The 106453-nt window shown below is 46.1% G+C and carries 118 protein-coding genes and 1 riboswitch (1 of these 119 only partly in view); of the genes, 75 read left to right on the top strand and 43 right to left on the bottom strand.

Annotation, left to right across the window (positions count from 1 at the left end):
• Positions 1-230: 230 nt before the first annotated feature.
• Entirely contained in the window at positions 231-620 is a 390-nt protein-coding gene (locus FD963_RS10235) for a hypothetical protein (RefSeq protein ID WP_215362407.1), read from the bottom strand.
• Between the two features lie 209 nt (positions 621-829).
• Between FD963_RS10235 and FD963_RS10230 the strand changes: the two genes are divergently transcribed.
• From FD963_RS10230 to FD963_RS10170, 13 genes are all read left to right on the top strand, one after another.
• On the top strand, positions 830-1219 hold the full coding sequence (locus FD963_RS10230; protein ID WP_215362406.1) for a tautomerase family protein: 390 nt from the start codon (positions 830-832) through the stop codon (positions 1217-1219).
• Between the two features lie 169 nt (positions 1220-1388).
• Positions 1389-1814: a BLUF domain-containing protein gene (locus FD963_RS10225; RefSeq protein ID WP_215362405.1), complete on the top strand. Its 426-nt coding sequence runs from the start codon at positions 1389-1391 to the stop codon at positions 1812-1814.
• A gap of 154 nt (positions 1815-1968) precedes the next feature.
• A complete protein-coding gene (locus FD963_RS10220) occupies positions 1969-3321 on the top strand; it encodes a cytochrome ubiquinol oxidase subunit I (RefSeq protein ID WP_215362404.1) in 1353 nt (450 codons plus the stop codon).
• A 2-nt stretch (positions 3322-3323) separates the two neighbouring features.
• Positions 3324-4337: a cytochrome d ubiquinol oxidase subunit II gene (gene cydB / locus FD963_RS10215; protein ID WP_215362403.1), complete on the top strand. Its 1014-nt coding sequence runs from the start codon at positions 3324-3326 to the stop codon at positions 4335-4337.
• Positions 4338-4494: 157 nt separating this feature from the next.
• A complete protein-coding gene (locus FD963_RS10210) occupies positions 4495-5256 on the top strand; it encodes a YoaK family protein (RefSeq protein WP_215362402.1) in 762 nt (253 codons plus the stop codon).
• Between the two features lie 77 nt (positions 5257-5333).
• Positions 5334-6230: a cation diffusion facilitator family transporter gene (locus tag FD963_RS10205; protein WP_215362401.1), complete on the top strand. Its 897-nt coding sequence runs from the start codon at positions 5334-5336 to the stop codon at positions 6228-6230.
• Positions 6231-6286: 56 nt separating this feature from the next.
• Positions 6287-7243, top strand: coding sequence for a sodium-dependent bicarbonate transport family permease (locus tag FD963_RS10200; protein ID WP_215362400.1), 957 nt, complete (start codon positions 6287-6289; stop codon positions 7241-7243).
• Between the two features lie 65 nt (positions 7244-7308).
• Entirely contained in the window at positions 7309-7740 is a 432-nt protein-coding gene (locus FD963_RS10195) for a DUF3106 domain-containing protein (RefSeq protein WP_215362399.1), read from the top strand.
• A 26-nt stretch (positions 7741-7766) separates the two neighbouring features.
• Entirely contained in the window at positions 7767-8450 is a 684-nt protein-coding gene (locus FD963_RS10190; RefSeq protein WP_215362398.1) for a DUF2461 domain-containing protein, read from the top strand.
• Between the two features lie 37 nt (positions 8451-8487).
• On the top strand, positions 8488-9171 hold the full coding sequence (locus FD963_RS10185; protein WP_215362397.1) for a haloacid dehalogenase type II: 684 nt from the start codon (positions 8488-8490) through the stop codon (positions 9169-9171).
• Positions 9172-9181: 10 nt separating this feature from the next.
• On the top strand, positions 9182-9580 hold the full coding sequence (locus tag FD963_RS10180; protein ID WP_215362396.1) for an MAPEG family protein: 399 nt from the start codon (positions 9182-9184) through the stop codon (positions 9578-9580).
• Between the two features lie 55 nt (positions 9581-9635).
• Positions 9636-10739, top strand: a complete 1104-nt coding sequence (locus FD963_RS10175; protein WP_215364016.1) for a patatin-like phospholipase family protein — start codon at positions 9636-9638, stop codon at positions 10737-10739.
• A gap of 321 nt (positions 10740-11060) precedes the next feature.
• Positions 11061-11795 (top strand): sulfite exporter TauE/SafE family protein, encoded by a 735-nt coding sequence (locus FD963_RS10170; RefSeq protein ID WP_215362395.1) that lies wholly within the window; start codon positions 11061-11063, stop codon positions 11793-11795.
• A gap of 34 nt (positions 11796-11829) precedes the next feature.
• Here the strand turns inward: FD963_RS10170 and FD963_RS10165 are convergent, their stop codons facing one another.
• The 4 genes from FD963_RS10165 to FD963_RS10150 are packed head-to-tail and all read right to left on the bottom strand — an operon-like array spanning position 11830 to position 14194.
• Positions 11830-12600, bottom strand: coding sequence for a MipA/OmpV family protein (locus tag FD963_RS10165; protein WP_215362394.1), 771 nt, complete (start codon positions 12598-12600; stop codon positions 11830-11832).
• Positions 12601-12627: 27 nt separating this feature from the next.
• A complete protein-coding gene (locus tag FD963_RS10160) occupies positions 12628-13272 on the bottom strand; it encodes a histidine phosphatase family protein (RefSeq protein WP_215362393.1) in 645 nt (214 codons plus the stop codon).
• 21 nt (positions 13273-13293) lie between these two features.
• Complete coding sequence (locus FD963_RS10155; protein ID WP_215362392.1) at positions 13294-13689, bottom strand: GNAT family N-acetyltransferase; 396 nt, start codon at positions 13687-13689, stop codon at positions 13294-13296.
• Between the two features lies 1 nt (position 13690).
• Positions 13691-14194 carry an MOSC domain-containing protein gene (locus FD963_RS10150; RefSeq protein ID WP_251367236.1) on the bottom strand — a complete coding sequence of 168 codons (504 nt, stop codon included), beginning with the start codon at positions 14192-14194 and terminating at the stop codon, positions 13691-13693.
• A 77-nt stretch (positions 14195-14271) separates the two neighbouring features.
• Here FD963_RS10150 and FD963_RS10145 point away from each other — a divergent pair, with 77 nt between their 5' ends.
• A complete protein-coding gene (locus tag FD963_RS10145; protein WP_251367235.1) occupies positions 14272-15144 on the top strand; it encodes a DMT family transporter in 873 nt (290 codons plus the stop codon).
• 52 nt (positions 15145-15196) lie between these two features.
• Here FD963_RS10145 and FD963_RS10140 read toward each other — a convergent pair whose 3' ends face one another.
• Entirely contained in the window at positions 15197-15379 is a 183-nt protein-coding gene (locus FD963_RS10140) for a hypothetical protein (protein WP_215362391.1), read from the bottom strand.
• 128 nt (positions 15380-15507) lie between these two features.
• Here FD963_RS10140 and FD963_RS10135 point away from each other — a divergent pair, with 128 nt between their 5' ends.
• The 3 genes from FD963_RS10135 to FD963_RS10125 all read left to right on the top strand — a co-directional run bounded on the left by FD963_RS10135 (position 15508) and on the right by FD963_RS10125 (position 16368).
• Entirely contained in the window at positions 15508-15867 is a 360-nt protein-coding gene (locus FD963_RS10135) for a DMT family protein (RefSeq protein WP_215362390.1), read from the top strand.
• Complete coding sequence (locus FD963_RS10130) at positions 15864-16100, top strand: DUF2798 domain-containing protein (RefSeq protein WP_215362389.1); 237 nt, start codon at positions 15864-15866, stop codon at positions 16098-16100. Before FD963_RS10135 ends, FD963_RS10130 begins: the two co-directional genes overlap by 4 nt.
• A 64-nt stretch (positions 16101-16164) precedes the next feature.
• On the top strand, positions 16165-16368 hold the full coding sequence (locus FD963_RS10125; RefSeq protein WP_215362388.1) for a hypothetical protein: 204 nt from the start codon (positions 16165-16167) through the stop codon (positions 16366-16368).
• Between the two features lie 22 nt (positions 16369-16390).
• Here FD963_RS10125 and FD963_RS10120 read toward each other — a convergent pair whose 3' ends face one another.
• On the bottom strand, positions 16391-18019 hold the full coding sequence (locus FD963_RS10120; RefSeq protein ID WP_215364010.1) for a peptide chain release factor 3: 1629 nt from the start codon (positions 18017-18019) through the stop codon (positions 16391-16393).
• Positions 18020-18077: 58 nt separating this feature from the next.
• On the bottom strand, positions 18078-18815 hold the full coding sequence (locus tag FD963_RS10115; RefSeq protein ID WP_215362387.1) for a pseudouridine synthase: 738 nt from the start codon (positions 18813-18815) through the stop codon (positions 18078-18080).
• 100 nt (positions 18816-18915) lie between these two features.
• Between FD963_RS10115 and FD963_RS10110 the strand changes: the two genes are divergently transcribed.
• Complete coding sequence (locus tag FD963_RS10110) at positions 18916-20244, top strand: dicarboxylate/amino acid:cation symporter (RefSeq protein ID WP_215362386.1); 1329 nt, start codon at positions 18916-18918, stop codon at positions 20242-20244.
• 3 nt (positions 20245-20247) lie between these two features.
• Here FD963_RS10110 and FD963_RS10105 read toward each other — a convergent pair whose 3' ends face one another.
• From FD963_RS10105 to can, 4 genes are read right to left on the bottom strand one after another with little or no spacing between them, the layout of a single operon-like run.
• Positions 20248-21666, bottom strand: a complete 1419-nt coding sequence (locus FD963_RS10105) for a protein kinase (RefSeq protein WP_215362385.1) — start codon at positions 21664-21666, stop codon at positions 20248-20250.
• Between the two features lie 3 nt (positions 21667-21669).
• Positions 21670-22422, bottom strand: coding sequence for a metallophosphoesterase (locus FD963_RS10100; protein WP_215362384.1), 753 nt, complete (start codon positions 22420-22422; stop codon positions 21670-21672).
• A gap of 25 nt (positions 22423-22447) precedes the next feature.
• Positions 22448-23347, bottom strand: coding sequence for a lipid A biosynthesis acyltransferase (locus FD963_RS10095; protein ID WP_215362383.1), 900 nt, complete (start codon positions 23345-23347; stop codon positions 22448-22450).
• A 1-nt stretch (position 23348) separates the two neighbouring features.
• Positions 23349-24020: a carbonate dehydratase gene (gene can, locus FD963_RS10090; protein ID WP_215362382.1), complete on the bottom strand. Its 672-nt coding sequence runs from the start codon at positions 24018-24020 to the stop codon at positions 23349-23351.
• A gap of 94 nt (positions 24021-24114) precedes the next feature.
• On the opposite strand from can, the gene FD963_RS10085 reads away from it, so the two are divergent.
• Positions 24115-24339: a DUF167 domain-containing protein gene (locus FD963_RS10085; RefSeq protein WP_215362381.1), complete on the top strand. Its 225-nt coding sequence runs from the start codon at positions 24115-24117 to the stop codon at positions 24337-24339.
• 15 nt (positions 24340-24354) lie between these two features.
• Here the strand turns inward: FD963_RS10085 and FD963_RS10080 are convergent, their stop codons facing one another.
• Entirely contained in the window at positions 24355-25251 is an 897-nt protein-coding gene (locus FD963_RS10080; protein ID WP_215364007.1) for an aspartyl/asparaginyl beta-hydroxylase domain-containing protein, read from the bottom strand.
• 61 nt (positions 25252-25312) lie between these two features.
• On the opposite strand from FD963_RS10080, the gene FD963_RS10075 reads away from it, so the two are divergent.
• Positions 25313-25774, top strand: a complete 462-nt coding sequence (locus FD963_RS10075) for a hypothetical protein (RefSeq protein WP_251367234.1) — start codon at positions 25313-25315, stop codon at positions 25772-25774.
• Positions 25775-25887: 113 nt separating this feature from the next.
• Positions 25888-26172, top strand: coding sequence for an HU family DNA-binding protein (locus FD963_RS10070; RefSeq protein ID WP_048812313.1), 285 nt, complete (start codon positions 25888-25890; stop codon positions 26170-26172).
• Between the two features lie 88 nt (positions 26173-26260).
• Here the strand turns inward: FD963_RS10070 and rodA are convergent, their stop codons facing one another.
• From rodA to FD963_RS10045, 5 genes are read right to left on the bottom strand one after another with little or no spacing between them, the layout of a single operon-like run.
• A complete protein-coding gene (gene rodA / locus FD963_RS10065) occupies positions 26261-27412 on the bottom strand; it encodes a rod shape-determining protein RodA (RefSeq protein ID WP_215362380.1) in 1152 nt (383 codons plus the stop codon).
• On the bottom strand, positions 27394-29301 hold the full coding sequence (gene mrdA, locus FD963_RS10060; RefSeq protein WP_215362379.1) for a penicillin-binding protein 2: 1908 nt from the start codon (positions 29299-29301) through the stop codon (positions 27394-27396). The genes rodA and mrdA overlap by 19 nt, the downstream gene beginning before the upstream one ends.
• 8 nt (positions 29302-29309) lie before the next feature.
• Positions 29310-29834 carry a rod shape-determining protein MreD gene (gene mreD / locus FD963_RS10055; RefSeq protein WP_215362378.1) on the bottom strand — a complete coding sequence of 175 codons (525 nt, stop codon included), beginning with the start codon at positions 29832-29834 and terminating at the stop codon, positions 29310-29312.
• A complete protein-coding gene (gene mreC, locus FD963_RS10050) occupies positions 29831-30766 on the bottom strand; it encodes a rod shape-determining protein MreC (protein WP_215362377.1) in 936 nt (311 codons plus the stop codon). Before mreC ends, mreD begins: the two co-directional genes overlap by 4 nt.
• A 24-nt stretch (positions 30767-30790) precedes the next feature.
• The gene (locus FD963_RS10045; protein WP_215362376.1) at positions 30791-31834 is read right to left on the bottom strand and encodes a rod shape-determining protein; all 1044 of its coding nucleotides are present in this window, start codon (positions 31832-31834) and stop codon (positions 30791-30793) included.
• 59 nt (positions 31835-31893) lie between these two features.
• Here FD963_RS10045 and gatC point away from each other — a divergent pair, with 59 nt between their 5' ends.
• From gatC to FD963_RS09985, 12 genes are all read left to right on the top strand, one after another.
• Entirely contained in the window at positions 31894-32187 is a 294-nt protein-coding gene (gatC, locus tag FD963_RS10040; protein WP_215362375.1) for an Asp-tRNA(Asn)/Glu-tRNA(Gln) amidotransferase subunit GatC, read from the top strand.
• Complete coding sequence (gatA, locus tag FD963_RS10035; RefSeq protein WP_215362374.1) at positions 32184-33701, top strand: Asp-tRNA(Asn)/Glu-tRNA(Gln) amidotransferase subunit GatA; 1518 nt, start codon at positions 32184-32186, stop codon at positions 33699-33701. The genes gatC and gatA overlap by 4 nt, the downstream gene beginning before the upstream one ends.
• Positions 33701-35170, top strand: coding sequence for an Asp-tRNA(Asn)/Glu-tRNA(Gln) amidotransferase subunit GatB (gene gatB, locus FD963_RS10030; RefSeq protein WP_215364002.1), 1470 nt, complete (start codon positions 33701-33703; stop codon positions 35168-35170). Before gatA ends, gatB begins: the two co-directional genes overlap by 1 nt.
• Positions 35171-35197: 27 nt before the next feature.
• Positions 35198-35872, top strand: coding sequence for a DUF484 family protein (locus FD963_RS10025; protein ID WP_215362373.1), 675 nt, complete (start codon positions 35198-35200; stop codon positions 35870-35872).
• Positions 35853-36854, top strand: coding sequence for a tyrosine recombinase XerC (locus FD963_RS10020; RefSeq protein ID WP_215362372.1), 1002 nt, complete (start codon positions 35853-35855; stop codon positions 36852-36854). The genes FD963_RS10025 and FD963_RS10020 overlap by 20 nt, the downstream gene beginning before the upstream one ends.
• Before the next feature lie 69 nt (positions 36855-36923).
• Positions 36924-37994 (top strand): GTP-binding protein, encoded by a 1071-nt coding sequence (locus FD963_RS10015; RefSeq protein WP_215362371.1) that lies wholly within the window; start codon positions 36924-36926, stop codon positions 37992-37994.
• A 222-nt stretch (positions 37995-38216) separates the two neighbouring features.
• On the top strand, positions 38217-38594 hold the full coding sequence (dksA, locus tag FD963_RS10010) for an RNA polymerase-binding protein DksA (protein ID WP_088525877.1): 378 nt from the start codon (positions 38217-38219) through the stop codon (positions 38592-38594).
• A gap of 13 nt (positions 38595-38607) precedes the next feature.
• Positions 38608-39510: an acetylglutamate kinase gene (gene argB, locus FD963_RS10005; protein ID WP_215321158.1), complete on the top strand. Its 903-nt coding sequence runs from the start codon at positions 38608-38610 to the stop codon at positions 39508-39510.
• 18 nt (positions 39511-39528) lie between these two features.
• Positions 39529-40179: a nucleoid occlusion factor SlmA gene (slmA, locus tag FD963_RS10000; RefSeq protein WP_215362370.1), complete on the top strand. Its 651-nt coding sequence runs from the start codon at positions 39529-39531 to the stop codon at positions 40177-40179.
• Positions 40176-41315: a homoserine O-acetyltransferase gene (locus FD963_RS09995; RefSeq protein ID WP_215362369.1), complete on the top strand. Its 1140-nt coding sequence runs from the start codon at positions 40176-40178 to the stop codon at positions 41313-41315. The genes slmA and FD963_RS09995 overlap by 4 nt, the downstream gene beginning before the upstream one ends.
• A complete protein-coding gene (gene metW / locus FD963_RS09990) occupies positions 41312-41905 on the top strand; it encodes a methionine biosynthesis protein MetW (protein ID WP_215362368.1) in 594 nt (197 codons plus the stop codon). The genes FD963_RS09995 and metW overlap by 4 nt, the downstream gene beginning before the upstream one ends.
• Positions 41898-43229: an MFS transporter gene (locus FD963_RS09985; RefSeq protein ID WP_215362367.1), complete on the top strand. Its 1332-nt coding sequence runs from the start codon at positions 41898-41900 to the stop codon at positions 43227-43229. Before metW ends, FD963_RS09985 begins: the two co-directional genes overlap by 8 nt.
• A gap of 40 nt (positions 43230-43269) precedes the next feature.
• On the opposite strand, the gene FD963_RS09980 is transcribed toward FD963_RS09985, so the two are convergent.
• A complete protein-coding gene (locus FD963_RS09980; RefSeq protein WP_215362366.1) occupies positions 43270-44052 on the bottom strand; it encodes an exodeoxyribonuclease III in 783 nt (260 codons plus the stop codon).
• An 8-nt stretch (positions 44053-44060) separates the two neighbouring features.
• Between FD963_RS09980 and pyrE the strand changes: the two genes are divergently transcribed.
• Entirely contained in the window at positions 44061-44729 is a 669-nt protein-coding gene (gene pyrE / locus FD963_RS09975; RefSeq protein WP_215362365.1) for an orotate phosphoribosyltransferase, read from the top strand.
• A gap of 12 nt (positions 44730-44741) precedes the next feature.
• Here pyrE and dapF read toward each other — a convergent pair whose 3' ends face one another.
• The 3 genes from dapF to FD963_RS09960 are packed head-to-tail and all read right to left on the bottom strand — an operon-like array spanning position 44742 to position 47439.
• Positions 44742-45596, bottom strand: a complete 855-nt coding sequence (gene dapF / locus FD963_RS09970) for a diaminopimelate epimerase (RefSeq protein WP_215364000.1) — start codon at positions 45594-45596, stop codon at positions 44742-44744.
• A gap of 59 nt (positions 45597-45655) precedes the next feature.
• A complete protein-coding gene (locus FD963_RS09965; RefSeq protein ID WP_215362364.1) occupies positions 45656-46555 on the bottom strand; it encodes a lipid A biosynthesis acyltransferase in 900 nt (299 codons plus the stop codon).
• Positions 46556-46578: 23 nt separating this feature from the next.
• Positions 46579-47439 (bottom strand): lysophospholipid acyltransferase family protein, encoded by an 861-nt coding sequence (locus tag FD963_RS09960; protein WP_215362363.1) that lies wholly within the window; start codon positions 47437-47439, stop codon positions 46579-46581.
• Between the two features lie 203 nt (positions 47440-47642).
• Between FD963_RS09960 and metK the strand changes: the two genes are divergently transcribed.
• The 3 genes from metK (at position 47643) to metF (ending at position 51361) form a co-directional block, all read left to right on the top strand.
• On the top strand, positions 47643-48809 hold the full coding sequence (metK, locus tag FD963_RS09955; protein WP_215362362.1) for a methionine adenosyltransferase: 1167 nt from the start codon (positions 47643-47645) through the stop codon (positions 48807-48809).
• A gap of 67 nt (positions 48810-48876) precedes the next feature.
• Positions 48877-48988: riboswitch (S-adenosyl-L-homocysteine riboswitch) on the top strand.
• 61 nt (positions 48989-49049) lie between these two features.
• A complete protein-coding gene (gene ahcY, locus FD963_RS09950; protein ID WP_215363997.1) occupies positions 49050-50495 on the top strand; it encodes an adenosylhomocysteinase in 1446 nt (481 codons plus the stop codon).
• A gap of 35 nt (positions 50496-50530) precedes the next feature.
• On the top strand, positions 50531-51361 hold the full coding sequence (gene metF / locus FD963_RS09945) for a methylenetetrahydrofolate reductase [NAD(P)H] (RefSeq protein WP_215362361.1): 831 nt from the start codon (positions 50531-50533) through the stop codon (positions 51359-51361).
• Position 51362: 1 nt separating this feature from the next.
• Here the strand turns inward: metF and FD963_RS09940 are convergent, their stop codons facing one another.
• Positions 51363-51989, bottom strand: coding sequence for a 5-formyltetrahydrofolate cyclo-ligase (locus tag FD963_RS09940; RefSeq protein WP_215362360.1), 627 nt, complete (start codon positions 51987-51989; stop codon positions 51363-51365).
• 84 nt (positions 51990-52073) lie between these two features.
• Here FD963_RS09940 and FD963_RS09935 point away from each other — a divergent pair, with 84 nt between their 5' ends.
• The 3 genes from FD963_RS09935 to FD963_RS09925 are packed head-to-tail and all read left to right on the top strand — an operon-like array spanning position 52074 to position 56107.
• Positions 52074-54032: a lytic transglycosylase domain-containing protein gene (locus tag FD963_RS09935; RefSeq protein ID WP_215362359.1), complete on the top strand. Its 1959-nt coding sequence runs from the start codon at positions 52074-52076 to the stop codon at positions 54030-54032.
• Between the two features lie 36 nt (positions 54033-54068).
• Positions 54069-54977 carry a complex I NDUFA9 subunit family protein gene (locus tag FD963_RS09930; RefSeq protein ID WP_215362358.1) on the top strand — a complete coding sequence of 303 codons (909 nt, stop codon included), beginning with the start codon at positions 54069-54071 and terminating at the stop codon, positions 54975-54977.
• A 53-nt stretch (positions 54978-55030) separates the two neighbouring features.
• Entirely contained in the window at positions 55031-56107 is a 1077-nt protein-coding gene (locus FD963_RS09925) for a polynucleotide adenylyltransferase (protein WP_371818475.1), read from the top strand.
• 9 nt (positions 56108-56116) lie between these two features.
• Here the strand turns inward: FD963_RS09925 and FD963_RS09920 are convergent, their stop codons facing one another.
• Positions 56117-57304 carry a class I SAM-dependent methyltransferase gene (locus FD963_RS09920; protein WP_215362356.1) on the bottom strand — a complete coding sequence of 396 codons (1188 nt, stop codon included), beginning with the start codon at positions 57302-57304 and terminating at the stop codon, positions 56117-56119.
• A 25-nt stretch (positions 57305-57329) separates the two neighbouring features.
• Between FD963_RS09920 and FD963_RS09915 the strand changes: the two genes are divergently transcribed.
• The 8 genes from FD963_RS09915 (at position 57330) to FD963_RS09880 (ending at position 68832) form a co-directional block, all read left to right on the top strand.
• Positions 57330-58139, top strand: coding sequence for an SDR family oxidoreductase (locus FD963_RS09915; protein WP_215362355.1), 810 nt, complete (start codon positions 57330-57332; stop codon positions 58137-58139).
• Between the two features lie 23 nt (positions 58140-58162).
• On the top strand, positions 58163-58558 hold the full coding sequence (locus FD963_RS09910; protein WP_215362354.1) for a dihydroneopterin aldolase: 396 nt from the start codon (positions 58163-58165) through the stop codon (positions 58556-58558).
• Between the two features lie 23 nt (positions 58559-58581).
• Complete coding sequence (ttcA, locus tag FD963_RS09905) at positions 58582-59490, top strand: tRNA 2-thiocytidine(32) synthetase TtcA (RefSeq protein WP_215362353.1); 909 nt, start codon at positions 58582-58584, stop codon at positions 59488-59490.
• The gene (gene glmU, locus FD963_RS09900; RefSeq protein ID WP_215362352.1) at positions 59487-60980 is read left to right on the top strand and encodes a bifunctional UDP-N-acetylglucosamine diphosphorylase/glucosamine-1-phosphate N-acetyltransferase GlmU; all 1494 of its coding nucleotides are present in this window, start codon (positions 59487-59489) and stop codon (positions 60978-60980) included. Before ttcA ends, glmU begins: the two co-directional genes overlap by 4 nt.
• Positions 60980-62812 carry a glutamine--fructose-6-phosphate transaminase (isomerizing) gene (gene glmS / locus FD963_RS09895; RefSeq protein ID WP_215362351.1) on the top strand — a complete coding sequence of 611 codons (1833 nt, stop codon included), beginning with the start codon at positions 60980-60982 and terminating at the stop codon, positions 62810-62812. Before glmU ends, glmS begins: the two co-directional genes overlap by 1 nt.
• 129 nt (positions 62813-62941) lie before the next feature.
• Complete coding sequence (locus FD963_RS09890; RefSeq protein WP_215363994.1) at positions 62942-64480, top strand: efflux transporter outer membrane subunit; 1539 nt, start codon at positions 62942-62944, stop codon at positions 64478-64480.
• Between the two features lie 169 nt (positions 64481-64649).
• Complete coding sequence (locus FD963_RS09885) at positions 64650-65789, top strand: efflux RND transporter periplasmic adaptor subunit (RefSeq protein WP_215363991.1); 1140 nt, start codon at positions 64650-64652, stop codon at positions 65787-65789.
• Positions 65790-65796: 7 nt separating this feature from the next.
• Complete coding sequence (locus FD963_RS09880) at positions 65797-68832, top strand: efflux RND transporter permease subunit (protein ID WP_215362350.1); 3036 nt, start codon at positions 65797-65799, stop codon at positions 68830-68832.
• An 18-nt stretch (positions 68833-68850) separates the two neighbouring features.
• Here the strand turns inward: FD963_RS09880 and FD963_RS09875 are convergent, their stop codons facing one another.
• From FD963_RS09875 to FD963_RS09865, 3 genes are read right to left on the bottom strand one after another with little or no spacing between them, the layout of a single operon-like run.
• The gene (locus FD963_RS09875; RefSeq protein WP_215362349.1) at positions 68851-69513 is read right to left on the bottom strand and encodes a glutathione S-transferase family protein; all 663 of its coding nucleotides are present in this window, start codon (positions 69511-69513) and stop codon (positions 68851-68853) included.
• Positions 69514-69541: 28 nt separating this feature from the next.
• The gene (locus FD963_RS09870) at positions 69542-70042 is read right to left on the bottom strand and encodes a flavin reductase family protein (RefSeq protein ID WP_215362348.1); all 501 of its coding nucleotides are present in this window, start codon (positions 70040-70042) and stop codon (positions 69542-69544) included.
• A gap of 10 nt (positions 70043-70052) precedes the next feature.
• A complete protein-coding gene (locus tag FD963_RS09865; protein WP_215362347.1) occupies positions 70053-70349 on the bottom strand; it encodes a hypothetical protein in 297 nt (98 codons plus the stop codon).
• An 87-nt stretch (positions 70350-70436) separates the two neighbouring features.
• On the opposite strand from FD963_RS09865, the gene FD963_RS09860 reads away from it, so the two are divergent.
• Positions 70437-71420: an MDR family oxidoreductase gene (locus FD963_RS09860; RefSeq protein ID WP_215362346.1), complete on the top strand. Its 984-nt coding sequence runs from the start codon at positions 70437-70439 to the stop codon at positions 71418-71420.
• 16 nt (positions 71421-71436) lie between these two features.
• Here the strand turns inward: FD963_RS09860 and FD963_RS09855 are convergent, their stop codons facing one another.
• Positions 71437-71613: a DUF1289 domain-containing protein gene (locus FD963_RS09855; RefSeq protein ID WP_215362345.1), complete on the bottom strand. Its 177-nt coding sequence runs from the start codon at positions 71611-71613 to the stop codon at positions 71437-71439.
• Positions 71614-71654: 41 nt separating this feature from the next.
• Here FD963_RS09855 and FD963_RS09850 point away from each other — a divergent pair, with 41 nt between their 5' ends.
• Positions 71655-72740 carry an MBL fold metallo-hydrolase gene (locus FD963_RS09850; RefSeq protein WP_215362344.1) on the top strand — a complete coding sequence of 362 codons (1086 nt, stop codon included), beginning with the start codon at positions 71655-71657 and terminating at the stop codon, positions 72738-72740.
• On the opposite strand, the gene FD963_RS09845 is transcribed toward FD963_RS09850, so the two are convergent.
• Complete coding sequence (locus FD963_RS09845; protein ID WP_072582636.1) at positions 72652-73110, bottom strand: PhaM family polyhydroxyalkanoate granule multifunctional regulatory protein; 459 nt, start codon at positions 73108-73110, stop codon at positions 72652-72654. The two genes, FD963_RS09850 and FD963_RS09845, sit on opposite strands and share 89 nt — an antisense overlap.
• A gap of 74 nt (positions 73111-73184) precedes the next feature.
• Here FD963_RS09845 and FD963_RS09840 point away from each other — a divergent pair, with 74 nt between their 5' ends.
• Positions 73185-74249 carry a homocysteine S-methyltransferase family protein gene (locus tag FD963_RS09840; protein ID WP_215362343.1) on the top strand — a complete coding sequence of 355 codons (1065 nt, stop codon included), beginning with the start codon at positions 73185-73187 and terminating at the stop codon, positions 74247-74249.
• Positions 74246-76996: a methionine synthase gene (gene metH, locus FD963_RS09835; protein WP_215362342.1), complete on the top strand. Its 2751-nt coding sequence runs from the start codon at positions 74246-74248 to the stop codon at positions 76994-76996. Before FD963_RS09840 ends, metH begins: the two co-directional genes overlap by 4 nt.
• Here metH and FD963_RS09830 read toward each other — a convergent pair.
• Positions 76993-77310, bottom strand: a complete 318-nt coding sequence (locus FD963_RS09830) for a DUF1840 domain-containing protein (RefSeq protein ID WP_215362341.1) — start codon at positions 77308-77310, stop codon at positions 76993-76995. The two genes, metH and FD963_RS09830, sit on opposite strands and share 4 nt — an antisense overlap.
• A 35-nt stretch (positions 77311-77345) precedes the next feature.
• Between FD963_RS09830 and argS the strand changes: the two genes are divergently transcribed.
• The 3 genes from argS to FD963_RS09815 are packed head-to-tail and all read left to right on the top strand — an operon-like array spanning position 77346 to position 80340.
• Positions 77346-79073, top strand: a complete 1728-nt coding sequence (argS, locus tag FD963_RS09825; RefSeq protein WP_215362340.1) for an arginine--tRNA ligase — start codon at positions 77346-77348, stop codon at positions 79071-79073.
• Between the two features lie 35 nt (positions 79074-79108).
• A complete protein-coding gene (locus FD963_RS09820) occupies positions 79109-79696 on the top strand; it encodes an SPOR domain-containing protein (protein WP_215362339.1) in 588 nt (195 codons plus the stop codon).
• Positions 79693-80340 carry a thiol:disulfide interchange protein DsbA/DsbL gene (locus FD963_RS09815; protein WP_215362338.1) on the top strand — a complete coding sequence of 216 codons (648 nt, stop codon included), beginning with the start codon at positions 79693-79695 and terminating at the stop codon, positions 80338-80340. Before FD963_RS09820 ends, FD963_RS09815 begins: the two co-directional genes overlap by 4 nt.
• Before the next feature lie 37 nt (positions 80341-80377).
• Here the strand turns inward: FD963_RS09815 and FD963_RS09810 are convergent, their stop codons facing one another.
• Genes FD963_RS09810 through FD963_RS09790 form a run of 5 tightly spaced genes read right to left on the bottom strand, consistent with a single transcriptional unit; the run spans position 80378 to position 85159 of the window.
• Positions 80378-81154, bottom strand: coding sequence for an SDR family oxidoreductase (locus tag FD963_RS09810; RefSeq protein ID WP_215362337.1), 777 nt, complete (start codon positions 81152-81154; stop codon positions 80378-80380).
• Complete coding sequence (locus FD963_RS09805) at positions 81151-82446, bottom strand: cyclopropane-fatty-acyl-phospholipid synthase family protein (protein ID WP_215362336.1); 1296 nt, start codon at positions 82444-82446, stop codon at positions 81151-81153. Before FD963_RS09805 ends, FD963_RS09810 begins: the two co-directional genes overlap by 4 nt.
• The gene (locus FD963_RS09800) at positions 82443-83228 is read right to left on the bottom strand and encodes a DUF1365 domain-containing protein (RefSeq protein WP_215362334.1); all 786 of its coding nucleotides are present in this window, start codon (positions 83226-83228) and stop codon (positions 82443-82445) included. Before FD963_RS09800 ends, FD963_RS09805 begins: the two co-directional genes overlap by 4 nt.
• A 3-nt stretch (positions 83229-83231) precedes the next feature.
• Entirely contained in the window at positions 83232-84608 is a 1377-nt protein-coding gene (locus tag FD963_RS09795; protein WP_215362332.1) for an NAD(P)/FAD-dependent oxidoreductase, read from the bottom strand.
• Positions 84605-85159 (bottom strand): glutathione peroxidase, encoded by a 555-nt coding sequence (locus FD963_RS09790; RefSeq protein WP_371818506.1) that lies wholly within the window; start codon positions 85157-85159, stop codon positions 84605-84607. The genes FD963_RS09795 and FD963_RS09790 overlap by 4 nt, the downstream gene beginning before the upstream one ends.
• 107 nt (positions 85160-85266) lie before the next feature.
• Here FD963_RS09790 and rfaE2 point away from each other — a divergent pair, with 107 nt between their 5' ends.
• Positions 85267-85755 carry a D-glycero-beta-D-manno-heptose 1-phosphate adenylyltransferase gene (rfaE2, locus tag FD963_RS09785; RefSeq protein ID WP_215362328.1) on the top strand — a complete coding sequence of 163 codons (489 nt, stop codon included), beginning with the start codon at positions 85267-85269 and terminating at the stop codon, positions 85753-85755.
• Here rfaE2 and FD963_RS09780 read toward each other — a convergent pair.
• Together FD963_RS09780 and FD963_RS09775 are read right to left on the bottom strand one after the other, a co-directional pair.
• Positions 85752-86561 (bottom strand): type III pantothenate kinase, encoded by an 810-nt coding sequence (locus tag FD963_RS09780; RefSeq protein ID WP_215362327.1) that lies wholly within the window; start codon positions 86559-86561, stop codon positions 85752-85754. The two genes, rfaE2 and FD963_RS09780, sit on opposite strands and share 4 nt — an antisense overlap.
• Positions 86558-87343, bottom strand: a complete 786-nt coding sequence (locus FD963_RS09775) for a biotin--[acetyl-CoA-carboxylase] ligase (protein ID WP_215362325.1) — start codon at positions 87341-87343, stop codon at positions 86558-86560. Before FD963_RS09775 ends, FD963_RS09780 begins: the two co-directional genes overlap by 4 nt.
• Before the next feature lie 106 nt (positions 87344-87449).
• Between FD963_RS09775 and FD963_RS09770 the strand changes: the two genes are divergently transcribed.
• From FD963_RS09770 to FD963_RS09740, 7 genes are read left to right on the top strand one after another with little or no spacing between them, the layout of a single operon-like run.
• Positions 87450-88475: a VanZ family protein gene (locus FD963_RS09770; protein WP_251367233.1), complete on the top strand. Its 1026-nt coding sequence runs from the start codon at positions 87450-87452 to the stop codon at positions 88473-88475.
• 16 nt (positions 88476-88491) lie between these two features.
• Entirely contained in the window at positions 88492-88800 is a 309-nt protein-coding gene (locus tag FD963_RS09765; protein ID WP_215362321.1) for a ferredoxin, read from the top strand.
• 26 nt (positions 88801-88826) lie between these two features.
• Positions 88827-89540, top strand: coding sequence for an alpha/beta hydrolase (locus FD963_RS09760; RefSeq protein WP_215362319.1), 714 nt, complete (start codon positions 88827-88829; stop codon positions 89538-89540).
• 19 nt (positions 89541-89559) lie between these two features.
• Positions 89560-89826 (top strand): DUF493 family protein, encoded by a 267-nt coding sequence (locus FD963_RS09755; RefSeq protein ID WP_215362317.1) that lies wholly within the window; start codon positions 89560-89562, stop codon positions 89824-89826.
• 7 nt (positions 89827-89833) lie between these two features.
• Complete coding sequence (gene lipB / locus FD963_RS09750; RefSeq protein WP_215362315.1) at positions 89834-90478, top strand: lipoyl(octanoyl) transferase LipB; 645 nt, start codon at positions 89834-89836, stop codon at positions 90476-90478.
• Complete coding sequence (gene lipA, locus FD963_RS09745; protein WP_215362313.1) at positions 90475-91485, top strand: lipoyl synthase; 1011 nt, start codon at positions 90475-90477, stop codon at positions 91483-91485. Before lipB ends, lipA begins: the two co-directional genes overlap by 4 nt.
• Positions 91478-92062, top strand: a complete 585-nt coding sequence (locus FD963_RS09740; RefSeq protein ID WP_251367232.1) for a hypothetical protein — start codon at positions 91478-91480, stop codon at positions 92060-92062. Before lipA ends, FD963_RS09740 begins: the two co-directional genes overlap by 8 nt.
• 21 nt (positions 92063-92083) lie before the next feature.
• Here the strand turns inward: FD963_RS09740 and FD963_RS09735 are convergent, their stop codons facing one another.
• Complete coding sequence (locus tag FD963_RS09735; RefSeq protein WP_215362311.1) at positions 92084-92338, bottom strand: accessory factor UbiK family protein; 255 nt, start codon at positions 92336-92338, stop codon at positions 92084-92086.
• A gap of 264 nt (positions 92339-92602) precedes the next feature.
• Between FD963_RS09735 and FD963_RS09730 the strand changes: the two genes are divergently transcribed.
• The 8 genes from FD963_RS09730 (at position 92603) to ptsP (ending at position 100235) form a co-directional block, all read left to right on the top strand.
• Positions 92603-93532: a TorF family putative porin gene (locus tag FD963_RS09730; protein WP_215362309.1), complete on the top strand. Its 930-nt coding sequence runs from the start codon at positions 92603-92605 to the stop codon at positions 93530-93532.
• Between the two features lie 24 nt (positions 93533-93556).
• Positions 93557-93895 carry a P-II family nitrogen regulator gene (locus FD963_RS09725; protein ID WP_011903792.1) on the top strand — a complete coding sequence of 113 codons (339 nt, stop codon included), beginning with the start codon at positions 93557-93559 and terminating at the stop codon, positions 93893-93895.
• A 13-nt stretch (positions 93896-93908) separates the two neighbouring features.
• Complete coding sequence (locus FD963_RS09720; RefSeq protein WP_215362307.1) at positions 93909-95393, top strand: ammonium transporter; 1485 nt, start codon at positions 93909-93911, stop codon at positions 95391-95393.
• A gap of 104 nt (positions 95394-95497) precedes the next feature.
• Positions 95498-96796, top strand: coding sequence for a glutamate--cysteine ligase (gshA, locus tag FD963_RS09715; RefSeq protein ID WP_072582662.1), 1299 nt, complete (start codon positions 95498-95500; stop codon positions 96794-96796).
• 28 nt (positions 96797-96824) lie between these two features.
• Entirely contained in the window at positions 96825-97766 is a 942-nt protein-coding gene (gene gshB / locus FD963_RS09710) for a glutathione synthase (RefSeq protein WP_215362305.1), read from the top strand.
• Positions 97767-97768: 2 nt separating this feature from the next.
• Positions 97769-98191: a PTS sugar transporter subunit IIA gene (locus tag FD963_RS09705; protein WP_215358707.1), complete on the top strand. Its 423-nt coding sequence runs from the start codon at positions 97769-97771 to the stop codon at positions 98189-98191.
• Positions 98192-98208: 17 nt separating this feature from the next.
• Positions 98209-98478: an HPr family phosphocarrier protein gene (locus tag FD963_RS09700; RefSeq protein ID WP_215362303.1), complete on the top strand. Its 270-nt coding sequence runs from the start codon at positions 98209-98211 to the stop codon at positions 98476-98478.
• A gap of 5 nt (positions 98479-98483) precedes the next feature.
• Positions 98484-100235 carry a phosphoenolpyruvate--protein phosphotransferase gene (gene ptsP / locus FD963_RS09695; RefSeq protein ID WP_215362301.1) on the top strand — a complete coding sequence of 584 codons (1752 nt, stop codon included), beginning with the start codon at positions 98484-98486 and terminating at the stop codon, positions 100233-100235.
• 4 nt (positions 100236-100239) lie between these two features.
• Here ptsP and FD963_RS09690 read toward each other — a convergent pair whose 3' ends face one another.
• Genes FD963_RS09690 through gpmA form a run of 3 tightly spaced genes read right to left on the bottom strand, consistent with a single transcriptional unit; the run spans position 100240 to position 103164 of the window.
• Entirely contained in the window at positions 100240-101004 is a 765-nt protein-coding gene (locus FD963_RS09690; protein WP_215362299.1) for a HesA/MoeB/ThiF family protein, read from the bottom strand.
• 24 nt (positions 101005-101028) lie between these two features.
• Positions 101029-102462: a S41 family peptidase gene (locus tag FD963_RS09685; protein ID WP_215362297.1), complete on the bottom strand. Its 1434-nt coding sequence runs from the start codon at positions 102460-102462 to the stop codon at positions 101029-101031.
• 12 nt (positions 102463-102474) lie between these two features.
• Positions 102475-103164 carry a 2,3-diphosphoglycerate-dependent phosphoglycerate mutase gene (gene gpmA, locus FD963_RS09680; protein ID WP_215362295.1) on the bottom strand — a complete coding sequence of 230 codons (690 nt, stop codon included), beginning with the start codon at positions 103162-103164 and terminating at the stop codon, positions 102475-102477.
• Between the two features lie 22 nt (positions 103165-103186).
• On the opposite strand from gpmA, the gene FD963_RS09675 reads away from it, so the two are divergent.
• Genes FD963_RS09675 through FD963_RS09660 form a run of 4 tightly spaced genes read left to right on the top strand, consistent with a single transcriptional unit; the run spans position 103187 to position 105453 of the window.
• The gene (locus FD963_RS09675) at positions 103187-103600 is read left to right on the top strand and encodes a rhodanese-like domain-containing protein (protein ID WP_215362293.1); all 414 of its coding nucleotides are present in this window, start codon (positions 103187-103189) and stop codon (positions 103598-103600) included.
• A gap of 10 nt (positions 103601-103610) precedes the next feature.
• Positions 103611-103865 carry a glutaredoxin 3 gene (grxC, locus tag FD963_RS09670; protein WP_215362291.1) on the top strand — a complete coding sequence of 85 codons (255 nt, stop codon included), beginning with the start codon at positions 103611-103613 and terminating at the stop codon, positions 103863-103865.
• Positions 103866-103893: 28 nt separating this feature from the next.
• Positions 103894-104406, top strand: a complete 513-nt coding sequence (secB, locus tag FD963_RS09665; RefSeq protein WP_215362289.1) for a protein-export chaperone SecB — start codon at positions 103894-103896, stop codon at positions 104404-104406.
• Positions 104407-104430: 24 nt separating this feature from the next.
• The gene (locus tag FD963_RS09660; protein WP_215362287.1) at positions 104431-105453 is read left to right on the top strand and encodes an NAD(P)H-dependent glycerol-3-phosphate dehydrogenase; all 1023 of its coding nucleotides are present in this window, start codon (positions 104431-104433) and stop codon (positions 105451-105453) included.
• A gap of 22 nt (positions 105454-105475) precedes the next feature.
• Here the strand turns inward: FD963_RS09660 and trmL are convergent, their stop codons facing one another.
• Together trmL and FD963_RS09650 are read right to left on the bottom strand one after the other, a co-directional pair.
• A complete protein-coding gene (trmL, locus tag FD963_RS09655; RefSeq protein ID WP_215362285.1) occupies positions 105476-105946 on the bottom strand; it encodes a tRNA (uridine(34)/cytosine(34)/5-carboxymethylaminomethyluridine(34)-2'-O)-methyltransferase TrmL in 471 nt (156 codons plus the stop codon).
• A 10-nt stretch (positions 105947-105956) separates the two neighbouring features.
• Positions 105957-106453: the 3' portion of a ComF family protein gene (locus FD963_RS09650; protein WP_251367231.1), read on the bottom strand. It continues 46 nt past the right edge of the window; only the last 497 of its 543 coding nucleotides appear in the window; its start codon lies beyond the right edge, outside the window — the gene reads right to left on this strand; it ends in the stop codon at positions 105957-105959.

Here is a 106453-nt window from a genome sequence, read left to right as displayed (position 1 = left end):
ACAAAATCTTTTGGGGTAAAACCGAGCCACTGAGTTATTACTAAAGCCCCAGAACTGACGTATTAAATAATTCGCGCCTTATATCGGTGGTTAGGCTCCACGCCGCGCCACCAAGCTGATCAAAACCACCTTCGGGTGGTTTTTTCATTTGATCTGGTGGGTTAGCCACTATTGGTCTCAAGTCTTCCAGCATTCCCCTGGACGCGAGATGTCGTTTAAAAAATGACCGTTTAGTTTATGAGGGGCTTTTGGCACCTACCAAGAAACTCTGTTCTGGCTATATTGCGTTCATTAGTATTTATCTTTTCACCAATAGCCCAAATAGCATCAATTTCTGCGAATGACTGCGTGCTTATATCGTAAATGATGCGTTTACGCTGTCTGGTACCGTTTTCTTCTTTTATAAAGTTACAACTGATAATGTTAGCTTGTTGAGCACAATCATAATCATCAATCTTGTAATTTTGGAACTTATAAGTTCGCGTAACCTGAGGCGTAACAACCTCTTGCTTTGCTTCGGTCTTAATGGCCGCACCATAACAACTTAATGTTAAGTTGTCAGGCTTTTGTGAGCAAGCAACCAGTAAGCAAAACAGCGTTAGCGCAAGAAATTTCTTCATGGTACCCCTTATAGTTTTAATAACTATAAGCGATTTTTCTCCCCGGTGACTTTTATTGCCTTAAGCGGCAAAAGTCTACGGTCGTTCATCTTAGGCCCCGGGCCAACAAGAATCACTAAACCACCTTCGGCTGATTTTTTGGCCCCTACTCAAGCTTCCGCGCAATGAATTGAATCTGTTTAAGATAGATGGATCTAAGGAGAATAGCGATGCCATTAGTCAGAATTGATTTAAGTAAAAAACACTCTGAGAGCTTTGCTCAGCAAGTCGGGGACATTGTCTATAACGTGATGCGAGAGCAAATCAACGTTCCTGAAGACGATAAATTTCAGATTATTACTAGACACGACGTTTCAGAATTAAATATTCCAAAAAGCTATTTAGGAATTGAATATTCAGAAAGCATTATTTTTATTCAAGCGACCATAAGTTTTGGTAGGTCTATCGAGATAAAAAAGAAACTATATAAAGCCATTTGCGAGACTTTAGTGCAAAAGCTAAAAGTCAGGTCTCAAGATGTTTTTATTAACTTGCTTGAGGTAAGCAAAGAAAATTGGTCGTTTGGCAATGGTGAAATGCAATATGCCGACAAGGATTAGACATCTTCGACCCTGGTAGATTCTGCCCTGGGCCGCCAAGAAACACCAAAACCACCTTCAGGTGGTTTTTTATTTGCGGTCGATAGGGTTATTGCCCATTTAAGCTTGGTGACTAAAAGAACAAACTGACTTTAGTTTTCATAGTTATTTTTAGATGCCGGGAGAATAAGTGAGTGCTGACGATCCAAATCAATTGGTAGAGCTGAGCTATATCAGCAAAGCAACTCATGACATGGGGCTTTCAAGCTTAGTCCATCTATTTGATGTTGCCCGAAAGTGGAATTTAGACCATGAGCTTACGGGCGCTCTGTTCTACGAGAATGGCTATTTCGCCCAGATTCTTGAGGGTAAGCGAAAAGATGTTTTGTTCATTTGGGAAAAAATTCAGAAAGACTATCGCCATAAAGTTCTTCATCGAATTGAGCTCGATGAGATTGACCAAAGATTGTTTCCCAATTGGGCCTTGAGGTTTTATGGGGGCGATCAAATTGCTAGGGATGTTCCACATCTAGTGGGTCTGCTTGATGGTCTTCCAAGCCATGATGTTGAATTGTTGAGAATCATGCGTTCAGTGGCCAAAGGCAATCAAGATTAGGATTAGACATCCTGGGCCCTCGTCGATTCTGCCCCGTGCCACCAAGAAACACTAAAACGACATACGATGCTGAGGTAAGCCAAGTAAATCGGCTTCAGCAGGCCAGGGGGGTAAAGAGCATAATAAAAGTACATTAAAAATAAGAGGTAACAAAATGCTTGATACGCTTATTTTGAGCAGAATTCAATTTGCTTCGAATATGACTTTTCATATTCTTTTCCCAACGATATCGATTGCTTTGGGATGGGTACTTTTTTATTTCAAGGTTAAATTCAATAAAACAGGTGACTCAGTATGGAGTGAGGCTTATCAATTCTGGGTCAAGATATTTGCATTAACCTTTGCGCTTGGTGTTGTTAGCGGCATTACGATGAGCTTTCAGTTTGGAACCAACTGGCCTGGATATATGCAAACAGTAGGCAATATCGCAGGGCCTTTGCTTGGCTATGAGGTTTTGTCTGCATTCTTCCTCGAGGCAACTTTTTTAGGAATTATGTTGTTTGGCTCTAAACGAGTCTCCCAAAGAGCTCATACTGTCGCCACATTTTTAGTTGCCTTCGGTACATCGCTATCGGCATTTTGGATTATTGCTTTAGATTCTTGGATGCAAACCCCACAAGGGTTTGAGATGATCAATGGTCAAGCGCATGCAACCAATTGGATTGAGATTGTCTTTAATCCCTCCATGCCGTATCGCCTCTTTCATATGATGACGGCATCATTTTTGACGGTAACGTTCTTAATTGCGGGTATTTCTTCTTATCGTTATTTGAAGGGCATCAATCTTTCCGGCAACCGAGCGCTGATCAAGTTGGCAATGGCTATGGCGGCGGTGTTAGCCCCGCTACAAATTGTGCTTGGCGATTCACACGGCCTAAATACGCTGGAGTATCAACCCGCAAAGGTGGCGGCAATGGAGGGAATTTGGGAAACAACCAAAGGCGCCCCCGCCGTTTTGTTTGCTATACCTGATGAAACCATTAAAGCCAATAAATACGAAATAGCCATTCCAAAGCTTGCATCTTTATATTTGACACACTCCTTTGCGGGTGAGGTGAAGGGGTTGGATGCTTTCCCTGGCGCAACCCCACCAGTTGCCCCCATCTTCTTTGCCTTTCGCATCATGGTTGGCGTTGGTATGTTGATGCTCTTAACGGCATTCGTTGGGTTTTATCTCACAAGAAAAAATACAGAACTGCCAACCTGGCTCTTAAAGGGGCTCAGTGTGATGACATTTTCTGGTTGGGTCGGGGTAGTTGCCGGCTGGTATGTGACAGAGATAGGCAGACAGCCTTACCTGGTGAGTGGGGTGCTAAAGACTGCTGATGCGGTTACTAAAGTGCCTACCAATATGGTTTTGGGCACACTCGTGATGTATCTTGCACTTTATTTAGGGCTGATTGTTTCTTACATCTGGGTTGTTTTTTATTTGGCAAGACAAACTCACCCCGTGCATATTATTGGTGAGCAAAAACCAGGCTTGACTAACGGTATTGCAGGAGCATAAGAATGATTCCTAACTTATATGAACCATCTGGTTGGTTGCCCCTTTTCTTTTTGGTAGCAATGGGTATTGCAATGATTGCTTACGTTGTCTTGGATGGATATGACCTAGGTGTGGGCATCTTATTGAATCAGGCAAGTGAGTCAGAAAAAGACATCATGATTTCATCAATCGGCCCTTTTTGGGATGCCAATGAAACTTGGTTAGTACTCGGAGTCGGAGTTCTCTTGATTGCCTTTCCAATGGCCCATGGAATTATTTTGACGGAACTCTATTTGCCTGTGGGCATCATGTTAGCCGGTTTAATTTTACGAGGCGTATCTTTTGACTTTCGTGCAAAAGCACATTTGAGCCAGAAGGCAGTCTGGAACTTTCTATTCTTTTTTGGTAGTTTCTTGGCCGCTGCATCTCAAGGCGTCATGGTTGGTAGAGAGGTGATTGGTTTTGACTCCGGATACTTGGGCTGGATATTTTCTTTTATCGTGGCGCTTTGCCTGCCTGCTGGGTATGCCTTATTGGGTGCTGGCTGGCTGATTATGAAGACGTCTGGCGAGTTACAACTAAAGGCAGTGGGCTGGGCAAGAAAATGCCTCTTATTAACGGCGCTTGGTGTTGGGATCATTTCTGTAGCGACGCCATTTTTTAGTTCAGAGATTGCGGCTAAATGGTTTACTCTCCCCAATGTATTTTTCTTGCTGCCTTTCCCGGTTCTGACTTTGGCTTGCTTTATCTTTATCGATTTGAACTTGTTAAAAATGCTGAAGAATAAGCCTGCTCCCGTTTGGGTTCCTTTTGCTCTAAGCGTAGCCATCTTTGTCCTGGCATTCCTAGGAATCGCTTACAGCATGTTCCCTTATATCGTTGTAGACAAAATGACAATTTGGGAGGCGGCCTCAGCTACGGAGTCATTGTGGGTCATATTTTGGGGGGCTATAGTTGTGCTGCCAACCATCATTGGATATACGATTTATTCCTACAAAATCTTTTGGGGTAAAACCGAGCCACTGAGTTATTACTAAAGCCCCAGAACTGACGTATTAAATAATTCGCGCCTTATATCGGTGGTTAGGCTCCACGCCGCGCCACCAAGCTGATCAAAACCACCTTCGGGTGGTTTTTTCACTTGAGGCGCCCCATTGATTGGCGAATCGGCGTGGGCCTTAGAATGTAACTTCAATGCCAATAAAGTTCATTCAGCTTTTAACTAGCGCTCAACGCTCTCATAAGACCAATGTTCAGTTAGGTGCCTATATGGCATTTGTGGCGGGCGCGGTGAATGCCGGTGGATTTCTGGCGATTGCTCGTTATACCTCTCATATGAGCGGCATCATTTCCGCGATTGGCGATGACCTAGCCCTCAATAATTTTATTTCTGTATTGGGCGGCATTTCACTTTTGTTCTCATTTCTATTTGGAGCAGCAACCACAGCCATTCTTGTTAATTGGGGCCATAGAAGAAAAATTCATAGTGAGTTCGCTTTGCCCTTATTGGTCGAGGCCATTCTGCTACTGGTGTTTGGTTTGGTGGGAGCCAACTTGAATATCTATTTGCCTTTAACTGTCCCGGCGATTGCCCTTCTTTTATGTTTTGTGATGGGCCTACAAAATGCCATAGTTACAAAAGCCTCTAGAGCAGAAATAAGAACCACGCATATGACGGGCGTAATTACTGATATAGGTATTGAGTTGGGTAAGTTGATCTATTGGAATAAGTCACCAGAAGCTAATGTAAGTGGCTATGTCAAGGCCAACAGAGAGAAACTCAAAACCCACCTATTTATTTTTGGAATGTTTTTAGTGGGCGGAATTATTGGTGCAGTGAGCTTTAAAAGGGTTGGTTATATTTCAGTATTGCCCTTATCCCTTTCGCTTATCTTAATTGCCGGTTTACAGATATATCAAGACATTAGGGCGGCCATGAAGGATCGGTCATCCTGAGTCTGGTTTGATTGCTCCTGTGTATATGCATGGGCTAAAACAGGCTCAAACCCCTCCTTCTTTGCTAGTATCAGTTAATGGACAAAGAAATAGAAGATCACGAATCACAAACGCCCGCTAAACAACAGGCTGCGAAGAAAAGCACATTAGTTAGTGTTGTTGTGAATATCGGCCTGACAGTTTCTCAGGTGTTTGCGGGCATTGTGTCTGGCTCACAGGGCTTGATTGCGGATGGCATTCACTCTGCGACAGATTTGGTCGCTGACTTCGTCGTACTCTTTGCTAATCATCATAGCGCCAAAGATGCAGATGAAGATCACCGCTATGGTCATCAACGATATGAAACCGCCGCCTCTCTATTTTTGGGAATTTCATTATTGGCTGTTGGTGCGGGCATGCTTTTTAAGGCCGGAGAAAAGATTGTCAATCCAATGCCGGCTGGACAAATCCAAATCCTAGCTTTATATGTTGCATTGGCCTCTTTGGTTGCAAAGGAGCTACTTTTTAGATACATGTTGGCAGTAGCGCAGCGTGTGCGATCTTCGATGTTGGTAGCTAATGCTTGGCACGCTAGATCGGATGCCGCTTCTTCATTAGTGGTTTCTATTGGTATTGTTGGTGCTTTATTTGGGCACCCAATCTTTGACGCTATTGGTGCTTTAGTAGTTGGCTTAATGGTGGCAAAAATGGGTTGGAAGTTTGGTTGGGATGCCCTGCATGACTTAATGGATAGGGCAGTATCAGAGGAAGAGCATCGTCAGATAGAGGACATTATTAAATCTACTGAGGGCGTTAGAGGCTTTCATGATCTACGAACTCGCAAGATGGGCGACATGATTTTGGTAGACGTTCATATCGATGTGGATGCCAATGCCACTGTCAAGGTTGGGCACGACATTGCCTTAAACGCGGGCAATCAAATCAAGAAAAAGTTGCCGGTGCTCAATGTCATGACGCACATCGATCCTGTATAGCCCTCAGGCGCTGTGTGGCTAATACAAGAACTTCTAAAATTACCTAAGATGTTGGTATGAATAATTTCTTGGATCCAGCAATTCTCTTTTTCGTCTTTGGTGCTTTTGCTGGTGCCGTTAAATCCAATCTAGAAATTCCTCAGCCCATTGCTAGATTTTTATCGCTCTACTTATTGATGGCTTTGGGTTTAAAGGGTGGTTTTGCCCTTCATAAATCAGGATTTACTCTTGAGATTGGTTTGGCGCTTGGGCTCGCTGTATTTTTGGCAATCATCATTCCTCTCATGGGATATATGGTTTTAAGAACCAAGCTCAATAACTATGATGCAGCCGCCATTGCAGCTACTTATGGTTCGGTTAGCGCCGTTACGTTTATTACTGCGACACAAGCGCTTGATCAATATGGCATTGCGTTTGGCGGACACATGGCTGCTGCAATGGCTTTGATGGAGTCACCGGCAATCATTCTGGCAATCTTGTTAGCGAATAAAGCGAGGACATCAGCCACGAATTCAACACAGTCGACAAGCATGTCCAAGATTCTTCATGAATCCTTTACTGATGGCGCGCAGCTACTCCTTTTAGGCTCGATGTTGGTTGGCTTAGTCAGTGGCGATAGTGGGCAAAAAATAATGGCCCCATTTTCAATCGATTTGTTCAAGGGAATGCTGGCCTTCTTCTTGCTCGACATGGGTTTGATGGCGGCTAAGAACTTTGAGGGATTAAAGGGTAAGCCACCCATTACTTTGCTTTATGCAATCGGCGCTCCTTTGGTTCATGCCTCTATTGCATTGGCACTTTGCAAGCTATTGGGCTTGCCATTGGGCGATACCGTCCTATTGATGGTGCTTGCTGCCAGCGCTTCTTATATTGCTGTGCCAGCAGTGTTAAGGCATGCGCTTCCAGAAGTAAACCCCGCCTTATATATGGGAATGTCATTGGGAATTACCTTCCCCTTCAATATCATTTTGGGCATTCCGCTTTACGCTTATATTGCAGGCCTAACTTACTAGCTGGGGCCAGTTGACTCTGCCCTGACCAGGATTAGAATGGTTCATAACCGGCGGGAGATGAGGCGATGATTTCTAAAAAATGGGTAGTTGGAGCGCTATTTAGTGTTTCTGTGATTTCCTTGGCTGGTGCTGCCATACCTGAGCCACCAAATCCTTTGGCCAACATCAATCTCACCTTTGATCAGCGCTTTGAGCAGATGAAGCAAATAGATGCTGCATTGCTGAAGGCAACACCAGAGGAGCGCAAAGCGTATTGGCATCAAAGGCGCAATCAAATGAAGGCCTTAAGTCCCGAAGATCGCAAGCTGGTTCAGGAAAAAATGAAGGCTCAATGGCAATCCATTACTCCTGAACAAAAAGAAAAAATGAAGGCCGAGAGAAAGGCTTTCTTTGATGGGCTAACACCCGAAGAGCAGGCAGAAATGAAAGCACGAAGAGCTAAATGGGACAACATGAGTCCTGAGGAAAAGCAGCAGCGGTTTAAACAACCGGGTTAGGCTTGGCATCCTCGCCCCTTACTGCAATGAGTGAATTTATTGGATTTAGTCCGAAAGCTTTCAAATTTCTAGAAGAGCTTACCAACAATCAAACTAGAATTTGGTTTTCTGAGCATCGCTCGGAATATGAAGAGTTTGTGCGCGAACCCATGAAGCACTTTACAGATGTCTTGTCTGAGAGTCTCGCTAAAAAAGATGTGCCCTTGTGGGGTGATCCTAAAAAATCTCTCTTTAGAATTAATCGAGATGCTCGGTTTTCAAAAGCAAAGCATCCTTACAACATGCATGCCAGCGGGCTCTTTACGAGAACTGGCGACAAGCACTCTCCCGGCGTTTTGTATTTTCGTTTAGATCCCCTGGGTAGTAGATGTGCTGCAGGTTATTTACAGCCAGAAGCCCACAATCTAAAAAAGCTCAGACAGGGAATTTTAGATAGCCCTAAGGCTTGGATTTCGCTTGAGAAGTCTCTAAAAAGAAAAGGCTATGAGCTGGATTATTCCAACACATTGGCCCGCATTCCGAGGGGCTTTAATGATGTCCCGCCAGAGGTTGAACGAGCAATCAAACTCAAGGGCTGGATTATTAGAAAGCAGTTGCCCAGATCAACGATTTGCTCTAAAGAGTTAATTAAAGAAGTCACTGGTTTTGCTAAAGATATGCTCCCCCTTCTTAGTTTTGGGTGGCATGCGTTGGCTAAATTTTCTGATTAAATGACAATAGAAATTCATACTAGAAAGCAAGAAACACATGTATAAGCTAATCGCTTTTGATGCCTATGGCACATTATTTGATGTGTATTCCATGGGGCAGTTGGCAGAAGAATTGTTTCCGGGTCATGGACAGGCCTTTGCTTTAATGTGGCGCGATCGTCAAATTGAATATACCCGCTTAGTGACGATGAGCGATCCCAATCCTAGCGGCAGTAAGCACTATCTCCCGTTTTGGGAGCTAACCATTCGCTCATTGCGATATGTCTGTAAACGCATGAACTTAAATCTCTCGCCAGAATATGAGAAGCGATTGATGGATCAGTATGCCAAGCTCACTGGTTTTGAAGATAGCGTGAGTGTTCTCAAAGCTATTAAAGAAAAAGGTTTATCTACGGCCATACTGTCTAATGGCAGTAGAGAGATGCTCGCTACTGTAGTGGAGAGCAACGGAGTAAAGCCTTACTTAGATAAGGTTGTAACAATTGAGGAAGTGCGTCTATTTAAAACGGCTCCACAAGCCTATGAGCTTTTACTAAAAGCATTTCCCGTCAAGAAGGAAGAAATTCTCTTTGTGTCGAGTAATGCTTGGGATGCTCTAGCTGCAAAGTGGTATGGCTTTGATGTGTTTTGGGTCAATCGCCTTGGTCACCCTTTTGAAGAGATTGGTGAAAAACCAAACTATGAAGGCAATTCTTTAAGCAAGGTATTAGAAGTTATCTAAGGAGATATGAATGCTATTAGTCACCTCAATTATTGCCGCTGCCTTAACCATTATTTTTATCAAACTCTCTTTTGCTGTCATTGGCTTAAGAAGGAAAAATAAGGTTGGTCTAGGAAGTGGTGGTCACGAAGATCTTGAGAGGGCCATTCGTACACAAGGCAACTTTGCCGAATACGTTCCCATTGGAATTATCCTAATTGCTTGTCTTGAGTTAAATGGCGCCCCTTGGTGGTTGGTGGCCATTCCAGGCGTCTCACTCATTATTGGACGTTTGATTCATGCAAAGGGTATGAATACTCCACCGCCAGATTTCAGCAAGCGCGTGCTCGGAATGAAATTTACTTTTTTCACGCTCATTGCATTAGTTGCTTTGAACTTGGGATGGTCTCTCTACAGGCTCGCTGTTTAAACGATCCTTTGCCGTTAGGGCCCGCTATAAATCGAGCATTATTTATGGAAACTATATGATTGCATCATCACGCCGTAATTTCTTAAAAACTTCTGCTGCTGGCATCGCGGCAGTTACCAGTACACAAGCTTTAGCCCAGGCACAAAATTTTTCATCAAACACTATTGCAGAAGTTGAGGCCTTGGCAGCTAAAAAAGATGTTGAATCTACAACGAGTTGGAATGATGGTTTAGTTCATCCAGCCCCATTTAAGAATCCGTTCGCCCAAGGCAAGGAGCGAGGTTTGGCGTTGGGCGGTGGCGGAACTCCATTGATTGCTTGGTATGCCGGGTACTGCAATGCGCTTAAGAAGGCTGGCGTAGATTTAAGCGGTGCAGATGTTGTGGTCGGCACTTCTGCAGGTTCAATATTTGGCGCAATGCTGACATCTGGGCACTTGTGGCGTCTTATGGGTGAGATGGATCTTTTTGCGGATTTCCCAAAACTGCTTGCAGAAATGATGCCCGCATTGAAATTTAATGCTTCTCAATTAAGGGCGCAGCATGCCGAGTTGACGGTGCGTGATGGATCTCTCGCATCTATTCAGCGCATCGGCAAAGCTGCGATGGCTTCGTTCAATCCTGATGGTGTAGCCAATCACTACAAGGTAATGAAGAAGCTGCTAACGGCTTCTGCTTGGCCTTCAGATGGAATGTTTACTACGGCGATTGATTGCTTTACGGGACAGCGTATTGTTGTGTCAAAAGCCGATAATGTTCCTATTAACGTTGCTTGTGCCGCAAGCTCTTCAGCACCAGGCCAGGTTGGCCCTACATTCATAAAGGATAGGTTATGTATGGATGGCGGCATGAGCCAAAGTAGCACGCATAGCGATGTTATTGCCGGCGTTAAACGAGCCATTGTGATTTCTTTAGGCGATGGAACGATCAATGAGCAAAAGCAGGGATTGCGTTTATCTTCTCTGCCCAATACGATCAATCAAGAGGTGAAAGATTTAGAGGGGGGCGGCACAAAGACCAAGCACATTGTTGTTGGTCTTCCGCCTGGTTTATCTAAGGTAGAGAATCTTCTTGATCCAAAATGGATTGCGCCCTATTTGAAGTATGGGAACGATAGGGGCATTGCTGATGTTGCAATGATGAAAGCATTTTGGGCTTAATGCAAAATTATTTATAAAGCTGAATTTCAAGTGAGGTATTGCAACATGAACAAAATAGCCCTAGCTTTAACTGTGACTTCATTCGCTCTGGTTTTGAGCGGTTGTCTTGCCAGTACCACCTCTCCGGATGGATTAAATTGCGACTTTAGCCAACAAAAACCCTTATGGGAAATGCCTACAGCCTGCGTTAGCAGCAGTTGATTTATTGCTTCCTTCGGCTGCTTAAGGAGCTTAAACCACCTTCGAGCGGCTTTTGTTTTTTTTTGAAAGAAATTTTTTACATTGACCTTGTCATTCAAAATTTAATTGAGATAAGTAAACATGCCTGACCTAATTCTGCAGGCTATAGTGCTTGGCTCATTGGGCCTGGGCGCTGGGGTTTTAGGTGGCGTCATTGGTTTTGGTACCACCATCATATTGATGCCCGCTTTGGTCTATTTTTATGGACCTATTCAGGCCATTCCCGTCATAGCTTTGGTTGCCACCGTAGCCAATCTCTCTCGTATTTTTTTGTGGTGGAGTGTGATTCAATGGCGCGTTTGTTTTGTCTATAGCCTAGCTGCAATACCATTCACGATATTGGGTGTGAATACTCTCGTGCAACTGGATGAACATTTAATTGAAATAACTTTAGGAATATTTTTAATCGCATTAATTCCGATTCGTCGCTGGATGCGCAACCAAAATTTTTATCTAAAACTTTGGCAGATGGCCTTGGTTGGGGCCGCTATTGGCTATTTGACTGGCATTGTTGCGACTACAGGCGCTATCAACACCCCTTTCTTTCTGGCCTTTGGCCTCACCAAGGGCGCCTTCTTAGGCACAGAGGCGGCAAGCACCCTATCTATTCTGTTTACCAAGGGAATTACATTTCATCAGCTCGGCTTCCTCAATGTAACTGCAGTTATTCAGGGACTTCTTATTGGAAGCTGTGTTTTGGTAGGCTCGATCTTTTCTAAGAAAATTGTTCTGGCGTTACCAGAAAAGAAATTTTTGTTGCTGATGGAGCTGGTGATGTTAATTTCAGGCTTGTCGATCTTAGTCATGTCTTTCTAAGGCCGCCATGTAGAGTAAGCCGGATTCTATCTGCTTACTTAAAGCGATACGCAAGTGCCATAAAGACATTGTCTTGGAATGAGCGATTCATGACTGGGCTGTTATTAATTCCACCACCCATCCATTTGCGTTTGCCATACACGTTGATGTACCAGTTATCCACCACTGGAATTTCCACCATGAGTCCCGCTAAAAGATTGTTTGTTGCGGGGGCGCTATAAGCCGCATAACCAGTAGCTGTCGACTCTCCAGGGTTGATGCCATAGTAGTAATTAGCATATTGACTTGACTGTCGTTCCACACCAATTTGCGGATAGACGATTACTTTTTTATAGGTTTCAATTTCGGCGAAGTATAAAAATTCATAGAGCGCCCCTTTTGACTTCCCGAAGTCATGATAGGCATTAACAAAAAATCCCCCAATGGGCGTTTCCTGAAAAGTTCCTAGGCCAAGGGGTATTGGGTCGCTTCGATTGATAGAGTTGCCATTAATTGACGACTTTACTTTGTAGGTATCTAAATTAATTTTTCCGATGACTTCAAAATAGCCGTAGCCCATCTTGAAGGTCTTAATGCCTACCTCATCAATGCGAGCGAAAAAACGCTGATAGTCAAAAAAGGCATAGGGCAGAGCTAAGGATTGAGTGCCTTCGGTGCCAATGTGTAAGTTAGAGGTGTAAACGGCCGCGCCGATATCGCCAACAATGCGATCCGGAAGTGCATCCGGAATATCATCTAACGCGTAGGCGGGAATATAGATTGCAGCGGCAATTAAAAGAGTCGTTATGCGAAAAATCGATTTCATGTATGCATCATAAGCCCTTGTGGGCTACTAGAGATCTAGATTATCTAGAGATAAATCCTCTAGATGGCTTGTATCTGCCCAGCTATTCACTTTCCATGCAAGCCCATCATGACTGATCCAGTTGACAGAGGCATTGGGTACGGTAACGGCCTTTTCTGCATCCAGAGCTTGATTGCTCGCAATTCTGTACATCATATCTAATGCGCCTCCATGACTGACCAGCAAAATAGTTTTACCTGGATGTTGTTTGCAGATCTCGATAAGCGTAGTTTTAATGCGATCTGCAAATTGTTGAATGCTTTCTCCATTACGTAAGTTTTCTTCAATATTTCTGCTGAGATGAGATTCCCAGAGATCTGGTTCACGCATTGGGGCTTCATCAGTAGTGAGCCCCTGCAGGGCGCCAAGATGGCGCTCTCTGAGTGCGGCATTTGGGATCGCAGTTGTGTCGAATAATTCTTCAATGGCTTGTGCAGTCTTGGCTGCACGCTGAAGATCGCTAGTATATAAAACATCAAATTGCAGCTGAATATTTTTGAGGGCACGCGCCATTTGTCTTGCTTGTGCTAAGCCTCTGGCATTGAGGCTAATGTCAGTGTGGCCTTGAAGGCGGTGCGCAGCATTCCAGTCGGTTTCTCCGTGGCGAACTAAGCAAAATCGAGTAATAGTCATATGGCAATGATAAAGACGGAATTACTTTTTGAGAGTCCAGGCGCGCGGATTGTGTTCAAAGCCAATATGCTCGTAATATTCATTCGCCTTGGGTGCTGCTAAAAGCACAATCATGCATTCAGGACCAAGACGTAGCTTGGTTTCCTCAATTAGTTGCTTGCCGATGCCAGAGCGTTGATATTTTTCATCAACGGCTAAATCCGCAAGATAGGCTACATAAGAGAAGTCAGTCAGAGAGCGAGAAATGCCCACCAAAGCTTCGCCGTTCCAAGCGGTAATAGTGAGATTGGCGTTCTTGAGCATGTCCTCAAATGTTTGAACGTTATGAATGGGGCGGCGCTCTCCAAGAGTCGAGCGCTTGTATAAGTCTATGGCTTGTTCTGCGCTAATAATGGCGTTGTCGCGGTATTGAATCATGTCACCCCTCATTCCCGATAAATAGCTTATCACCCACAGTGAGGGCCCCGGAATTTAAAATCTCAGCTCGAATACCGCCACGCCCTTCGAATGCGTCCATGAAGCTTAGCCTACTCAGTAATTGCGCCGGTCTCTCGCAGGGGGTGCATAGTTCTGTGCCGAGTAGTTGAATGCTGCCGATCTGAAATGGTTTGCCTACAAGGGCATTGAGTTCGGAAGCCGCAATGCCTGCAAGCACAATATTGCGGCGTGTTTCAGGGCCGTCAAAAGTAGGCTCATCACCAGCTGTTAACCAGTCATTGGCTGTATTGATTCCAGATACGGCAATGATGCTGATATGACGCACTTTAGTTGGCTCAATGGCCGAATAGGCACCCGTGCCTAGCGCATAACGGTCGCCTTCAAGGCCAATACCAGCCATGGCTTTAGCAGTGCTGACAGATAGCATCTGGGTCCCAGCAGATGCTGCTAGATAGATGGCTTGAATATAGGCATTGAGTTTCATATGGAGCACTTACATATTACAGCCCACGCCATGATGATTGTTAATACAATTAATACAACATAAGACAAAGGGCGATAGTGAATAAAGAAAGCAAGGGAATGCTGATTGGTTTTGTCGGCATTCTAATTTTTAGCTTAACGCTACCAGTAAGTAAGATTGCCGTTTTAAGCTTTAACCCTTATTTCATTGCTTTCGGTAGAGCAACTTTGGCAGGACTAGTTGCACTCGCCTATCTTGCTTACAAAAAAGAGGGTGCACCTAGCAAGGTAGATTTCGTGAAATTTGTCGTCATCGCCTTGGGCGTTGTATTTGGCTTTCCCATATTTACCACCGTTGCCATGACTCAAGGTTCGTCCTCACATGGCGCAGTGATTTTAGGGATGATGCCGCTTGCTACAACCGTTATTGGAGTGCTGCGCTTTAAAGAGCGCCCTTCCTTAGGATTCTGGCTAGTGTCTTTGTTGGGTGCGGGCTTGGTCATTTTGTACGCTCTATTGAAAAGCTCCGGCAGCTTTACGTATATTGATGGTCTTTTGGTGTTGGGTGGGATCAGCGCATGCATTGGCTATGTAGAGGGCGGCGAACTCTCCAGAAATATGAATCCTCGCGCTGTTATTTCTTGGGCCTTGGTCATTTCCTTGCCGCTGAACATTGTGATGAGTTGGCTCACCTACAGCCCTGAATATATTCATGCGGGTGTTGTGGCCTGGACTAGCTTTGTCTATCTGAGTTTATTTCCCATGTTTCTTGGCTTCTTCTTTTGGTATGAGGGCCTTGCGATTGGCGGTATTGCACGTGTCAGTCAAGTGCAATTAATTCAGCCGTTTTGCACTCTAGTTGCAGCAAGCGTTTTGTTGGGCGATTCACTCACGGTAATGAATTTAATCTTTGCTATGTTGGTTGTGTCTACCGTCATCCTTGGGAAAAGAATGCTGGTAAAAAGAGCGTAGTGTTATTTGTAACCATGAAATTAAAAAGCCCCGGTTAAACGGGGCTTTTTAATTATGCGGCAACAACTTTGTGTTTGCTGAGTGCACGCAAGATTTTGCTTTTCTCTTTGGGTTTGGTGCTCGATTCTAGTAACTTATTAAGTTGGGTGGTATTCAGGGGGCCTAAGCGCGCTTTTCCTGTTTTAGTGAGCATAGAGTCATTTTTTCTGGTTCTTTGATTTTGGCCTACAGCCATGGAGTTTTCCTAGAGTAATGGAATGATGAATCTCAAAGACTTTTGCAAGAGATTCCCCTGTCTAGGGCGCACAATAGTGATCACAGTCCAGAATAACAGTTAACAAGCCTAGAAGCTATGATGTAGTCATGATCAATCTATCTATATTCAATAGCCCAATTAGCTTCATTGGCCTATTAGCACTATCCAATGTATTTATGACGTTCGCTTGGTATGCGCACCTAAAAAACTTATCGGCCAAGCCATGGTGGATTGCAGTTTTAGTTAGCTGGGCGATTGCTTTATTCGAGTATGCCTTGCAGGTTCCGGCTAATCGAATAGGCTATCAGTTCTTTAGTCTGGGACAACTCAAGATTGCCCAAGAAGTGATTACTCTCAGTGTATTTGTTCCATTTGCTGTTTTTTACATGGGCGAGCCATTTAAAACCGATTACATCTGGGCGGGATTTTGTTTATTGGGCGCCGTCTACTTTATGTTTAGATCATGATTCAGATACAAAACCTTATATTTGCTTTAATCATGGGGTGCTTGATGTCTTTAAGCATTACGCTTGCAACTACATTTGCGCGCATAGGTTTTGCAGAAAATTTCTTTGGGGCTTGGTTTGGGGTATGGTTGGTGGCTTACCCGGTTGCGATTGCCGGCATTTTGATATACAAGCCGCTTGCTAGCAATATCACTGCGGCCGTTATAGAAAAACTAAGATCTCATGAATCTTAAATTACCTATCAAGGATCTTTGTATGAATGCATTGATAAAATATTCCCTCTTGAGCATATGTTGCATGTCTATGCTGGCAGCATGTGCTGCGGTATACACCGATGCATCCGATGCAAATCACGTTACTTTTCTAAACAGTAGCAGTGAATCAATTGAGCAATTAACTCAGAAGGCTAGCGCCTATTGTGCGCAGTACGGCAAGGTTGCCTCGTTCAGAAGTAGTGATACGCAGTTGGTTTCTGTCTTTGATTGCAAAACAGCACGCTAAGTTATTACAACGGCCAGGCGAATTAGCCTGCCAAATCGGATTGATAAATTAAGCCGGCATGCTCTCTAAGCGCGTGGAATTGAATGGACTCCCAACGTTGTTGGGCAACATCTAGCTCTGATTTATGTGATGCCAAGAAAACAGATGCGCCCACCACGTCTTCTGCCATGCGATGGATGTTTTCTTGGGTAAATTTTTTCAGGGCAACAGGGTCATCTGAGCTAACCCAACGAGCCAAACTATAGCGTGCAGGTAGAAGCCGTACTTCTGCGCCATATTCGGTTTGCAGTCGATGGCTTACCACCTCAAATTGAAGTTGACCAAAAGCGCCAAGCAGCATCGTACCCCCTGCCATTGGCCTAAAGACCTGAATGGCGCCTTCTTCTCCCAGCTGCATCAGTCCGGTACGCAATTGTTTGGAGCGCAAGGGATCGGCAGACTCAACCATGCGGAAAATTTCTGGTGCAAAGAATGGGAGCCCCGTAAATTGCAATTGCTCACCTTCGGTTAAGGTATCGCCTAAGCGCAGCAAGCCATGATTTGGCAAGCCAATGATGTCACCCGGAAAAGCCTCATCCAAAATATCACGTCTTTGGGATAAGAAAGATAGCGCATTGTTGGTTCGTACTTCTTTGCCGTTGCGACAAATCTTGAGTTTCATGCCGCGCTGAAAATGGCCAGAACAGATGCGTAAAAAAGCCACACGGTCACGATGTGCGGGATCCATGTTCGCCTGAATCTTGAACACAACAGCTGAGAATTTGTTCTCAGCAGGGCTGACCTCGCGTTGCAAGGCTTTGCGTGAGCCTGGCGACGGTGCGAGTTCTACTAATGTATTGAGAATCTCGCGCACACCAAAGTTATTGATGGCCGAGCCAAAGAAGACTGGTGACTGCCGGCCGGCTAGAAAGGCTTCGAGATCAAATGCAGGCATTGCTTCTTTGATGAGATCTACTTCTGCCAAGGCGTTTTCTAGGTCTGTGCCTAGGCGCTCTTTAAGGGCTGGGTCATTTATGGCAACCACTGCATGTGAGTCTTCGGTCACGCGATCTTCGCCTGCTTTAAACATGCGCATACGAGCATTGGCTATATCAATCACACCAGCAAAGGATTTGCCCATGCCAACTGGCCAAGTGAAGGGTACTACCTCTATGCCAAGTGCGGTTTCAATCTCATCCATTAATTCCATTGGAGGCTTAACTTCGCGGTCCATCTTATTAATGAATGTCACGATAGGTGTATTGCGCGCACGGCAAACTTCAAGCAAGCGTAATGTTTGAGATTCAACACCATTTGCCGCATCAATCACCATGAGAGCAGAGTCAACCGCAGTCAACACGCGGTATGTATCCTCTGAGAAGTCTTGGTGACCTGGTGTATCTAATAGATTAATGATGCAATCGCGGTATTCCATCTGCATCACCGAGCTTGCTACGGAGATGCCGCGCTGCTTTTCAATTTCCATCCAGTCAGATGTTGCATGACGGCTAGCTTTGCGCGCTTTAACACTTCCTGCGATCTGAATAGCCCCCGCATACAGTAATAACTTTTCTGTAAGCGTAGTTTTGCCCGCATCTGGGTGAGAGATGATCGCAAAGCTGCGACGTCTAAGTACTTCTGCGCCTGGAGTGCTGGAGGTAAGAGTTTCGATGGTAATTCTGCGTTGAGTAATCTAGGTTCGGAGGCAATTATAAGCGTGCCAATGCACTTCAGAACTGCTCATGAGCCCCTACGTAGCGCCATTGCCCGGGAGGAAGCGGTCCCAATGAGATGCGACCCATTCTGACGCGTTTGAGGCCTATCACTTTGAGGCCCACCATCTCACACATCCGACGAATTTGGCGCTTACGCCCTTCGCGCAACACAAAGCGAAGCTGATCTTCATTCTGCCAGCTTACCTGTGCAGGCTTGAGTTCTACACCATCAAGAGAGAGGCCATGTTTTAGGCGATCCAAATCTTCGAAAGAGAGGGCTCCCTCTACGCGCACTAAATATTCTTTTTCAACGGGGCTATTTTCCCCGATCAATAATTTCGCAATACGACCATCTTGAGTGAGAACCAGCATGCCAGTGGAGTCAATATCCAGCCTGCCAGCCGGCGCCAGTCCTTTAGTATTGAAGCGAGGGCTTCTGCCTTTATCAAGCGGACTGGCAAAGTAATTTTCAGGGGTAATCAAAGAGGCGGCTGGTTGATATTCCTGCTCGTCGTCATAGTGAGAAATATAGCCAACGGGTTTATTCAGGATGACAGTAATGCGAGAGGCTTGCTGTGCTTTAGCCCCGGATTGCAATTCAATTTTTTGATGACGGAAGGCGCGAACGCCTAATTCGTTAACCACTTCGCCATCTACTGTTACTAAACCTTGCTCAATATATGAATCCGCTTCACGGCGGGAGCAAAGACCAAGCTCGGAGAGTAATTTTGAGACGCGTACTTTTTCTTCCATGCTTGCATTATCCGGTATTGGGGCCAATTATTGGCCTGGAGTTAATATGGGGGCAGACGAAATAAAAAAGCCAGCACATATTTTAATAAAGGATGACCAAATGACCGTTACATTAAAAAAACCACCAATCTATAAAATCCTTTATTTTCAAGTACTTACAGCGGTTGTAATTGGTGTTTTACTGGGCCATTTTTACCCAAGCTTGGGTACAGAAATGAAGCCATTTGGGGATGCCTTCATTAAAGGCATCAAGATGTTAATTGCCCCCATTATTTTTTGTACGGTAGTTTTGGGTATTGCTGGCATGGAAGACATGAAGAAGGTTGGCAAAACTGGTGGACTAGCACTGTTGTACTTTGAGATTGTGAGCACTATTGCTTTGATGGTCGGCTTGGTTGTGGTGAATGTGCTTCAGCCTGGCGCTGGCATGAACATCGATCCTGCAAGCTTAGATACCAAAGGAATTGCTGCGTATACCGGGCCCGGAAAAATGGGCACCACTACGGATTTCTTAATGAATATTATCCCGAGCAGCGCGGTTGATGCATTTGCTAAGGGTGAAATTTTGCAGGTCCTTTTTATTGCAATCTTGTTTGGATTTGCATTGCATAAGTTCGGCGGTCGCGGAACGATGGTGTTTGACTTAATTGAAAAAACATCCCATGTTCTCTTTGACATGATTGGTGTGATTATGAAGTTCGCACCTATTGGCGCATTTGGCGCAATGTCATTCACCATTGGTAAATATGGCATTGGCTCTTTGTTCTCATTGGGCAAGCTCATGGGCTCGTTTTATTTAACCTGCTTGCTATTTGTATTTATTGTTTTGGGAATCATCGCGCGAATTAATGGGTTCAATATTTTTAAATTCGTGCGCTACATTAAAGAAGAGTTGTTAATTGTTTTAGGTACTTCATCATCAGAATCCGTCTTGCCACGTATGATGGAAAAAATGGAGCTGTTGGGCGCCAAGAAAACGTGTGTTGGCCTCGTTATTCCAACGGGTTATTCATTCAACCTAGATGGCACTTCTATTTATCTAACAATGGCCGCAGTATTTATCGCACAAGCAACCAATACGCCAATGACACTCATGCAGGAGGTCACACTCTTGCTGGTGCTATTGCTGACGTCTAAAGGTGCAGCAGGCGTTACTGGTAGTGGCTTTATCGTTTTGGCAGCTACTCTTTCTGCTGTCGGAGATGTTCCGGTTGCTGGTTTGGCCATCATCTTGGGTATCGACCGCTTTATGTCTGAAGCACGAGCGCTGACGAATTTAGTTGGCAATGGCGTGGCTACGATTGTGGTTGCCAAGTGGACTGGTGAGCTAGACCAAAAGCAGCTAACTAGCGTCCTCAATCGCGATAACTGGATTGAAGCACAAGAGCCGGAACTAATCTTAGATCAAAAGCAGGACAAAATGCGCTGAGAATTAAGTGCGCACAATGTGAACGCTACAGGGAGCCTCTTCGACGATTTTGGTCATTGAGGTTCTCCAAGGCGTCACCTTATTAGGCAACTTATGTGATGCTCCGATCAAAATGAGGGATGCATCATTGTCTTTGGCAAATTCAACGATTCGCGACGCAGGATCAAGCGCCTCAAGTACGTGATAAGAAATTCTTTCGGGTGGTAATTTGAGTGGTTTAGCCCACTCCATCAGCTGTACTAAGTGGCCACGCACGATACCGCTAGCAGTTTGACTTTCGTGATTGCCTTCATACGTTGGCGTGCTGGCAATCGTGCTTAGGCAAATTAGGCGACTTTCAGGATAAGCCTGCAATAAATTCTTTGCTGTGAGTTGCATACGCTCACGCAGAGCTTCATCGGATTGACGTGTATCTATTGCGGCAATCATGAGGGGCGCATCAAGGTTGCCCATGCTGGGCCGAGGGCTAGGAGAGGGCTCGTAACCAGCCGCTTTGAACATTCCTTTGAGGTTTTCCCAAAAGCTAGGCGGCTCAACGCGGTCGGCGCGTTCGGTTAGCGTAACGCCCTCAGGGTCTCGCAATACTTGACGTAAACGCGCAGCGCTTTGATAGCGATCTGCAGCGCGAGGCTCTAGACATCTCAGCACCACCTCTTGTAACCAGCGAGGAATTTCTCTGCGAATGGCGCGTGGCGGAAAGGGTTCTGCCCACATCCTTTTCCGCAAGCCGCTCATTGTTTGAGGGTTACCAAATGGCAGCTCGCCAGTCAGCAGCTCGTACATGATCACGCCAATAGAAAAAATATCGCTGCGCGAATCAGAGCGAATGCCGGCTACTTGTTCAGGAGAGATATAAGGTGCAGAGCCGATACCTTTGCGCATCTCTTCTGCAAGCAAGTCTGGGTATCGAGCGTGGTGCGACAAACCAAAATCAATGAGTGTTAACTTGCCCTTCTCATCAATCAAAACATTTTCAGGCTTTACATCTAGGTGAATGGCATCTTGTGAGTGCAGTGATTGAACAGCTTGCGCTAAATCTGCGCCAATACGTACGACGTCATCAATCGTAAATACTTTGCCTTCTTTTATGTAGTCCTCTAATGGGCGGCCGTCAACCCTTTCCATTGCAATATAAGGGCGCGTGGCCATATTGCCCGAACCTAAATATTGAGGAACGTAAGGACTTTTTAGGGAGCGCAAGATAGTGAGTTCAGTTTCAAAGCCGATCAAACTCTCCACTGGTTGATCTCTACCAACACGCGGTATCTTCAGCAAAATAGGAACATCTATTCCCTCTTTAGTTGCTGAAAAAAGGCTAGCCATTCCGCCGCGGTGAACTTCCTTGCCTAAAACAAATCCATCTACTACTTTGCCTTCTTGAAATATATCGTCTACTGCTTCAATATCGGTATTGATGGACATTATTTATTTGCCAGTGATGAGGCGGTTTGCCAGATCTTCTGGCAGGCCGGCGCGACGTACTTTCTCTGCAGCAGTGTAGTGGTCGTAGGGTGTGCGATGAAATGTCAATGCTTCTGATGCGGGCTCAAAAACGGCAAAGCAGGCTTCTGGATTGCCATCTCTGGGTTGACCAAGCGAGCCCACAACGCCGACCCATTGGCGATGAGGTAGCACAGGAATTTCATCGCCGGGGTGTGGTGCAAATCGAATGAGTTTCCCAACAGCGCTTTGATAAAAAAGCGCTTGCTCATGTGCATGACCAACAAAAGTGTAATTTTTCCCAGAGCTTTGCACGCAACGCCATGCACTCATGCTGTCGGTGATGTAATTCCACTCGGCCGGATTGTAAGCAGAGGCATGCACAAAACAAATCCGCTCTTCTTGAACCATCAGCGGAAGATTTTTAAGGAACTCTATATGGCCATTGTTTAGTTGAGATTTTGTCCACTCAATGGCAGCATTGGCACTAGCGTTCATTTGATTGCGGCTATCTTTAAAAACGGCCTCATCATGATTGCCGAGAATGGCAATCGCTTTTTTGTTTTCTACGAGCGCGGCAACGCGTTCAAGCAGTGCGACGGGATCGGCGTTATAGCCCACGAGGTCACCTAGAAACACCATGCGAGTAACGCCAAGTTCCTCGGCGCGAGCCATGCAGGCATCAAAAGCTTCTAAATTGCTGTGGAGATCGGCAAATAGCCCAATACGTTCAGTCATCCCTTAATGATAGGACAAAAGGCCCCTAGATAGAAGGGTTATAGGGGCTCGGACCATTATCTGGGCGATTTTTAAAGCGCTTATGAACCCAGTAGTATTCGGCCGGCCTAAGTCGAATTTCTTCCTCAAAGTATTGATTAAGGCGTGCGGTATCAGACTTGGGGTCTGCCCCGGGAAAATTCTCTAAAGGCTTCCCAATTTCGCAAAGGTAACCTGATTCATCTGCTTTTAATGTGGTGGTCATTAAGCATACGTCAGCACCAGTAATTTTTGCTAAGCGAGAAATGGTGGTAATGGTGTTTGTTTGGATTCCAAAAAATGGTACAAATTCAGAATCCTTGAGACCCAAATCAAGATCCGGCGCAATGATGATGAAGTCTCCATTGCGAATTTCTCGGATGATCGCCTTTGCATTGCCTTGGCGATCAATTGAATTCCCGCCAAAACGATTGCGCCATTCGACAATTCGCTTATTAAAAAAGGGATTCTTCATTCTCTGAAAAAATCCTGAGGTACGCGGCCAATGTTTTGTTTTGGAGAGTGCACTCAAAATAATGCTGCCCTCAATCCCCGTGAAATGCATGTTTACTAAGATGCGTGGTTTTTTGCTGGAAAGATCAACTGCTGATTTCACCTCAATCATATTGCTTAGTTGTTTGGAGCTGCCACACCAGATAATGCTTTTCTCTACCAGACTACGTCCAAGCAATCGCCAATGCTCTTTGGCAAGATCGTTGATTTCAGCCGGACTTAATTTTGGAAAGCATAAATGGAGATTTGTTTTGACGACTCGATTTCTATCGCTTGGAATACGAGCCGCAATATATCCAAGGCCGTAGCCCAGCGCAACCAGAAGCTTGTATGGCAAGAGTGCAAGTAGCTTGAGTAGAGCAACGACTACTTGATTGGAAAAAGACTTCAGCAAATTAGTTTTGCTCTGATTCGTAACGCTTTACGGATTTGGCATAGCGCTCTGCCATTTCTTCAATAGAGCTGCTCGACATACCCAAATCATTTACTAGGCCAGTTTCAAGGCGATAAGCCCAGCCATGAACGGTGAGATCTTGCCCGCGTGCCCAAGCATCTTGCACAATGGTTGTTTCGCATACGTTAACCACTTGCTCAATAACATTGAGTTCGCAAAGGCGATCTTGACGCTTAGGGGTTGGAATAGCTTCGCCTAAATAACGCTCATGTTTTTGATGTACATCCTTAACGTGACGCAACCAGTTGTCGGCTAAGCCAACTCGCTTGTCGGTGAGCGCCGCATGAACACCAGAGCAACCGTAATGACCTACTACTAATATGTGTTTTACCTTTAGTAAATCAATTGCAAATTGAATAACAGACAAGCAATTCAAATCAGTATGAACAACTACGTTTGCAACATTTCGGTGAACGAATAATTCGCCAGGAAGCAAGTTCACAATGTCATTCGCCGGCACTCGGCTATCAGAACAGCCAATCCACAGATATTCAGGAGCTTGCTGAGAAACGAGGCGCTTAAAGAAATCGGCATCCTTTGCCACCATGCTTTCGGCCCAGGTGCGATTGTTGGCAAATAGCTGCTCTAGCGCTTGAGAATTCTTCATCGTCATGCTTTCAGTTTAAAGTACTTTAATGACGCCTAATTGGTTAAAACAAACCCCCACCGGAATTATCTTAAATTTGCACTGTCAGCCAGGAGCCAAGGTGACCAAGGTCGTTGGCCTGCATGATGGGTGTTTAAAGATTTCTTTACAGGCGCCTGCCCTGGAAAATAAGGCTAATGAGCTCTTATTGGCTTGGCTTTCTAAGCAATTAAGGGTGCCTCAAAAACAAATTCAATTCGTTTCTGGTCAAAATAGCCGCAAGAAACGAGTGGAAATTTGGGGGCCTATCAGTCCTGAGCAAATTACGCAGTTGTTAAGTCCATGATTTTAGAGTCAGTACTTACCAAAAAATTGCCCACAAGATTCCCAAAATAAGCACCCACTTACCCACGTAATAAACGGAGCGATGTTTTGCTTTAAGCTTTTTTGCTTGCGCGCGGAGATGGTAGAAATAGGTGAACAAAATATTTACGAAACCTATTTTTTCACCTTCAACATTTTGGGATGATGCGGCGCTCATAACATAGCGTCCAAACCAGCGATTGAATAGCGCAACTGCCTTTGTGTGAACTGGGCGTTCGACATCGCAAAATAAGATGATTCTTTGCTGATCTGTTTCATTGGCGGCGAAGTGAATGTAAGTTTCATCAAACATCACTGCTTCACCATCTTTCCAGAAATAACGCTCTCCATCCACATCAATAAAACATTTCGGGTCGTTGGGAGTAGTTAGGCCAATGTGATAGCGCAAGGAGCCTGCGTAGGGGTCACGATGGCGCACCAGCGTTGCTCCAGGAGGCAGAGAGGCGAACATGGCAGCCTTGACCGAAGGGATTGATTTAAGCAGTGCAACCGTTTTGGGGCATCCTGCTTGGGCTGAGGGCACCTCTTTTCCGTACCAGCAGAGATGAAAACGCTTCCACCCAGTGCGAAAGAAGGAGTTAAAGCCAATATCGTTGTATCCAGTTGCCGCAGCAATAGAGCCGCCTTCCTGCAGTGAAAGTGCTTCTTGCCGAATCATTTCCCAGTTATCTTGGATGGGTTGCATTTCAGGAAATTGACTTACCGGAATAAAGGCGCCAGGTTTTACTTTTGAAAATAAATACAAAAGTGCATTTACGGGCGCCAAAAGCACTTGATAGTCGGTCAGGGATCTAACGACCCCAAAACGAACTTTTCCTCTGAAATAGACGTAAACAGCCGATGCTATAAATACAAAAAAAATAATGTGACGAATTTCCATGAGCTTTGTCTAAGTGAGGTAATGGTTGTTATTTTAATTTGTATATGAGCTCCAAATGGACTATTTCTTATGGACGGATGCCCATATACTTCAAGCAGAGGGTTTAAAAACCGGATTAGGGTTTATGTGGATTTTTGCTAAGGAAGATCTTATGAATAGCTTTATAAAGTGGCTCTTAAGCCTTGTTTTAATTGGGTTAGTGGGTATTTCACTCTACACGTGGGGTATGCTCACCTGGAGCTATGGCAGCGGAGAGCGCGCAGGGTACGTGCAGAAATTCTCTAATCGCGGTTATATATGCAAAACTTGGGAAGGGGAATTAGCCATGGTTTCTATGCCGGGCACGATGTCAGAAAAATTCCTCTTTACGGTGCGTGAAGATGCTGTGGCGCAAAAAATAAATGCTAATTTAGGTAAAAAGGTTGCCCTAAAGTATGAGCAACACATTGGTTTGCCAACTACCTGTTTTGGCGATACTGAGTATTTTGTTTCTGATATCACCGTTTTGGATGAGTAATTTGTAGTCGTAGTAAAAAATTGCTGTAACGCAACTTTATTTTTGTAATTTTTTGTGGTTAAAATCATGTAAGCGTAATGTGCGCTGACATCAATATCTATAAGGAGCTTCACTTGAACAAAGCCGAACTAATCGCAGCGATTGCTGACGACGCGGAGATTTCTAAAGCCAAAGCTGAATTCGCATTGAATTCTGCAATCGACACAATCATCAAAGCTGTTACTAAAGGTGACTCAGTACAACTGATCGGCTTTGGTACTTTTGCTTCTGGCAAGCGTGCTGCACGTATGGGTCGTAACCCAAAAACTGGTGAGCCACTCAAAATTGCTGCTGCAAAAACTGTTAAGTTTTCTGCTGGTAAAGCATTTAAAGATTCAGTTAACAAGCGTAAGAAGTAATTCTTCCTTTGTTGATAAAAAGCCCGGCATGCCGGGCTTTTTTATTTCTTCAGGAATCTCAATCAATCCAATACATCGCCGCGCTGAGTTAACTTTGCACTAAACGACGATGACGATGGATGCTCATTAATATTCCTGCGCCAAATCCAAGCGTCACTAATGCAGTACCGCCATAGCTAATAAATGGAAGTGGCACACCAACTACTGGTAAGAGACCGCTCACCATGCCAATGTTGACAAATGCATAGGTAAAGAAAATTAAAGTCACTGATGCGCCTAAAAGGCGTGTAAACAAGTTTGGCCCGCTAGCTGAGATTGCTAGACCTCTTTTAATGAGCGCGAAGAACAAGGCAATCAATATCAGGTTTCCCAATAAACCAAACTCTTCCGAGAACACCGCAAAGACAAAGTCAGTATGTTTTTCTGGAATAAATTCTAGATGTGCTTGTGTTCCTTGGAACCAACCTTTGCCAAAAAATCCGCCAGAGCCAATTGCGATCATCGATTGAATGGTATGAAAGCCTTTGCCAAGGGGGTCGCTAGTCGGATCTAGCAGAGTGCATATACGATGCTTCTGATAGTCGTGAACAAATGGCCACACTACATCGTGGGCGCAAATGGTGCCGCCAAAAATAATAATTAACAAAATACCAATAACACCTAAGCCCACAAATGGCAGTATCCATTTCCAGGGCAGCCCTGCCAAAATGATGACGTATAGCCCTGCCGCAAAAACGAGGAGCGCCGTTCCCAGATCTGGTTGGCGTGCAATTAAAAAAACCGGGATAGCTAAGATCACGGCAGCAACACCATAGTCCCAGGATTTTTGAATGCCTTCCCGCTTTTGAAAGTACCAAGCAAGCATGAGCGGCATCGCAATCTTCATGATCTCAGATGGCTGAATGACAAATCCAATATTGAGCCAGCGACGCGCACCTTTTTTAATGAGTCCGAATGCGGCCACCCCGATTAAGAGGGCAACACCAAATCCATAAATCCAAACTGCACCCATCTCTAACCATTTTGGTGGAATACGTGAAACGACCCACATCACTAGAAACGAGAGTGCGAGATTACGTAATTCATCTGCAATTTGTACGGGAGTGTTTTGACTTGCAGATAAAAAAGTAAAAAAGCCAACGGCCGCTAAGCCAAGCAGAATAAGGCCTAGCTGGCGGTCTAAACCAGCGAAGATGCTGGAGAAAAATCCTTTAACTTTGATTAAGGGGCTCTTTTCCATTCCGGAACCTCCTTGGGCCACTTGCCCTCAATGTAGTAGTCCAATGCTTGACGCGCAATCGGAGCAGCATACTGTGCGCCGAAGCCTGCGTTCTCTACAACCATCGCAATCACAATGGTTGGTTTATCCGCTGGAGCAAAGGCGATATACAAGGCATGGTCGCGCAAAAATTCTGCTGTAGATCCATGTTTGTAATCTTTGGAGTTCAAGCTAAATACTTGCGCAGTTCCGGTTTTTCCGCCCACTTGATATCCAGTGCCCTTAAATGCTGCGGCAGATGTGCCAGAGTTATTAACCTCGACCATAGCCTTCTTGATCACTTCAATATTCTCAGCATTGAGATCGATGCGATAACTTTCTTTGGGGGTTGTCAGCACTCTGTTGCGAGTAAATGGATCTTCAATAGCTTTGACTAAGTGAGGCTTCATCACAATACCGTTATTGGCTACATTTGCCATGGCATGGGCTAACTGCAAAATTGTGAAAGCGTTGTAACCCTGTCCAATACCCAGGGAAATAGTTTCACCCTCGTACCACTTTTGCTGCTCAGGTTTTTTGAAAGTATTTTTCTTCCATTCGGTGGATGGCAAAACACCTCTTGCTTCGCCTTGTAAATCGATGCCAGTAATTTGACCAAAGCCTAATGGCTTCATAAAATCGGCAATCATGTTTACGCCCATGTCTCGGGCAAGCATGTAGTAATAAGTGTCACAAGATTCAACAATCGACTTTTGCATATCGACAATTCCGTGACCACCTTTTTTATCATCCCGGAAGGTGTGGTTACCAAAATCAAAGTAACCAGGATCCGAAATAGTTTGTGATGGCGTGCGCTTTTTATTTTCTAAGGCCGCCAATGCCATAAAAGGTTTGTATGTTGATCCCGGTGGATAGATGCCTTTTAGTGGGCGGTTATAGAGTGGCTTCTGTGGTGAGTCATTTAACTCTTTCCAAGTCACTGAATCAATGCCTTCCACAAAATCATTCGGATTGAAGTTGGGCTTAGAGACAAAAGCCAATACGTCACCCGTCTCCGGTTCAATCGCCACAAATGCACCGCGGAAATTTCCATACAGTTGCTCAACTAAATATTGAAGCTTGATATCAACTGAGAGAACTACATTTTTGCCGGGAACCGAAGGAGAGCTAGAAAGTGTGCGCACTGGTTTGCCGCCCGCAGTAATTTCTACTTGATCGTAACCAGGCACGCCACGCAATACCGTTTCATAACTTTGCTCTAAACCAATCTTGCCTACGTACTGAATGCCAGGTAAAAAAGAAGCCTGCAAAGCATCGGGATCATCGGCCTTGGCGCCCTCAATTTCAGTCTGCATGCGCTCTTTGTCGCGCTGTGAAACTCGGCCAATATAGCCAATTAGGTGGGAGGCTAATTCGTTGTATGGATACTCCCGAAAGCTTCTGGCTCGGATTTCTACCCCAGGAAAGCGATAGCGATTTGCCATAAACCGGGCAGTTTCGGTCTCGTTGAGCATGGAACGCAGGGGAAAAGTGCCCATATTGCGAGAATCCTCCAGGGAGCGCTTGAAATTGCGACGATCCCGAGGCGAAATAGCAACGATTTCAGAAAGATCGTTGATGAGTTGATCTACATTCCCTTTGACTTCTTCGGCATTCACATCCAAGGTTAGGGCGGAATAATTTCGACCAATAACGATGCCATTGCGATCAATAATGAGCCCGCGATTTGCCGGCGCTGGAACCAAGGCAATGCGATTGCTTTCAGCCAGAAGTGCGTATTTTCCGTGGCTTACTAGTTGTAGCCATACAAGACGGGTGATGAGTAGTAAAAAGCAAAACGTGACAAATAGAGTCGCAATATGAATGCGCTCTTGAAAAGAGTCGAGATTCGGTTTTTTAAAAGAAACCATGCCGCTTCTTAGAGGGGTCGATTGTGATCAACATCTATAGGGCGACGTTGCGGCGCAAGCAAGATGCGGGTGGCTATAGGCCAAAGCATCGCTTCAATCAAAGCCTGGATTGCGCCAGTTAAAGCCCACCAATAGAGTTCACCGCTGAGCAGCCAGTGTGCCAGCACAGGAAATAGCGATACCAATAAGAAAATAGGAAGCAGGTGCAGGGCTTGCGAGAGAACGGTAAGGGCCACGATACGCCTATGCCATGAGATTGCAAGATAGGCAACTAGAGAATAACTAAATGCATGCAATCCTAATAAATCCGAATTATGCACATCCATCATCAAGCCCAAAATGAATGCAGTGATGACGCTGACATAACGGTGCTGATGAATGTTCCAAAACACAATGCACAGAATTAACCAGTCCGGAACCCAGCCGTAATTGCCAATGGGCAATAGGTTTAATAGCAGCGCACAAAATAGGCTGAAATAAATAAAGACCGGATTTACCGGGCGCAGAATGTAGCCGCTCTGGAAATCGATCATTGCATTCCTCGCGCCCGAGTTTGGCGCCTGCCAGGCGTATTGCTTAGTGGCGCACCAGAAGCCGATTTGTTGTTAACAGTGGCTGCCTTAGCGTCGATCTGCGGATCATACAAAAGTGCAAGCGCTTGACGATAGCGATTTACTGCTGCAACAGGAACACAAAATACGTTGGAAGAGTTCTTGTCGACATTGCGCTCAATTTTGCTAATCACTGCTACTGCGAATCCTGGGGGGTAAACACCATCAATGCCTGAGGTCAGCAAAATATCGCCAACTTCCAAATCGCTGGCTACCGGTAAATAGCGAAGTTCCAGTGGATTGCCGCGCCCCGCGCCAAATACAGCTGCACGAAGGCCGTTGCGGGCCACTTGAACTGGAACCGCAAAATCACGGTCTTCTAGCAGGGAAACCTCGGCAGAGCGTTCGTAGAGACGGACCACCTGACCCAAAATGCCCGAATCATTGGCAATCGGGTTGCCGAGCTTCAGGCCATTGTTACTGCCGCGATTGATTACGATGCGCTGTGAAATTGGATTGGGTGGGTTAAACAGAATTTCTACCGGCAATGTTTTGAACGGAACCTGTTTTTGCAATGTCATGAGCTCGCGCAGGTTTTGGTTTTCCACCATCAAAAACTCAGATTGATTTGCCAGCAAAGAAAGCTCTGCTTGACGTACTTTCATTACTTGGTTTTCTTGATCAAGAGTTGATCTGGTTGTGAAGTATTCAGATGTTGCTTCGAATGCATTGCGCGGTGCCATCATGACGTATTCAAGTGGACGCAAAATCCAATTGACGTTATTGCGAATGGGGTCGAGTGCTTTGAAACGAAAATCGATCAGCATCAGAGCGATGCTGATCGACAGACAGACAATCAGTTTAAGTAAGGCCGGAATGCCCTGTCTGAAAAGTGGTGGAGCGCTATGTTGCAATTCCCTGGTCGACGTGTATGTCGCTTACTCGTGCGAGAACACTCCGCCTAACTTATCCATGCGCTCGAGTGCGATACCGCAACCACGAGCCACGCAAGTTAATGGATCTTCTGCCACATGAATTGGCAACCCAGTTTCTTCTAGCAAGAGGCGATCGAGGTCCCGCAATAAGGCTCCGCCGCCTGTGAGCATCATGCCGCGCTCAGCAATATCAGACGCCAACTCAGGCGGGATCTGCTCAAGAGCTGCCTTTACCGCAGTCACGATTTGATTCAATGGATCAGTCAATGCTTCAAGAATTTCATTGCTTGTAACGGTGAAGCTACGTGGAATACCTTCTGAAAGATTGCGACCCTTTACTTCCATCTCGCGCACTTCAGCACCAGGGAAAGCAGAGCCAATCGTTTTCTTAATCAGTTCAGCAGTTTGTTCACCAATCAACATGCCGTAGTTACGACGAATGTAATTGGTAATCGCTTCATCAAACTTATCGCCACCAACACGAACAGAGCCTTTGTAAACCATGCCACCTAATGACATCACGCCAACTTCAGTTGTGCCGCCGCCGATATCAACCACCATTGAGCCTGCTGCTTCTGAAACCGGGAGGCCGGAACCAATTGCAGCTGCCATTGGTTCTTCAATGAGGAATACTTGTGATGCGCCAGCTCCTAAAGCAGATTCGCGAATCGCACGACGCTCAACTTGAGTAGATCCACAAGGAACGCAAATGATGATGCGTGGACTAGGCTTTAATAATTTACTTTCGTGCACAAGCTTGATAAATTGCTTGAGCATTTGTTCGGTAATCGTGAAGTCGGCAATCACGCCATCTTTCATTGGGCGAATGGCCTCAATATTCCCTGGAACACGACCCAACATCGCTTTCGCCTCTTTGCCGACGGCCAAAATGGTCTTTTTGCCGTTTGGACCACCTTCTTGGCGAATTGCCACAACCGAAGGTTCATCGAGGACAATACCCCGCTCACGCATATAAATTAAGGTGTTGGCGGTTCCTAGGTCGATGGCTAGGTCATTGGAAAAGTAGTTGCGGAAAAAACCAAACATGATGTAGTGGGAAAATAGAAAGTGTTAATGAAAATATATAGGAATGATACTCTCGTCCCATGAAACTTGATGATGTCCAGCGCATTGCGCACCTATCTAGGCTTGAGTTAAATCAGGCAGAAGCCGAGGCAGTTTTGCCTCAATTACAGGCCATTTTTTCCTTGGTTGAGGAAATGCAGGCCGTTGATACTACTGGTCTTGAGCCATTGGCTCACCCAATCCTCTTTTTGCGTGATTTGGCTCAACCCATGCGCGTTGACCGAGTTACTGAATCAGATCATCGTGCCGAAAATATGCAGTCAGCCCCTGCCCAGCACGACGGCTATTTCTTGGTGCCAAAGGTGATCGAATGAGTTGGCACCACACCCCTATCGCTTTAATGGCAAAGGCACTGGCTGCAAAAGAGGTTTCCAGCACCGAGTTAACCCAGTACTTTTTGGACCGTATTGAGGCCGGAAAACAGTGGAATGCATATCTTGATGTGAATGCTCACTTAAGCTTAGAGCAAGCATCTAAAGCAGACAAGCTAATTTCCGATGGCAAAGCTGGTAAGTTAACTGGTATCCCCGTTGCACATAAGGATGTCTTTGTTACCCGTGGCTGGAAGTCGACTGCTGCCTCCAAAATCTTGGCTGGATATCAGAGTCCTTTTGATGCCACGGTGGTGGCCAATCTGGGAATCCCAGACGAAGGCAATCCCCATGGCGCTGGAATGGTTTGTTTGGGTAAAACCAATATGGACGAGTTCGCGATGGGCTCGTCTAATGAGAACTCTGCCTATGGCCCTGTTCTAAACCCATGGAATTCTGCCCACGTGGCTGGAGGTTCATCGGGTGGCTCGGCTGCAGCTGTAGCCGCTGGTTTGGCTCCGATCGCTACCGGTACAGATACGGGCGGCTCAATCCGTCAGCCAGCAGCTTTTTGTGGATTAACCGGTATTAAACCGAGTTATGGGCGCGTGTCGCGCTACGGCATGATTGCTTACGCTTCCTCGCTCGATCAAGCTGGGCCGATGGGCAAAACTGCAGAAGATTGCGCCTTGTTGCTGTCTGCAATGTCTTCGCATGATCCGCGTGACTCCACCTCCTTGGCTGATTCTGGTGAAGATTACGGTCGTTATCTCAATCAACAGTGGAAGGAAGGCAATGCCAATCCCGCAAAACCGTTGGAGGGTTTGCGTGTTGGTTTGCCAAAAGAATTCTTTGCTGAAGGTTTGGCCGTTGATGTTGCTAAATCCGTTACTGAAGCCACTAAGCTTTTAGAAAATCTAGGCGCTACATTGGTTGAAGTGAGTTTGCCAAAAACCAAGTTATCTATTCCGGTGTATTACGTTTTAGCGCCAGCAGAAGCATCAAGTAACTTGAGTCGCTTTGACGGTGTGCGTTATGGATATCGCGCTAGTGAATACCGTGATCTCAATGACATGTATGCCAAGTCACGTACCGAAGGTTTTGGTGAAGAAGTGAAGCGCCGCATCATGATTGGAACCTATGTGCTATGTCATGGTTACTATGATGCTTATTACCTGCAGGCACAAAAAATTCGTCGCATTATTGCGGCAGACTTTCAAGCTGCATTCAATCAGTGCGATGTCATCCTAGGGCCTGTAGCCCCTGATGTGGCTTGGCGTTTGGGCGAGAAATCTAAAGATCCAGTGCAAATGTATCTAGAAGATATTTATACGCTTTCTACAAACTTGGCAGGTTTACCAGCGATGAGTGTCCCATGTGGATTTAATGGAAATAATTTACCTATCGGCATGCAACTCATTGGTAATTATTTTTCTGAAGCACGCTTGTTGCAAGTGGCCCATCAATATCAGCAAGCCAGCGATTGGCATTTGCGTCCAGCAAGTGAGGTGGCATGATGCAATGGGAAGTCGTTATTGGTCTAGAGACCCACGCGCAGCTGCAAACTCAGTCCAAGATTTTTAGTGGCGCAAGTACGCGCTTTGGCGCCGCGCCAAACACGCAAGCGTGTGCAGTGGATTTAGCGTTGCCTGGTGTTTTGCCGGTGCTCAATCGTCAAGCGGTAGAGCATGCCATTCGTTTTGGTTTGGCAGTCAATGCGAAGATTTCTCCAGCAAGTATTTTCGCTCGCAAGAATTATTTCTATCCTGATTTACCTAAGGGCTATCAAATCAGCCAGATGGAGATCCCGGTTGTTGTTGGCGGGCATCTGGAGATCTTGGTGGGGGACAAAGTTAAAGTTGTTGAACTCACTCGCGCCCATATGGAGGAGGATGCTGGTAAATCCGTCCATGAAGAGGGCTTTACAGGCCCTCATGGCGAACCTTCTAGCGGGATTGATCTGAACCGCGCAGGTACACCACTCCTCGAGATCGTGACTGAGCCAGTCATGCGCAGCGCTGCTGAAGCCGTTGCTTATGCCAAGGCTTTGCATAGCTTGGTGGTATGGCTTGGGGTTTGTGACGGCAATATGCAAGAAGGCTCTTTCCGTTGCGATGCGAACGTTTCTGTTCGCCCTATAGGCCAGGCTGAATTTGGTACCCGCTGCGAAATCAAAAACTTGAACTCCTTCCGCTTTTTGGAAGAGGCCATTCAATACGAAGTGCGCCGTCAAATCGAATTGATTGAGGATGGTGGAACCGTCGTTCAAGAGACGCGTTTGTATGATCCCGATCGTCAAGAAACCCGTAGTATGCGTAGTAAAGAAGATGCAAACGACTATCGCTACTTCCCCGATCCTGATTTATTGCCCGTTGTGATTGATGATGCATGGATCGCAGATGTCCGTAGCAAAATGCCTGCGCTGCCAGCCCAATTACGCGAGCAGTGGCAAACCGAGTTTGGTTTAAGTGCTTACGATGCGCAGTTGCTCACGCAAGATCGTGATACCGCAAAAGTATTTGAAGAGCTATTAGTAATCGTAGGTAAGCCATTGGCAAAAGCCGCGGCCAATTTAATTGCTGGTGAATTTGCTTCCTCCTTAAATCGTGCAGGTATTGCCGCAGCTGACGCCCCATTAAAAGCGGAGCATTTAGCGCCATTGCTGACGCGTGTGGCAGATGGCACTATCTCCAACAAGATTGCAAAAGATATCTTTGCCATTCTTTGGGAAGAAGCGATTGCAGGCAAATCTATCAGCACCGTTGATCAGGTCATTGACGCCAAAGGGCTGAAACAAATTAGTGATAGCGGCGCCATTGAGGCCATTATTGATCAGGTGTTGGCGGCCAACCAGAAATCGGTTGAAGAGTTTCGCTCAGGCAAAGAGAAGGCATTCAACGCCCTTATTGGCCAAATTATGAAAGCTTCTCAAGGCAAAGCAAATCCCGGTCAGGTCAATGAGCTCTTACGTAAAAAGCTTGGTTAATCAAAGAATACATTTAGAAAGAGATACATGAGCGCAATTGATCCAAAGCAAGCCGAGCAAGAAGAATTAGTTGCAGAGTGGTTACGTGCAACCCCGGGCTTCTTTGAGCGCTACGCCGATCTTTTTAATGAGATTCGGATTAAGCACCCGCATGAGGATCGCGCGATTTCTTTGCAAGAGCGTCAGATGACAGTGCTGCGGACACAAAATCAAGAGCTCAATCGTCGCTTAAGTGAGATGTTGCACTTTGGAAGTCGTAATGACAAAACCCAACAAAGTTTGGTTGCTTGGTTATTGCGTTTGATGAAGGCCAACAATAAGGCTGATGTGGAGGCGGCGATAACTTCGGGCTTAGCCGAAGTATTCGAAGTAGAGTCTGCACAATTACTGTCGCCTAACTCTGCTTTTAGCCCTTGGGTAGACACCCCGTTATGCGGCTCTGCTAAGGAGTTGGCGGCAGCCAGCGTAGATTTGTTAGCAAGCCAGACAAGCATTGATTCTGAATGGCAAAGCATGGTGGCCATTGGGTTGCCATTAGGCAAGAGTATTGGTGCCGCTCAATCGCCCGCAGTATTGCTGTTAGCCAGCAAGGATGAATCCCGCTTTACGGCGGATATGGGCGCTTTCTATTTGCGTCAAATTGCCGAATTAACTGCTGCAGCTTTGGATCGTATCCAGGCTTATGAAATTAAAGTCGACTGAACTACATCCTTTCATGCAAGAGTATTTGCATGAGTTACATGTGTTGCGTCAACTTTCGCCGCATACGCTTAAAGCGTACGGCATGGACCTGAGCGACCTGCAAAACTTTGCTCTTGAAGACAATATTGAGTTATTGAGAGTGAGTAACGGCCATGTACGTCGTTGGGCCGGCCGCTTACATTCCAAAGGTAAATCTTCAAGAAGTATTGCGAGAGCCCTTTCAGCATGGCGAGGATGGTATGACTGGCTTACTGAAAAAGATGCCAGGCGCGATGCCCGTGCTGGCAAGGTAGCAAGCAATTTAATTGCCAATCCGGTTGACGACGTCAAGGCACCCAAGCGTCTGAAGTCTTTACCCAAGGCCTTATCCGTCGAGCAAGCGCTTTCCTTGGTAAATCAAGCGGTCAAAGAGGCCGAAGAAAAAAAGGATTTGGAATCGATCCGTGATGCAGCCATTATTGATTTGTTGTATTCCTCAGGCTTACGTCTTTCAGAGCTCTTAGGAATTGATGTGATGCAAAGCAAAGATCGCCAACAGGAATCTGCTGGCTGGTTGGATTGGGATGCTGCAGAGGTAACTGTTTTGGGTAAGGGCGGTAAACGCAGATCTGTTCCTGTTGGCATACCTGCCATGAAGTCACTGACTGCATGGCGAGAGCTGCGTGATGCTGGAAATTATTCAGAAGAGTCCATCGCCTTGTTTTTGTCAGCAACGGGCAGGCGTTTATCGCCGCGTACGGTACAAGCGAGATTACGTACTTTAGCCATGCGCGCTGGTTTGCCCACTCATGTGCACCCGCATATGATGCGCCATAGCTTTGCGAGCCATGTGCTGCAATCCTCACAAGATTTAAGGGCTGTGCAGGAGATGTTGGGGCATGCCAGCATTGCTAGCACCCAGATTTATACGTCCTTAGATTTTCAGCACCTTGCTCAGGCATACGATAAAGCGCATCCACGCGCAAAGGCTGGCAAAGGCTGAGGAACTCGGTAAGATAGAAGGTTTCCCGCTTTGGGAATTGTTGGCTTTTAGATTTTGATTGGATCATCCATGGCATTAATTCCGGTAACGATTTTGACGGGCTTCTTGGGAAGCGGCAAAACTACTTTGTTGAAACATATTCTGACCGAGGAGCATGGCAAAAAGATTGCCGTGATCGAGAACGAATTCGGCGAAGAGAATATTGATAACGATATCTTGGTGCAAGACAACCAAGAGAACATTGTGCAAATGAGTAATGGCTGTATTTGCTGCACCATTCGCGGCGATCTCGTGGATGCCTTAAATGAGCTTTGGGAGCAACGCAAAGATAAGAAGATTAGCTTTGATCGTGTTGTGATTGAAACCACAGGCGTTGCCAATCCCGGCCCCGTTGCTCAGACATTCTTTATGGATGATGATGTAGCCGATCATTATGTTTTGGATGCTGTGGTGACTCTGGTGGATGCCAAGCATGGTCAACAGCAACTCAATGAGCATGAAGAGGCGCAGCGGCAGGTGGGCTTTGCCGACCAAATCTTTATTACCAAGACTGATTTGGTGACGCCTGCACAAGTAGATGCTTTACGTAATCGTTTGATGCATATGAACCCAAGAGCGCCTATTGCGGGGATTTCTAAGGGGGTTGTGCCCCTGAATGCTGTCTTGGACCTCAAGGGCTTCAATCTCAATGCTAAGCTAGATATTGACCCCCATTTCTTGGGGCAGGACGATCATGACCATGCGGATTGCGGTCATGACCATAGTCACGATCATGATCACAGTACCTGTGGCCACGATCATAGTCACGATCACCAGCACCAACACCATGGCCATGCTGGCCATACTGATCGCATCCAATCCTTTGTTTTTCGTAGTGATAAACCCTTTAATCACAAAAAGTTGGAAGACTTCCTGGGGGGCATTTTGGAGGTCTTTGGAGAGAAGATGTTGCGCTATAAAGGCGTGCTCTATGTGAAGGGAAGTAGCCGAAAAGTAGTGTTCCAGGGCGTTCACCAGATGATGGGCAGTGATTTAGCCGGTCCATGGGGCACAGAACCCAAGCAAACCCGGATGGTCTTCATAGGTATCGATTTGCCCAAGGACACCCTATTGGCAGGGCTTGAGGGCTGTTTGGCCTAGCAAGATTCGGGTACAATCCGCCGCCACGGCCCATATTGATGAATATTAATAAAAGGGCCGTAAAAGTTTGGCAGAATGAGGCAATAATGCTTCAAACCAGGAAAGAATGAAATGACGGTAAAAACAGCAACAAAACCAGCAACCGCTGCAAAAGCTAGTAGTAAGGCTGCGAGCGCTAAGGTTGCAAAAGGTGCTCCATTGACTGAGGCGGAATTGCTCAAGATGTCCGATAAGGACTATATGAGTGCTGCGCAGTTAGATTTTTTCCGTCAAAAACTACTCACTCTTAAAGATGACATTTTGAAGAATGCGTCCGAGACAACAGAACATCTGCGTGAAAATATTTTGGTTCCCGATCCCGCCGACCGTGCAACGATCGAAGAAGAGCACGCATTAGAATTGCGCACGCGCGATCGTGAGCGCAAGTTGCTCAAAAAAGTAGAGCAAGCATTGGCTCGCATTGAGTCAGGCGACTATGGATGGTGCGAAGAAACTGGTGAGCCAATCGGCTTGAACCGTTTAATTGCAAGACCTACAGCCAATTTATCTCTTGAGGCTCAAGAGCGTCGCGAACTCCGTCAAAAATTATTTGGCGAATAAATTTTAAGTAGCGATGACTAAGCATTTACCAACTATTAGTGATATCTCTCCTTTATTAAAGGCGGAGATTCTTGCTGAGGCTTTGCCTTATATTCGTGCGTATCACGGCAAGACCATTGTGATTAAGTACGGCGGAAACGCGATGGTGGAAGAGCGCCTCAAAGAAAGTTTTGCGCGTGACGTTATCTTATTAAAACTCGTCGGCATGAACCCAGTAGTGGTTCATGGCGGAGGTCCGCAAATTGATGAGGCCTTAAAGAAGATTGGTAAGACCGGTACTTTTATTCAAGGTATGCGCGTAACCGATGAAGAAACCATGGAAGTGGTGGAGTGGGTTCTGGGCGGTGAAGTGCAGCAGGACATTGTGATGTTGATTAACCACTTTGGCGGCCAGGCTGTTGGCTTGACTGGTAAAGACGGTGGATTGATTCACGCTAAGAAAATGAAGATTCCTAGCGATACAGAGCCGGGCAAGATGGTAGATATCGGTTTTGTTGGTGAGATCGAGGCAATTAATCCTGCGGTGGTTAAAGCCTTGCAGGATGACGCATTTATTCCAGTGATTTCTCCTATTGGCTTTAGTGCGGAAGGTCAGGCTTACAACATTAACGCTGACTTAGTAGCTGGCAAGATGGCTGAAATTCTTCACGCTGAGAAGTTGGTCATGATGACTAACATCCCGGGTGTGATGGATAAAGACGGTAAGTTGCTGACAGATTTAACTGCGCGAGAAATTGACGCACTATTTGCTGATGGCACTATTTCTGGCGGCATGTTGCCGAAGATTTCTTCTGCATTAGATGCAGCTAAGAGCGGTGTGAATTCAGTGCACATCATTGATGGCCGCATTGAGCATTCTTTATTATTAGAAATTCTGACCGAGCAAGCGTTCGGTACGATGATCCGCTCTAGATAGGTAGACAAGTAAACAAGCATGCACGAATCTTTAGAGCCAGCAAACATCAATGACAGCAACGCTGATGCTGGTGCAGTTCGTAAGCGCCCTCGTCCAGGTGAACGCCGTTTACAGATTTTGCAAGTGCTTGCTGAGATGTTGCAAAACCCGAAGGGTGAGCGCGTTACTACGGCGGCTTTAGCAGCCAAGATTGAGGTTTCAGAAGCGGCCCTATATCGTCACTTCGCTAGTAAAGCGCAAATGTTCGAGGGCCTGATTTCTTTTATCGAGCAAACTGTTTTTGGATTAATTAATCAAATTAATCAAAAAGAAGAGTCTGGTCTTGCTCAGGCACGTGGCATTTTGCAAATGCTTTTATTCTTTGCCGAAAAAAATCCTGGCATGACTCGCGTTTTATTGGGTGATGCTTTATTTCAAGAAGATGATCGCCTTCAAGAGCGCATTACTCAAGTGCTTGATCGTGTTGAGGCGTCTCTTAAGCAAGCTCTGCGGATTGCCCAAACCCAAGGGGGTAACTGGGCTCAGCTGGGCCAAGAAGAGGTCAGCATTCGTGCGGCCATGTTAATGAGTTTTGTTTTGGGTCGTTGGCATCGCTTTGCCCGTAGCGGATTTAAGAAGCTGCCAACTGAAGCCTCCGATGTTAGTCTGCGCCTTCTTCTTTCAGAATGAGCGAGCTACACCTCTCTAGAAATACCATTCATTTTGCCGAGCCCCTGCCTTTGCAGAGTGGCGCCATCTTGTCTGGCTACGATTTAGTGATCGAAACTTACGGTAAGCTTAACTCCGATAAAAGCAATGCCATCTTAGTTTGTCATGCACTCAATGCATCCCACCATGTGGCCGGTCCAAGTCCAGAAGATCCAAAAGATATCGGCTGGTGGGACAACATGATTGGTCCAGGTAAGCCGGTAGATACCAATCACTTTTTTGTCATAGGTGTAAATAATTTAGGTTCTTGTTTTGGTTCTACTGGGCCCATGAGCATTAATCCCGCTACTGGTAAGCCATATGGCGCAGATTTTCCTGTTGTCACGGTTGAGGATTGGGTGAATACTCAAGCCCGCCTGGCTGACAAATTGGGAATTCGGAAGTTTGCTGCGGTGATGGGCGGAAGCTTGGGCGGCATGCAGGCTATGGCTTGGGCCATTCAGTTCCCTAAGCGCATAGACCACTGTGTGGTGGTGGCATCTACCCCAAGGCTGAGCGCGCAAAACATTGCTTTCAATGAAGTAGCGCGCAATGCTATTTTGTCGGACCCTGATTTTCATGGCGGCAACTACTACGAGCATGGCGTTGTACCAAAACGCGGTTTACGTTTGGCGCGCATGGTTGGTCACATCACCTATTTGTCTGATGATGATATGGCAGAAAAATTTGGACGAGAATTGCAGCGTCCTAATGGCGAGTCTAATGACTACCGCTTTAGCTTTGATGTTGAGTTTGAGGTTGAGAGTTATTTACGTCACCAAGGTGATAAGTTTTCAACCTACTTTGACGCCAATACTTATTTATTGATTACGCGTGCACTCGATTATTTTGATCCCGCACGTCGTTACGATGGCAGTCTGAATCGCGCTTTAGCGGAAGTGCAAGCCAAGTTTTTGGTTGTCAGCTTTTCAACCGACTGGCGCTTCCCGCCTGATCGCAGTCGCGAGATTGTGCAATCTTTGTTGAGCAATAAGAGTGAAGTGACTTATGCCGAGATCGATGCGCCCCATGGACATGATGCTTTCCTGTTGGATGACGAGCGTTATCACAACCTGATCCGCTCTTACTTTAAGCAAATGCGTGAGGCGCAACCATGAGCAATTTTAATAAGCGTGCCGACTTTGCTGCCATAGCCAATTGGATTGCACCCAATACTCAAGTCTTGGATCTCGGTTGTGGGGATGGTAGTTTCTTAGAGTTTTTACAGAAACAAAAACCGGTTCACGCTTATGGCGTTGAGATTGATGATTCACGCGTACTCTCTTGTGTGCAAAAGGGGTTGAATGTCATTCAGCAGGATTTAGAGGGCGGCTTAGCACTCTTTGAGGACAGCAGTTTTGACACGGTTGTGTTGTCACAAACTCTGCAAACTATTCATCAAACTGAAAAGATTTTGCGTGAGGTAGTGCGTGTGGGTAAAGAGTCGGTGATCTCCTTTCCAAACTTCGGCCACTGGTCACATCGTCTAGCTGTTGGCTTGGGCCGCATGCCAGTTTCTAAGAGCTTGCCTTATCAGTGGTACAACACGCCTAACGTACGCGTGCTCACGGTCGCCGACTTTGAGAGGTTAGCCTCAAGTCTTGGCCTGAAGGTAATCGATCAATGTATCTTGCATGAGGGTCGCCAAGTGACTTTGATGCCAAATTTATTTGGTAGCCTTGCTTTATTCCGCATTCGTCGTGCCTAACAAACAACTTAATGTAGTGAAGTCCTGGCTTGAAGACTTTCGGGTTTATCTCGAATGGCCTTGTTTGCGTATGCTGTTCTTGGGCTTCTCTGCAGGCCTTCCTCTATTGCTTATTTTGGGAACGCTGAGCTTTTGGTTACGTGAAGCCGGCATTGATCGCAGCACCATCGGTTACTTAACTTGGGTTGGTTTGATCTACGCTTTTAAGTGGGTTTGGGCTCCTCTTGTGGACCGCCTACAAATCCCCCTCCTTGCTAAACTATTTGGCCGCCGCCGCAGCTGGCTGCTCTTTGCGCAAGCGCTCATCATTCTGGGTCTTGTTGGCATGTCGACTTTAGATCCTAAGCTGGCACTCAATTCCATAGTTTGGTGTGCGCTATTGGTAGCATTTGGATCTGCCACTCAAGATATCGCATTGGATGCTTTCCGTATTGAGTCGGCTAATAGTGACCATCAAGCAGCCCTTGCTGCTACATATCAAACCGGTTATCGCCTTGCCTTAATCTGGGCTGGTGCCGGCGTGCTTTGGCTTGCTGCGCGGGCTGAAACTGGCAGTGGCTATGACGCAAATGCATGGCAGTTTGCCTATCTCTGTATGGCCGCTTCTATTGGGGTAGGTGTGATTACAACGCTCTTGAGTAAAGAGCCAGCAAGATATGAGTTGGCTAAAGTCCGCACTGCTAAAGCTTGGTTGTATCAAACCTTGGTTGAGCCATTTGCGGAATTTATTACGCGTTATCGCTGGCATGCCATTTTGATTTTGTCTTTAATTGCCATCTATCGCATTAGTGATGTCGTGATGGGCATTATGGCAAACCCGTTTTATGTGGATATGGGCTACACCAAAGATGAAGTTGCAGCTGTTAGTAAGGTATTCGGTGTAGTGATGACCTTGGTCGGTGCTTTTGTAGGCGGTGTGCTCACATTGCGTTTTGGCGTGTTGCGAATTCTCTTTGTGGGCGCGGTTCTCTCGGCGGTCAGCAATATATTGTTTGCTTGGCTGGCTACTCAAGGACATGATTTACACGGTTTGATTTGGGTGATCTCAGCAGACAATTTAAGTTCTGGTATCGCTAGTGCAGCCTTTATAGCTTTCTTGTCATCACTTACTAATATCCGTTACTCAGCGACCCAGTACGCCTTGTTTAGTTCGATGATGCTGCTCTTGCCCAAATGGTTGGCGGGCTTTTCCGGAGTGTTTGTTGATAACTTTGGGTACCAAGCATTCTTCTACGGCACCGCCATTATTGGGGCCCCAGTCCTACTTCTTATTTGGGCAACGATTCATTTCAAGATCGTGCAGATCAAAAAAGAGGGGGAGTAAAAGTGGAGTACTCGGGAGATTAAATTCTCCCCGTTATTTATTAAATCTTCCAGTCGTAATCCACGGTAAGTGGTGCGTGGTCTGAGAATTTCTCCTCCTTGTACACCGCAGTTTTCTTGGCTGTAGCAGCAATACCAGGGGTAGTGATGTGATAGTCAATACGCCAGCCAACATTCTTGGCGTAGGCTTGACCTCGGTTACTCCACCAGGTGTAGCAAGTTTCAGTTGCCTCTGGTTCAAGATGTCGATAAACATCGACGTAACCCACTTTGCTAAATAAGTTGGTAAGCCACGCGCGCTCTTCCGGTAAGAAGCCAGAATTTTTGAGATTCCCTTTCCAGTTCTTCAGGTCAATTTCTTGATGGGCAATATTGACATCACCGCATAGGACGATTTCACGACCTGATTTTTTGAGAGAGACGAGATGTGGCAGGAAGCTGTCGAGGTAACGATATTTGGCCTCTTGGCGCTCGGGAGAGCTTGAGCCCGACGGCATATAGACCGAAATAACAGAGAGCCCCTTAAAGCGCGCCTCTACATATCGTCCCTCCGCATCAAATTCTTCATTGCCATAGCCGTACAAGACCTCATCCGGCTTATGGGGCGTATAAATACCGCAACCGCTATAGCCTTTCTTCTCTGCGTGATGGAAAAAGCCATGCATACCATCGGGATTGAGGATGGCATCCTCTAGATCGTCGCGCTGAGCTTTGAGCTCTTGCATGCAAATGAAATCTGCCTTTTGCTTAACAGCCCATGGCAGAAAGCCTTTTTTGACTGCGGAACGGATACCGTTGAGGTTCGCGGAAATGATGCGTAACATGTAGGCCTATGAGCTCAAATAATTCAAATCAAGATAACTTTATTCGTTTTGCCTTAGAGGCAAAGGTTTTGTCCTTCGGGGAGTTTAAAACCAAAGCAGGAAGACTCTCACCTTATTTCTTTAATGCTGGTGAGTTTAATGATGGAGCTCGTCTAAGCGCATTAGGTCGTTATTACGCCAAAGCCTTGCAAGAATCAGGCATTCAGTTCGATATGCTTTATGGGCCGGCATATAAGGGAATCACACTTGCAGCGGCAACAGCGATTGCATTGGCAGATGATGGCATTAACGTTCCATATGCTTACAACCGCAAAGAAGCTAAGGATCATGGTGAAGGTGGCATGCTGGTTGGTGCGCCCGTAAAAGGCAAAGTGGTCATCATTGATGATGTGATTTCTGCTGGCACTTCAGTTAGGGAATCAGTAGATCTTATTCGTAAAGCGGGGGGAGAGCCTGCAGCGGTATTGATCGCTTTGGATCGTATGGAGCGCTCAGGTAATGCCGTTGAAATTGGAGACAAGTCTGCGGTGCAGGCTGTAGAACAAGAGTTTGGCTTGCCAGTCGTTACGATTGCTAACTTGGCTGGGTTAATGTCTTTCCTAACCTCCTCTAGTGATGCTCAGCTCACTCATTACTTACCCGCAGTTAAAGCCTACCGCGATAAATACGGAATCTAAGAGCGGCTGCTTTTAGATTGATGTTTCACCTTCAAAGACAGTAACGGCAGGCCCGGTCATGATGACGGGCTGAGCAACACCGTCAATTACCCCACCCCAGGTAATCTGCAAATCTCCACCGCGAGTATGCACTTTTACGGGTGAATCTAATAAGCCTCTGCGAATGCCTGAAACCACGGCTGCGCAAGCGCCAGTACCGCAAGCTAAAGTTTCTCCGGCGCCACGCTCAAAGACGCGTAGTTTGATTTCATGGCGATTAAGCGCCTGCAGGTAACCCACGTTTACTTTTTTTGGAAACGCAACAAACTTTTCAATTTCAGGGCCTTCCTCTAGAACGGGTGCGCTATCGACATCACCAACTACTTGGACGGCATGTGGATTCCCCATTGAGATGACGCCCACCAAACTATCGTGAGTAGCTGGGTAATTCAAAGGAAGCGCATAGAGAGTTTCTTGAAACTCTTGAACGCTTGCTAACCCAGTTGCATTAAATGGAATGTGGCTGTGCTCAAAAATAGGCGCGCCCATATCCACTTCCACCTGGCCATCCGGATGGGACTTGAGAGTCAGAACGGTGTGTGACACTTCCACGCGCAAAGGATTCTTATTGGATAGGCCCTGGTCTTGCACAAAGCGTACAAAGCAGCGTGAGCCATTACCGCATTGCTCAACTTCACTGCCATCCGAATTAAAAATGCGGTACCGAAAATCAGCATCTGGGCGGGTAGTTTTTTCAACCAGGAGAATTTGGTCGGCACCAACGCCAAATTGACGATGGGCTAAGGCTTGCCATTGATCCTTGGTGATACCGTTTAAGTCTTGGTCGATACCATTGAGCACAATAAAATCATTGCCAGCACCATGCATTTTGGTGAATCGTAGCTTGCGTGCTGGATTGTTTGTATTGGTGCTCAAAATATTTCCGTTTAATCGTAAAGACTGGGTTCGCCCTCGGGCCTGTGTTTAAAACGCTTATGAACCCAATAGTACTCTGCTGGTCTTTCTCGAACAAGTTCCTCGATATATTGATTTAGGCGAGCAGTATCTTTTTCAACATCATCACTAGGAAAGTTTGGTAATGGCTCGCTGATATGGCAGGTATAGCCTTTACGGTCTTTGTTTAGGGTAGTTGTCATCAAACATACTTCGGCGCCGCTGAGTCTTGCTAGGCGGGACACAGAGGTAATAGTGTTGGTCTGTATGCCAAAGAAGGGCACAAAGACGGAGTCACGTGGGCCCAAGTCAATATCGGGGGCAATGAAAATAAAGTTACCTGTTTGAATTTCACGAATCAAGTCACGTAAGCGGCTCTGTCGCTCAATGGACTTTCCGCCAAAGCGATTTCTCCACTCAATCATTTTTTGATTAAAGAATGGATTCTTCATATTTTGATAAAGACCCGCACCGCGTGGCCAGTCATGTTGGTTCGCCAATACTGAAAGCGCCATGAAGCCGCCTTCAAGCCCAACAAAGTGTGGATTGATCAGTAGGCGTGGCTTGCGATCTCCCAAGGTAATCGCTGATTCAATGGTGACGATATCGGTAATTTGTTTGCCACTACCTAACCAAATACGGCTTCTCTCTAATACGCTGCGGCCAAATAATTTCCAGTGCTCAAGCGCTAGATTTTCAAGTTCTTTTTCGCTGAGATTGGGAAAGCACAAACGTAAATTAGTCTTTACTACGTGGGTGCGGCTGTTAGGAATATGGGCGGCAAGCCAGCCCAGGCCATAACCCACATTGACAGTAATCGTATACGGGAGAAAGGCAAAGAGGCGCAAAAGACTGAGCGCCAAGAAATTGAAGAGGTTTTGTAACCAGGTCATTTCAAAAATGATAACGAATTTATTTAATTGCTCGGGGGCAATTCTGCACCGGCAGGATGCTTATAGCGGTTGTATGACCAAATGAATTGTTCTGGCGCGACCATAACTGCATTTTCAATTGCAACGTTAAGTTCTGCGGCGGCAAGATTGGCATCTTCAGATAAAGGCGCAAGACGAGTAGCCTGCATGAGCCATCCTTGGCCAATACCTTTCCGCTTGGCGGTAAACATGACTACTGGTGTTTTATTCCGATTGGCGAGACGCGCTGGTAATGGCGTTGTGTAGGCTGGACGCCCAAAGAATGGGACCCAAACACCTTCACCTCCACTAGGCACTTGATCCGGAAGAATGCCAATCGCCTCACCTCGTGTGAGCGCTCTAGTCATTTGGCGCACGCCATTGAGGTTGGTCGGTACGAAATGCATATTTGGATAGGCGCGACCTTCTTCTACTACTTCATTGAGCCATTCTTGGCGGGAGGGTCGATAAAGAATCGTTGCTGGGAAATGCTGAGCGAGTACACGTGGAATGATTTCAAAGCCACCGAGGTGCGGGGTCAGCATCACCAAGCCATGCCCTTCGCCGATAGCCGCCTCAACTACATCCCAGTTTTGCACTTCCACTAATTTCAGTGCTTTCGCAGGGTTGCGCCAAATCCACAAGCTGTCTGAAAACAGCATTCCAGAGGCCCGTACCGCATCCCAAAGCTTAAATGGTAGGCCCCGTGCGTTCACTACCGCTGCATATTGCGGTCTAAAGAGCAAACGATATTGTTTGGAGCCAAGGTAAGCCAGCATGCCTAAAAAGACCCCAATCACTTGCACAAGCGCAAGGGGGAGTACGGCAATCGCATTAAGGCAGAGCTTTAGAAGGGGTTTTAGCACCCCCTAATGATATTCAATGCCGCTCTCGGTGTGTGGATTTCAGTATGAATGACTGAATTAGGCATTTTTCGGATAAAATCACCGAATCGCTGAGTTAAGGCAACTTGCAGGGCGATTCATAAATTCTGCTAAAGCGTCGCCGTTGTAGTTCCTGGCACGTCGAGTTGTCCCTATGATCGTGTTAATTATTAAAGGAATATGCAATGGCAAATGATTACTTCTTCACCTCAGAATCCGTTTCTGAAGGCCATCCCGATAAAGTAGCAGACCAAATCTCTGATTCGATCTTAGACGCCATCCTGGCTCAAGATCCAACTGCACGCGTTGCAGCGGAAACTTTGTGCAACACCGGCTTAGTAGTTTTAGCTGGTGAAATTACTACTAACGCTAACGTTGATTACATTCAAGTTGCACGCAATACCTTGCGTGAAATTGGCTACGACAACACTGACTACGGTATCGATTACAAAGGTTGTGCAGTATTGGTTGCTTATGACAAGCAAAGTCCTGATATCGCTCAAGGCGTCGATAAGGCCCATGACGATGGCTTGGATCAAGGCGCCGGCGACCAAGGCCTCATGTTTGGTTACGCTTGTGATGAAACTGCAGAGCTCATGCCTTTGCCAATTCACTTGTCACACCGTTTGGTTGAGCGTCAATCACAGTTGCGTCGCGATGGCCGTTTGAACTGGTTGCGCCCTGATGCGAAGTCACAAGTGACCTTGCGTTATGTGGATGGCAAGCCTGACTCCATCGATACCGTTGTGCTGTCTACTCAACACGATGAAGAAATTTCTCTCGAAAAATTGCGCGAAGCAGTTATTGAAGAAATCATCAAACCAGTATTGCCTAAGCATTTGATCAAAGGCGCTATTAACTTCTTGGTAAACCCAACAGGTCGCTTTGTTATCGGCGGCCCACAAGGTGATTGCGGCTTAACTGGTCGCAAAATTATTGTGGATACCTACGGTGGCGCAGCTCCTCACGGTGGCGGTGCTTTCTCTGGTAAGGATCCATCTAAGGTTGACCGCTCTGCTGCATACGCTGGTCGTTATGTTGCGAAGAACGTAGTTGCTGCTGGTTTGGCAAGTAAGTGCTTGATTCAGATCTCTTACGCGATTGGTGTTGCTAAACCAACTTCAGTGATGGTAAGCACTTTCGGTACGGGCAAGATTTCGGATGAGAAGATTGCTCAATTGGTTTCTGAGCACTTTGACTTGCGTCCAAAAGGTATTGTGAAGATGTTGAACCTCTTGCGCCCAATTTATCGCAAGACTGCTGCTTATGGCCACTTTGGCCGTGAAGAGCCAGAATTTACTTGGGAGCAAACAGATAAAGCGGCTGCATTACGTGCGGCAGCAGGTCTGTAAGTAGAAAATACGCAGTTTGTAGGTGTATTGAGGCGAAATATGCCGTAATTGTTTACAATTACGGCATACCTTCAAGGAGCGTTGCAAGGAATGCTGAGACCCAGCACTTCCCCAGGCTTGAAGGGAGCGGGCTCTAAGGTAACCCCGGAGTTTGCTAATTGCAACCGCGCTCGCTAACCCATGATTCAATGGCTAGCGAGTTTCTACTCCAGCATTGGATCGTATTTAGCTGGAGCATTAATGAATACCGTTTCTGATTTAAATAACTTTGTAGCAACTCGTTGCGCAATTGCTGATATCTCTTTGGCTGACTTTGGCCGCAAAGAAATTGCTATTGCTGAAACTGAAATGCCTGGCCTGATCGCCATTCGTGATGAATTTGCTGCACAACAGCCATTGCGTGGCGCACGCATCACTGGTTCATTGCACATGACCATTCAAACTGCAGTATTGATCGAGACGCTAGAGGCACTCGGTGCTGAAGTGCAGTGGGCATCTTGCAATATTTTCTCTACACAAGACCATGCTGCTGCAGCCATTGCTGCGAATGGCACACCAGTGTTTGCAATCAAGGGTGAAACCCTTGAGCAATATTGGGACTTCACCCATCGTATTTTTGAATGGGCTGATGGCGGCTACACCAATATGATTTTGGATGATGGTGGCGATGCTACTTTGTTGTTGCACCTTGGTGCACGCGCTGAGAAAGATCAAGCTTGCTTGAATCATTCAACTAGCGAAGAAGAAACTATTTTGTTTGCTGCTATCAAGAAAAAATTGGCACAAGATCCAACTTGGTATTCAACGCGCTTAGAAAAAGTTAAGGGCGTTACAGAAGAAACGACTACTGGCGTACATCGCCTGTATCAAATGTTTGCTAAGGGCGACTTGAAGTTTCCTGCAATCAACGTCAATGACTCTGTTACTAAGAGCAAATTCGACAATCTCTATGGTTGCCGTGAATCTTTAGTGGATGCGATTAAGCGCGCGACGGACGTAATGGTTGCCGGTAAGGTTGCCGTAGTTTGCGGCTACGGCGATGTGGGTAAGGGTTCTGCGCAAGCATTGCGCGCTTTGTCTGCTCAAGTTTGGGTAACTGAAGTTGATCCAATCTGCGCATTGCAAGCTGCGATGGAGGGCTACCGCGTTGTAACAATGGATTACGCTGCTGATAAGGCCGATATCTTTGTTTCTGCAACAGGCAACTACCACGTGATTACTCATGACCACATGGCTAAGATGAAGAATCAAGCCATCGTTTGTAACATCGGTCACTTTGATAATGAGATTGATGTTGCTGGTATTGAGAAATACAAGTGGGAAGAAATCAAACCACAAGTTGATCACGTGATTTTCCCAGCCGCTAATGGTAAGCCTGAAAAGCGCATCATTATTTTGGCTAAAGGACGCTTGGTAAACCTGGGTTGCGGCACAGGACATCCTTCATACGTCATGAGCTCTTCATTTGCAAACCAAGTGATTGCCCAGATTGAACTGTGGAATGCAGTAGGCACAGATAAATACCCGGTCGGTGTTTACACATTGCCCAAGCATTTGGATGAGAAGGTTGCCCGATTACAGCTCAAGACTCTGAATGCAGAGTTAACAGTGTTATCTGATCAGCAAGCTTCTTACATTGGCGTAACGAAGGAAGGCCCATACAAGGCCGACCACTATCGTTATTAATCCAAACTGTTCAATAGATAACTAGGCCCAAAATCATGGAATTAAGCGTCGAATTCTTCCCTCCAAAAACACCTGAAGGTGAGAGTAAGTTGCATCTGGTGCGCGAGCGTTTTTCTGAAACGCTCAAGCCCGCCTTTTATTCCGTGACTTTTGGTGCCGGTGGCTCTACTCAGTCTGGCACATTAAAGGTGGTGAGCGACATTCATGCTGCTGGTGCAGCAGTGGCCCCCCATTTATCTTGTGTTGGCAGCTCACGTGAAAGCGTGCGCGAGATGCTCAAGCAATATCAAGCTTTAGGTGTGAAACGCATTGTGGCTTTGCGCGGTGATTTACCTTCTGGCATGGGTCAGTATGGCGAGTTTCATCATGCCAATGAATTGGTAGAATTTATTCGTACAGAAACGGGCGATTGGTTTCATATCGATGTAGCCGCTTATCCAGAGACGCATCCACAGGCGAAGTCGCCTGCTAGTGATATCGATTTCTTTGTCCAAAAGATGAAAGCGGGCGCAAACTCTGCTGTCACTCAGTATTTTTACAATAGCGATGCGTACTTTCGCTTTGTGGACGAGGCTTATGAGTTGGGTGTTACACAGCCGATCATTGCCGGCATTATGCCGATTACCAATAGCAGCCAATTACTGCGATTCTCTGATGCCTGTGGCGCAGAAATTCCGCGTTGGATTCGTTTACGTCTTCAATCCTATGGCGATGACATTGCATCTATTCGCGCATTTGGTGAAGAAGTAGTGACCGACTTGTGTGATCAGTTGTTAACTGCTGGTGCACCTGGAATCCATTTCTATTCCCTGAATCAGGCTGATGCAGTTTTAGCAATTGCGGATAACTTAGATTTAACAAGGTAAATCAACTCAGTAAGCCAGACTCGGTCAACAGCATATCCAAGGGCTCGTCATGTGTTTGAGCGGCCCATTGTGAATCATCTAATTTTTGCCAATCAAATCCAATCCCCATGCAAATGAGGTTTGGATTGTTTTTTCGCAGCTGCGCTAGGGTTCGATCAAAATACCCGCCGCCATAGCCTAGTCGCCAGTAGTGTGCTTTACCGCTCACAACAGAGCTAGACCAGCCTACGCACGGAATCAGGATGCAGTCAGGAATGAGTTGTGGCCTGGCAGTATTTTCTGGGCTGGGCTCAGGAACGCCGTGCGCGCTTGGAATTAATGCATCTCCCTCTTGCCACTCGTAGAAATCAAGATGCTTATCCGGGCGCGCATAGGGCAGTGCTAAGCGACGCTGAGCATCACTTCTCATCCAGCGTAATAGGGTTGGGCGTAAATCAATTTCATCCTGAATGGGCCAATAAAGGGCAATTGAGCGAATGGTTCGGTCTTCATTAGCTAAAAAATGATTGAGGCCTGCAATCAAGCTAGTTTTTGTAGACGCAAAGCCACTCCCAGAAGCAAATTCTTTGCGTTGTTTTAATAAATCTTGGCGAAGAGTTTTTGGTGAATTACCGTGCATATCGACCATTATCAGGCGAAAATTAAAGGATATAGTAATCAAGTGCTGCAGGGCCTCTAGCCTTGCTATTAGAGATAGGGTTGGATCGTAATAATGAAGTTTGTAATAGTAAACAGCAAATACCTTCACTGGGCCAAAATTCTGGTTTTGGGTCTAGCACTGTGCGCGTCCAATTCTTATGCTGAAAAGCTGAAGAAGCCAAGCCTACCCAAGTCTTATGAAAGCAAGGCAGCCCCAGCTGAAATTACCGATACCGATCGGATGTTTATTGATTTGCGCGAAGCTGCAAAAAAGAATGATGTATTTCGAACTCAGCAACTTTCATCTAATTTAGTTAATTACCCAATGGATGACTATGTAGCCTATTTCCGCATCAAGCCGCAATTATTTGATAGCGCTGGTGGGGCACGTAATGACTATGGCGCAGATGCCCAGGTGGTTGCATTCTTAAATCAATACCAAGGCACTGCCCTGGCTGACCGTATGCGCAATGATTGGTTGTTGGTATTAGGCAAGCGCAAGGACTGGGCACGCTTTGATGTGGAGTACGCTAAGTTTGTGTTGGATGACGACACACAAGTGAAGTGCTATTCCTTGCTATCAAAATTATCACAAGGTGAGAACCCAACTAAATTAGCCATTGATTCACGAGCAGTGTTATTGGATCCAAGCTATTTTGGGCAAGCCTGTCAAGAATTGGTTCCATCATTGGTTGCCGCAGGCGGCATGTCTCCGAGTGAAGCCAAGGCTATTGGGCGTGCGGCTAGCGAGAGGGGTTATGACACGATGGCGCGTCGCCTTGGCGGTGAAGATCCGATTGCAGATATTGTTAAGGCTGCAAAGGCTGATCCAGCAAAGGCCTATCGTGACTTTTCTCAAAACGCTTCACGCTATAGCAAAGAAAACCAAGCCATTGCTTGGGGTGTGATCGGACAATTTTTAGCCAAGAAATTAGATCCCAATGCGGATGATGCCTACCGCTTACAACAAGAGCTGGGCTATAACGATCTTCTTTCAGTCGAGTCACAAGAATGGAAAGTGCGCGCAGGCTTGCGTGCTAAAGATTGGGTTCTAGTTAAAAATGCGATTGATGGTATGAACCCAGCGGTGCGTGCTAAAGATCCTGCATGGACCTATTGGTATGGTCGTGCGCTCAAAGCCGAAGGGCAAGATGTAAAGGCCAAAGACAGTTTTGAAATGATTGCCGATCAATACAATTTTTATGGCCAGCTTGCGCGCGAAGAATTAGGTAAATCTAATAATGCACCTGCTAAAACGAAAGTGACTGAACAGGAGATAGATGCGATGGCGAGCCGCAAGGGCTTTATTCGTGGCGAGCGCTTGTATGCCATGAATCTTCGCTTTGAGGGTAATCGCGAATGGAATTGGGAGCTACGCAATATGACCGACAAGCAATTGTTGGCTGCTGCCGAGTACGCAAAGCGAATCAATTTGTATGACCGCGTTGTCAACACTGCTGATCGTACCAAGCAAGAGCACGACTTTAGTTTGCGTTACCCAACTCCTTACAAAGAAGAGCTGTCTCCGATTGCGCGCCAAATCGATCTCAATCTTGCTTGGGCTTATGGCTTGATTCGTCAAGAGTCACGCTTCATTATGAATGCCGCCTCTTCTGTAGGCGCTTCTGGATTAATGCAGGTGATGCCAAATACTGCAAAGTACGTGGCTAAAAAAATTGGAATGGCCAATTACACCAATGACAAATTAAGCGATACAAATACCAATTTAACTTTAGGAAGTAATTATCTAAATATGGTTTTGATCGACTTGGATGGATCTTGGGTTTTGGCTTCTGCAGCCTATAACGCAGGCCCTTCACGCTCAAAGGCTTGGCGGGAAAAATTATCCGGCCCTACAGAGGGCGCTATTTTTGCTGAAACCATCCCATTTACTGAGACACGTGTATACGTGAAGAACGTACTCTCTAACGCAAATTACTATTCATCGGTGATGAACGGTCAGCCACAATCTTTAAAACAACGCTTAGGTGTTATTACACCTAAGGCTGCCACTCAATCTGAGCTTCCTTAAACAATCAATCACCGAGCTAAGCAAAGAAAGCTTCCTATGAAATATGACATCCTTCTAATCGGTGGCAATGGATTTGTGGGGCGAGCGATTGCTGCGCAGCTTCAACTAGCAGGTTATTCCGTATTGGTTCCAACAAGCCACTTAGGTGCTGCGCGTGAATTGCGCATGTTGCCCAAGGTGCATGTCGAAGAGGCTGATGTTCATGAGTTTGATGAACTACAGAATCTTTGTGGGCGTATTAAGTCAAATGGTGCTGTGATCAATTTAGTCGGAGTGCTTCACGATAAGCCGGCCAAGCCTTATGGAAAGGTATTTAAAGCTGCGCATGTGGAGCTCCCTAAAAACATTATTACGGCAATGCAGCTCCATGGCTTAAAGCGCTATTTACATATGAGCGCATTGGGTGCTGACTCTCATGGCCCATCGATGTATCAGCGTAGCAAAGGTGTTGGCGAAGCTGCAGTGAAGGCCAGCAATTTAGATTGGACCATCTTTAGGCCATCGGTTATCTTTGGCGCTCAAGATCAATTTATTAATTTGTTTTCTAAGTTGACTAAGTTGTTTCCGGCTATGCCTTTAGCAAATTATCAGGCGCAGTTTCAGCCGGTGAGCGTAGATGATGTTGCAAGTGCATTTGTTAAATCTTTATCGATGCCTCAAACGATTCATCAGTCCTATGACTTGGTTGGCCCAACGGTTTACACCATGAAAGAGATTGTTGAGTTTGCTGCACGTAAGGCTAAAACCTCGTGTCTCATCATCCCTGTACCGGCCTTTGTGGGTTATTTACAGGCATTGGCATTTGAATTTCTGCCGGGCCCAACATTAATGTCGCGTGACAATATTGCATCTATGCAAGCGCCTAATACTTTGCCAGTGAATGGTGTTGATGCGTTGACGGAAGTATTCAAAATGAGTCGTCGTACCCTGGAGGGTATGCAGTAATGAAAATCTACGCAGTAGGCGGGGCCATTAGGGACACCCTTATGGGTTTACCTATGCACGACATTGATTATGTTGTGGTGGGCTCCAGCGTAGAAGAGATGGCTGCTAAGGGCTTTCGTCCGGTAGGCAAAGATTTCCCGGTATTTTTGCATCCAGAGACACAGGCTGAATATGCGCTGGCGCGTACTGAGCGCAAGACTGGCAAGGGCTATAAAGGCTTTAACTTCCATGCCGATCCCTCTGTCACTTTAGAGCAAGACTTAGAGCGTCGTGATTTAACAATCAATGCGATGGCGCAAGAAGTGGGTGCTGATGGAAAGCCATTTGGGCCGATTATTGATCCTTATAACGGCCAAGAAGATTTAGCTGCCAAAGTATTTCGTCACGTGTCGGATGCATTTGCAGAAGATCCATTGCGTCTCTTGCGTATTGCTCGTTTTGCTGCGCGCTTCCCCGAATTTAGTGTTGCTGCTGAAACACTCGTTGCTTTAAAAGCGATCGCTCAATCAGGCGAGTTAAACGCTTTATCCGCAGAGCGTATTTGGCAGGAGCTGGCTAGGGGCTTGGTTGCTGTTAGGCCGATGCGCTTGTTTCAAGTCTTATTAGATGCCGGCGCAGCCAAAACAATATTGGCACCTACATTGACTGCTCAACTATCTGAAGAGTTGTTCCGTGAAGAGCTCATCGCGTATTTTTCCTTAGCTGGAAATAGCCTTGAAGAGCGCTGTGCAATTACCTTGATGCATTTACCTGCAAATGAAATTCGTTCATGGGCTGAAAGTGTACGCATGCCAATTGATGTGCGAGATTTCAGCGAGATATTTAGTGATCTTAGGATCTTAGTAAACAAGTATCCCAATGCCTCTTATCAGGCGGTAGACGTTTTGAATTGGTTCAACCGTGCAGATTTTTGGCGTAAGCCAGATCGAGCACAAGCACTTTTGAATCTTGCGGATAAATTGGGAATGCCTGTTTCCCCTTTGATCAATGCAATGCGTACTACTCAAGCCATCAATACAGCCGAAATTATTGCTGGTGTAGCTGCAGAAGATCGATCCAACGGAGAGCGGATTGGCAGCGCATTTGAGTCTGCCAGGTTGTCTGCAATTACTAGGGCTCTAGCTTCTTAAAACAAGCGTCTACAGCCTATTTCTGCCACGTAGGCCAGGCAAATCTTCGAGTACATATCCCGGCAGTAGACTTTCTAATTTCTTTGAAAATGCAAAAGCTTTAAAGAGTTCGCCCATCTCCGCTTCAGACAATAATTTTTGCAAAGAATTGGAGATCGGCAGGAAGGTTTCTGGATCACTTGGGTCGCCAATTTCTAAAGCAATGTCACCAATGCCAGCATCTAATAGATACGCAGCCTGGTTGGTAAGGTATACATCATCTACATTTTCAGCCAACGCGCTACGAGCAATTTGTGACCATTCAACGTGCGTTGTTAAATCACAAAGACCAGGTAGATGAAATGGATCTTGAATTGCATGGTGGCGATGATGGGCCATGAGGGTGCCCTCAAGCCTTTGCGGGTGATAGTACTCGCTCTCAGGAAATCCATAGTCAAACGTGAGGAATAGGCCGGTGTCTAAATGTTTGGCAACCTGTTGCATCCATGCATTTGCTGGCGCGTGTAGTTCAGTGACATAGCCTTCTGAGAAAGCGCCGCCAAGAAGGCTTTCAGGAAGCAATTTTTGCTCCATTGGCAAACCTGTCTTCCAAACGAGCTTTTCGTTCTCAAATACAACGCCGTACCAATACCAAAATCCATTTTGATAAATGATGGCATCACAAGGAATGGCATCAATCACTTCATTAGCCAGAATGATGCCTTTGAAATTTGTAGGCAACTCCGTTAACCAGTTGCATTGCGTCTTAAGATTGAGTTGCCCAATCGTGTTTCCCATTCTTTCTTGTTGGCGCTGGGCTAAGTCTGGCGAAATTTCGATAATGTCGTAACGATCCAAATGAAAGCCAAGGTCATTCAGGCGGGTAAGTATTGAAGCGGCAAGCTTGCCGGTCCCAGCGCCAAACTCCAAGATTTGAGTGGGCAGACCTTTTTCCTTGAGCCCCTCAAGTACCGGTAGGAGAGTAGAGCAAATGGCTGCACCAAAGAGAGGGCTTAATTCAGGGGCGGTAGTAAAGTCGCCACCAGCCCCGAGTTTGTGAGCGCCAGCGCTGTAATAGCCCATTCCTGGCTCATATAAAGCCATCTCCATATAGCGAGAGAATGGCAGCCAGCCACCCTTTAAGGCGATTTGAGAGGCTATTTTGGCCTTTAGAAGCGCGCTATGCTCCGTTTCAAGGCTGGTCAAGGTAATATCCATAGCTCGCTAGTCTAAGAGAATTTAATTGAACCCTAGTTCAACGCCCCCATCCCAGCAAGGAAAAGCAGTTTTAGTGACTGGCGCCGCAAAGCGCCTGGGTCGAGAAATTGCCTTGCAGTTTGCCCGTCAGGGCTGGGATGTTGCCGTTCATTATGGGCGATCTGAGCAAGAGGCCCAAGAAACCATCAGAGAAATCGAAATGATGGGTGTGAAAGTCCAAGCTTTCCAGGCGGACTTGGCTGATGAGGCTGCCACTAAAGATCTTTTTCTGGCTGTCAGCAAGGCATTCCCTAGTTTGGCCTGCTTAGTAAATAGCGCGTCTATCTTTGAATATGACCGCGCAAATTCCAGCACCCCATTAAGTGGGAAAAGTTTGCAAGACCATATGCAGGTCAATTTAACTGCCCCAATTTTGCTATCTCAGCTGATGTTTGAGTTGCAAAAAAGTAAGCCAAATACATCTGGTGTAATTCCAGCGGCAATTCAATTGCTAGACCAAAAATTGATTAATCTCAATCCAGATTATTTGTCTTACACATTGTCTAAAGCAGCATTACTTTCTTCGGTTGAATTATTGGCAATAGATTTTGCACCTCATCTGCGTGTAGTCGGATTAGCGCCAGGAATCTCTTTGCCATCAGGCGATCAAACAATGGATGGTTTTTCCAAAGTACATCAAATGACACCGCTAGGAAGGTCTTCAACGCCTGCAGATATTGCAAAAGCAGCGGTATTTTTGGCTGACTCTAGCGCCATCACCGGAACTACCTTATATGTAGACGGTGGGCAACATTTATTGCCATCATCACGCGATGTGATGTTCAAAACCAATTAAGTATTTTTAAAAAGTAAATATACATGCACGCCATTCTTTCTCATCCCGCTCTTGTTGACTGTCGCCGTTTATTTCTCCGCGACTATGAGATTTATATCAATATCGGCGTTCATGACTTTGAGAAAAAAGCAGAACAACGTGTCATCCTTAATGTGGACTTATATATTCCCCTTGGAATGAATACGCCAACGAATGATCAGTTGGATGAAGTGGTGGATTACGACTTCATGCGTGAAACTATTAAGGCCCGGGCCTCCCAGGGACATATTCATTTGCAGGAAACCTTTTGCGATGACATCGTGGCAGCAATGTTGCTGCACCCAAAGGTATTGGCTGCGCGCGTAAGCACTGCTAAGCCAGATGTCTATCCAGATTGTCACTCGGTAGGTGTTGAAGTGTTTCGTATCAAGACTTCTTAGATAGAATTTAGAAAAGAACTTTTATGGGCGATATTCGTAAAGTTGTCTTCGAAGAAAACAAGCTAGAGAAGAAACTCTGCCGCTTGGTAGGTCAGGCCATTGGTGACTTTGGCATGATCGAAGAGGGCGATAAGGTCATGGTATGTGTTTCGGGCGGCAAAGATAGTTACGCCATGCTCGATATTCTGATGAAGCTGCGTGAGCGCGCACCGATCAATTTTGAAATTATTGCGGTGAACTTAGATCAGAAGCAGCCTAATTTCCCCGCTGAAATCTTACCCAATTATTTGAAGAGTTTAGGTGTTCAGTATCACATTGAAGAACAAGATACTTACAGCATTGTGAAGCGTGTGATTCCTGAGGGTAAAACTACTTGTGGATTGTGCTCACGCTTGCGTCGCGGAATTTTGTATCGTGTTGCAGATGAGTTGGGCGCAACAAAGATTGCCTTAGGCCATCATCGTGATGACATTCTAGAAACTTTGATGCTCAATATGTTTTATGCAGGCAAACTAAAAGGGATGCCGCCCAAGTTGCGCTCAGATGATGGCAAGCATATGGTGATTCGCCCCTTGGCTTATGTTCCTGAGAAATTGCTTGAACGTTATGCAGCAGATATGAGCTTCCCGATTATTCCGTGTGATTTGTGTGGAAGTCAGCCCAATTTGCAGCGTCAGGTTATGAAAGAAATGCTGCGCGATTGGGAAAAGAAACATCCTGGTCGGGTAGAGAACTTATTCCGCTCTATGCATCACATCGTTCCATCCCATTTGATGGATGGCGAAGCCTTTGATTTCAAAAATCTGGAGATTTCCACCGAGTTAGCGGGTATTGCCGCTAGATCTTCTGGCGACAGGGCAATTGATGAGGCTGAATTGGATGAATTAGCCTGTGGAACCATGATTCAGGGGACTTATAATCCCCCTTTATGAATATCGTCATTTTGGCTGCTGGGCAAGGAAAGCGGATGAAATCTGCTCTGCCCAAGGTCCTGCAATCTCTCGCAGGCAAACCCCTGCTCCAACACGTTCTCAATACCGCTCTTTCACTACAGGATAAGAAGGCTAAATCTGGCCCCGTTGTAGTGATTGGTCATGGCGCAGCAGATGTAAAAACATTCTTGCTAAATATAAGCAAGGAAGACCCAAGCTTTGGCAAGGTAAGCACTGCGCTGCAAGCTGAACAAAAAGGAACAGGCCATGCGCTATTGCAAGCCTTACCTAAATTGGATGTTCAAGAACCAACTTTAGTTTTATATGGCGATGTGCCGCTCACTACAAAAAAGACGCTGGCTAAATTAGCAAAGTTAGCTGATGGCGTCAGAGGACAAGACTCTGCATTAGCTTTGCTGACACAGAACCTCAGCAACCCCACTGGCTATGGCCGCATCGTGCGCGATGCTGACGGCTCTGTAAAAGAGATTGTTGAAGAGAAAGATGCAACGCCAGCGCAAAAATCAATTCAAGAAATCAATACTGGCATCATGGTGTTGCCAACAAACTCACTAAAGAAGTGGCTCAAGTCTTTACGCGCCAGCAATGCACAAGGCGAGTACTACTTGACTGATGTGATTGCCATGGCTGTTAAAGACGGCGTGCCGATTCGTACAACACAAGCTGATGATGAGTTTGAGACGATTGGTGTTAATAGTCGTGATCAACTCGCTGCATTAGAGCGCGTAAACCAACTTAATATTGCCAATCAATTAATGGATGCAGGCGTATCGCTTGCTGACCCTGCGCGTATTGATGTACGTGGCACCTTAGAGTGCGGCACTGATGTATCAATTGATGTGGGGTGCGTATTTGAAGGTTGCGTCACTTTAGGTGCTGGCACAAAGGTTGGACCATATTGCGTGATTCGCAATAGCGTGATCGGTAAAGGCGTATCCATTCATGCATATAGTCATGTAGATGGCGCCAAAGTAGGTAATCAATCATTAATTGGTCCCTATGCTCGTTTGCGTCCTGGCGCAGATTTATCAAATGATGTGCATATTGGTAATTTCGTAGAGGTGAAGAACAGCAAAATTGCTGCTAATAGCAAGGCCAATCATTTGGCTTATGTTGGTGACTCCATTGTTGGTTCAAGAGTCAATATTGGTGCTGGCACTATTACTTGTAACTATGATGGCGTTAACAAACACCAGACGATTATTGAGGATGATGTCTTCATTGGTTCGGATACTCAATTGGTTGCACCAGTACGTGTTGGCCGTGGTGCCACATTGGGCGCTGGCACAACCCTGACTAAAGATGCTCCCGCCTATCAACTGACCGTATCCCGAGCAAAACAAATTTCCTTACAGTGGCAGCGCCCTGTGAAACAAGAAAAGAAACCAGTGAAAAAAGCGGCAGCAAAGACGGTTGTGAAGAAGATCGTCAAGAAGACGGTTAAGAAAACTGCAAAGGGTAAAAAATAATGTGCGGTATTGTTGGTGCGGCCTCCCATAAAAATATTGTTGATGTTTTGGTTGAGGGTTTACGCCGCCTAGAGTACCGTGGTTATGACTCTTGTGGTTTTGCGGTCATTAATGGTGAGGATGCTAAGCACCCCATCAAAAGAGCTCGAACTACTGCACGTGTTTCTGAATTAGGTGAACAGGGTAAAGATTTTTTCGGTACCTTAGGGATTGCACACACACGTTGGGCTACCCACGGTAAGCCAGATACCCAAAATGCACATCCACATACTTCAAACGATTTAATTGCAGTTGTACATAACGGCATTATTGAGAACTATGAAGTTCTGCGTTCAGATTTAAAAGCTGCTGGATATGTATTTACCTCTGAAACAGATACTGAAGTTATCGCCCATTTAATTCACCAGCAATATGTGGCTAGTGGCCAAAAAGATATTGCGGTATCAGTAAGAGCAGTGCTTCCTCAGTTGCACGGTGCATACGCTATTGGTGTGATCGCACAAGATAATCCAAGCACCTTAGTAGGCGCTCGTGTTGGATCTCCTTTAGTGGTTGCCATTGGGGATCATGAGCACTTCTTGGCTTCTGATGCTTTGGCATTAGCAGGACGTGCTCATTCTATGATGTATTTAGAAGAGGGCGATGTTGCTGTTCTCAAGGCTGATTCCGTTGGGGTAATTGATCAAACTGGTAAGGTCGCTCAAAGAGAGCTCAAGCCTATGCCTGCTCAAGCTGACTCAGTTGATCTTGGCCCTTATCAGCATTACATGCAAAAAGAAATCTTTGAGCAGCCTAGAGCAATTGGTGACACGCTTGCCAATATCACTGACTTTGGTCCTGAACTATTTGAGGCTAAGCCAGAAGATTGGAAAGCTTTTGAGCAGATTCTAATATTGGCATGTGGCACAAGTTATTACTCAGCATGTGTTGCTAAATATTGGTTAGAAGATATTGCGGGCATTCCGACTCAAGTGGAAATTGCGAGTGAGTATCGCTATCGCACCACTGTGCCTAATCCAAAAACACTCATTGTGGTGGTTTCACAATCTGGTGAGACAGCAGATACTTTGGCGGCATTGCGTCATGCCAAGAGTTTGGGTCACCGCTTTACATTAGCTATATGCAACGTGGCTAGCAGCGCCATGGTTCGTGAAACCGATTGGCATTTCTTGACTAAGGCTGGTGCTGAAATTGGTGTTGCTTCTACAAAAGCATTTACGACACAGCTTTTAGCGCTCTATATCTTGGCAGTTTCGATTGCTAAACGCGATGGCAAAATTTTTGCTGAAAAAGAAAAAGAGTTGCTTCGTGACTTGCGTCACCTACCGAAAGCGCTACATGCAGTATTAGCGCTTGAGCCACAAATCATTGCCTGGAGCGATACATTTTCTAAATGTGAAAATGCATTATTCCTTGGTCGTGGAATGCACTATCCAATTGCACTCGAGGGTGCACTAAAGCTCAAAGAAATTTCTTATATTCATGCTGAAGCTTATCCAGCAGGTGAGTTAAAGCATGGGCCGCTTGCCCTAGTTACAGACAAGATGCCGGTTGTCACTGTTGCGCCTAATGACGTCTTATTGGAAAAACTCAAATCCAATATGCAAGAAGTCAAGGCACGCGGTGGCAAGCTATATGTTTTTGCTGATCAAGATACCCATATCTCTAGCAGCGACGGCATCAATGTCATCAAGCTGCCAGAGCACTATGGCAACCTCTCACCAATATTGCATGTAGTTCCCCTACAGCTATTGGCTTATCACACAGCTTGCGCACGCGGCACTGATGTTGATAAACCCAGAAATCTAGCCAAGAGCGTGACGGTTGAATAATTTTTCGCCCGTTTGACATTCAACTAAAGTTGTGAACAAAATTCAGTAGATAAATCAGGGCTTTACGAAGCCCTGATTGCATTTCTGTGTTCAAATAACTCTTGTAAAAGAGGATATTTGTTGCAACCCATGTTTCTGTCGATGCCCCATTTTTCAGGTTTGAAATTGCTTCCGCTAATTTGTGCGCTAGCTCTCTCTGCATGCGCAGTCGGCCCAGACTTTAAGCAACCCGAGGCGCCCAAGACCTCTTCTTATACAGAAACCCCTATAGCTAAGAAACTCACTACTGCGCCTGGAGTGCCAGGCGGTACAGATCAAGAGTTTGTTGAGGGCGCAGATATAGAGGCGCAATGGTGGGAGCTTTATAAATCTCCTGAGCTAGATGCCCTCATTAAAAGAGCGCTTGAGCAAAATCCAAATTTAGGTGCAGCCGATGCAGCATTGCGCGCCGCTCAAGAAAATGTCAACGCACAAATTGGTGGCCAATACTTTCCAGCGATTGGTCTTGGCGCGAATGCAATAAGACAAAAACAACCTTCAGCTGTGTATGGCATGAATTACGGTTCTGATACTTATAACCTCTACAACACCACAGTCAATGTGACTTACAGGTTGGATGTGTTTGGCGGAGCTCGGAGAGCGGTTGAAGGTGCGCGCGCACAAGCTGAGGTTGCGCAGTTTCAATTGGAGGGCGCTTATCTTTCGCTAACGGCTAACGTAGTAACAAGCGCCGTTAAGGAGGCCGCGCTTCGTGCACAAATGCAGGCCACAGAAGAAATCCTCAAGGCCCAAACCAATCTGGCTGAAGTCACTGAGAAGCAGTTAATCATTGGCACAGTTTCTAAGGTAGACGTCACATCCCAGCGAACCTTGGTATCCAACTCTCAAGTGGATCTCTTTAATTACGAAAGAAATCTTGCATTTGCGCGCAATCAATTAGCAGTGCTAGTAGGTGAGATTCCGAGCAATGCCAATATCGCAAAGTTTGATTTGGCCAATTTGCATTTGCCAGAGAAGCTACCTCTATCAGTGCCTTCCAGCTTAGTGCGTCAGCGCCCTGATGTAAGGGCAGCTGAAGCCCAGTTAAAAGCACAGAATGCCTTCGTGGGTGTTGCAACAGCCAATTTATTGCCGCAATTTAATATCACGGGATCTATTGGCGCAGCCGCACTGACATCCAACGGACTGTTTGGGCCGAACTCTGCGTTATGGAGTTTGGGTGGCGGCATCTTACAGCCGCTGTTTCAGGGTGGTCAGCTTTTGGCGCAGCGTCGCGGAGCTATCGCTAACTATGAGCTAGCAGCATTTCAATATCAAGCAACAGTCCTCAATGCATTCCAAGAAGTAGCCAATGCATTACGCGCTCTTGAGACGGGTGCTCAAGCACTCAAGGCCGCATCGGATGCAGAGCGTTATGCCTACGAAACTCTGGACTTAGTGCAGCAACAGTACAAACTCGGTACAGCCAGTTATTTAGCAGTGCTCTATTACCAAAACCAGTATCAGCAAGCAAAAGTGAAATCAGTTGCAGCACAAGCAACTCGCTTCTCAGATACGGCAGCTTTATTTGCAGCATTAGGCGGCGGCTGGTGGAATCGTGAAGGCCCTGCCTTTAAACCAAAAGACATAGCGAACAAAGATCAAAATGAAACTTCTGGAACTAATTAAGAACAAGCTCGTTGTTTTGGTCCTTACCTTGTGGGCATGGACGCAAGGTAAAGCAATTGAATGGAAATTGCGTGAGAGAGCAATTGCTCTGCGGGAAAAGGCGAAAGCCTTTTGGGCGCGTATGGGTCAGAAATGGCGTGGTACTAAGGCCCATGAAAAGCTCATGGCGATGGAGCCCCTGCAGCGTCGTATGACCATCATGCTTTGCGGCGTATTTTTATTGTTGGGTCTGATCTTCGCTTTCAATCAGCTGAAGACTTTCATGATTAAGCATTTCATTGCGGGCATGGGATTGCCTCCTGCAACGGTATCTACCATGGTGATTGCTAATGCAGAATGGCAGCCAAAGTTAACCAGCGTAGGTAATGTCCGTGCATTTAGGGGTGTTGAACTCAGCACCGAGATTGGCGGCTTAGTGCAGACTGTGCCGATTAAGTCAGGCCAAGATGTTAAAGAGGGTGAGCTCCTCATTAAATTAAATGATGCATCTGATGTAGCTCAATTGAATTCTTTAAAAGCAATGTCTGATCTAGCTAAAGTCATTAATGAGCGCGATAGACAGCAGTTAGCAATTCAGGCAATTAGTAAGAACGTTTTTGATACCAGCGCCGCTGACTCCAAATCAAAACAAGCGCAGGTTGAACAGCAAACTGCTTTAGTGGCTAAGAAAAACCTCAAAGCGCCATTTAGTGGTCGTTTAGGTATTGTTTCTATCAATCCAGGACAGTATGTAAACCCTGGCGATAAGTTGCTAACGTTACAAACCCTGGATCCCATTTTTGTGGATTTCAACTTACCGCAAAACAATGCTGAGCTCATTCAGGTTGGTCAAGAGGTTGAAGTGACTACCGATGCATTTAAGGATGCGAGCTTCACAGGCAAGATTACTGCTGTGAGTCCAAAGGTCGATACCAATACGCGCAATATTCAAGTTGAAGCGCAGCTTGCCAATCCGGATAAGAAAATTTTGCCGGGTATGTTTGCTAATGTGAATATCAAGTTGGGTGATCAAGTTAAATACCTGACCCTGCCTCAGACAGCGGTTACTTACAACCCGTATGGCTCGACCATCTTTATTGCCAAACCTACCGGGAAGAAAGATAAGCAAGGTAATCCAGCCCTTGAAGCGCAACAGGTATTTGTAACGACTGGGTTAACTCGCGGCGATCAAGTCGCCATTTTGAAGGGCGTTGATGAAGGCGCAACCGTTGTTACCAGTGGCCAGCTTAAACTTAAGAATGGCACGCCGCTGATTATTAACAACAAAGTGCAGCCAGCTAACTCACCTGATCCAAAGCCGCAGGAATAAATAGCAGATGAATTGGACTGACATATTCATCCGTAGGCCAGTGCTCTCCATGGTGGTGAGTGCTCTTGTATTGATTTTTGGTTTGAAGGCAATTGGTTCTTTACCTGTAAATCAATATCCGCAAACGCAAAATGCGATTGTGACCATCACTACGGCCTACTATGGTGCCGATCCTGAAACGATTGCAGGCTTTATTACTCAGCCTCTTGAGGCATCTATAGCTCAGGCTCAAGGTATTGATTACTTATCTTCTGCTAGCGTGAGCGGGGTCTCCACTATTACTGCAACGCTGAAGCTGAACTATGACTCAAACGCGGCATTAACGCAGATACAAACTCAAATTAGCGCGGTAAAGAATCAGTTACCACCTCAGGCGCAGCAACCTATATTGACAGTGCAGGTAGGGCAATCTACTGCTGCAATGTATATGGGTTTCTATAGTGATGACATCCCTAACAACGCTATTACCGACTACCTTTTGCGTGTTGTAAAGCCAAAGTTAGACGCTGTTGAGGGTGTTCAAAACGCAGAGATCACTGGTGGACGTAAATTCGCCTTACGCGCCTGGTTGGATCGCGAGAAGATGGCCGGGCTTGGTGTGGGCGCTGATGATGTTTACAGCGCCATGTCAGCAAACAATTACTTGTCTGCAGTTGGAAGCACTAAAGGCGAGATGGTCTCGGTTGATTTGGTTGCCGGCACCGACTTGCATACTCTGGATGAGTTTCGCAAGTTGGTCATTAAAAAAGATGGCGTGAATATTGTTTATCTAGACCAAGTGGCCAATGTCACTATGGGTTCTGAGGACTACAACACGAACGTTGCCTTTAGCGGTAAGAGGTCAGTGTTTATTGCTATTAAGGTTGCGCCGCAGGCTAACCTATTGGATGTAGCGCAACGTGTTCGGGATGTGGTGCCAGATATTCAGAAGCAATTACCTATTGGCATGACGGGCAAGATTGTTTACGACTCCACTAAATTTATTACTAGCTCTATTGATGAAGTGGTTTCTACTTTAATAGAGGCCTTGGTGATCGTGACTGTGGTGATCTACCTCTTCTTGGGCAGCGCTCGTGCAGTTGCTGTGCCAGTGATTGCAATGCCCTTGTCGCTTATTGGCACTTTCTTCCTCATGCAAGTGCTGGGCTACTCTATTAATCTGCTCACCCTCTTGGCTCTAGTGTTGGCAATTGGATTGGTGGTGGACGACGCCATCATCGTCGTGGAAAACGTTGACCGTCATATGAAAGAAGGCAAGTCACCACTAGAGGCATCTTTAATTGCTGCCCGCGAATTAGGTGGCCCTATTTTGGCAATGACAGTGGTGCTGATTGCGGTGTATATCCCGATTGGCTTTCAGGGCGGCCTGACGGGGGCTTTATTTACTGAATTTGCCTTCACTTTGGCGAGCGCGGTGGCTGTTTCAGGATTGATTGCTTTGACGCTTTCTCCGATGATGTGCTCTCGCATCTTTACCGAAGAGCAAGAAGCCTCACCGTTTGTACAAAAGATTGATCGCGTATTTGAGAAGGTGCATCACAGCTATCAAACTACTTTGCGTGATTTGCTAAGTACTTGGCAGGTCATCATCATGATGGGAGTTATCTTGCTAGGGGGCGTAGCCTATTTGTACTCAACTGCGCGTGCTGAATTAGCGCCAACTGAAGACCAGGGTATTGTTTTGATGCAAGCATCAGGACCCCCTAATAGTACGGTGACGCAAATGCAGACTTATGCAGATCAAATTTATGCAATTGCAGCTGCAGAACCAGAATACGAACAGGCCTTTCAGATCACGAGTCCTACTTCTAGTTTTGGCGGTATCTTGTTGAAAGACTGGGGTGAACGCAGTCGTAACGCAACTCAGTTCCAAGAGGATATGCAGCAAAAGTGGAATTCCATTGCAGGTGCACGCGTTGCCGCCTTCCAATTTCCGGCCTTACCGGGCGCACAAGGCTTACCTGTGCAGGTAGTCATTAATACAACAGAATCTTATGCGGCATTAAACGAAGTCTCGCAAGCGGTGCTGGATAAGGCGCGCCGTAGTGGTAATTTCTTTTTCGTGGATTCTGATCTTAAGATTGATAAGCCACAAGATGTATTAGAGATTGATCGAGAAAAAGTCGCTGCCTTAGGAATGACTCAGCAACAAGTTGGCGCTGCTTTGTCTGCCGCTTTAGGTGGTGGGTATGTGAATTACTTCTCGGTGGCTGGACGCTCTTATCGTGTGATTCCACAAGTGAAGCAAGTGGACCGTCTCAATCCAGATCAAATATTGGATTACTACATTCGCACGCCAAGTGGCGCAATGATTCAAGCGCGCACGATCGCAACGATTAAACAAAGAGTGGTGCCACAGTCTATTAATCACTTCCAGCAATTAAATTCAGCAACGATCTCGGGAGTGAGCACGCCATTTATTTCGCAAGCCGATTTATTGGAGTACATGCGCCAAACTCTGAAAGAGGTTGCGCCTAATGGATACACCATGGACTACGCAGGCCCGTCACGCCAATTTATGGCTGAATCCGGTGGATTCTTAGTCACCATGTTCTTTGCGATCTTGATTGTGTTCTTGGTGCTTGCAGCGCAGTTTGAAAGTTTCCGTGATCCGATTGTAATTTTGGTTTCTGTGCCGCTAGCCTTATTCGGCGCTCTGATCTTTATTAATTTGGGCTTCACGACTCTAAACGTCTATACCCAAGTTGGCTTAGTCACACTCATGGGCTTGATTAGTAAGCACGGTATTTTGATCGTGGAGTTTGCGAATGAGCTGCAAGAAGCAGGGCGCAGTAAGCTCGATGCCATCGTTGAAGCAAGTAGCGTTCGTTTGCGCCCGATTTTGATGACAACTGCAGCAATGGTTTTGGGCGTATTGCCCTTGGTGATTGCTTCTGGGGCGGGTGCCGCAGGACGCAAATCCATGGGTATCGTGATTTTTACTGGCCTATCAATTGGTACGCTGTTTACACTCTTTGTGGTGCCGGCAATGTACTTATTTATTGGCGCCGATCACCACACCAAGAAATTTAAACAGCAGTGAAAAACAGAAGCAGAAAAACTATTTAACGATATTGAGTTCTTTTTCAACAATATCGTTAAAGCAGGTTTCTGTTTCTAAGCGCTTCATCCAATCGTCAATATTCTTAAGAGCTGCACGCTCGCCAGTATGTTGTGGAAAGGCCTGATTTAAAAGAATCCAGCGACTGACACAAAGAGCTAAAACAATATCTCCAATCTGAAATTGATTGCCCGCGCAATAGCTTTGCTTAGACAATGTTTGATCTAGTAATCCAAGTAGCCGATTGGTTTCCTGGTATCCCTTGAGAATCGATTCGTATTGACGTTCTGCCTCGGGTGTTCTGGTGAGGCCCAGAAATGCAATCCGTAGCGCTGGCCACATCGTACCCAATTGCCAATCCATCCATTTCTCGGATTCGTACTGAGTCTGAATGTCTGCGGCAAAACGTCCAGCCTGATCACGCTGACGGGCTAGGTAACGCATGATGGTATTGGATTCCCAAAGCACTACTTCACCGTCTTCTAATGTAGGTACTAAGCCATTTGGGTTGAGATTTAAAAACTCTGGAGTGTTATTGATTCCAAATTGCAGACCAGCATCGATCCGTTCAAAGTCTTTGCCTTCTTTTAGTCCAAGCTCAGCAAGGCACCACAATACTTTTTGAACGTTAATAGAACTTTTGCGACCCCATAAACGCATCATGGCATTTCCTTACAAAGATGAATAGGTATTAGCTGGCTTTAGTTTCTGTGAAATCGAGACCTACAAATTGGCTACGCGCAAAAATGAGCGGCTCTCGTTCAGGGTGATTTTTTAAGTTAATTACTTTGGCAACAATGATGTTGTGATCGCCGCCTATGTGAACACAAACGGTTTCACATTCGTAATAAGCGACGCAATGATCGATTTGGGTTAGTCCACTAGCCGCTAGCTTGTGATCAATTCCCTTGAATTGATCAGTCTTCACGGTAGCGAAATGCATTGCCAGATTCTCTTGCGAGCGTTCTAAAACATGAATCAGATGTTTCTTGCCAAGCTCAACCCAGGGCATCAGACGCGAATGCTTCTTGAGGCTCCAAAGAATGAGTGGCGGCTCAAGTGAGACCGTGTTGAAAGAGCTAATCGTAATGCCATGAGAATTATTTTCCTCATCTAGGCAAGTGATAACAGTGACCCCTGTTGCAAATGATGCGAAACCTTTGCGCAGCTCTTGTGAAGTAAACGGGGTCATTAGTCTTTGCTTATTTGGCTTCAGCTTTTGCTGTAGCGGTCAGTGTTGTGCCAGGAATAGGGTTCAAAATTTCATTCTCATCGGCTTTTACGCATTTGAAGCGATATTCTTTGCCTGCCTTGGATAGAAAGCTAGCGCCTTCATAGAAATCATCTTTACAGGTCTTGGTGGCGAAATCCATAACATCCTGTGGTGCAGCGCTAGAAGTAATCAGACGCATATTGCCCATAGACATATTAATTTGGGTGGAATAGCAGCCAGATAGCGCCAAGCCAGAAATCGTAGTTAATAGTAGAATTTTTTTCATGGAAACCTCCATAATCAGCAATGCTCGTTAGGATAAACCTATTAAGCAATTGCTGCGGGGAAATACCTCGTTCTAAAAGGAAGAGACATGTTTAAAGCAATATTGGTAAATAAGGATGATCAAGGGTATCGCGCAGAATTAGCCCAAGTGGATGAGGCTAGGCTCCCAGAGGGGGATGTTCGCGTAAAGGTCCTGTATTCCACCCTCAATTACAAGGATGGTCTGGCTATCACTGGTAAAGGTCCAGTGGTTCGCAGCTTTCCAATGGTGCCGGGAATCGATTTTGCTGGAGAAGTAATGGAGAGCACCAGCTCCGACTTCAAGGCTGGCGATATGGTGCTTCTCAATGGCTGGGGAGTTGGCGAGGGGCATTGGGGTGGCTTAGGTCAGCAGGCCCGTGTGAAGGCCGATTGGTTGATTCCGCTGCCCAAGGGGTTTACTGCTAAACAAGCATTAGCCATTGGCACGGCAGGTTATACCGCCATGCTCTGCGTTATGGCACTACAAAAGCATGGGCTTAAGCCAGGTGATGGTGAGGTTTTGGTTACCGGTGCTGCAGGCGGTGTTGGTAGCTTTGCCATCACGCTTCTTAGTAAGCTGGGCTTTACTGTTGTCGCGAGTACTGGCCGTATGGCTGAAGCGGATTACCTGAAGAAATTGGGTGCAACTGAAGTGATTGAGCGCGCTACTTTATCTGCTCCTGGTAAGCCATTGGCAAAAGAGCGTTGGGCTGCTGTGGTTGATAGCGTAGGTAGCCATACTTTAGCTAACGCTTGTGCACAGACCAAGAGCGATGGTGCAGTAGCTGCTTGTGGCTTAGCTCAGGGCATGGATTTTCCTTCAAGTGTTGCACCATTTATTTTGCGCGGCGTTACTTTGTATGGCATTAATAGTGTGACAGTGCCACGTGCAAAACGCATTGCTGCCTATGAGCAGTTGAGTAAGTTGGTAGATTTGAAAACCTTAGATGAAATCTCTCATGAAATTACGCTTGAGGAGTCGATCAAATACGCGCAAGAATTAATGGCGGGCAATGTACGTGGACGATTGATTGTCGACGTCAATAAATAAAAAATAAAGATTGGTATTACTGAGGTGCTTGGGGTTTGCGACTCGGAAGTTGTGACCAAACCTCAAGCTTCTCAGGATTCGTGAGATCTGACCAATCAGCAATTTCAGTCAAGGTGCGATAGCAGCCACGACAGTAACCATTTTCAGGATTAATGTCACACCAATTAATGCAAGGCGATGGAACTGTTGTCAAAGCAAACCTAGAAGTAAAAAATCAATCAATAACACTAAGCCATGAATACTCAAAATAAAGCAAGTACTGAACCTGCAATTCATTATCCCTTAGGAGACGCCCTTCCGGAAGTGGGTAGCAGCATAGAGGTTGCGCCAGGTGTTCGCTGGATCAGAATGCGCCTGCCCTTTGCTTTAGATCACATCAATCTTTGGCTGCTGCGCGATGAAATTGATGGTGTTGCGGGTTGGACGATTGTGGACTGCGGTATTGCTAATGATGAGACAAGAGCCTCATGGGAGCAAGTGTTTGCAACTCAGCTTGAAGGCTTACCAGTCTTGCGTGTGATAGTGACTCATATGCATCCTGACCATGTAGGACTATCCCAATGGCTCTGTGAAAAATGGCATGTCCCGATGTGGATTTCCATGACAGATTACTTAACTGCTCAATGGTTAAGTTGCAAAGAGGGTGGCGCTGCAGTTGGTTCACGCGCTGGCAGTGGTGGTTCTGCAGATCATTTTCAAAGACATGGTTTAACAACTGCTGAAGATTTAGAAAAAATTCGAGGGCGCTCCAATTACTACAGCAATATGGTTCCTGGAGTACCACGTCAATACCGCCGCATTATTGATGGCGAGTCTATTTTGATTGGTGGTCATACGTGGCAAGTCATCATGGGTTATGGGCATGCGCCTGAGCATGCTTCTCTGTTTTGTAAAGATCTTGGAGTGTTGATTTCTGGAGATATGTTGTTGCCTCGCATTTCTACTAATGTGAGTGTTTATGACGCTGATCCGGATGCGGATCCTCTGGGATTGTATTTAGACTCTATCGAAAAATATTTAGCATTGCCTGAGGGCACATTGGTGCTTCCTTCGCACGGCAAACCATTTACCGGAATCAGGCCACGCGTTGCGCAACTGAAAGCCCATCATGATGATCGCTTGGTCGATACCTTGAGCGCATGTAAAAAACCGGCACATGCTAGGGAGATTGTGCCGGTCTTGTTTAAACGTGAATTAGATATTCATCAACTTACGTTTGCAATGGGTGAGGCTATTGCTCATCTGAATTACCTACTTCGTCGAGGAAAGTTGCGTCGCCAGCTTTGCGAGGACGGCGTGTTGCGGTTTTCCTTGGTTTAGCACTAGTTGTTTTAGTCTTAGATTCTTCCTTTGGGGCGCTTGTTGAGCTAGCTGCTGAGCTGGCTGCTGATACCGCATCACCAAAGGATTTGAGTGCCATCATGGTGGCATGCTGAACTTCAAGACCCTGAATAGTCGACTTGAGGATGTTGAGGTTCAAATTGAGCCAGTTTTCAACACTTTTCAGGTCCTTGATGCGCTTTTCAAGCTCATCTACATCCAAGCCAGGAAAAGCTGAAGCAAAGCCACCAGCAGCCTTAGAGGCATCTGCCGTAAAGGGGAACTGCCCAGCCTGACCTGCAGCACCTTGCCCCCACATGGTTTTAAACATATCTAGGCTTTGATTGAATTCTGGAATGGTTCCAAACATAGGGGCTCCGGGGTAAATGAAAAGTGGCTTTTCCAATAGAATAAGGGATTCTAGAGATTAATCCCGGTTTAACAATGCAATCTAATGGTTTGTCCCAGCTCTATACCCGTGGTCAAAAGCTCCCCGAGCTTTTGAAGCAGCGCATCCTCATTTTGGATGGCGCCATGGGCACCATGATTCAGCAATACAAGTTAACCGAAGCCGACTATCGCGGCTTACCAGGAAATACCCGTTTTGCTGATCACCCTGGAGATATCAAAGGCAACAATGAGCTTTTGGTTTTGACCCAGCCACAAATTATTAGCAAGATTCATGAGCAGTACTTAGATGCTGGCGCGGACATTATTGAAACCAATACTTTTGGCGCAACTTCAGTTGCCCAAGAAGATTACAAAATGGCTGGCTTAGCACGTGAGATGAATGAAGTCTCTGCTAAATTAGCGCGCGCAGCTTGTGAAAAATACAGCACCCCAGAAAGACCGCGTTTTGCTGCGGGCGCGATTGGGCCTACACCAAAGACGGCAAGTATTTCACCGGATGTTAATGACCCAGGTGCACGCAATGTGACCTTTGATGCGTTACGTGCTTCGTATCGTGAGCAGATTGAAGGTTTATTTGCAGGCGGCGTCGACTTATTTTTGGTTGAAACTATTTTCGATACGCTTAATGCCAAAGCTGCACTCTTTGCCCTCGATGAATTTTTTGAAGAGACCGGTGAGCGTTTGCCGGTAATGATTTCTGGAACGGTGACAGATGCATCTGGCCGTATTTTGTCAGGCCAAACAGTCGAGGCGTTCTGGAATAGTTTGCGTCACATCAAGCCGCTCACTTTTGGCTTGAACTGTGCATTAGGTGCCGCTTTAATGCGCCCTTATATTGCAGAGCTGGCAAGAATTTGCGATGCGGCAGTGTCTTGTTACCCGAATGCGGGATTGCCTAATCCGATGAGTGATACGGGCTTTGATGAGACCCCAGAAATTACCTCTAGCCTAGTAGATGGTTTTGCTAAAGACGGTTTAGTCAATTTGGTTGGTGGCTGCTGCGGCACAACACCTGAGCACATTCGTGCAATTGCTGATGCGGTTTCCAAGCGGAAGCCACGCGCTTTCTATCGCGAGAATGCGGAGGTATCAGTATGAGCAAGATAGAGAAAAAAGCGATGCCAGCAATGAAGCTTTCTGGTCTTGAGCCATTTAACGTTACTGCTGATGTTGGCTTCGTCAATATTGGTGAGCGTACCAATGTCACAGGCTCAAAAGCATTTTCCAGAATGATTTTGAATAATCAATTTGATGAGGCGCTTGTTGTGGCGCGTCAACAGGTTGAGAATGGCGCACAAGTTATCGACATCAATATGGATGAGGCGATGTTAGATTCTGAGGCGGCGATGACACGCTTCCTCAATTTGATCGCCTCTGAGCCTGATATTGCACGCGTTCCTATCATGATCGACTCCTCCAAGTGGAGTGTTATCGAAGCGGGCTTGAAGTGTATTCAAGGTAAGCCTATCGTTAACTCGATCTCCTTGAAAGAGGGCGAGGAGTCCTTCAGAAAACAAGCACGTTTAATTCGTCGTTATGGCGCCGCTTCTGTAGTGATGGCTTTTGACGAGGTAGGACAAGCCGATACCTTTAAGCGTAAGACAGAAATCTGTCAGCGCTGCTATGAGATCTTGGTAAACGAGATTGGCTTCCCAGCAGAAGACATTATTTTTGATCCGAATATTTTTGCAATTGCTACCGGTATTGAAGAGCATGACAACTACGCGGTTGACTTTATTAATGCCACCCGCTGGATTAAAGAAAATCTGCCGGGCGCCAAGGTTAGCGGTGGCGTTTCTAATGTGAGCTTCTCGTTCCGCGGTAATGATCGTGTCCGCGAAGCGATCCATACTGTGTTTCTATATCACGCCATTCAGGCTGGCATGGACATGGGCATTGTGAATGCTGGTCAGTTGGGCGTTTACGCTGATTTGGATCCTGAGTTACGTGAGCGTGTTGAGGATGTTGTCCTCAATCGTTTTAAAGAAAAAGATGGCAAAACACCTACCGAGCGTTTGCTCGATATTGCCGATCAATTTAAGGGTGGCGGCGCTAAGCAGGTCGAGAACCTAGTGTGGCGTGAAGCCCCCGTGCGTGAGCGTCTAACGCATGCTCTAGTGCATGGCATTACTACTTTTATTGAAGAAGATACCGAAGAGTTGCGCGCTGAAATTATGGGCGCTGGTGGCAGACCAATTGAGGTGATTGAAGGCCCGCTCATGGACGGTATGAACGTCGTTGGCGACTTGTTTGGCGCCGGCAAGATGTTCTTGCCTCAAGTGGTTAAGAGTGCGCGGGTGATGAAACAAGCGGTTGCCATCTTGATTCCGTATATCGAAGAAGAAAAACGTCTACATATTGCGGCAGGCGGTGAAGCCAAGGCTAAGGGCAAGATTGTGATGGCTACCGTGAAGGGTGACGTACACGATATTGGTAAAAATATTGTTACCGTTGTTCTGCAATGTAATAACTTTGAAGTAGCCAATATGGGTGTAATGGTTCCTTGCGCAGAGATTCTCAAGCGTGCCAAAGAAGAGAATGCAGATATTGTTGGTTTATCTGGATTGATTACACCTTCGCTAGAAGAAATGACTTATGTTGCGCAAGAGATGCAACGCGATGATTGGTTCCGTGAGCGTCAAATCCCATTAATGATTGGTGGTGCAACGACTTCACGCGTTCATACGGCCGTGAAGATTGCCCCGCATTACGATGGTCCGGTGGTGTATGTACCTGATGCATCTCGTTCAGTTTCAGTAGCTTCCAGCCTGCTGTCTGATGAAAGTGCCAAGAAATTTATTCAAGATTTGCGTGATGACTATGTGCGTATTCGTGAACAGCACGCCAATAAGAAAGCGGCGCCAACCATTTCTTTAGAGGCAGCACGTAAGAATCGCGAGATGATCGACTGGTCTGCTTATGTTCCAGAGAAGCCGAAGTTTATTGGCCGTCGTGTATTTAAAAACTTTGCACTGAGCGATATCGCTAAATATATTGACTGGACACCGTTCTTTCAGACTTGGGATTTAGCAGGCAAATTCCCTGCAATTCTGGATGATGAAGTTGTTGGCGTTGAGGCTCGCAAGGTATTTGCAGATGCTCAAGCATTACTCGATAAGTTGATTAAAGGCCAATGGCTACAAGCCGATGCGGTGGTGGCTTTTTATCCTGCTAATACTATTGGCGACGATATCGTTTTGTATAGCGATGAAGCACGCGAGCACCCTTTATTTGTCTGGCATAACTTGCGTCAACAATCCGAGCGTCCAGTTGTAGAGGGTGTACGCAGACCTAATCGTTGTTTGGCTGACTATGTTGCGCCAAAAGGCTCTGGCGTTACTGATTACCTGGGTTGTTTTGCAGTGACTACTGGCCACGGTGTTGAAAAGAAAGTGGCTGAATTTCAGGCGAAGCATGATGACTACAGCGCCATTATGTTGAAGGCCCTAGCTGACAGATTGGCAGAAGCGTTTGCTGAACTCATGCACCATCGTGTGCGCACTGATCTGTGGGGCTATGCAACCAACGAGATTTTGACTAATGATCAGATGATTAATGAGGAATACCGCGGTATTCGTCCGGCACCTGGTTACCCAGCCTGCCCTGCACATGAAGTTAAAGAAGATTTATTACGGGTCATTGGCTCTGAAGATATTGGCATGACTCTGACAGAGTCGATGGCCATGAATCCAGCTTCTAGCGTGAGTGGTTTCTATCTGGCTCATCCGGATGCGCGCTACTTTAATGTGGGCAAGCTATCGGATGACCAGGTTGAGGACTTAGCCAAACGCCGCGGTCAAAGTATTGAAGATACCCGTCGTCAGCTAGCGAGCTTGCTAGATTAAACGCCCCACATAACAGGTTCGTCTTTGGCTTTGGACTGCTTCATGAGCTCTAAAAATGGGTAGGCTCGCTGTCCAAGGCGGTCAGCTAGCTTAGGCTTCTGAGTACCTTTCTCGGACTCGTCATTCGCTTTAGCCCGCTCCTCCAGATCTTTGAGGATGGCAGTTTCCAGTGCGGTGATGAGGTCTGGCAGTTGCTCAACGGTCAAAATGCCACGGGGCTCTAGGGGGCGCCCTAAAATCTCAAAGATTCGTTTAGTCAGATCCGCCAGCATGATGACATCTGGACCAGCCTTTGAGCGAAATTGATAGATCATTTCGATAGCTTACCACCTGATAAACTCGCTTATCTATGTTGTTAACCAATAAAAATCGTTTAATTGAAATGCTGAGTGCTGCCCTTGCAGGCTTGGCTCAGGAGCGCGGCCTGGGAGAGGCTCCTGCCCCCCGTCTAGAGCGTCCCAAGGCTGTTGATCATGGGGATGTTGCTTGTAATATCGCCCTCCAGCTAGCAAAGGCTTGGAAGCTGAACCCGCGTGAGTTGGCGCAGGCCTTGGTGGAGCGCTTACAGCAGCAAGCAGGCTTTAATGATCTGATTGCATCCTGTGACATCGCTGGCCCTGGCTTTATTAATTTCCGCCTCAGCAATGCTGCTAAAACTGCTGTAGTTCAGGAGATACTTTCCGCTGGCACCCATTTTGGTGAGTCTGTACAGGACGGTCAGTCTGTGCCAAGCGCCATGATTGAGTTTGTCTCTGCTAATCCAACCGGGCCATTGCATGTGGGCCACGGTAGACAGGCGGCGCTGGGCGATGCCTTAGCCAATTTATTGGCGACTCAAGGAATCAAAGTTCATCGTGAGTTTTATTACAACGATGCCGGTGTACAGATTGCGAATTTAGCCTTATCTGTTCAAGCTCGCTTACAGGGATTAAAGCCTGGTGATGCCAAGTGGCCTGAGCAGGCATATAACGGTGAATATATTGCGGAGATTGCTAGCGCATTTAAAGCCTCTCCAGAATTTAAAGATGATCTTGAGGCCATTCGCCAATTTGCGGTTGCTTATTTGCGTAATGAACAAGACATTGATTTAAAAACTTTTGGTGTGAAATTTGATTGCTATTACTTAGAGTCTTCTTTATATACCGACGGTAGCGTTGCACAAATCGTCGGCGACTTACAAAGCATTGGAAAGACCTATGAATCCGAAGGCGCACTCTGGTTGAAGAGTACGGATGATGGTGACGATAAAGATCGCGTGATGCGTAAGTCTGATGGTAGCTTTACCTACTTTGTACCGGATGTGGCGTATCACACCAGCAAGTGGAATCGTGGTTTTCAGAAGGTGATTAATGTGCAGGGTAGCGATCACCACGGCACCATTGCCCGTGTGCGTTCAGGCCTCCAAGGCGTAGCGCAGAAGCGCGGCTGGGATATTCCTAAAACCTATCCGGAGTATGTGCTGCATAAGATGGTGACGGTTATGCGCCATGGTGAAGAAGTCAAAATTTCTAAGCGTGCGGGCTCATATGTCACTGTGCGTGATTTGGTGGAATGGTCTGGTGGCGTTACTCCAGAGATGACGCCTGAAGAGCGGGAGTTAGCTTTGCAGCGTGGTCGCGATGCTGTGCGCTTTTTCTTGATCTCGCGTAAAGCAGATACCGAATTTGTTTTTGATATTGATTTAGCTTTACAGCAAAACGATGAGAATCCAGTGTTCTACGTTCAGTATGCGCACGCAAGAATTAATTCAATCTTGCAACAGTGGGGTGGACAAGTACCAGAGTTGGCTACTGCCGATTTATCGCTTTTGCAAAGCAAAGCATCGGATCATTTATTGCGTCGTTTGGCAGAATACCCAGAAGTTCTGACCGCTGCTACCGAAGAATTGGCGCCACATGCCTTGGCTTTTTACCTGCGTGACTTAGCAGGCGATTTCCATACCTTCTATAACGCCGATCGCGTCTTGGTTGACGATCAAAACTTGAAGCAAGCGCGTCTTGCATTGCTATTGGCAACCCGCCAGGTTCTGCAAAATGGCTTAAAAGTTCTCGGGGTATCTGCGCCAATAAAGATGTAATGGCGAGGGATGAAGTGAAGATGTAAGATGAGGAAATGATGAAAACACCGAATCAACAAAACTCCCAATACGGCGGCACTATTCTCGGCTTTATTTTGGGTTTAGGCGTCGGTCTTGGAATCGCCTTTGTTATCGCCTTTTATCTTTCTAAAAATACCCCTCAAGAAAGACCGGGGATGCGCGCCCCTAGTTTGCCTTTGACGATTAAGCCTTCTACAGCACCTGCGGAGGGTGAAGCGGGCGCCCCTGCTGAGCCGGTAGATTTAAATAAGCCGCTCCAAGGTAAATCACCTGCCCCTGTATCAGCCGATCCGATTGGTGATTTGGTAAACGGCAAGAAAACTACTGATAAGCCAGCAGATGCAGTCCCTGCAAGTAAATCAGACGCCATTTATTTCTTACAAGTAGGTGCGTTTACGAAGCGTGCCGATGCGGATGCGCAAAAAGCGAATTTAGCTATTCAGGGAATTCAAGCCCAGTTAAGTGAAGTCACGAGTGACGGCAATACTCTTTGGCGCGTACGTGTAGGTCCGTACAACAGTGTTGATGAGAGCAACTCAGTGCGAGATAAATTAAGTGGCATGGGCATTAAACCAACTTTAATCAAATCCAGTAAATCATGATTTCATTCAGCAAAAGATTCATTACTTTATTAGCACTGCTTTCTTTAAGTGGCTTTGCTAGCGCACAAGCTCAAAAAATCGAAGAGGGTTTTGATTACCGCATATTGCCTGTTGCGCAGCCAGTAGAGACCAAGGGTAAAGTAGAAGTTATTGAATTCTTTTGGTATGGTTGCCCACATTGCTATGACTTTGAGCCAGAGCTCAGTAGCTGGGTAAAGCGCCAACCTAAGGATGTTGTCTTCAAAAGAGTCCCCGTAGCCTTCCGCGATGACTTCTTGCCCCATAGCCAAATGTATTACGCGCTCGAATCGATGGGCAAAGCTGATGCCTTAAATGAAAAAGTAATGTATGCGATGCATAAGGAAAATAAGCGCCTCTTAACGGAGACTGAGATCGCGGATTGGGTCGCATCTCAAGGAGTTGATCGCAATACCTTCTTGGCAACCTATCGCTCTTTTGCAGTAGTTTCTAAGGCTCGTGCCGCTAAGCAATTAACCGAAGCCTATCGTATTGATGGGGTGCCGACGATTGTGATGCAAGGTAAGTATGTGACATCACCATCTATAGCTGGGTCTAAAGCTAAAGCAATCGCAGTAATGGATTATCTAGAAGAGAAGATTCGTAAAGACAAGTACAAGCAGTAACTTCAAAATAGGTAGCTGCGTAAAACTTTAACGCCGCTTAAATTTTGACGAAGCGGCGCACAATCCAAAAGTAGATTGGGTAAGGCAAGATTCTCAGAAACTTTAAGAATCTTGTGAATCGCTTAGGGAAGTGAATATCGAATTCCCCCTTCTGAATGCCAGCCAAAATTTCGCTAGCGGCTTCTTCTGCGCTAATGAGCGCCGGCATTTCAAAATCATTTTGTGCAGTAGCCTCAGTAGCTACAAACCCGGGGGAAATCATATGTACGCTGACTCCAGTTGGCAGTAAGTCGTAATATAAATTCTCACAAAAATTGATGATGGCGGCCTTACTAGGGCCATACGCCAAGGCTTTTGGCAGGCCGCTATACCCCGCAACACTACCAACAATAGCAATATGTCCAGAGTGAGCCTTGAGCATTTCCGGAATTACCAATGCTACCGCTCTCATTGGACCTAGAAGGTTTGCATCAATGGTTTTCTCTGCAACCTTGATATCAAAATTATCTGCGCGAAGCGGTACATACGTTCCTGATACAAAAAGCAGTAGATCAAGCCCACCCCAGGCACTCACAAGGGTTTTATAGCCATCCTGCAGTTGGGTATTGTTTGTGACGTCTAATGGAGTAACGAGGGTTTGATCAGCTCCTGCAGTACTGGCAATAACATTTAATCGTTCAGCTCTACGACTGGAAAGGGCTACCTTCGCGCCTTTGAGAAGAAGCGCTTTCGCACAAGCTTCGCCAATACCACTCGATGCACCAATGACCCAAACTCTTTTTCCTGAAAAGTGATCGATGCCTTGTTGTTTCATGCGCCTAGTGCATCAGAAGATGCTGGTGATGGTTGATGGCTCAATGTGAATTGCACTACGTCGATATTACGCTCAGTAAAGCCAGCGGCACAATACATGAGATAGAAGTTCCAAAGGCGTATGAATGCTTCATCAAAGCCAAGTTGGCGAACTTCTTGCAGTTTTTGATTAAAGCTATCACGCCACAAGCAAAGGGTTCTTGCGTAATCTCCGCCAAATGCGAATTCATCATCAATTTGTAATCCAGCCTTAGCTGCGCTTGCTTTAAAGCTTGCCCTGGAGGGCAGCATGCCACCAGGAAATACATACTGTTGAATAAAGTCAGTGTTGCGTCTGTAGCGATCAAAAAGATCTTCTGCTATCACAATCGTCTGGATGCAAGCTTTGCCACCTGCTTTTAGACAATGGGCAATTGTTTCAAAATACTCCGGCCAATGTTTCTCACCAACTGCCTCAAACATTTCGACGGAAGCAATGCCATCAAATTTTTCTTGGCAATCACGATAGTCTTGAAGGCGCACTTCAAATCCAAGAGGATTGACTATTTGAGTTTGCGCTCCTAGCAAACGCTTCTCTGCAAACGCTTTTTGCTCTGTAGATAGAGTTAGGCCAGTAATGGCTCTATTGAGGCGAAGAGATTCTTCCATGACTCCGCCCCAGCCACAGCCAATTTCTAGTATGTGATCCCCTGGTGCAGTCTTCAAGGATTCTAGAATGCGCCCAATCTTTGCCCGCTGTGCATCAGCTAAAGCTTGCTTATCTCCTTCAGAAAACCAGGCGCTAGAGTAGCTCATCGTCGGATCGAGCCACAGCGTATAAAAAGCATTACCTAGATCATAGTGCGCATGGATATTTTTGCGGCTTCCCGCTTTGCTGTTATCTCGCAACCAATGTTTTAGGCGATAAAAGATCGAACCATACCAATTGCCGTAGATGGCTTTTTCCAAAATAGTTCGGTTGCGTATGGCTAGCTCAAGCAGCGCTTTGAGGTCGGGCGTGTTCCATTTGCCTTGAATGTAGCTCTCAGCAAAGCCAATATCTCCATGAGACATGATCTCTTTAAAGACAGACCACTCCAAGATATGAATTTCAGCATGCAAATGATCACTTTGAATACCAAACTCGCGCCTCTCGCCATTGGGAAGGGTGAGTTTTAAATGACCACTACTTAGCTTCGTCAGGAGGGTGAGGAGTGCCTTAGCCTTAAGTTGGTGTTGCGGCGAAGCGTTATCCCGCTCATGTGGGCGAGAAAAATTGAGTCTGGAGAGAAGGGTTTGTCCTGGGCGGTTCATCTGCTAACTTCAAGTTCTGGTGGTTTAGGCTTTGAATGAAAGGGTACACCTTTTACCCACAATTTCAATGCTTGCCAATGTATTCGGAAAATGACACCCAAGCTCATTAATGGGTAGCGTAGTAGCGCCAGAATGATATTGGCGCGACTAAGTGGGCGGCTGGTGCCACTAATGCTGGTGTTGATGAGGGGTTGGCCGTCCTCATGAAGTTCAATGCGACAGACATTATTCTTGCCACTACTACTATCTTGCGGAAATAAGAAGCGGAAATGGTAATCGCCACGTACCGCACAAAATGGTGAAACGTGAAATACCTTTTTGCTACTGAGTGTTTCACCGGAGTGCAACACCTCGCCCGAATCTTTGTGCAGTAAATAGCAATGACGCTCACCAAAGGTATTGTTGACCTCAGCCAACACTGCTTGTACTTTGCCATCAGCGCGCGTACAGATCCAAAAGCTCACGGGATTAAAGACGTAACCCAATACCCTTGGAAAAGTCTGAAGCCAAATTTCTCCATCGACATGTTGCACATGATTGTCTGCAAGAATCTTTTCGATCCAAGCAAGGCTATTCGATTCTCCCAGGCCATGGTCCTTATCAAAAAATGCACAAAGACCCCAACGGTTATCGCTTAAGCCGTTTTGACTCAGTAAATTCGGATTAGCGCTACGACCGCGCATAGGGATGGAGATAGTAAATACTCCATAACCAAAAGCATTCTTAGCCGGCCGCAAGCGCTGGTGTTTTACTACTCCAAAGTTAATCTTGGCATCTGACATCAACTACACATCTTGTTTGGTTTTGATCGGTTGACGAATGCTTTCAATTAAAGCTTCTGCCACTAATTCTCCGGAGCGCAAACCATCCTCATGAAATCCAAATCCCGTCCAGGCGCCGCAATACCAAATGGATGATGTACCCTGAATTAAGGGTAACTCTTTCTGCGCTTGTATCGCATTCATATCAAAGACAGGATGTGAATAGTGAATCTCTTGATGCACAAGTTTTGGATCTGGCTCTTCCGAGGGATTTAAGCTCACAATAATTTGAGTGTCTTGGAGTTGATTTGGTAGTGGTTGTAGGCGATTAATTAAGTAGTTAACGCTGACATGTTGTTTTGTATTGGGTTTGGCGCCAGATTTAGCGGTGTAATTCCAGGCAGCCCAGCAACGTTTTGCATCTGGCAAGAAACGAATATCGGTATGTAATATTGCTCGATTCTTTTGGTATGGAACTGATGCCAGGATATTTCTTGATTGTTGGTCAATGCCATGAACCAGATCTAATGTTTGGTCGCTATGACAAGCCATGATGACTTCATCAAAATGGGCCGAGCCAGCCTGACTGATAACCTCAACTGGCCCGCCATCATGACCTGTATTCACTCTCAGGACACATTCCCTTTTAATGGCCACCCCATGCTTTTCTATTACTGCTACAAGGCGCTTTACATATTCTCGTGAACCGCCCTTAATAGTCAACCATTGCGGGCGATTTTGAATTTGCAGCAGCCCATGGTTATGGCAGAAGCGCACCATGGTTTGAATGGGGAACTCTAGCATCTGCTCGACGGAACAAGACCAGATGGCGCCAATCATGGGGAGAAAGTAATTCTCTTTAAAGCTTTGGCTGAAGCGATGACGTTTTAAAAAATCGGCAATTTTTTCATCAGGTTCTTTGTATTGATGACCGGCGTCAATTTGGTCATGCGCTAACTGAGTAGCCAAACGATTAAAGCGCATGATGTCATAGGCCATTCTCCAAAATGATGGAGAGAGAAGATTAGATCTTTGTCCAAAAAAAGAATTGATGTCGTTACCAGCCCATTCAATCTTTTTCCCTGCCCCAGATTTACTGGCGGTATCAATCGATACAGAAAAAGACATTTCCGAAGGGGCTACTGGTGCTTGAATTTCTTCGAATAAACGAACGAGACGTGGATAAGTCTTGCGGTTAAATACCAGGAAGCCAGTATCTACACCGTGTGTGATTTCTTTTCCATCGATATTGCAAGTGACATCAACGGTATTACTATGGCCGCCAATGTGATCGCCAGCTTCATATAAGGTAATTTCAAATTCAGGATGTTGTCTTAAGGCATAGGCGCAGCCTAATCCAGAGATGCCTGCGCCAATAATGGCAATTCTTTTTTTACTCACTGAGCTTTTTCTCCTAAAAGCTTTTCAATTTCATTTGTAATGCTGCTACTGGTGGGTTTGGTAACGCTTCCAAACGAATCAACCACATTACCATTTCGATCGATTAAATATTTATAAAAATTCCATTTTGGACTTGTGCCAGTTTTAGCAATCAACATCTTAAATAGGGGGTTTGGGTTACTGCCGGAAACCGTGCTCTTAGAAAACATCGGAAATTTCACGTCATAGGTGTTCTTGCAGAAATCGGCAATTTCTTTGTTGCTACCAGGTTCCTGTTGTCCAAAGTCATTGGAGGGAAATCCCAGAATGACAAAGCCTTGATCTTTGTATTTAGCGTAAATCTTCTCAAGCCCCTCATATTGGCTTGTAAAGCCGCAAAAGCTGGCCGTGTTTACTACCAATATGACTTTGCCTTGATATTGGCAAAGGCTCTGTGGCGCCTCATCCTGCAAGCGAGGAAAAGTATGGGAGAGGAGGGGGCTGCAAGTGGGTGCAGCATTGGCTAGCTGAAATCCAGACAAGAATGCAAATAGCCCAAATAGGCAGTTCATTACAAAACGGGGCATATCGCACCTTTTTTATTCGCGAGTGAGAGGCCAAGTCTAAGACATTCTGGCCAATATCGCTGGCCTCGTAAGATTGCCATTAATATTGGGTTATGCGCCATTTGCCACCTCCCTCTTTTGAAGCAAAAGTCTGCCCACCAGAACAGCTTGCTGCTCGCCTGGAAAATCTTCCTAGACCACTGGTATTTACTAATGGAGTCTTCGATATCCTGCACCGGGGTCATGCCAGTTATTTGGCACAGGCCCGTGCCCTGGGGGCTAGCTTGGTGGTGGGTGTGAATTCTGATGCCTCAGTGAAGATGTTGGGTAAAGGCGATGACAGACCTATTAATTCAGAAGCTGATCGCCAAGCTTTATTGGCTGCATTGGAAAGCGTTGATATGACTGTGTTGTTTACCGAACAAACACCAGTCAATTTGATTGAAAAAATTCGTCCTGATATTTACGTCAAGGGGGGTGATTACGATATCGACACTTTGGCAGAAACCCATCTGGTAAAGAGTTGGGGTGGTAAAGCAGTTGCTATACCTTTCCTATATGAACGTTCAACTACAAGCCTGTTGGGTAAGATCCGCTCTTAAAGGTTTTGCAGTAACCACGCCCAGATACCGCGCAGCACCAATCCTTCGCTTACTTCCACGGCTTGCTTGATTGGTAAATTAGTTTTTGTAATCTCTTGCTCTAGGACTTTGGCGTTACCGCCATCAAGCCAAATTTTTTCGATGGGAAGATTTAACTCTTTTGCATGCTGTATGCCATACAGGATTGCGCCAACTTGCGCCGCATCACAACCTCCAATGATTGCGTCATTAGTGGAGGATCCAAATCCATGATGTTCTGCGCGTGTAGCCAAGCCTAGCTGCGCAGTATTGTTTGCCAGACTTTCTTGCATTAATCCAAGGCCGGGCAAAATCCATCCGCCGTAATGCACGCCGTTAGAACCCAGTAAATCAATGGTAGTGGCAGTACCGGCATTCACAAGCAAGGTATTTTTATTCGATAAGACGCGCGCTCCAATGAGTGCAGCCCAGCGGTCAGCGCCGAGCTTGCTGGGATCTTGATACAGGCTACGCATTCCTGGGTAAGCGCTATCCCCCTTAAGTTGCTTCCAGTCCAAATCACTCCATTGTGGGAATAGTGATTTGAGATTAGTCATTGCCTCTTGACCAGCAACGCAGGCAAAGCCAATAGCTGTAGGCTTCGGTAAGGTTTTAGCAATATAGTCAGCCAACTCAGCTCGATGTTCTGCTGATTGCAAAGACTTACTGCTAATAGAGCCTGAGTATGCCCATAACTTTTTTTGTTGAGCGCTAGGATTTTGTGTTGATTCCACAGCCGCCCACTTCAGGCGCGTATTACCAACATCAAAAAATAAATAAAGGCTCATGATTGAATCCGCAATGAAACATCACCCGCATGAATGGCGATGATTTTGTTTTCTTGTTGTAATAGTAATGCCCCTGCCCCATCCACACCTTTTGCAATGCCATGAATAGGCTCCTGACCAGCGCCTGAAATACACACCGCTTGATCTCGATACGCATCCCAGCCCATCCAACGTTCTTTACAAGTCTCAAATCCATGCAGGTCAAATGCGGCAAGATTGTGTTCGAGTGAAGCGATCAGTTTGAGCCAGAGATATTCGGGATCGGGAAGTGATTTTGTCAGCTGAGCAAGAGAACCCACTTTCAGTCCAGTGTTCAGATTTACTTCAATTGCTTCCGCATTGCGCAAGTTAATGCCAACCCCAATAATCATCCAAGTAGGATCCCCCGCTTTTGCTTGACCGCCTTCAATGAGGATGCCAGCAAGTTTGGCATTGTTCAGTACTACATCATTTGGCCACTTCAGGCGGAGACCAGCCTGTTGAAGCTCTGATTCACTCAGGTTACAAGCCTGTGCAATACCTTCTATTACTGCCAGACCAACCAACAAACTCAGTCCGCTGAGTTGGGCAGGACTTCTTGTAAATGGAAAAGCCAAAGAAAAACAAAGAGAGTCTTCGGGGTTGGCTAGCCACGCTCGACCTGCCCTGCCTTTGCCAGCAGTTTGTTTGTGGGCAATCCGAGCCACCGGATCAATGAGTTCCCCGGCACGCCAGCGACTCATAAGATCATCATTGGTGGATCTAGTCTCGGTAACGCGCTCAAGGATGCAATTTGCAGTCATTCCGCCATTGTAGAAAGGTCTGACCTAGAATTGTGGGATGGATCAAAAAGATCAACGACCTCGGAAGCTGGTATGGCCACTACAGGCTATGCCATTGGCGAGGGCCATGAGCTTAAGCTACGCGCTTTTGATCATCTATGTAAGCCTGAACCCCTTTGACTTTGATTTTCAGAATGGGATCTCTGCTTGGGCGTGGTTGGACGCTCCACTACCTCGCTTTATGACCCTATTTGATGTATCGGTCAATATCTTGGCTTACATTCCATTTGGGTTTTTGGTGATGTTTGCTACCTACCCTCGTTGGCGTAACTATGTAGCCCTTGGAATTGCTCTTGGCTTGAGTGCTGGCCTAGCGCTAGGAGTGGAAACTTTGCAGTCTTGGCTGCCCACTCGCATACCGAGCCAGATGGACTGGTGGGCCAATATATTGGGAGGACTGTTAGGTGGCTTATTGGCGATTCCTCTAGGACCACAATGGCTTTCTGGAAGCGCAATTCGTCGACGTTTTGATCAATGGTTTGGCCTTAATTGGGCAGCGTGTGCCTTGTTCTTATTGTTTCCCTGGTCACAAATTTATCCTCAAAGCTCTTGGCTTGGTACGGGCGTATGGGGGCATGCCATATTTGGCTCCGTTGATTGGGGTACTGTGGTGATCAATCAGGTTATTCAAGAGGCGGTAATTACCTCGCTATGCTGGCTTGGAGTGGCCTTGTTGCTCTCTCTGGGGTTGCGCACTAAAGCCCCCCAGTGGCGTATTCTCAATGGATTGCTTGGCCTAACAGTGATGGTGAAGACTTTATTTACCGCCCTTCAATTTGGCGCTGAGTTTAGTTTGATCTGGCTTACAGCCGGCGCTCTCTGGGGAATGGTATTAGGTAGCATCTTATTAAGATGGGCCTTGCGATTTAAGCAGGCAACTAAGTTTTGGTTGGCTTTGATTTGCTTGCTGGGAACCACAATAGCGGTCAATGTTTTGCCAGACAATCCATATTTCATTCTGACGCTCAGACACTGGTATCAAGGACGCCTATTGCACTTTAATGAGTTAATGCAATGGGTTTCCGTAGTATGGTTACCTCTGGCACTGATTTGGATGGTTCGAAGTGCTGTTGAATTTAAACCGAAACATTGATGAATATAATTTTTCTATGAGTTTTTCACATCACCTATTTTTTTGCCTCAATCAGCGCGCCAATGGTGAGGATTGTTGTGATCAGCACAATGCTTTTGCCTTGTTTGACTATGCCAAGAAAAGAGTGAAAGAGCTTGGTCTTGCGGGCCCAGGAAAAATTCGGGTGAATAAGGCGGGATGCCTAGATCGCTGTGCTGACGGTCCTGTCATGGTTGTCTACCCAGAGGGTATTTGGTACACCATGGTTGATGTAGATGATGTTGAAGAAATTATCCAGTCCCATTTAATCGCAGGGCTCCCAGTAGAGCGCTTGCAATTAGCTTAGTTATTTCAGAGAGTTGAAAGTTTTTTATGAATAGCCGTACAAAAGTAATTCAGATTGAAGGCATTGTTGGATCAATGGAGATGTCCATCGATCTGCCAGATGAATTAAAAAATGATCCTGCATTTGCAGTGCGTGGCTTGGCCCTCGTTGCTCACCCCCATCCTTTGATGGGCGGTACGATGGATAACAAGGTAGCTCAAACCATGGCGCGTGCTTTTAACCAATTGGGTTACGTCAGTGTGCGCCCAAACTTTCGCGGTGTAGGTGGAACTGAGGGTGTTCATGACGACGGTGTTGGTGAGCTTGAGGATTTACTTCATGTAACCGATTGGATGCGTACACCATCAAGTTGGAGTCAGCTTGAAGCAACTGCGAGTCACTCCTGGATAGGAGATGCGAATACTTTGCCGCTAGTAGTTTCAGGTTTTTCTTTTGGAAGCTTTGTTGGCAGTCACTTAGTGCAAAGGCTTTCAGACTTAGGTCGTCCAGCTGAGCGCCTGGTAATGGTGGGTAGCGCTGCAGGCAAATGGACTCTGGCCCCAGTTCCAGCCGATACGATTTTGATTCATGGGGAGTTGGATGAAACCATTCCCTTGCTTGATGTTTTAGATTGGGCGCGGCCCCAAGAGTTAACTGTGCAAGTAGTACCTGGCGCAGATCATTTCTTTCATCGCCGCTTACATTGCATTCGCAACATCATTACTGGCGCGTGGTTAGGTATGCCAGATCATCGTAAGTAATTAGAAATAGAAAGACTATATGGCCGAAGAAAAATCATTAATCGAGTACCCATCATTATTTCCAATCAAGGTCATGGGTAAAGCAAATCCAGAATATCTTCCAGCGATAGTGCATATTGCCAAACAATTTGATCCTACGTTTGATGAGAGTAAGGTCGAGCAGCGTCCTTCTAAGGATGGAAATTACCTCGGCATTACTTTGCCAATTACTGCTACTAGTCGTGAACAGTTAGATGAGTTGTACAGAACCTTGTCCACCCATCCATTGGTTAGTATTGTTCTGTAATTAATTCATGGCAGCTTTAGTAAAACAACTGGGTGTAGCCGATTACGCTTCTACTTATGAGGCGATGAAGCTCTTTACTAAAGTACGCACTAACGAAACGCCCGATGAAATTTGGGTCTTAGAACATCCCCCTGTTTTCACTTTAGGTTTGGCAGGCGATGCAGGTAACTTACATTCACCCAGCAATCAAATTCCACTCGTTCAAGTAGATCGGGGTGGAGAAATTACGTATCACGGGCCAGGCCAAATCGTGGTTTATCTTTTGCTAGATCTAAAGCGTCTAGGGATCTTTGTAAAAGAATTGGTCTCTCGTATAGAGCAAGCGCTGATAGATACGCTGGCAGATTTTGGGATTAAGGTGGAAAGGCATCCGGGAGCCCCTGGAATTTATGTCTCTCAGCAGTCAGGAGTGCCCCCAGAATGGATTGGTGCAAAGGTAGCTGCCTTGGGCCTCAAAGTCTCCAAAAGCTGCTCCTATCATGGCCTAGCCCTGAATGTCGCTACCGACTTAGGGGCATTTCAGCGTATCCACCCCTGTGGGTATGAGGGTTTAAGGACGGTCGACATGCAAACCCTTGGGATCAAGGACAATATAGCTACTATTAGCCAAAGGCTTTTGCAGCACTTACAAAAGCAACTGATGCCATCATGACAACGAATAAGCCTGACACCAACCCAGCTATTGAGGCGCGCCAAGATCTCAATTACGACGCATCACGTAAACAAAAATCGAGCGAGAAGACTGCGCGCATTCCGATCAAAATTATTCCTTTAACAGAGGTATTGAAAAAGCCTGACTGGATTCGGGTAAAGGCAGCCTCTAATAACTCCCGCTTTTCTGAAATTAAAAAGATTTTGCGCGAGAACGAGTTGGTAACCGTTTGCGAAGAAGCCAGCTGCCCCAATATTGGCGAATGCTTTGGCAAAGGAACTGCCACATTCATGATCATGGGTGACAAGTGCACCCGTCGCTGCCCTTTCTGTGATGTAGGTCACGGTAGACCAGATCCTCTTGATACAAAAGAGCCTGCTAACTTAGCACGTACTATTGCTGCACTCAAACTGAACTATGTGGTGATTACGAGCGTAGATCGTGACGATCTTCGCGATGGTGGCGCAATGCACTATGTCGATTGCATTTCTCAATCACGTAGACTCTCCCCGAATACCCGTATTGAAGTGTTGGTGCCAGATTTCCGTGGCCGCCTAGATAAAGCGTTGGATATTTTTGCTGAGCATGCGCCTAGTGGTTTGCCTGATGTGATGAATCACAACCTCGAAACAGTGCCTCGTTTATACAAACAAGCTAGACCGGGTGCGGATTACTTGCATTCTTTGAAGCTCTTGAAGGACTTTAAAGAACGTTTCCCTCATATTCCTACTAAAAGTGGTTTGATGGTGGGTCTTGGTGAAACAGACGAAGAGATTTTGGAAGTGATGCGCGATATGCGTGAGCACAATATCGACATGCTCACTATCGGTCAGTATCTCGCCCCGTCTGGACATCATCTGCCTGTTACGCGTTACGTTCATCCCGACGTCTTTAAGATGTTTGAGGAAAAGGCATATGAAATGGGCTTCTCCCATGCAGCTGTAGGCGCCATGGTGCGCTCAAGCTATCATGCAGATCAACAGGCGCACGGAGCTGGGGTTGTTTAGATGGGCTTCTAAGGCCGCTACCTTACTAGCGGCTTTCATTTTTCTCATTGCATGCAGTCCTAAATTAGATTGGCGCACAGTCCAAGCGCCGCAAGAAAGATATACCGCTTTATTTCCTGGGAAGCCAGATAAATTAGAGCGCCGCATTCCTTATCTTGATCAAGAGCTCTTACAGACACTTGAAGCGGTAAAAATTGATGATGATATTTACTCGGTTAGCACTATCCAGTTGCCAGCCAATCAAAGTGCCTCACTAAGTAAGTTACTTTCGCAATTACAGACTAATTTAATTGATAGGACAAAAGCATCTGGTGGTGATGTCATTGTTGAGGATGCTTTTTATAAAACAGCAGATCGACAGCGTTTACCGATCAAAGATTATTTTCTGGATTTGAAATCCAACGGTAAATCACAGCAACTCATGCGCGTTCGTTGGATTAATCGAGTTGCACAGAATGGCGATATCTGGATTTATCAGATCTCAGTCTTGCATACCAATGCAGGTACGGAGAGTGCAAAAACTTTATTGTCTAAAGAAGAGTACGAAAACTTCTTTAGTGATTTTTCTCCAGAGTAGTCTGAAGAGAAGATTATTTAATTATTGTTTTTCTAGTGCGGCAACTTTAGCTTCAAGCGCTTCTAACTTTTCACGTGTCTTGGCCAGCACTTTAGTTTGCAGCTCGAATTCCTCGCGTGTTACCAAATCCATTTTCTGAAATCCTTGATTCATCATGGCGCGTACATTCTTTTCAATTTCTTGAGCTGGAGAATTGCGGATTGCATCACCAACTTTGTTCTGCATATCGTTAGCGATACGTTGGATTTGCCCGAGAATTTCGCCTGGTTTTTGCATGATGAGGGTTCGCAGTTCTATTGAGAGTTGCAGAAAAGATACACATTCGTATTTTAAGTTGTATGCGTAAAACTACCCAAAAAGGGGTTAAAACCCAAAAAATGCCCCATGTTCACTCATTCGGTGCAATATTTAGCACCAAAAAAGAGCATTTGCCTTATTTAGGGGATTTGTGACAAAGCCATGAACCCCTGGGGATTCAATATCACCCCATGCAATAAGCATTCAACCCATTTTTTTATTACAACCAGTAAGGAGTAGTTCATGAAAACTTTGCAAAAGACAGCAATCTCTGCGGCAGCAGTAGCTTTGTTGGCAGGCCTTTCAACAGCAGCATTCGCGGCTGACGAACCAGCAGCACCAGAAGTAAGTCCAATCACTGCAAACGTAACTGTTGCAAGCAACTATATCTATCGTGGTTTGACACAAACCAATAACAAGCCAGCGATTCAAGGCGGCTTTGACTACGCGCATGAGAGCGGTTTCTATGTAGGTAACTGGAACTCAAACATCAGCTGGATCAGCGATAGCTACGGCGGTGGCAATGGTAAGCCTGGTAGCGGCACAGGTTCTGTTACTGCCCCAATCGAAATGGACTTCTACGCTGGTTTCAAGAAAGAGTTGATCGGCGAAGGTTTTGCCTCTGACTTTGGTGTATTGCAGTACTACTACCCAGTTTCTGGAATGATGGCTAACGCCCCAACTGCAAATCAGTTACAAGCCAATCCAACTGGCCGTCAGTCTTCTGGCGCATCTCCTAGTACTACTGAGATCTATGCTGCACAAAACTTTACAGCAGGTCCAGTAACTGGTTTCTTGAAAGTTTCTTATGCGTTGAGCAACCTCTTCGGTATCTATAACTCTAAAGGTGCTTTCTACCCAGACTTGACAGCAAACTATGACACAGGTTTCTACGGAATTACCTTGAATGGTCACGTTGGTTATCAGTATGTTCCGAATAACATCGTTACTACTTCAGCAATCGCTGGTACTGGTATGGGCGGTACTTATAACCTGAGCTATGCAGACTGGAAATTTGGCTTAACTAAGGACTTTGGCGGTGGTTTGTCAGGTACTGCTTACTACACAGGTACTAGCGTGCAAAAAGTTGGTAACAACTACATGTACACAACACCTAACGGCGGTAACCAAGGTCGTGGTAACGCAGTTGTAGCTTTGACAAAAACTTTCTAATTTCCACTCTGAACGGAGAAACACATGAAATTAATTACCGCAATCATCAAGCCCTTCAAGCTTGACGAAGTGCGCGAAGCTCTCTCGGAAGTGGGAGTTTCGGGCATTACCGTCACTGAAGTTAAAGGCTTTGGTCGTCAAAAAGGTCACACCGAGTTGTATCGTGGTGCTGAGTATGTTGTCGACTTTTTACCTAAAGTAAAAATTGAAGCTGCTGTTGAAGATGGCATCTTGGAGCGTGCGATTGAAGCAATCGAAAAATCAGCACGTACTGGCAAGATTGGTGATGGCAAGATTTTTGTCTCTCCAGTTGAGCACGTCATTCGTATTCGCACCGGTGAAACCGGCGCGTCAGCACTTTAAAGAGAGGTTCAAAATGTTAACTTGGATGAAACGACTCGTTGCTGGTGGTGCTATGGCCTTGGCTATTGGTGCTACTGGTGTAATCGTTACTTCGCCAGCGCATGCTGATGAAGTAAAAAAACCAGCTGTAACAGCTCCTGCTGCTACTCCTGCTGCTGCAGAACCTGCTCCTGTTCTTTGCTCTGAAAAGTGCAATAAAGGTGACACTGCTTGGATGATGGTCTGTACAGCATTAGTGCTATTGATGACTCTTCCTGGCTTGGCGTTGTTCTACGGCGGTTTGACACGTAGCAAGAACATCTTGTCTATCTGTATGCAATGTTTCATGGTCTTCTCATTGATTTCAGTGCTATGGGCGATTTATGGCTATAGCTTTGCATTCACGGAAGGCGGAGCATTCATCGGTGGATTAGATCGTCTCTTCTTGGCTGGTATGAATCCAGACTCAGTAGCGGCAACCTTTAGTAAGGGTGTTGTGATTCCTGAGTATGTATTTATGGCTTTCCAAGCAGTGTTCGCAACAATCACTTGCTGCTTGATCATTGGTTCTTTTGCTGAGCGTGCTAAGTTCTCTGCAATTTTGGTATTCATGGTGATTTGGTTCACTTTGAGCTACCTGCCAATCGCTCACATGGTTTGGTTCTGGCCTGGTCCAGATGACATCAAAGATGCTGCATCACTCGAAGCAATTACTGCTCGTGCTGGTTGGTTGTGGCAAAAAGGTGTTCTCGACTTTGCTGGTGGAACTGTTGTGCATATCAATGCTGCGATCGCTGGTTTGGTTGGTTCCTTTGTAATCGGCAAGCGTTTGGGCTACGGTAAAGAAGCAATGAAGCCACATAACTTAGTTTATGTAATGGCTGGCGCTGCTCTCTTGTGGTTCGGCTGGTTTGGTTTCAATGCTGGTTCAGCTCTTGAAGCAAACGGTAGTGCTGCCTTGGCATTCGTGAATACTTATTTAGCTACTGCTGCTGCTGTATTGGGTTGGTCAGTTGCTGAGTGGGTTCTCAAAGGTAAGCCTTCCATGTTGGGTGCTGCATCTGGTTGCGTAGCAGGTTTAGTTGCAATTACTCCTGCGGCTGGATTTGCTGGCCCAATGGGTTCAATCATCATTGGCTTGGTTGCTGGTGTAGTTTGCCTCTGGGGTGTTACTGGTCTCAAGAAGATTTTGGGCTCAGACGACAGCTTGGACGTATTTGGTGTTCACGGCGTAGGCGGTATTACTGGTGCATTGTTGACTGGTGTATTTGCTGACCCAGCATTAGGCGGCTCTGGTATTTGGGATTATGTGGCTAACGCTGTTGCTCCTGATTACTCAATTGCTAGCCAATTGTGGATCCAAGCTCAAGGCGTAATTACCACTGTAATTTGGTCTGGCGTAGTTTCTTTCGTAGCCTTCAAATTGATCGATATCGTGATTGGTTTGCGCGTTAAGGAAGAAGAAGAGCGCGAAGGCTTGGATATCAGCTCACACGGTGAGACTGCTTACGAGTCTTAATCAGTAGATTTACCCCTCACTGGGCGGCCTTGGTTGGCTGCCTAGTTTTAAGCGCGGGATCCTCGGATCCCGCGTCTTTCTTTTAATAATCTTACAATGGTGGAATGGTTCCACATCTCATTACTGCACTCACCGGCCCTTTGCTCGAATTAGAGTCAAAGGTTCTAGAAGCGACCCCAACCATTGAGCGTTGGTTCAGGCTGGAGTGGCAAGAACATACTCCGCCTTTTTACTGTTCTGTCGATTTACGTAATTCTGGCTTTAAGTTAGCTCCAGTTGATACCAATCTTTTCCCTGGAGGGTTTAATAACCTTTCGCCGCAGATGTTGCCGCTCGCTGTTCAAGCTGCCATGGCTGCCATTGAGAAGATTTGTCCTGAGGCCAAAAACTTATTGCTGATACCAGAACGACATACACGCAATACTTTCTATTTGCAGAATATTGCGCGCTTGTCTTCGATTTTGCGTCAGGCCGGATTGAATGTTCGACTGGGTACTTTCTCCGAAGAAATTAAGAAGCCAACCTGGATTGATTTGCCTGATGGCAATCGCTTGTTGATGGAGCCGCTTTCTCGATTAGGTCTCAAGAAGCAACGCCTAGGTCTAAAAGATTTTGATCCTTGTTCGATCCTATTAAATAACGACTTATCCGCAGGTATTCCTCCGATTCTGGAGAATATCTATGAGCAGTACTTGCTGCCAGGCTTGCATGCTGGCTGGCATGTGCGTCGTAAATCAAATCACTTTGCCGCCTATGAAGAAGTGGCGAAGAAATTTGCCAAAGTAGTTGATATTGATCCATGGATGATCAATCCTTACTTTACAAGCTGCTCCAACATTAATTTCCACGAGCGTAAGGGCGAAGACGAACTTCAAACTGCTGTAGAGCAAGTCTTAAAAAAGACCGCTAAGAAGTATCGTGAGTACGGCATTAAAGAGAAGCCTTATGTCGTAGTAAAAGCCGATGCCGGTACTTACGGTATGGGCGTGATGGTGGTCAATGATCCCGCGCAGTTAAAGGGCTTAAATCGTAAAGACCGTAATAAGATGAGTGTGGTCAAGGAAGGTCTCGAGGTCAGCGATGTATTGATTCAAGAGGGTGTCTATACCTTCGAGAAGGTCAATGAAGCAGTTGCTGAACCGGTGGTGTACATGATTGATCGTTATGTCATTGGCGGCTTCTATCGCGTTCATACCGACCGCGGTCCTGATGAGAATCTCAATGCTCCAGGCATGCACTTTGTGCCTCTAGCTTTTGAGCAAAACTCAATGCCTGATCTAGGGGCTAAGCCAGGTAGCGCCGCCCCCAATCGCTTCTATCTATATGGCGTAGTTGCTCGCTTAGCGCTGCTTGCTGCATCATTGGAGCTAGAGCGAACCGATCCTAATGCTGAAGCTGCATAAATAAATTACTAATCTCTCAATAGAAATAATGAACCTTCTTTTTATTGCAGACCCCCTTGAATCTTTTAAGGTTCAAAAAGATTCCACACTCGCAATGATGCGAGCAGCGCAAGAGGCAGGTCACCATTTGTGGTTTTGTCAAAGTCGCAATGTGTTGTGGAGGGATGATTTCGTAGTGGCTGATTGCCAATCTTTAGTGATTAAGCCTAGCTCCACCAACTGGTTTGAGTTAGGAGATATTGAGTCTCGAACACTCAAGTCTTTTTCTGCTGTGCTCATGCGCACAGACCCTCCTTTCGATATTGAATACCTCAATACCACTTGGTTGTTATCCGCTGCAGTACGCCAGGGCGCGAAAGTATTGAACGAGCCGAGCGCTGTTCGAGATCATTCAGAAAAACTATCCATTACAGAGTTTCCGGAACTGATTCCGCCTACCTTGGTCACGCGTGAATTGGCTGCAGTAGAGCGTTTTCATCAGGAACATCGCGATATCGTGATTAAGCCTTTAGATGGCATGGGCGGCATGGGTGTATTTAGGGTTGGAGCTGATGGCCTTAACCTTGCGAGCATTGTAGAAACGCTTGGTGAGAATGGTGCAAGAACCCTGATGGTTCAACGCTTTCTTCCAGAAATTGCCCAGGGTGATAAACGGGTGCTCTTAATTGGCGGAGAGGTAGTGCCATTTGCGCTAGCTCGCATTCCGCAGGGTAGCGAAATTCGGGGTAATTTGGCTGCTGGTGGCAAAGGCGTAGCGATGCCCTTAACCGAGACCGAAAAAAGAATCGCTGAAAAATTAGCGCCTGTTTTAAATCAGCGTGGATTATTCTTAGTTGGGTTGGACTTAATCGGTGGTTATCTCACTGAAATTAATGTGACAAGCCCCACTTGTTTTGTTGAAATTACTGACCAAAGCAACTTTAATGTTGCGCAATTTTGGTTGGCAGCACTAGAGAAAGCATTGGCATAAATATGACTGGAATTGTCATCGTTGCTCACACACCGGTTGCCAGCGCAATGCTGGGGTTTGCTGAGCATACTTTTGGTGTTTTGCCTGAGCGTGTTCGGGCAGTGGACATCCCTCCTCATGAAGACACCAAGGCAAGCTTTGATCGCGTGATGAAGGCGGCTTATGGTGTGAACACAGGCAACGGCGTCTTGATCCTGACAGATGTTATGGGTGCAACCCCTGCTAATGTGGCCTCCAAGTTAGAGGCTTTGGGCCCTTTATCGGGCCTGAATGCGCCCGTCATTGTGCTGGCGGGATTAAATCTGCCTATGCTGATGCGTTGCATTTCTCATCGTGGAGAAAATCTGGAAGATTTGGCGCAAAAAGCCCTTGCTGGTGGACAGAATGGCATCTTGCGCTTAGGTACAAAAGTAAATCAAGAATAGATAAGGGCCAGCACACTATGCCTTCGGCAGAAATCGAAATCATCAATAAATTAGGCTTACATGCGCGCGCATCTGCCAAGCTATCTCAATTAGCTGCTCAGTTTCCTTGTGAAATATTGTTGTCACGTAATGGGCGTCAAATTAATGCAAAGAGCATTATGGGTGTGATGATGTTGGCGGCTGGTATCGGCAGCACTGTGACCCTTGAGACTGTGGGCGAAAAAGCAGATGAAGCTTTGCAGGCACTCACTGCTTTAATTAATGACCGATTTGGTGAGGGTGAGTAGATAGTATGACTTTTGCATTGCACGGAATTCCAGTATCGAAAGGCATTGCCATTGGCAAGGCGGTACTGATTTCTCGTGCAGCATTAGAAGTCAGCCATCACCTGATTGAGGCTGGCAAAGAAGAGGCTGAAGCACAAAAACTATTGGACGCATTTGATCAGGTTCGCCTAGAGCTTGAGCAATTGCGCCAAGGATTGCCAAAAGATGCCCCGCAAGAGATGGCGGCATTCTTAGATGTGCACGGCATGATATTGGCTGACCCAGCTTTGGCTGAGAAGCCTATTAAACTCATTCGTACACAACGCTTAAATGCGGCTTGGGCATTAACCACTGAGTTGAATGATCTGTTAGAGCAATTTGCAGATATTGAGGACGCGTATTTAAAGGAGCGTGCCAACGATATTCGGCAGGTTGCTGAACGCGTGATTAAGGCATTAAATGCTCAGAAAAAAGATCCATTAAACGATTCCGATTTTCTGCCAACCAGCGATATCGGCGTTGAGTCAATCATCGTCGCACACGACATTGCTCCACACGACATGCTGCGTTTTAAAGAGCATGCCTTTACCGGATTTGTAACAGATCTGGGCGGTAAAACCTCTCATACAGCTATCGTGGCCCGCAGTATGGAAATACCTGCGGTAGTTGGCGTTCGCCACGCCAGCGAAATGATTCGCCATGGTGATTGGTTGGTGTTAGATGGCGATCGAGGCGTTGTTGTGGTTGCTCCAGATGAGCAGCTACTAGCCGAATATCGCAAGTTACAAACTCAGGTTCTCAAAGAAGCTCGCAAGCTCCAACAGTTAAAGCATGCAAAAACAGAAACGGCCGACCGTGTTGAGATTGAGTTGTTTGCCAATATTGAATTGCCAGAAGATGCCATTCAGGCAGTGAAGTTAGGAGCTGTAGGGGTCGGCTTATTCCGTTCTGAATTTTTATTCATGGACCGTAAACAGGCTTTGCCAGATGAAGAGCAGCAATATCAAGAATATCGTCGCGTAGTCGATCTAATGCACGGCTTACCTGTCAATATCAGAACGATTGATGTTGGCGCCGATAAGGCGCTGGGTGGTGGTGGCGATATTTCTCAAACAGGCACATCACCACTGGGCTTGCGGGCGATCCGCTGGTCTTTAACAGAGCCTGAAATCTTTTTAACGCAGCTCAGAGCAATCTTGCGTGCATCAGCCCATGGTCAAGCGCGCATCATGATCCCCATGTTGGCGCATGCTAAGGAGATTGATGAAACTTTTAGGCTGATTGAAAAAGCGAAACAACAATTGCATCAGCGTGGCAAAGCATTTAATCCGAATATTCAAGTTGGCGCGATGATTGAGATTCCGGCTGCCGCTTTAGTCTTGCCTTTGTTTATTAATCGATTCGATTTTCTTTCTATTGGAACGAATGATTTAATTCAGTACACCTTGGCGATTGATCGTGCAGATCATGCAGTTGCGCATTTATATGACCCATTACATCCAGCGATATTGAATTTATTAGCCAATATCATTGAGCAAGCTAAACGTGCCAATGTGCCTGTGGCTGTTTGTGGTGAGATGGCTGGTGATCCTGCATTAACGAAGTTATTGCTTGCCTTGGGCTTAACGGATTTCTCAATGCACTTCAGCCAGTTATTGCTGGTCAAGCGGGAAATTCTTCAGGCCAATGTAGGCTTATTAAAGGCCCGCGTTTCTAGGGTCTTGAAGGCATATGAGCCCGAGGAGCAGGCAAAGGCTCTGGAGCGACTGCTTTCTTAACTGGTTAGCGCGTTGCCTGGTGTGAAGAGCCGCATACTGAGCATTCGGAATTACGGCTCATACGGATTTCATCGATTTGAGTCGTACGCCCATTCCAAAGCAACATACGGCCCACCAAAGGCTCTCCAAAACCAATTAATACCTGCAGGGCTTGAGCAGCTTGCATGGCTCCAATAATCCCTACTAGAGGCGAGAAGATGCCCATACTAGAGCAACTAACTTCTTCAAAAACTTCATCTGGAGAAAAGATGCAGGCATAGCATGGTGAGCTTGAATTTCGCGGATCAAAAACACTCACTTGACCATCGAACTTGAGAGCTGAGCCTGAAACCAATGGAATTTGATGTTTAACGCAGGCAGCATTAATCAGGTGTCTGGTTGAAAAGTTATCTGTGCAATCGAGAACAACATCAACGCTTGGCAGTATTTCATCTAATAGCGAAGCTGTGGCTTTAGCCTGAATGGTTTCAATCTGAATGCTGGAGTTTAAGCGTTGTAAAAATTCTTTTCCTGATGCTACTTTACTTTTGCCAACGCTACTTTCGGCATGCATGATTTGGCGCTGCAAATTGGTGAGCTCTACATCATCATGATCTACCAGGGTGATATGCCCGACTCCGGCAGCAGCTAGATAGGGGGCGGCAGCACTACCTAAGCCGCCAGCGCCGATGACTAATGCGTGTGAGTGAAGAAGCTTCTCTTGGCCGGCAACATCAATCTCATCAAGCAGCAAGTGCCTGGAGTATCGAAGTAACTGCTCGTCATTCATGTGCCAGCCGCAGAGATAAAAAGATTATTCGAGTTTAGATGAAGAGCGCTTCACAGGCTGACCATTAATAAAAGCCACTGCCTGAGAAAGCATGAAGTCATCAGCACTGCCTAGCTCAGGTGGCTTCTTATTTTTATCTTTCTCTTTTTCTTCAGGAGTCTTCTTGACATTTTTCTCTTCAATGCGCTGCAACTCTTCGAGGCGACGCTGTTCCCGATCTTTAATTAACTTATCTTCGGCAGATTGCTTATTGCGCAAGTGTTTCTCGCTATCGATCTCGCGAGTGATCAATACATCATCTGGATCACCATCTTTGTTTTGGTCTACCGGGATATCTGGTTTCACACCAAAGGCCTGAATCGACTTGCCACTTGGGGTGTAGTAATAAGCGGTAGTAATCTTCAGTGCTGAATCATTGGTAAGGGGGCGAACGGTTTGTACGGAGCCCTTACCAAAGGTCGTTTTTCCAATAATGGTTGCGCGTTTGTAATCTTGTAGTGCGCCAGCCACAATTTCAGAGGCAGAGGCAGAGTACGCATTCACCAATACCACCATCGGCAATTTCTTAAATATCGCTGGAACACCCGCCAAAGGGTCGCCAGACTCATTTAGGCGGTACATCGCTGGCGTTGCATTAAATACCTGTTTTGAATCTGGAGACTGACCTTTAGTGGAGACAATGACTGCGTCAGCAGGTAAAAATGCTGCAGCTACGCCCACAGCTCCTTGCAGCAGGCCGCCGCCATTGTTGCGCAGATCAAGAATGATGCCTTTGAGCTTTGGATCTTGATTGGCAATATCAGTCAATTTCTTGGCGAGATCAGGAACAGTGCGCTCTTGAAAGCTAGTGATTCGTACCCAAGCAATATCGTTATCCAGAATTTTTGTTTTGACTGATTGAACTTTAATTTCTGCACGAGTGATGGTTACCGGAAAGCTACGCTCTTCACTCTTACGAAATACCGTTAAAGTAATTTTGGTTCCAGGCGTGCCGCGCATAGTGCGTACAGCTTTGTCTAGAGACATGCCGCGTACCGGTTTGTCATCAAGACGTGTAATGAGGTCTCCGGCTTGAAGTCCTGCGCGAGCAGCAGGACTGTCTTCAATTGGATTAAGTACTTTAACTACACCATCTTCAGAAGTGATTTCAATACCAAGACCAGCAAACTTTCCAGAAGTCATCTCTTGCATTTCTGCAAAATCTTTTTTATCTAAGAAGGTGGAATGCGGATCAAGACTGCTCACCATTCCCTTAACAGCATCTGTTAACAGTTGCTTATCTTCAATAGGCTCAACATATTCACGCTTAATTTGGGCAAAGACATTGGAGAGCGTGCGAAGCTCATCCAGCGGCAGCTGGGCGCTTTGCTGGGCAGTCGCAGAGAGCTGGATCGTGGCTGCTACGCCGGCAATAAGGCCAACGGCTATCAGGGCGAAATTCTTTAGAAATTGGCGCATATCTCTTTTGCTTTAATCCAAATAAAAGTGTTGAATAGGTTTGAGGTTGTCATCTAACTCATAAACAAGTGGCACACCATTAGGTACATTCACTTCCATGATGTCTTCGTCAGACATTTGATCTAAATGCTTAATAAGTGAGCGAATGCTGTTGCCATGCGCTACTAGTAAAACGCGTTTGCCAGCTTTGAGTGCGGGCGCAATAGATTCATTCCACAAAGGCAATACTCGCTCAACGTTATCTTTTAAGCATTCGCCCAAAGGAATATCGGAAGGATTGAGCTTTGAGTAACGGAGATCATTTTTAGGATGACGTTCATCATCATTCTCAAGTAGCGGTGGACGTACATCATAGGAACGACGCCAAATATGAACTTGTTCGTCGCCATATTTAGTTGCGGTTTCAGCTTTATTCAATCCGGTGAGTGCGCCATAGTGACGTTCATTTAAACGCCAGCTATGAACAACGGGGAGCCACATCAAATCCATGGCGTCTTGAACGTGCCAAAGAGTGCGAATGGCACGCCTTAAAACAGAGGTATAGGCAATATCAAATTCATAACCTGCTTTTTTGAGGCTTTCACCTGCTGCGGTGGCCTGTTCTGCGCCTTTAGGGGTTAAGTCGACGTCCGCCCAGCCGGTAAAGCGGTTTTCAAGGTTCCAGGCGGATTCGCCATGACGAATAAGGACAAGTTGTTTCATAGAGCCATTCTATAATCCGGTGATGAACTTTCTCACGCAAATTGATAATTTAGCGCTTATTGCCCTGCTGTTGGTTTCAGGCATAGCGCTTTTCCTTCCCACATTATCTACGCTTATTGGCGGAAAAGGCTTATCGCCTACCGAAGCGACGATTTGGATTAATCGACGCAAAGCCTATGTATTGGACTTGCGCTCAGAAGAGGCCTTTAAGTCGGGTCATTTGCCTGGCGCCAAATTCGCTAATGCTGCTGGTTTAACGGCAGCTATTGAAAAGCTGAAGTTAGACCGTAAGCACCCAGTAGTCTTGGTTTGTGAAACCGGCTCTCAGTCGCGCAAACTTGTGGCCGAAGCTCAAAAGCTGGGCTTTGCCGAAGTAGGCACTTTAGATGGTGGCGTGCAGGCTTGGAAAGCGGCAGCTCTACCCTTAGTAAAGTAAGGAGAAATCGATGCCTCCAGTAACAATGTATAGCACCCAAGTTTGCCCTTACTGCGTCATGGCAGAAAAGTTGCTGACTAAAAAAGGCGTTGCCAATCTCGAAAAGATTTTGATTGATCGTGATCCAGCGCAGCGTGAAGTGATGATGACGCGCACTGGCCGTCGCACTGTTCCACAAATCTATATTGGTGACACGCATGTTGGCGGTTATGACGACTTAGTGGCATTAGATCGCGCTGGAAAGCTTGATCCCTTATTAGCTTAATAGATTAAACATACAATGAAAGTTAGCAATGACTGAACAATCTCCAGCACCGCAGATAAGCGCCGACCAAGTTAAGGAACCTGGATTTCGTATTCAGCGAATTTACTTAAAAGATGTATCCCTTGAGCAACCAAATGCTCCGCAGATTTTGTTGGTTGCGTCTGAGCCACAAGTGCAGGTTGAGATTGATATCTCCGTTGCACCCTTAAGCGAAGGGATCTTTGAGGTAGCCCTCAGCTCTACTGTGACTGCTAAAGTCGATACCAAAGTACTATTCTTGGTAGAGGCAAAACAAGCCGGTATCTTTGAATTTAGCAACATTCCTGTTGAGCAAATCGATCCAATGCTTGGTATTGCTTGCCCAACGATTTTATATCCGTATTTGCGTTCAAATATCGCCGATATTATTAGTCGCGCAGGCTTTCAGCCAATTCATTTGAATGAGATTAATTTCCACGGCATGTACGAACATCGTTTGATGCAAGCTCAACAAGAAGCTGCTGCTAAGGATGGTGCCGCGGCTGAGAGCAAGCCTCACTAAGCTCAACGAGCAAGCCCACAGATCATGAAAGTGACACTGCTTGGTGCTGGTGCCTGGGGAACGGCGATGGCTGCACAAGCAGCTCGCTTTCTCCAAGAGGGCGATGTTGTTTTATGGTCTCGTAGTAAACAACAGTTAAAAGAAATCGAAGAGAGCGCTGAAAATCGTGCTTATCTTTCAGGGATTCAGTTGCCTGCAAGCCTCAAGTTTGAGAGTGATTTTTCTGCTGCTGTCAAAAGACTTTCTAGCGATGATTTATTGGTCATTGCTACACCAATGTCGGGACTTTCAGAAACAATCGCCCAAGCCTTAAAGATTGCTGAGCGCCCACTTAATATTATTTGGCTCTGCAAAGGTCTTGAGCCTATTACTGCCTTATTGCCTCACCAGGTAGTGGAGCGCGAGAGCAAGATGCATTCTCATGGAATAACGCATTCTTATGGCGCCTTATCTGGCCCAAGCTTTGCGCGTGAGGTTGGTGAGGGCATGCCTTGCGCTTTAACCGTTGCTAGCAAATCTCCCAAGTTATGTGAAGTAGTGCAGGCCGCTTTCCATCACGGGAATATGCGGGTGTATTCAAGCGATGATTTAATTGGTGTGGAGTTGGGCGGCGCTATTAAGAATGTCTTGGCTATTGCTGCAGGTATTGGTGACGGCTTAGATTTGGGTTTGAATGCACGCGCCGCTGTTCTCACGCGCGGTTTAGCAGAGATGATGCGCATTGTGAAGGCTGCCGGTGGTAAACCCGAAACTTGCATGGGTCTAACTGGGGTTGGAGACTTGATCTTGACTGCCACTGGAGATCTATCGCGTAATCGGCGCGTTGGTCTTGAGCTTGCTGCTGGTAAGTCGCTGGCTGAGGTTCTTGCCAGTCTTGGTCACGTTGCTGAGGGTGTGCTTTGTGCAGAGGCGGTTGGCGACTTGGCAAAACGCCTAGGGGTTGAGATGCCTATTACTACGATGATGGGTGAAGTGCTCTCCGGAAAATTGAAGCCGCATGATGCTGTTAAAAAGCTCATGGGGCGCGATCCTAAAATCGAATCGTAATTACAGTATTTGGGTCAATTTGTTATTGGCCACCAGCAAGGCCATTTTGCCGCCATGCTTCATACACTACGATTGCTACAGTATTTGATAGATTCAGACTGCGACTACTATCTTGCATCGCTAGGCGCATACGATTCTCAATCGGAATGGAGTCCCTGACTTCATCTGTAATGCCTTTAGTTTCAGAGCCAAATACAAAGTAATCATCGGGCGTGTATTTACCTTCATGAAACTTTCCTGAGCCCTTGGTAGTCAATGCAAAGAGATGTTGAGGGTCGGGCTGCTCATCCTTTAAAAACTGCGCCCAATTTTTGTGTACTTTGACGCGAGCAAACTCGTGATAGTCTAGGCCCGCTCTACGCAACTTAGCATCTTCCATTGGAAATCCAAGGGGCTCAATTAAATGCAGCTTCGCGCCAGTGTTTGCACACAAACGAATAATGTTGCCTGTATTAGGCGGGATTTCTGGTTCAAATAAAACGATATTAAACATGTGACACTCTTTAAATTGGTCGCGCAGCTCGAAGTACTACCCAATTAATGACGCGAGATACACCATTGTCCTTCAGAACCCGCGCAATTTCATTAAGAGTTGCGCCACTTGTCATCACATCATCAAACACAATCACAGTCTTGTTTGCGAGCTGCTGAATATAACGCTCTTCAACATAAAACATTCCCTGAATGGCTAGGTGACGATTACTCAAGGTGCTTCCAGCCTGATGCTTTGCATAATGATGGCGCTGCAGCATATAAGGTGATTTTTGAATATGCCTTCCACACCGAATCTGTTTGGCTATTTCCCAACTTTGATTGAAACCACGCTGTGCTAACTTCTCAATACTGAGCGGCACTGGTAGTAAATAATCAGCGGAGATATCTTCAAGCTCTTTACTGAGAAGTAAGTTCCATATTCTGCCAAGGGCATTAGCAAATGTAATCCGTTTTTGATACTTCAATTCATGCAGTGGAGTTTGTAGCAAGCCATCGTAGCGATCTA

Source organism: Polynucleobacter sp. JS-JIR-II-50 (assembly GCF_018687895.1).
Taxonomy (GTDB): domain Bacteria; phylum Pseudomonadota; class Gammaproteobacteria; order Burkholderiales; family Burkholderiaceae; genus Polynucleobacter.
The sequence above is the reverse complement of the archived record's forward strand: the minus strand, read 5'-3'. Positions and strand labels throughout refer to the sequence as shown.

Bases quoted from the DNA above. Each gene is read 5' to 3' on its own strand.
- FD963_RS10235 (WP_215362407.1), bottom strand. From the start codon at position 620: ATGAAGAAATTTCTTGCGCTAACGCTGTTTTGCTTACTGGTTGCTTGC.
- FD963_RS10230 (WP_215362406.1), top strand. From the start codon at position 830: ATGCCATTAGTCAGAATTGATTTAAGTAAAAAACACTCTGAGAGCTTT.
- FD963_RS10220 (WP_215362404.1), top strand. From the start codon at position 1,969: ATGCTTGATACGCTTATTTTGAGCAGAATTCAATTTGCTTCGAATATG.
- cydB (WP_215362403.1), top strand. From the start codon at position 3,324: ATGATTCCTAACTTATATGAACCATCTGGTTGGTTGCCCCTTTTCTTT.
- FD963_RS10210 (WP_215362402.1), top strand. From the start codon at position 4,495: ATGCCAATAAAGTTCATTCAGCTTTTAACTAGCGCTCAACGCTCTCAT.
- FD963_RS10205 (WP_215362401.1), top strand. From the start codon at position 5,334: ATGGACAAAGAAATAGAAGATCACGAATCACAAACGCCCGCTAAACAA.
- FD963_RS10200 (WP_215362400.1), top strand. From the start codon at position 6,287: ATGAATAATTTCTTGGATCCAGCAATTCTCTTTTTCGTCTTTGGTGCT.
- FD963_RS10195 (WP_215362399.1), top strand. From the start codon at position 7,309: ATGATTTCTAAAAAATGGGTAGTTGGAGCGCTATTTAGTGTTTCTGTG.
- FD963_RS10190 (WP_215362398.1), top strand. From the start codon at position 7,767: ATGAGTGAATTTATTGGATTTAGTCCGAAAGCTTTCAAATTTCTAGAA.
- FD963_RS10185 (WP_215362397.1), top strand. From the start codon at position 8,488: ATGTATAAGCTAATCGCTTTTGATGCCTATGGCACATTATTTGATGTG.
- FD963_RS10180 (WP_215362396.1), top strand. From the start codon at position 9,182: ATGCTATTAGTCACCTCAATTATTGCCGCTGCCTTAACCATTATTTTT.
- FD963_RS10175 (WP_215364016.1), top strand. From the start codon at position 9,636: ATGATTGCATCATCACGCCGTAATTTCTTAAAAACTTCTGCTGCTGGC.
- FD963_RS10170 (WP_215362395.1), top strand. From the start codon at position 11,061: ATGCCTGACCTAATTCTGCAGGCTATAGTGCTTGGCTCATTGGGCCTG.
- FD963_RS10165 (WP_215362394.1), bottom strand. From the start codon at position 12,600: ATGAAATCGATTTTTCGCATAACGACTCTTTTAATTGCCGCTGCAATC.
- FD963_RS10160 (WP_215362393.1), bottom strand. From the start codon at position 13,272: ATGACTATTACTCGATTTTGCTTAGTTCGCCACGGAGAAACCGACTGG.
- FD963_RS10155 (WP_215362392.1), bottom strand. From the start codon at position 13,689: ATGATTCAATACCGCGACAACGCCATTATTAGCGCAGAACAAGCCATA.
- FD963_RS10150 (WP_251367236.1), bottom strand. From the start codon at position 14,194: ATGAAACTCAATGCCTATATTCAAGCCATCTATCTAGCAGCATCTGCT.
- FD963_RS10140 (WP_215362391.1), bottom strand. From the start codon at position 15,379: ATGGCTGTAGGCCAAAATCAAAGAACCAGAAAAAATGACTCTATGCTC.
- FD963_RS10135 (WP_215362390.1), top strand. From the start codon at position 15,508: ATGATCAATCTATCTATATTCAATAGCCCAATTAGCTTCATTGGCCTA.
- FD963_RS10130 (WP_215362389.1), top strand. From the start codon at position 15,864: ATGATTCAGATACAAAACCTTATATTTGCTTTAATCATGGGGTGCTTG.
- FD963_RS10125 (WP_215362388.1), top strand. From the start codon at position 16,165: ATGTCTATGCTGGCAGCATGTGCTGCGGTATACACCGATGCATCCGAT.
- FD963_RS10115 (WP_215362387.1), bottom strand. From the start codon at position 18,815: ATGGAAGAAAAAGTACGCGTCTCAAAATTACTCTCCGAGCTTGGTCTT.
- FD963_RS10110 (WP_215362386.1), top strand. From the start codon at position 18,916: ATGACCGTTACATTAAAAAAACCACCAATCTATAAAATCCTTTATTTT.
- FD963_RS10105 (WP_215362385.1), bottom strand. From the start codon at position 21,666: ATGTCCATCAATACCGATATTGAAGCAGTAGACGATATATTTCAAGAA.
- FD963_RS10100 (WP_215362384.1), bottom strand. From the start codon at position 22,422: ATGACTGAACGTATTGGGCTATTTGCCGATCTCCACAGCAATTTAGAA.
- can (WP_215362382.1), bottom strand. From the start codon at position 24,020: ATGACGATGAAGAATTCTCAAGCGCTAGAGCAGCTATTTGCCAACAAT.
- FD963_RS10075 (WP_251367234.1), top strand. From the start codon at position 25,313: ATGGACTATTTCTTATGGACGGATGCCCATATACTTCAAGCAGAGGGT.
- rodA (WP_215362380.1), bottom strand. From the start codon at position 27,412: ATGGAAAAGAGCCCCTTAATCAAAGTTAAAGGATTTTTCTCCAGCATC.
- mrdA (WP_215362379.1), bottom strand. From the start codon at position 29,301: ATGGTTTCTTTTAAAAAACCGAATCTCGACTCTTTTCAAGAGCGCATT.
- mreD (WP_215362378.1), bottom strand. From the start codon at position 29,834: ATGATCGATTTCCAGAGCGGCTACATTCTGCGCCCGGTAAATCCGGTC.
- FD963_RS10045 (WP_215362376.1), bottom strand. From the start codon at position 31,834: ATGTTTGGTTTTTTCCGCAACTACTTTTCCAATGACCTAGCCATCGAC.
- gatC (WP_215362375.1), top strand. From the start codon at position 31,894: ATGAAACTTGATGATGTCCAGCGCATTGCGCACCTATCTAGGCTTGAG.
- gatA (WP_215362374.1), top strand. From the start codon at position 32,184: ATGAGTTGGCACCACACCCCTATCGCTTTAATGGCAAAGGCACTGGCT.
- gatB (WP_215364002.1), top strand. From the start codon at position 33,701: ATGCAATGGGAAGTCGTTATTGGTCTAGAGACCCACGCGCAGCTGCAA.
- FD963_RS10025 (WP_215362373.1), top strand. From the start codon at position 35,198: ATGAGCGCAATTGATCCAAAGCAAGCCGAGCAAGAAGAATTAGTTGCA.
- FD963_RS10020 (WP_215362372.1), top strand. From the start codon at position 35,853: ATGAAATTAAAGTCGACTGAACTACATCCTTTCATGCAAGAGTATTTG.
- FD963_RS10015 (WP_215362371.1), top strand. From the start codon at position 36,924: ATGGCATTAATTCCGGTAACGATTTTGACGGGCTTCTTGGGAAGCGGC.
- dksA (WP_088525877.1), top strand. From the start codon at position 38,217: ATGTCCGATAAGGACTATATGAGTGCTGCGCAGTTAGATTTTTTCCGT.
- argB (WP_215321158.1), top strand. From the start codon at position 38,608: ATGACTAAGCATTTACCAACTATTAGTGATATCTCTCCTTTATTAAAG.
- slmA (WP_215362370.1), top strand. From the start codon at position 39,529: ATGCACGAATCTTTAGAGCCAGCAAACATCAATGACAGCAACGCTGAT.
- FD963_RS09995 (WP_215362369.1), top strand. From the start codon at position 40,176: ATGAGCGAGCTACACCTCTCTAGAAATACCATTCATTTTGCCGAGCCC.
- metW (WP_215362368.1), top strand. From the start codon at position 41,312: ATGAGCAATTTTAATAAGCGTGCCGACTTTGCTGCCATAGCCAATTGG.
- FD963_RS09980 (WP_215362366.1), bottom strand. From the start codon at position 44,052: ATGTTACGCATCATTTCCGCGAACCTCAACGGTATCCGTTCCGCAGTC.
- pyrE (WP_215362365.1), top strand. From the start codon at position 44,061: ATGAGCTCAAATAATTCAAATCAAGATAACTTTATTCGTTTTGCCTTA.
- dapF (WP_215364000.1), bottom strand. From the start codon at position 45,596: ATGCATGGTGCTGGCAATGATTTTATTGTGCTCAATGGTATCGACCAA.
- FD963_RS09965 (WP_215362364.1), bottom strand. From the start codon at position 46,555: ATGACCTGGTTACAAAACCTCTTCAATTTCTTGGCGCTCAGTCTTTTG.
- metK (WP_215362362.1), top strand. From the start codon at position 47,643: ATGGCAAATGATTACTTCTTCACCTCAGAATCCGTTTCTGAAGGCCAT.
- ahcY (WP_215363997.1), top strand. From the start codon at position 49,050: ATGAATACCGTTTCTGATTTAAATAACTTTGTAGCAACTCGTTGCGCA.
- metF (WP_215362361.1), top strand. From the start codon at position 50,531: ATGGAATTAAGCGTCGAATTCTTCCCTCCAAAAACACCTGAAGGTGAG.
- FD963_RS09940 (WP_215362360.1), bottom strand. From the start codon at position 51,989: ATGGTCGATATGCACGGTAATTCACCAAAAACTCTTCGCCAAGATTTA.
- FD963_RS09935 (WP_215362359.1), top strand. From the start codon at position 52,074: ATGAAGTTTGTAATAGTAAACAGCAAATACCTTCACTGGGCCAAAATT.
- FD963_RS09930 (WP_215362358.1), top strand. From the start codon at position 54,069: ATGAAATATGACATCCTTCTAATCGGTGGCAATGGATTTGTGGGGCGA.
- FD963_RS09925 (WP_371818475.1), top strand. From the start codon at position 55,031: ATGCACGACATTGATTATGTTGTGGTGGGCTCCAGCGTAGAAGAGATG.
- FD963_RS09920 (WP_215362356.1), bottom strand. From the start codon at position 57,304: ATGGATATTACCTTGACCAGCCTTGAAACGGAGCATAGCGCGCTTCTA.
- FD963_RS09910 (WP_215362354.1), top strand. From the start codon at position 58,163: ATGCACGCCATTCTTTCTCATCCCGCTCTTGTTGACTGTCGCCGTTTA.
- ttcA (WP_215362353.1), top strand. From the start codon at position 58,582: ATGGGCGATATTCGTAAAGTTGTCTTCGAAGAAAACAAGCTAGAGAAG.
- glmU (WP_215362352.1), top strand. From the start codon at position 59,487: ATGAATATCGTCATTTTGGCTGCTGGGCAAGGAAAGCGGATGAAATCT.
- glmS (WP_215362351.1), top strand. From the start codon at position 60,980: ATGTGCGGTATTGTTGGTGCGGCCTCCCATAAAAATATTGTTGATGTT.
- FD963_RS09890 (WP_215363994.1), top strand. From the start codon at position 62,942: ATGTTTCTGTCGATGCCCCATTTTTCAGGTTTGAAATTGCTTCCGCTA.
- FD963_RS09885 (WP_215363991.1), top strand. From the start codon at position 64,650: ATGGAGCCCCTGCAGCGTCGTATGACCATCATGCTTTGCGGCGTATTT.
- FD963_RS09880 (WP_215362350.1), top strand. From the start codon at position 65,797: ATGAATTGGACTGACATATTCATCCGTAGGCCAGTGCTCTCCATGGTG.
- FD963_RS09875 (WP_215362349.1), bottom strand. From the start codon at position 69,513: ATGATGCGTTTATGGGGTCGCAAAAGTTCTATTAACGTTCAAAAAGTA.
- FD963_RS09870 (WP_215362348.1), bottom strand. From the start codon at position 70,042: ATGACCCCGTTTACTTCACAAGAGCTGCGCAAAGGTTTCGCATCATTT.
- FD963_RS09865 (WP_215362347.1), bottom strand. From the start codon at position 70,349: ATGAAAAAAATTCTACTATTAACTACGATTTCTGGCTTGGCGCTATCT.
- FD963_RS09860 (WP_215362346.1), top strand. From the start codon at position 70,437: ATGTTTAAAGCAATATTGGTAAATAAGGATGATCAAGGGTATCGCGCA.
- FD963_RS09850 (WP_215362344.1), top strand. From the start codon at position 71,655: ATGAATACTCAAAATAAAGCAAGTACTGAACCTGCAATTCATTATCCC.
- FD963_RS09845 (WP_072582636.1), bottom strand. From the start codon at position 73,110: ATGTTTGGAACCATTCCAGAATTCAATCAAAGCCTAGATATGTTTAAA.
- FD963_RS09840 (WP_215362343.1), top strand. From the start codon at position 73,185: ATGCAATCTAATGGTTTGTCCCAGCTCTATACCCGTGGTCAAAAGCTC.
- metH (WP_215362342.1), top strand. From the start codon at position 74,246: ATGAGCAAGATAGAGAAAAAAGCGATGCCAGCAATGAAGCTTTCTGGT.
- FD963_RS09830 (WP_215362341.1), bottom strand. From the start codon at position 77,310: ATGATCTATCAATTTCGCTCAAAGGCTGGTCCAGATGTCATCATGCTG.
- argS (WP_215362340.1), top strand. From the start codon at position 77,346: ATGTTGTTAACCAATAAAAATCGTTTAATTGAAATGCTGAGTGCTGCC.
- FD963_RS09820 (WP_215362339.1), top strand. From the start codon at position 79,109: ATGATGAAAACACCGAATCAACAAAACTCCCAATACGGCGGCACTATT.
- FD963_RS09815 (WP_215362338.1), top strand. From the start codon at position 79,693: ATGATTTCATTCAGCAAAAGATTCATTACTTTATTAGCACTGCTTTCT.
- FD963_RS09810 (WP_215362337.1), bottom strand. From the start codon at position 81,154: ATGAAACAACAAGGCATCGATCACTTTTCAGGAAAAAGAGTTTGGGTC.
- FD963_RS09805 (WP_215362336.1), bottom strand. From the start codon at position 82,446: ATGAACCGCCCAGGACAAACCCTTCTCTCCAGACTCAATTTTTCTCGC.
- FD963_RS09800 (WP_215362334.1), bottom strand. From the start codon at position 83,228: ATGTCAGATGCCAAGATTAACTTTGGAGTAGTAAAACACCAGCGCTTG.
- FD963_RS09790 (WP_371818506.1), bottom strand. From the start codon at position 85,159: ATGAACTGCCTATTTGGGCTATTTGCATTCTTGTCTGGATTTCAGCTA.
- rfaE2 (WP_215362328.1), top strand. From the start codon at position 85,267: ATGCGCCATTTGCCACCTCCCTCTTTTGAAGCAAAAGTCTGCCCACCA.
- FD963_RS09780 (WP_215362327.1), bottom strand. From the start codon at position 86,561: ATGAGCCTTTATTTATTTTTTGATGTTGGTAATACGCGCCTGAAGTGG.
- FD963_RS09775 (WP_215362325.1), bottom strand. From the start codon at position 87,343: ATGACTGCAAATTGCATCCTTGAGCGCGTTACCGAGACTAGATCCACC.
- FD963_RS09770 (WP_251367233.1), top strand. From the start codon at position 87,450: ATGAGCTTAAGCTACGCGCTTTTGATCATCTATGTAAGCCTGAACCCC.
- FD963_RS09765 (WP_215362321.1), top strand. From the start codon at position 88,492: ATGAGTTTTTCACATCACCTATTTTTTTGCCTCAATCAGCGCGCCAAT.
- FD963_RS09760 (WP_215362319.1), top strand. From the start codon at position 88,827: ATGAATAGCCGTACAAAAGTAATTCAGATTGAAGGCATTGTTGGATCA.
- FD963_RS09755 (WP_215362317.1), top strand. From the start codon at position 89,560: ATGGCCGAAGAAAAATCATTAATCGAGTACCCATCATTATTTCCAATC.
- lipB (WP_215362315.1), top strand. From the start codon at position 89,834: ATGGCAGCTTTAGTAAAACAACTGGGTGTAGCCGATTACGCTTCTACT.
- lipA (WP_215362313.1), top strand. From the start codon at position 90,475: ATGACAACGAATAAGCCTGACACCAACCCAGCTATTGAGGCGCGCCAA.
- FD963_RS09735 (WP_215362311.1), bottom strand. From the start codon at position 92,338: ATGCAAAAACCAGGCGAAATTCTCGGGCAAATCCAACGTATCGCTAAC.
- FD963_RS09730 (WP_215362309.1), top strand. From the start codon at position 92,603: ATGAAAACTTTGCAAAAGACAGCAATCTCTGCGGCAGCAGTAGCTTTG.
- FD963_RS09725 (WP_011903792.1), top strand. From the start codon at position 93,557: ATGAAATTAATTACCGCAATCATCAAGCCCTTCAAGCTTGACGAAGTG.
- FD963_RS09720 (WP_215362307.1), top strand. From the start codon at position 93,909: ATGTTAACTTGGATGAAACGACTCGTTGCTGGTGGTGCTATGGCCTTG.
- gshA (WP_072582662.1), top strand. From the start codon at position 95,498: ATGGTTCCACATCTCATTACTGCACTCACCGGCCCTTTGCTCGAATTA.
- gshB (WP_215362305.1), top strand. From the start codon at position 96,825: ATGAACCTTCTTTTTATTGCAGACCCCCTTGAATCTTTTAAGGTTCAA.
- FD963_RS09705 (WP_215358707.1), top strand. From the start codon at position 97,769: ATGACTGGAATTGTCATCGTTGCTCACACACCGGTTGCCAGCGCAATG.
- FD963_RS09700 (WP_215362303.1), top strand. From the start codon at position 98,209: ATGCCTTCGGCAGAAATCGAAATCATCAATAAATTAGGCTTACATGCG.
- ptsP (WP_215362301.1), top strand. From the start codon at position 98,484: ATGACTTTTGCATTGCACGGAATTCCAGTATCGAAAGGCATTGCCATT.
- FD963_RS09690 (WP_215362299.1), bottom strand. From the start codon at position 101,004: ATGAATGACGAGCAGTTACTTCGATACTCCAGGCACTTGCTGCTTGAT.
- FD963_RS09685 (WP_215362297.1), bottom strand. From the start codon at position 102,462: ATGCGCCAATTTCTAAAGAATTTCGCCCTGATAGCCGTTGGCCTTATT.
- gpmA (WP_215362295.1), bottom strand. From the start codon at position 103,164: ATGAAACAACTTGTCCTTATTCGTCATGGCGAATCCGCCTGGAACCTT.
- FD963_RS09675 (WP_215362293.1), top strand. From the start codon at position 103,187: ATGAACTTTCTCACGCAAATTGATAATTTAGCGCTTATTGCCCTGCTG.
- grxC (WP_215362291.1), top strand. From the start codon at position 103,611: ATGCCTCCAGTAACAATGTATAGCACCCAAGTTTGCCCTTACTGCGTC.
- secB (WP_215362289.1), top strand. From the start codon at position 103,894: ATGACTGAACAATCTCCAGCACCGCAGATAAGCGCCGACCAAGTTAAG.
- FD963_RS09660 (WP_215362287.1), top strand. From the start codon at position 104,431: ATGAAAGTGACACTGCTTGGTGCTGGTGCCTGGGGAACGGCGATGGCT.
- trmL (WP_215362285.1), bottom strand. From the start codon at position 105,946: ATGTTTAATATCGTTTTATTTGAACCAGAAATCCCGCCTAATACAGGC.